General features: G+C 73.4%; 99 protein-coding genes and 6 pseudogenes (2 of these 105 cut by a window edge). 65 read left to right on the top strand and 40 right to left on the bottom strand.

Annotation, left to right across the window (positions count from 1 at the left end; all coding sequences use genetic code 11):
• Both IH80_RS0115505 and IH80_RS0115500 read left to right on the top strand, forming a co-directional pair.
• Position 1 carries a 1-nt sliver of a phytoene desaturase family protein gene (locus IH80_RS0115505; protein ID WP_030960943.1) on the top strand. The gene continues 1,586 nt to the left of window position 1, outside the view, so a 1-nt sliver of its 1,587-nt coding sequence is all that appears in the window; its start codon lies beyond the left edge, outside the window; its stop codon straddles the left edge of the window (only 1 of its three bases is visible, at position 1).
• Positions 2-79: 78 nt separating this feature from the next.
• The gene (locus IH80_RS0115500) at positions 80-1,093 is read left to right on the top strand and encodes an alpha/beta fold hydrolase (RefSeq protein ID WP_234432251.1); all 1,014 of its coding nucleotides are present in this window, start codon (positions 80-82) and stop codon (positions 1,091-1,093) included.
• A gap of 34 nt (positions 1,094-1,127) precedes the next feature.
• On the opposite strand, the gene IH80_RS0115495 is transcribed toward IH80_RS0115500, so the two are convergent.
• On the bottom strand, positions 1,128-1,577 hold the full coding sequence (locus tag IH80_RS0115495) for a nitroreductase family deazaflavin-dependent oxidoreductase (protein WP_051809350.1): 450 nt from the start codon (positions 1,575-1,577) through the stop codon (positions 1,128-1,130).
• Positions 1,578-1,616: 39 nt separating this feature from the next.
• Positions 1,617-2,828, bottom strand: a complete 1,212-nt coding sequence (locus tag IH80_RS0115490; protein WP_037880012.1) for an FAD-dependent monooxygenase — start codon at positions 2,826-2,828, stop codon at positions 1,617-1,619.
• A gap of 77 nt (positions 2,829-2,905) precedes the next feature.
• Here IH80_RS0115490 and IH80_RS0115485 point away from each other — a divergent pair, with 77 nt between their 5' ends.
• The gene (locus IH80_RS0115485) at positions 2,906-3,541 is read left to right on the top strand and encodes a TetR/AcrR family transcriptional regulator (protein WP_030960938.1); all 636 of its coding nucleotides are present in this window, start codon (positions 2,906-2,908) and stop codon (positions 3,539-3,541) included.
• Positions 3,542-3,756: 215 nt separating this feature from the next.
• Positions 3,757-4,131, top strand: a complete 375-nt coding sequence (locus tag IH80_RS0115480) for a VOC family protein (RefSeq protein ID WP_030960936.1) — start codon at positions 3,757-3,759, stop codon at positions 4,129-4,131.
• Between the two features lie 73 nt (positions 4,132-4,204).
• On the opposite strand, the gene IH80_RS0115475 is transcribed toward IH80_RS0115480, so the two are convergent.
• On the bottom strand, positions 4,205-5,953 hold the full coding sequence (locus tag IH80_RS0115475) for a serine hydrolase domain-containing protein (RefSeq protein ID WP_051809367.1): 1,749 nt from the start codon (positions 5,951-5,953) through the stop codon (positions 4,205-4,207).
• A 1,115-nt stretch (positions 5,954-7,068) separates the two neighbouring features.
• Here IH80_RS0115475 and IH80_RS0115470 point away from each other — a divergent pair.
• From IH80_RS0115470 to IH80_RS42350, 3 genes and pseudogenes are all read left to right on the top strand, one after another.
• Positions 7,069-8,184: an NAD(P)H-dependent flavin oxidoreductase gene (locus IH80_RS0115470; RefSeq protein WP_030960934.1), complete on the top strand. Its 1,116-nt coding sequence runs from the start codon at positions 7,069-7,071 to the stop codon at positions 8,182-8,184.
• Positions 8,185-8,189: 5 nt separating this feature from the next.
• On the top strand, positions 8,190-9,773 hold the full coding sequence (locus tag IH80_RS0115465) for an acyl-CoA synthetase (protein ID WP_030960933.1): 1,584 nt from the start codon (positions 8,190-8,192) through the stop codon (positions 9,771-9,773).
• A gap of 190 nt (positions 9,774-9,963) precedes the next feature.
• Positions 9,964-11,046, top strand: a pseudogene (locus IH80_RS42350) (calcium:proton antiporter); the annotation flags it as partial.
• Positions 11,047-11,186: 140 nt separating this feature from the next.
• Here the strand turns inward: IH80_RS42350 and IH80_RS0115450 are convergent.
• On the bottom strand, positions 11,187-13,679 hold the full coding sequence (locus IH80_RS0115450; RefSeq protein WP_030960930.1) for a penicillin acylase family protein: 2,493 nt from the start codon (positions 13,677-13,679) through the stop codon (positions 11,187-11,189).
• Positions 13,680-13,834: 155 nt separating this feature from the next.
• On the opposite strand from IH80_RS0115450, the gene IH80_RS0115445 reads away from it, so the two are divergent.
• Complete coding sequence (locus tag IH80_RS0115445; RefSeq protein WP_078906544.1) at positions 13,835-15,406, top strand: fatty acyl-CoA synthetase; 1,572 nt, start codon at positions 13,835-13,837, stop codon at positions 15,404-15,406.
• Between the two features lie 35 nt (positions 15,407-15,441).
• On the opposite strand, the gene IH80_RS0115440 is transcribed toward IH80_RS0115445, so the two are convergent.
• Positions 15,442-16,296, bottom strand: coding sequence for a YhjD/YihY/BrkB family envelope integrity protein (locus IH80_RS0115440; RefSeq protein ID WP_030960928.1), 855 nt, complete (start codon positions 16,294-16,296; stop codon positions 15,442-15,444).
• Between the two features lie 189 nt (positions 16,297-16,485).
• On the opposite strand from IH80_RS0115440, the gene IH80_RS0115435 reads away from it, so the two are divergent.
• Positions 16,486-17,043, top strand: coding sequence for a flavoprotein (locus IH80_RS0115435; protein ID WP_030960926.1), 558 nt, complete (start codon positions 16,486-16,488; stop codon positions 17,041-17,043).
• A 176-nt stretch (positions 17,044-17,219) separates the two neighbouring features.
• Here IH80_RS0115435 and IH80_RS0115425 read toward each other — a convergent pair whose 3' ends face one another.
• The 6 genes and pseudogenes from IH80_RS0115425 to IH80_RS0115405 form a co-directional block, all read right to left on the bottom strand.
• Positions 17,220-17,648, bottom strand: coding sequence for a hypothetical protein (locus IH80_RS0115425; RefSeq protein WP_030960924.1), 429 nt, complete (start codon positions 17,646-17,648; stop codon positions 17,220-17,222).
• Positions 17,649-17,766: 118 nt separating this feature from the next.
• Positions 17,767-18,117 carry a CPCC family cysteine-rich protein gene (locus IH80_RS42340; RefSeq protein WP_234432250.1) on the bottom strand — a complete coding sequence of 117 codons (351 nt, stop codon included), beginning with the start codon at positions 18,115-18,117 and terminating at the stop codon, positions 17,767-17,769.
• 122 nt (positions 18,118-18,239) lie between these two features.
• Positions 18,240-19,556: a phenylacetate--CoA ligase PaaK gene (gene paaK / locus IH80_RS0115420; RefSeq protein ID WP_030960923.1), complete on the bottom strand. Its 1,317-nt coding sequence runs from the start codon at positions 19,554-19,556 to the stop codon at positions 18,240-18,242.
• A 224-nt stretch (positions 19,557-19,780) separates the two neighbouring features.
• On the bottom strand, positions 19,781-20,425 hold the full coding sequence (locus IH80_RS0115415) for a fasciclin domain-containing protein (RefSeq protein ID WP_030960922.1): 645 nt from the start codon (positions 20,423-20,425) through the stop codon (positions 19,781-19,783).
• Between the two features lie 41 nt (positions 20,426-20,466).
• Positions 20,467-21,596 (bottom strand): annotated as a pseudogene (locus IH80_RS42335) (molybdopterin-dependent oxidoreductase).
• Between the two features lie 158 nt (positions 21,597-21,754).
• The gene (locus IH80_RS0115405) at positions 21,755-23,392 is read right to left on the bottom strand and encodes an acyl-CoA synthetase (protein ID WP_030960919.1); all 1,638 of its coding nucleotides are present in this window, start codon (positions 23,390-23,392) and stop codon (positions 21,755-21,757) included.
• Between the two features lie 187 nt (positions 23,393-23,579).
• On the opposite strand from IH80_RS0115405, the gene IH80_RS0115400 reads away from it, so the two are divergent.
• The 10 genes from IH80_RS0115400 (at position 23,580) to IH80_RS0115355 (ending at position 34,072) form a co-directional block, all read left to right on the top strand.
• Entirely contained in the window at positions 23,580-24,380 is an 801-nt protein-coding gene (locus tag IH80_RS0115400) for a crotonase/enoyl-CoA hydratase family protein (RefSeq protein ID WP_030960918.1), read from the top strand.
• Positions 24,381-24,714: 334 nt separating this feature from the next.
• Positions 24,715-25,683 (top strand): Zn-ribbon domain-containing OB-fold protein, encoded by a 969-nt coding sequence (locus IH80_RS0115395; RefSeq protein ID WP_030960917.1) that lies wholly within the window; start codon positions 24,715-24,717, stop codon positions 25,681-25,683.
• Positions 25,683-26,822, top strand: coding sequence for a thiolase domain-containing protein (locus tag IH80_RS0115390; RefSeq protein WP_030960915.1), 1,140 nt, complete (start codon positions 25,683-25,685; stop codon positions 26,820-26,822). The genes IH80_RS0115395 and IH80_RS0115390 overlap by 1 nt, the downstream gene beginning before the upstream one ends.
• The gene (locus IH80_RS0115385; protein WP_030960913.1) at positions 26,819-27,985 is read left to right on the top strand and encodes a thiolase domain-containing protein; all 1,167 of its coding nucleotides are present in this window, start codon (positions 26,819-26,821) and stop codon (positions 27,983-27,985) included. The genes IH80_RS0115390 and IH80_RS0115385 overlap by 4 nt, the downstream gene beginning before the upstream one ends.
• A 132-nt stretch (positions 27,986-28,117) precedes the next feature.
• Entirely contained in the window at positions 28,118-28,345 is a 228-nt protein-coding gene (locus IH80_RS0115380; protein ID WP_386391674.1) for a DUF397 domain-containing protein, read from the top strand.
• 271 nt (positions 28,346-28,616) lie between these two features.
• Positions 28,617-29,225, top strand: a complete 609-nt coding sequence (locus IH80_RS0115375; protein WP_030960909.1) for a hypothetical protein — start codon at positions 28,617-28,619, stop codon at positions 29,223-29,225.
• A gap of 25 nt (positions 29,226-29,250) precedes the next feature.
• A complete protein-coding gene (locus IH80_RS0115370) occupies positions 29,251-29,667 on the top strand; it encodes an ACT domain-containing protein (RefSeq protein WP_030960908.1) in 417 nt (138 codons plus the stop codon).
• A gap of 171 nt (positions 29,668-29,838) precedes the next feature.
• Entirely contained in the window at positions 29,839-32,694 is a 2,856-nt protein-coding gene (locus IH80_RS0115365) for an ATP-binding protein (RefSeq protein ID WP_030960906.1), read from the top strand.
• Positions 32,695-32,736: 42 nt separating this feature from the next.
• Entirely contained in the window at positions 32,737-33,495 is a 759-nt protein-coding gene (locus tag IH80_RS0115360) for a maleylpyruvate isomerase family mycothiol-dependent enzyme (RefSeq protein ID WP_030960904.1), read from the top strand.
• A 76-nt stretch (positions 33,496-33,571) separates the two neighbouring features.
• Complete coding sequence (locus tag IH80_RS0115355) at positions 33,572-34,072, top strand: hypothetical protein (protein WP_030960903.1); 501 nt, start codon at positions 33,572-33,574, stop codon at positions 34,070-34,072.
• A gap of 66 nt (positions 34,073-34,138) precedes the next feature.
• Here IH80_RS0115355 and kstD read toward each other — a convergent pair whose 3' ends face one another.
• The 3 genes from kstD to IH80_RS0115340 form a co-directional block, all read right to left on the bottom strand.
• The gene (gene kstD, locus IH80_RS0115350; RefSeq protein ID WP_030960902.1) at positions 34,139-35,932 is read right to left on the bottom strand and encodes a 3-oxosteroid 1-dehydrogenase; all 1,794 of its coding nucleotides are present in this window, start codon (positions 35,930-35,932) and stop codon (positions 34,139-34,141) included.
• Positions 35,933-36,079: 147 nt separating this feature from the next.
• The gene (locus IH80_RS0115345) at positions 36,080-36,472 is read right to left on the bottom strand and encodes an MmcQ/YjbR family DNA-binding protein (RefSeq protein WP_030960900.1); all 393 of its coding nucleotides are present in this window, start codon (positions 36,470-36,472) and stop codon (positions 36,080-36,082) included.
• A 151-nt stretch (positions 36,473-36,623) separates the two neighbouring features.
• Positions 36,624-37,748 carry an aminoglycoside phosphotransferase family protein gene (locus IH80_RS0115340; RefSeq protein ID WP_030960899.1) on the bottom strand — a complete coding sequence of 375 codons (1,125 nt, stop codon included), beginning with the start codon at positions 37,746-37,748 and terminating at the stop codon, positions 36,624-36,626.
• 229 nt (positions 37,749-37,977) lie between these two features.
• Here IH80_RS0115340 and IH80_RS0115335 point away from each other — a divergent pair, with 229 nt between their 5' ends.
• Positions 37,978-39,477: a hypothetical protein gene (locus IH80_RS0115335; protein ID WP_030960898.1), complete on the top strand. Its 1,500-nt coding sequence runs from the start codon at positions 37,978-37,980 to the stop codon at positions 39,475-39,477.
• A gap of 156 nt (positions 39,478-39,633) precedes the next feature.
• Here IH80_RS0115335 and IH80_RS0115330 read toward each other — a convergent pair whose 3' ends face one another.
• A complete protein-coding gene (locus IH80_RS0115330; protein WP_030960897.1) occupies positions 39,634-41,055 on the bottom strand; it encodes a PP2C family protein-serine/threonine phosphatase in 1,422 nt (473 codons plus the stop codon).
• Positions 41,056-41,541: 486 nt separating this feature from the next.
• On the opposite strand from IH80_RS0115330, the gene IH80_RS0115325 reads away from it, so the two are divergent.
• The 13 genes and pseudogenes from IH80_RS0115325 to IH80_RS0115265 all read left to right on the top strand — a co-directional run bounded on the left by IH80_RS0115325 (position 41,542) and on the right by IH80_RS0115265 (position 56,404).
• A complete protein-coding gene (locus IH80_RS0115325; RefSeq protein WP_030960895.1) occupies positions 41,542-43,770 on the top strand; it encodes a xanthine dehydrogenase family protein molybdopterin-binding subunit in 2,229 nt (742 codons plus the stop codon).
• 21 nt (positions 43,771-43,791) lie between these two features.
• Positions 43,792-44,247, top strand: a complete 456-nt coding sequence (locus IH80_RS0115320) for a (2Fe-2S)-binding protein (RefSeq protein WP_030960893.1) — start codon at positions 43,792-43,794, stop codon at positions 44,245-44,247.
• A gap of 169 nt (positions 44,248-44,416) precedes the next feature.
• Positions 44,417-45,880: a PucR family transcriptional regulator gene (locus tag IH80_RS0115315; RefSeq protein WP_030960892.1), complete on the top strand. Its 1,464-nt coding sequence runs from the start codon at positions 44,417-44,419 to the stop codon at positions 45,878-45,880.
• 51 nt (positions 45,881-45,931) lie between these two features.
• A complete protein-coding gene (locus tag IH80_RS0115310) occupies positions 45,932-47,893 on the top strand; it encodes an APC family permease (protein WP_051809348.1) in 1,962 nt (653 codons plus the stop codon).
• 190 nt (positions 47,894-48,083) lie between these two features.
• Positions 48,084-48,647 carry a TetR/AcrR family transcriptional regulator gene (locus IH80_RS0115305; protein ID WP_030960890.1) on the top strand — a complete coding sequence of 188 codons (564 nt, stop codon included), beginning with the start codon at positions 48,084-48,086 and terminating at the stop codon, positions 48,645-48,647.
• Between the two features lie 57 nt (positions 48,648-48,704).
• Entirely contained in the window at positions 48,705-49,325 is a 621-nt protein-coding gene (locus IH80_RS0115300) for a DUF6461 domain-containing protein (RefSeq protein WP_030960888.1), read from the top strand.
• 127 nt (positions 49,326-49,452) lie between these two features.
• Positions 49,453-49,674: pseudogene (locus tag IH80_RS0115295) on the top strand (helix-turn-helix domain-containing protein); the annotation flags it as partial.
• Between the two features lie 181 nt (positions 49,675-49,855).
• Entirely contained in the window at positions 49,856-50,269 is a 414-nt protein-coding gene (locus tag IH80_RS0115290) for a hypothetical protein (protein WP_030960885.1), read from the top strand.
• Positions 50,266-51,057, top strand: coding sequence for a hypothetical protein (locus tag IH80_RS0115285; RefSeq protein ID WP_030960884.1), 792 nt, complete (start codon positions 50,266-50,268; stop codon positions 51,055-51,057). Before IH80_RS0115290 ends, IH80_RS0115285 begins: the two co-directional genes overlap by 4 nt.
• Before the next feature lie 71 nt (positions 51,058-51,128).
• Positions 51,129-51,548 carry a roadblock/LC7 domain-containing protein gene (locus IH80_RS0115280; protein ID WP_030960883.1) on the top strand — a complete coding sequence of 140 codons (420 nt, stop codon included), beginning with the start codon at positions 51,129-51,131 and terminating at the stop codon, positions 51,546-51,548.
• Between the two features lie 106 nt (positions 51,549-51,654).
• A complete protein-coding gene (locus IH80_RS0115275; protein ID WP_030654066.1) occupies positions 51,655-52,029 on the top strand; it encodes a hypothetical protein in 375 nt (124 codons plus the stop codon).
• A 190-nt stretch (positions 52,030-52,219) separates the two neighbouring features.
• On the top strand, positions 52,220-55,795 hold the full coding sequence (locus IH80_RS0115270; RefSeq protein WP_030960880.1) for a bifunctional glycosyltransferase/CDP-glycerol:glycerophosphate glycerophosphotransferase: 3,576 nt from the start codon (positions 52,220-52,222) through the stop codon (positions 55,793-55,795).
• Between the two features lie 126 nt (positions 55,796-55,921).
• Positions 55,922-56,404 (top strand): VOC family protein, encoded by a 483-nt coding sequence (locus tag IH80_RS0115265; protein ID WP_030960879.1) that lies wholly within the window; start codon positions 55,922-55,924, stop codon positions 56,402-56,404.
• Here the strand turns inward: IH80_RS0115265 and IH80_RS0115260 are convergent.
• On the bottom strand, positions 56,401-57,153 hold the full coding sequence (locus tag IH80_RS0115260) for an SIR2 family NAD-dependent protein deacylase (RefSeq protein ID WP_030960878.1): 753 nt from the start codon (positions 57,151-57,153) through the stop codon (positions 56,401-56,403). The genes IH80_RS0115265 and IH80_RS0115260 overlap by 4 nt on opposite strands.
• Before the next feature lie 162 nt (positions 57,154-57,315).
• On the opposite strand from IH80_RS0115260, the gene IH80_RS0115255 reads away from it, so the two are divergent.
• Complete coding sequence (locus tag IH80_RS0115255) at positions 57,316-57,756, top strand: hypothetical protein (RefSeq protein ID WP_051809346.1); 441 nt, start codon at positions 57,316-57,318, stop codon at positions 57,754-57,756.
• A 108-nt stretch (positions 57,757-57,864) separates the two neighbouring features.
• Here the strand turns inward: IH80_RS0115255 and IH80_RS0115250 are convergent, their stop codons facing one another.
• A complete protein-coding gene (locus tag IH80_RS0115250) occupies positions 57,865-58,329 on the bottom strand; it encodes a DUF2199 domain-containing protein (protein WP_030960874.1) in 465 nt (154 codons plus the stop codon).
• 409 nt (positions 58,330-58,738) lie between these two features.
• On the opposite strand from IH80_RS0115250, the gene IH80_RS0115245 reads away from it, so the two are divergent.
• A complete protein-coding gene (locus IH80_RS0115245) occupies positions 58,739-59,593 on the top strand; it encodes a GNAT family N-acetyltransferase (protein WP_030960873.1) in 855 nt (284 codons plus the stop codon).
• 71 nt (positions 59,594-59,664) lie between these two features.
• On the opposite strand, the gene IH80_RS0115240 is transcribed toward IH80_RS0115245, so the two are convergent.
• Entirely contained in the window at positions 59,665-60,108 is a 444-nt protein-coding gene (locus tag IH80_RS0115240; RefSeq protein WP_030960872.1) for a subtilase-type protease inhibitor, read from the bottom strand.
• 337 nt (positions 60,109-60,445) lie between these two features.
• Here IH80_RS0115240 and IH80_RS0115235 point away from each other — a divergent pair, with 337 nt between their 5' ends.
• Entirely contained in the window at positions 60,446-61,183 is a 738-nt protein-coding gene (locus IH80_RS0115235; protein ID WP_030960871.1) for an ABC transporter ATP-binding protein, read from the top strand.
• A complete protein-coding gene (locus tag IH80_RS0115230) occupies positions 61,177-63,627 on the top strand; it encodes an FtsX-like permease family protein (RefSeq protein WP_030960869.1) in 2,451 nt (816 codons plus the stop codon). The genes IH80_RS0115235 and IH80_RS0115230 overlap by 7 nt, the downstream gene beginning before the upstream one ends.
• A 22-nt stretch (positions 63,628-63,649) precedes the next feature.
• Here IH80_RS0115230 and IH80_RS0115225 read toward each other — a convergent pair whose 3' ends face one another.
• Complete coding sequence (locus tag IH80_RS0115225) at positions 63,650-64,111, bottom strand: Crp/Fnr family transcriptional regulator (RefSeq protein ID WP_199819261.1); 462 nt, start codon at positions 64,109-64,111, stop codon at positions 63,650-63,652.
• 106 nt (positions 64,112-64,217) lie between these two features.
• The gene (locus IH80_RS0115220; protein ID WP_030960867.1) at positions 64,218-64,526 is read right to left on the bottom strand and encodes a hypothetical protein; all 309 of its coding nucleotides are present in this window, start codon (positions 64,524-64,526) and stop codon (positions 64,218-64,220) included.
• A 257-nt stretch (positions 64,527-64,783) separates the two neighbouring features.
• Here IH80_RS0115220 and IH80_RS0115215 point away from each other — a divergent pair, with 257 nt between their 5' ends.
• Entirely contained in the window at positions 64,784-66,715 is a 1,932-nt protein-coding gene (locus tag IH80_RS0115215) for a glycoside hydrolase family 5 protein (RefSeq protein WP_030960865.1), read from the top strand.
• Positions 66,716-66,987: 272 nt separating this feature from the next.
• Here IH80_RS0115215 and IH80_RS47360 read toward each other — a convergent pair.
• Positions 66,988-67,251: pseudogene (locus IH80_RS47360) on the bottom strand (hypothetical protein); the annotation flags it as partial.
• Between IH80_RS47360 and IH80_RS0115210 the strand changes: the two are divergent.
• Positions 67,250-67,837: a helix-turn-helix domain-containing protein gene (locus tag IH80_RS0115210; RefSeq protein ID WP_030960863.1), complete on the top strand. Its 588-nt coding sequence runs from the start codon at positions 67,250-67,252 to the stop codon at positions 67,835-67,837. The pseudogene IH80_RS47360 and the gene IH80_RS0115210 overlap by 2 nt on opposite strands.
• A 192-nt stretch (positions 67,838-68,029) precedes the next feature.
• Positions 68,030-70,762 carry a DNRLRE domain-containing protein gene (locus tag IH80_RS0115205; protein WP_030960862.1) on the top strand — a complete coding sequence of 911 codons (2,733 nt, stop codon included), beginning with the start codon at positions 68,030-68,032 and terminating at the stop codon, positions 70,760-70,762.
• Positions 70,763-70,914: 152 nt separating this feature from the next.
• Here IH80_RS0115205 and IH80_RS0115200 read toward each other — a convergent pair whose 3' ends face one another.
• Positions 70,915-71,325: a DUF3224 domain-containing protein gene (locus IH80_RS0115200; RefSeq protein ID WP_030960861.1), complete on the bottom strand. Its 411-nt coding sequence runs from the start codon at positions 71,323-71,325 to the stop codon at positions 70,915-70,917.
• 101 nt (positions 71,326-71,426) lie between these two features.
• On the opposite strand from IH80_RS0115200, the gene IH80_RS0115195 reads away from it, so the two are divergent.
• The 3 genes from IH80_RS0115195 to IH80_RS0115185 all read left to right on the top strand — a co-directional run bounded on the left by IH80_RS0115195 (position 71,427) and on the right by IH80_RS0115185 (position 74,020).
• Complete coding sequence (locus IH80_RS0115195) at positions 71,427-72,401, top strand: helix-turn-helix transcriptional regulator (protein ID WP_199819260.1); 975 nt, start codon at positions 71,427-71,429, stop codon at positions 72,399-72,401.
• Between the two features lie 180 nt (positions 72,402-72,581).
• Complete coding sequence (locus IH80_RS0115190; protein ID WP_030960858.1) at positions 72,582-73,175, top strand: TetR/AcrR family transcriptional regulator; 594 nt, start codon at positions 72,582-72,584, stop codon at positions 73,173-73,175.
• Complete coding sequence (locus IH80_RS0115185) at positions 73,172-74,020, top strand: alpha/beta fold hydrolase (protein WP_030960857.1); 849 nt, start codon at positions 73,172-73,174, stop codon at positions 74,018-74,020. Before IH80_RS0115190 ends, IH80_RS0115185 begins: the two co-directional genes overlap by 4 nt.
• A gap of 313 nt (positions 74,021-74,333) precedes the next feature.
• Here IH80_RS0115185 and IH80_RS0115175 read toward each other — a convergent pair whose 3' ends face one another.
• The gene (locus IH80_RS0115175; RefSeq protein WP_234432248.1) at positions 74,334-75,749 is read right to left on the bottom strand and encodes an MFS transporter; all 1,416 of its coding nucleotides are present in this window, start codon (positions 75,747-75,749) and stop codon (positions 74,334-74,336) included.
• A 147-nt stretch (positions 75,750-75,896) separates the two neighbouring features.
• On the opposite strand from IH80_RS0115175, the gene IH80_RS0115170 reads away from it, so the two are divergent.
• Positions 75,897-77,270 (top strand): hypothetical protein, encoded by a 1,374-nt coding sequence (locus IH80_RS0115170; protein ID WP_234432253.1) that lies wholly within the window; start codon positions 75,897-75,899, stop codon positions 77,268-77,270.
• 91 nt (positions 77,271-77,361) lie between these two features.
• Here IH80_RS0115170 and IH80_RS0115165 read toward each other — a convergent pair whose 3' ends face one another.
• Positions 77,362-77,733 (bottom strand): hypothetical protein, encoded by a 372-nt coding sequence (locus IH80_RS0115165; protein ID WP_158943478.1) that lies wholly within the window; start codon positions 77,731-77,733, stop codon positions 77,362-77,364.
• A 215-nt stretch (positions 77,734-77,948) separates the two neighbouring features.
• Positions 77,949-78,401, bottom strand: a complete 453-nt coding sequence (locus tag IH80_RS0115160; RefSeq protein WP_030960851.1) for a hypothetical protein — start codon at positions 78,399-78,401, stop codon at positions 77,949-77,951.
• A 93-nt stretch (positions 78,402-78,494) separates the two neighbouring features.
• On the opposite strand from IH80_RS0115160, the gene IH80_RS0115155 reads away from it, so the two are divergent.
• Positions 78,495-78,791 (top strand): hypothetical protein, encoded by a 297-nt coding sequence (locus tag IH80_RS0115155; RefSeq protein ID WP_030960850.1) that lies wholly within the window; start codon positions 78,495-78,497, stop codon positions 78,789-78,791.
• Between the two features lie 9 nt (positions 78,792-78,800).
• Here IH80_RS0115155 and IH80_RS0115150 read toward each other — a convergent pair whose 3' ends face one another.
• A complete protein-coding gene (locus IH80_RS0115150; RefSeq protein WP_030960849.1) occupies positions 78,801-79,244 on the bottom strand; it encodes a hypothetical protein in 444 nt (147 codons plus the stop codon).
• Between the two features lie 194 nt (positions 79,245-79,438).
• Between IH80_RS0115150 and IH80_RS0115145 the strand changes: the two genes are divergently transcribed.
• Together IH80_RS0115145 and IH80_RS40860 are read left to right on the top strand one after the other, a co-directional pair.
• Positions 79,439-80,764 carry an MFS transporter gene (locus IH80_RS0115145; RefSeq protein WP_078906538.1) on the top strand — a complete coding sequence of 442 codons (1,326 nt, stop codon included), beginning with the start codon at positions 79,439-79,441 and terminating at the stop codon, positions 80,762-80,764.
• Positions 80,765-81,130: 366 nt separating this feature from the next.
• On the top strand, positions 81,131-81,937 hold the full coding sequence (locus tag IH80_RS40860) for a peptidoglycan-binding domain-containing protein (RefSeq protein ID WP_030960845.1): 807 nt from the start codon (positions 81,131-81,133) through the stop codon (positions 81,935-81,937).
• Positions 81,938-81,973: 36 nt separating this feature from the next.
• Here the strand turns inward: IH80_RS40860 and IH80_RS0115135 are convergent, their stop codons facing one another.
• Entirely contained in the window at positions 81,974-82,717 is a 744-nt protein-coding gene (locus IH80_RS0115135; protein ID WP_030960843.1) for an SDR family NAD(P)-dependent oxidoreductase, read from the bottom strand.
• A 203-nt stretch (positions 82,718-82,920) separates the two neighbouring features.
• Between IH80_RS0115135 and IH80_RS0115130 the strand changes: the two genes are divergently transcribed.
• The 3 genes from IH80_RS0115130 (at position 82,921) to IH80_RS0115120 (ending at position 85,668) form a co-directional block, all read left to right on the top strand.
• The gene (locus IH80_RS0115130; protein WP_030960842.1) at positions 82,921-83,997 is read left to right on the top strand and encodes an RNA ligase (ATP); all 1,077 of its coding nucleotides are present in this window, start codon (positions 82,921-82,923) and stop codon (positions 83,995-83,997) included.
• A gap of 33 nt (positions 83,998-84,030) precedes the next feature.
• On the top strand, positions 84,031-84,627 hold the full coding sequence (locus tag IH80_RS0115125; RefSeq protein ID WP_030960839.1) for an HD domain-containing protein: 597 nt from the start codon (positions 84,031-84,033) through the stop codon (positions 84,625-84,627).
• A 123-nt stretch (positions 84,628-84,750) separates the two neighbouring features.
• Complete coding sequence (locus IH80_RS0115120) at positions 84,751-85,668, top strand: NADP-dependent oxidoreductase (RefSeq protein ID WP_078906537.1); 918 nt, start codon at positions 84,751-84,753, stop codon at positions 85,666-85,668.
• A 24-nt stretch (positions 85,669-85,692) separates the two neighbouring features.
• Here IH80_RS0115120 and IH80_RS0115115 read toward each other — a convergent pair whose 3' ends face one another.
• Complete coding sequence (locus IH80_RS0115115) at positions 85,693-88,554, bottom strand: poly(A) polymerase (protein WP_030960837.1); 2,862 nt, start codon at positions 88,552-88,554, stop codon at positions 85,693-85,695.
• Entirely contained in the window at positions 88,541-90,328 is a 1,788-nt protein-coding gene (locus IH80_RS0115110; protein ID WP_051809363.1) for an RNA ligase family protein, read from the bottom strand. The genes IH80_RS0115115 and IH80_RS0115110 overlap by 14 nt, the downstream gene beginning before the upstream one ends.
• An 800-nt stretch (positions 90,329-91,128) precedes the next feature.
• Between IH80_RS0115110 and IH80_RS0115100 the strand changes: the two genes are divergently transcribed.
• Genes IH80_RS0115100 through IH80_RS0115090 form a run of 3 tightly spaced genes read left to right on the top strand, consistent with a single transcriptional unit; the run spans position 91,129 to position 94,639 of the window.
• On the top strand, positions 91,129-92,805 hold the full coding sequence (locus IH80_RS0115100) for an FAD-dependent oxidoreductase (RefSeq protein ID WP_030960831.1): 1,677 nt from the start codon (positions 91,129-91,131) through the stop codon (positions 92,803-92,805).
• Positions 92,802-94,289, top strand: a complete 1,488-nt coding sequence (locus IH80_RS0115095) for an ATP-binding protein (RefSeq protein WP_030960830.1) — start codon at positions 92,802-92,804, stop codon at positions 94,287-94,289. The genes IH80_RS0115100 and IH80_RS0115095 overlap by 4 nt, the downstream gene beginning before the upstream one ends.
• Positions 94,286-94,639: a UBP-type zinc finger domain-containing protein gene (locus IH80_RS0115090; protein ID WP_030960829.1), complete on the top strand. Its 354-nt coding sequence runs from the start codon at positions 94,286-94,288 to the stop codon at positions 94,637-94,639. The genes IH80_RS0115095 and IH80_RS0115090 overlap by 4 nt, the downstream gene beginning before the upstream one ends.
• Positions 94,640-94,664: 25 nt before the next feature.
• Here the strand turns inward: IH80_RS0115090 and IH80_RS40855 are convergent, their stop codons facing one another.
• Together IH80_RS40855 and IH80_RS39365 are read right to left on the bottom strand one after the other, a co-directional pair.
• Positions 94,665-95,726, bottom strand: a complete 1,062-nt coding sequence (locus IH80_RS40855) for an AraC family transcriptional regulator (protein WP_051809340.1) — start codon at positions 95,724-95,726, stop codon at positions 94,665-94,667.
• Between the two features lie 323 nt (positions 95,727-96,049).
• Positions 96,050-97,297, bottom strand: coding sequence for a DUF418 domain-containing protein (locus tag IH80_RS39365; protein ID WP_078906535.1), 1,248 nt, complete (start codon positions 97,295-97,297; stop codon positions 96,050-96,052).
• Between the two features lie 248 nt (positions 97,298-97,545).
• On the opposite strand from IH80_RS39365, the gene IH80_RS0115075 reads away from it, so the two are divergent.
• From IH80_RS0115075 to IH80_RS0115060, 4 genes are all read left to right on the top strand, one after another.
• Positions 97,546-98,586 (top strand): NUDIX domain-containing protein, encoded by a 1,041-nt coding sequence (locus IH80_RS0115075; RefSeq protein WP_234432247.1) that lies wholly within the window; start codon positions 97,546-97,548, stop codon positions 98,584-98,586.
• A 78-nt stretch (positions 98,587-98,664) separates the two neighbouring features.
• A complete protein-coding gene (locus IH80_RS0115070) occupies positions 98,665-99,150 on the top strand; it encodes an SRPBCC domain-containing protein (protein WP_051809337.1) in 486 nt (161 codons plus the stop codon).
• A 608-nt stretch (positions 99,151-99,758) separates the two neighbouring features.
• The gene (locus tag IH80_RS0115065) at positions 99,759-100,256 is read left to right on the top strand and encodes a hypothetical protein (RefSeq protein ID WP_030960822.1); all 498 of its coding nucleotides are present in this window, start codon (positions 99,759-99,761) and stop codon (positions 100,254-100,256) included.
• 67 nt (positions 100,257-100,323) lie between these two features.
• Positions 100,324-101,049, top strand: a complete 726-nt coding sequence (locus IH80_RS0115060; RefSeq protein WP_051809362.1) for a GNAT family N-acetyltransferase — start codon at positions 100,324-100,326, stop codon at positions 101,047-101,049.
• A 51-nt stretch (positions 101,050-101,100) separates the two neighbouring features.
• Here the strand turns inward: IH80_RS0115060 and IH80_RS0115055 are convergent, their stop codons facing one another.
• The gene (locus IH80_RS0115055; RefSeq protein ID WP_030960819.1) at positions 101,101-102,588 is read right to left on the bottom strand and encodes a DEAD/DEAH box helicase; all 1,488 of its coding nucleotides are present in this window, start codon (positions 102,586-102,588) and stop codon (positions 101,101-101,103) included.
• 44 nt (positions 102,589-102,632) lie between these two features.
• Positions 102,633-103,154: a MarR family winged helix-turn-helix transcriptional regulator gene (locus tag IH80_RS0115050; protein ID WP_051809335.1), complete on the bottom strand. Its 522-nt coding sequence runs from the start codon at positions 103,152-103,154 to the stop codon at positions 102,633-102,635.
• 107 nt (positions 103,155-103,261) lie between these two features.
• On the opposite strand from IH80_RS0115050, the gene IH80_RS0115045 reads away from it, so the two are divergent.
• On the top strand, positions 103,262-103,630 hold the full coding sequence (locus tag IH80_RS0115045; RefSeq protein WP_030960817.1) for an HGxxPAAW family protein: 369 nt from the start codon (positions 103,262-103,264) through the stop codon (positions 103,628-103,630).
• A gap of 183 nt (positions 103,631-103,813) precedes the next feature.
• A complete protein-coding gene (locus tag IH80_RS0115040) occupies positions 103,814-104,020 on the top strand; it encodes a cold-shock protein (RefSeq protein WP_030960816.1) in 207 nt (68 codons plus the stop codon).
• A gap of 423 nt (positions 104,021-104,443) precedes the next feature.
• Here the strand turns inward: IH80_RS0115040 and IH80_RS46005 are convergent, their stop codons facing one another.
• Positions 104,444-104,656, bottom strand: a complete 213-nt coding sequence (locus tag IH80_RS46005) for a hypothetical protein (RefSeq protein WP_234432246.1) — start codon at positions 104,654-104,656, stop codon at positions 104,444-104,446.
• 75 nt (positions 104,657-104,731) lie between these two features.
• On the opposite strand from IH80_RS46005, the gene IH80_RS0115025 reads away from it, so the two are divergent.
• Positions 104,732-104,974, top strand: coding sequence for a hypothetical protein (locus IH80_RS0115025; protein ID WP_234432245.1), 243 nt, complete (start codon positions 104,732-104,734; stop codon positions 104,972-104,974).
• Between the two features lie 173 nt (positions 104,975-105,147).
• Here the strand turns inward: IH80_RS0115025 and IH80_RS39355 are convergent, their stop codons facing one another.
• From IH80_RS39355 to IH80_RS0115010, 3 genes are all read right to left on the bottom strand, one after another.
• Positions 105,148-106,392: an IS701 family transposase gene (locus tag IH80_RS39355; RefSeq protein ID WP_420708780.1), complete on the bottom strand. Its 1,245-nt coding sequence runs from the start codon at positions 106,390-106,392 to the stop codon at positions 105,148-105,150.
• A gap of 330 nt (positions 106,393-106,722) precedes the next feature.
• Positions 106,723-107,313, bottom strand: coding sequence for a TetR family transcriptional regulator (locus tag IH80_RS0115015; protein ID WP_030960813.1), 591 nt, complete (start codon positions 107,311-107,313; stop codon positions 106,723-106,725).
• A complete protein-coding gene (locus IH80_RS0115010) occupies positions 107,310-107,663 on the bottom strand; it encodes a DUF1304 domain-containing protein (RefSeq protein ID WP_030960811.1) in 354 nt (117 codons plus the stop codon). The genes IH80_RS0115015 and IH80_RS0115010 overlap by 4 nt, the downstream gene beginning before the upstream one ends.
• 107 nt (positions 107,664-107,770) lie before the next feature.
• Between IH80_RS0115010 and IH80_RS46000 the strand changes: the two are divergent.
• Positions 107,771-108,178, top strand: a pseudogene (locus tag IH80_RS46000) (BtrH N-terminal domain-containing protein); the annotation flags it as partial.
• A 629-nt stretch (positions 108,179-108,807) separates the two neighbouring features.
• Here IH80_RS46000 and IH80_RS44740 read toward each other — a convergent pair.
• Positions 108,808-109,089 (bottom strand): thioredoxin family protein, encoded by a 282-nt coding sequence (locus tag IH80_RS44740; RefSeq protein ID WP_420708783.1) that lies wholly within the window; start codon positions 109,087-109,089, stop codon positions 108,808-108,810.
• Between the two features lie 172 nt (positions 109,090-109,261).
• On the opposite strand from IH80_RS44740, the gene IH80_RS0115000 reads away from it, so the two are divergent.
• The 3 genes from IH80_RS0115000 to IH80_RS0114990 all read left to right on the top strand — a co-directional run bounded on the left by IH80_RS0115000 (position 109,262) and on the right by IH80_RS0114990 (position 111,347).
• The gene (locus IH80_RS0115000) at positions 109,262-109,531 is read left to right on the top strand and encodes a hypothetical protein (protein WP_030960809.1); all 270 of its coding nucleotides are present in this window, start codon (positions 109,262-109,264) and stop codon (positions 109,529-109,531) included.
• 140 nt (positions 109,532-109,671) lie between these two features.
• Positions 109,672-110,028: a YciI family protein gene (locus tag IH80_RS0114995; RefSeq protein ID WP_030960808.1), complete on the top strand. Its 357-nt coding sequence runs from the start codon at positions 109,672-109,674 to the stop codon at positions 110,026-110,028.
• 83 nt (positions 110,029-110,111) lie between these two features.
• Positions 110,112-111,347 carry an RNA polymerase sigma factor gene (locus tag IH80_RS0114990; protein WP_107056825.1) on the top strand — a complete coding sequence of 412 codons (1,236 nt, stop codon included), beginning with the start codon at positions 110,112-110,114 and terminating at the stop codon, positions 111,345-111,347.
• Between the two features lie 21 nt (positions 111,348-111,368).
• On the opposite strand, the gene IH80_RS0114985 is transcribed toward IH80_RS0114990, so the two are convergent.
• Positions 111,369-112,850: a condensation domain-containing protein gene (locus IH80_RS0114985; protein WP_051809332.1), complete on the bottom strand. Its 1,482-nt coding sequence runs from the start codon at positions 112,848-112,850 to the stop codon at positions 111,369-111,371.
• A 415-nt stretch (positions 112,851-113,265) separates the two neighbouring features.
• Here IH80_RS0114985 and IH80_RS43785 point away from each other — a divergent pair.
• A pseudogene (locus IH80_RS43785) lies at positions 113,266-113,376 on the top strand (DNA-binding response regulator); the annotation flags it as partial.
• Here IH80_RS43785 and IH80_RS0114975 read toward each other — a convergent pair.
• Positions 113,337-114,154 carry the 3' portion of a LysR family transcriptional regulator gene (locus tag IH80_RS0114975; RefSeq protein WP_051809330.1) on the bottom strand. 115 nt of this gene lie beyond the right edge of the window, so 818 of the gene's 933 nt are visible here — the last part of the coding sequence; its start codon lies beyond the right edge, outside the window; the stop codon is at positions 113,337-113,339. The pseudogene IH80_RS43785 and the gene IH80_RS0114975 overlap by 40 nt on opposite strands.

Below are 114,154 nucleotides of genomic sequence, written 5' to 3'. Positions count from 1 at the left end.
GGAGCCGCCGGGCGGCCCGGCCCGGGCGGCCCGGCCGAAATCCGCCGGTCAACTGAGGCCCTGCCCTAGGGTGTTACTCATGAGTAACGTAAAGGGTGTGAACGGTACGAGGGACATGGGCGGCGCGGGGCGCTCCGGCGGGTCGACCCGACGCGGGCTCCTGAGGGCGGCCGCCGCCGGGGCCGGGGCGGTCACGGCGGTGGGCGCGGGGGCCTCCGCCGCGCACGCCGACACCCGGGGGCGGGGCGCCCCCGTCTTCGTCCTCGTCCACGGCTCCGGAAGCAACTCCTACGGCTGGAGCCCGGTCCTGCGGGAACTGGGCCTGCGCGGCCACCGGGCGATCGCGGTGGACCTGCCCGGCCACGGGCCCGGCGCCTACTTCCCCGTCTCCTACCAGGCTCCGCAGGACCTGGAACGGCTGGCCACGGAACCGTCGCCGATCGCGGGGGTGACACTGGCGGACTTCACGGCCCACGTGGTGGAGACGGTGCGCACCGCGCACCGGTCCGGTCCGGTCGTCCTGGTCGGCCAGAGCCTGGGCGGGGTGACGCTGAACGCGGTCGCCAACCAAGTGCCCCAGCTGATCTCCCACTTGGTGTACGCCTCCGCCTTCTGCCCGACGCGGCACAGCTCGGTGATGGAGCTGATGACGACTCCGGAGGCCGCCTCCAGCGCCCTGTTCCGGATCCCCGCCTTCAAGACCCCGCTGGAGCTGGGCGTCAACCGGGTCAACTGGCGTTCCGGCGACCCCGCCTTCTTCGCGGCGGTGAAGGAGGCACTGGCGGCCGACTGGTCGGACGCGGAGGTGCGGGCGCTCCTGAACATCCTCGAACCGGACGAGTCGGCGGCGATCGGCGCCGCCGACGCCCGGGGACTGCCCGACCGGTGGGGGCGGGTGCCGCGCACGTTCCTGCGGTTCGACGCGGACCGGGCGATCCCGCCCGCCCTCCAGGACCTGATGATCCGCGAGGCGGACGGGACGACGCCGCGCAACCGATTCCGCGTACGGTCGCTGGCCGCGCCGCACGTCGGCCCGCGGGACGCGGCCGTATGGGCGGACGAGCTGGAGCGCGTGGCGCGCACCTGCCGCTGAGGCGTCCCCCGGGTGATCGAGCCCGCCGACGTGCCTACGCGGCGGGCTCGATCACCACGATCGGGATCTCCCGGTCCGTCTTGGCCTGGTACTCGTCGTAGGCGGGCCAGTGCTTCACCATCACCGGCCAGTACGCGGCGCGCTCCTCGGCGTTCGCGGTGCGCGCCGTGCCCTGGAGGATCCGGGTGCCGACCTGGATGCGGACCTCGGGGTGCGCGCTCAGGTTGCGGAACCACAGGGGGTGCTCGTCGGCGCCGCCCTTGGAGGCGACGAGCAGATAGCGGCCGTCGGCCTCACCGTAGATGAGGGGGGTGCGCACGGGGCGGCCGGAGACCCGGCCGACGGTGGTGAGCAGGAGGGTCTGGGTGCCGTTCCAGTACTGCCCCTCGGTGCCGCCGGAGCCCGCGTACTGCTTGACGTGCTCCAGCTGCCAGCTCCCTTCCCGCGGGTCGGTCGGGTGGTCCCAGTCGATTCCGGTCGTCATGCGGTGTCGCCTGCCTTCGTGTCGAACGGTCAACGAACCTCACCAACGAGTGCCAACGCCCCTGGGTGCGGTGGCCATTCCGGCCGGAAGGGTGAACCCGTCGAAAAGGTCGTCCATCGCCCGGTGCGCGGCCCGGTCGGGCGTGACGCGGACTGCGAGGTCGCGCAGGGCGACGGCGAGGGGGTGGGTGACCGCGGCGATCCGGCCCGCGCGGCGGGCCCGGACGCGGATGGCGTCGGTACGGGCGCAGCGGGCCGCGCTGTAGGCGGCGAGGGCCTGCGGGACACCTCCGGTCCCGGCCCCGTCCAGCAGGTGCGCGAGGATCGCGGCGTCCTCGACGGCCTGGCAGCCGCCCTGGCCCAGGTTGGGCGTCATGGCGTGGGCGGCGTCGCCGAGCCAGGCCAGACGCCCGTGGTGGAAGCGGGGGAGCGGGGCCGCCAGGTCGTACAGGTCGTGCTGGAGCACGGACGCCGGGTCGATCCGCTCCAGCAGGGCCGGGATCGGGTCGTGCCAGGTGCCGTAGCGGCGCAGGAGTTCGGCGCGGACATCGGCGGGCCGGTACCCCTCGGGGGCCACGGCGGTGGCGTAGAGGTAGGTCCTCCCGTCGGCGAGCGGCACCACGCCGAAGCGCTCGCCGCGGCCCCAGGTCTCCGCGGTCGCCGTCCCGGCCGGGCTCGCGGAGGCCGGCAGGACGGTGCGCCAGGCGGTCTCCCCGCTGTGGCGCAGGCCCGGGTGGTCCGGGAAGTACCGGCGGCGCAGCGGGCTGTGGATGCCGTCCGCGGCGACCACGAGATCGGCGGAGCCGTCGAGTTCGCCGGCCGAGGTGCGGACCACGGGGAAGCCGTCGGCGCCGTCCACGGAGGTGACCGCGACGCCGTAGCGGACAGTCCCCTCGGGGAGCTCGTCGGCCAGGGCGTCGGCGAGCGCCGAGCGGTGCAGGGCGAGCGGCGGCCCGCCGTAGCGGGCGGCCAGGGCCGCGGTGTCCGCGCGGCTCAGCCAGCGGCCGTCGGGGCGGCGCAGGCCCATCGCGGCCGGGAGGGTGCGGCCCGCCGTGCGGGAGATGTCGAAGCCGATGGCGTCGAGGGCGCGCAGGGCGTTGGGCGCGAGGACGATCCCGGCGCCGACGACGGCCGGGCCGGGGGCGCGCTCGCAGACGGTCACCCGCCAGCCCCTGCGGTGCAGGGCCAGGGCCGCGGTGAGCCCGCCGATCCCCGCGCCGGCGACGACCGCGTGACGCTGAACTGCAGACATGAGGGACCCCTGCCTTCTCCCGAGCCTCTACATCTGTAGAGGGCGACGGTGTCACTCTACAGCTGTAGAGTGACCTGATGTCCACCTCTCCCTCTGCTGATCGCAGAACGCTGATCGCCGACACCGCGATCGGCCTCGTGGCCGCCGCCGGGCTCCGGGGTCTGACCCACCGCGCGGTCGACGGAGCCGCGGGCCTGCCCGCGGGCAGCACGTCGTACTACTTCCGCACCCGGACGGCGCTGATCGGGGCCTGCTACCAGCGGCTGGCCGAACTGGACCTCGCGGACGTGGACGCAGGGACCTCCTCCGGGGCGGCCCCGCCGGCCCTCCCCGGGGCGCCCGGCCGGGACCCGGTCGACCGGGAGGCGGCCGCGGCGGCGCTGGCGGGGCTGCTGTACCGCTGGCTGACCGTGGGGCGCGAGCGCCAGCTGGCCCGCTTCGAGCTGAGCCTGGAGGCCGCGCGCAATCCTGAGCTGGAGGCGGACCTCCACAGGGCGGGGCGGGGGGCCCGGGTCCGCGCCGCGGGCATCGTGGCCGCCCTCGGGGCCGAACGGCCCCTAGAGGCCGCCGAACTGCTCGTCGCCTGGACCGAAGGGCTCCTCTACGACCGGCTCGCCGGTGCCCTGGCCCGCTCCCGTCCGGCCCCGGACCTCGCCGAACTGGCCGCGGTGGCCCGCCGTATGCTCGCCGCGGTCCTGGCGGACCCGGCCTGAACGCGGAAGAGCCCCGCCGCACCGGGGGATGTGGCGGCGGGGCTCTTCCATCGGTACGCGCCGGCGGGATCAAGGCGGGAGGGCCGGTGCGTTCCTCCTGGTGGAGTGCGCTTACGCTACGCCCGGCGTGGCTGAAAATACACCCCTTCGCATGGCTTGATTCATACGTCCGGGAGGGCCAGGATTTTCTGTTCGGGCACCTCTAGGATCCGGTCATGATCGCTGAACTGCAGTGCGTGGTCCTCGACTGTCCCGAGCCGCAGGCGCTCGCCGACTTCTACCGGTCGCTGCTGGGCGGCAACGTCAACCAGCAGGACCGGCGTTGGTCCCTCGACGACACCTGGGCGACGCTTCACACGCCGTCCGGTCTGGTGCTCGCCTTCCAGCGGGCGACGGACCATCAGCCGCCGCGCTGGCCCGACCCCAGCCGGCCGCAGCAGTTCCACCTGGACCTCGGCGTCGCGGACCTGGACCGGGCGCAGGAGGAGGTGCTCGCGGCCGGCGGGACCCTGCTCGACGGGGCGGACGGGCGCGGCTGGCGCGTGTACGCGGACCCGGCGGGACACCCCTTCTGCCTGGTCCGCGACTGACTCGCCCTTCCGAACGGTCCGCGGACCGGCCGCCCGGCAGGTCGGCCAGCAGGTCCGCCGGCCGGTCCGCCGGTCAGTCCGCGGACCGGCTCCAGCCGACGGCCTCGACGCGCGCCGCGTCGTCGGGCCGGTCCTCCGCGAACAGCAGCCGGGCCGGTTCCGCCACGCGGACGACGTCCACGTACACCCCGCGGCCGACGTAGCGGCCCGTGGCGGTGTGGCGGAACCGCAGCCGCACCTCACGGCCTTCCCAGGCGGCCGTGAGGGGGGCCTCCAGCCGGTGCCAGATGCGCCCGGACCAGCCGCCGACGGAGCCGTCGGGCCACTCCTCGGTGACACCGCCGGTGGACCGCAGCGTGGTGAACGGCAGCGGCGCCCAGTCCACGCCGTCCGGCGAGACCTCCAGGTGCAGGGCGCCCTCCCCGGGCACCGTGTCCCACCACACGGCGCAGCGCAGCCGGGCGGCGGCCGTGGCCGGGGTGAGCGGGGGCAGCGTGAGGGTGCCCGAGCCGCCGGGGACGTTCCCGGAGAACCAGGCGGCGCCGCCGTGCCGCGTACGGACCGGGACGGCGCGGGCGAAGCGGTTGCCGACGGCGACCCGCGGGGCGCTGCCGGCCCGCCAGGTGCGCACGGGGTGGACGGAGTTGCCCAGCAGGATCAGGAAGGAGTCGGTGGAGGGGTCGAGGACGAGGGAGGTGCCGGTGAACCCGGTGTGGCCGGCCGAGTGCGGGGTGGCCATGGCACCCATGTACCAGTGCTGGTAGAGCTCGAAGCCGAGGCCGTGGTCGTCGCCGGGGAAGGCCGTGTTGTAGTCGGTGAAGAGCAGCTCGACGGAGGCCGGGCGCAGGATCCGCCGACCCGCGTAGGCCCCGCCGTCGAGGAGGGTGCGGGCCAGGACCGCCAGGTCCCAGGCGGTGCCGAAGACCCCGGCGTGGCCCGCGACCCCGCCGAGGGCGTAGGCGTTTTCGTCGTGGACCTCGCCCCACACCAGGCCGCGGTCCAGCCCGGACCAGGGCGGCCGCTGCACCTCGGTCGCGGCGGTGATCCGGCGCCAGGAGAGCGGCGGGTTGTACCGCGTGCGGTGCATACCGAGCGGAGCGGTGATCTCGTCGTGGAGCAGGACGTCCAGAGTGCGACCGGTGATCCGTTCCAGGAGCAGTTGCAGCGCGATGAGGTTGAGGTCGGAGTAGCGGTAGACGCTTCCCGGGGTCTCCTGCGGCCTGACCGACCACAGCAGCCGCAGCCGCCCCTCGCGCGTCGGCTCCTGGTAGAAGGGCGCCCACGAGCGCAGTCCCGAGGTGTGCGTGAGCAGCTGACGGACCGTGATGACCTCCTTGCCGCCGCCGGTGAACTCCGGCAGGTAGCGGCGCACCGGGGCCTCCAGTTCCAGGCGTCCGCGCTCCATCTGCTGCACGGCCAGGATCGAGGTGAACAGCTTGGTCAGCGAGGCCAGGTCGAAGACGGTGTCCTCGGCCATCGCGATCCGCTCGGCCGCGGGGAACTCCCGTACCCGGTCGGTCCGTCCGTCGTAGTCCGCGTACCGCACGGCGTGGCCCATGGCCCGGTGCAGGGCGACGGTGCGGCCCCGCCCGGCCAGGACCACCGCCCCCGCGTAGTACGGGTGCTCGGGGGACGGGCCCAGGAACCGCCGGGCTTCGTCCGCCACCGCCTCGAGGTGCCTCTCCAGCAGTCCGGCCTGGCGCGCGGACCCGTACCGCAGGCGCAGCCCCTGGAGGGCCCGCCGCTCGGCCGGGTTGCCGGCCGCACCCGCCGCGCCCGGGAGCGCCGCGTGCAGCACGAGTACCCCGCCGAGCGCGAGCAGCCGCGCCCCGAGCCGCCGCCTGCTCGGCGCGCGCCGGGACCCGGACGCCGCGTCGCGCCCCTGCTCCGTGTCCGGTTCCTGCTCCGGCCACCCCCCATGGCCCCGCGCCCGCCCCTGCTTCCGCTCCTGCGCCCGGTCCGGGCCCTGCGTGTGCTCGGGCCTCTGCACCCGCTCGGGCCTCTGCTCCCGCTCCGGCCCTTGGGTGTGCTCGGGCCTCTGCTTCCGCTCCTGCGCCCGGTCCGGGCCCTGCGTGTGCTCGGGCCTCTGCGTCCGCCCCTGCACCCGCTCGGGCCTCTGCTCCCGCTCGGGCTTCTGCTCCCGCTCCGGCCCTTGCGTGTGCTCGGGCCTCTGCTCCCGCTCCTGCGCCCGGTCCGGGCCCTGCGTGTGCTTGGGCCTCTGCTCCCGTCCCGGCTCCCGCTCGGGCCCCTGCTCCCGCCCCGGCTTCCGCTCCTGCGCCCGGTCCGGGCCCTGCGTGTGCTCGGGCCTCTGCGTCCGCCCCTGCACCCGCTCGGGCCTCTGCGTCCGCTCCCGCCTTTGGTCCGGCCCCGGCTGCGGCTCCCGTCGTTGCGTCCGCTCCCGGTCCGGCTCCTGCTCTTGCGCCTGTTCGGGCCGCTGCTCCCGGTCCCGTTCCCGGTGTCGGTCCCGCCCGTGGGCCTGTTCGGGCCTCTGTTCCCGCCCCGGTTGGCGCCCGGGGTCCTGCCGGAGTGCGGCCTCCGGGGCGTTCCCGCGCTCGTGCGGTTGCTCACGGCCGGTGCCGCCCGTCCGTTCCGTACCGGCCGCCGCCACCGCCTCGGCCCCCGTGTCCACTGCCATGTCCGGCCCTCCTGTCCGCAACCCGCAACCCGCAACCCGCAACCCGCAACCCGCAAGCCGCCCTTCGTGCCCGCAGTCCCTTCCCGATGCCCGTCCCCCGGCCCGCACCGGCGGGGGCGGGCATGCGGCGCGCGAGCCGGGCCCCGGCCGCCCGGACCTCCCGGAACTGCCGAGCGTGCCGCAGGCTATTGGGTATCTGCCCGTCCCTCGGTCACCCTCCCCACCGACCGGGCCGTAAAGAATCTGACACTGCATCAGAAAATCTCTTCCCTCGGCCGCCGGGCTGCGGCATCCTGCCGCCCATGGAGACGGAGCTGAGCAGGAAACTGGGAGTCGAGCACGCCATCTTCGGCTTCACGCCCTTCCCCGCGGTCGCCGCCGCGATCACCCGGGCGGGTGGGTTCGGCGTACTCGGCGCGGTCCGCTACACCGCGCCCGACGACCTCAGGCGCGACCTCGACTGGATGCAGGCGCACACCGACGGCAAGCCCTACGGCCTGGACGTCGTCATGCCCGCCAAGAAGGCCGTCGACGGCATCGGCGAAGCCGACATCGAGGCGATGATCCCGGCCGCGCACCGCGCCTTCGTCCGCGACACGCTCGCCAAACACCACGTGCCCGAGCTCGCCGAGGGTGAGGCCTCCGGCTGGCGCATCACCGGCTGGATGGAGCAGGTCGCCCGCAACCAGCTCGACGTCGCCTTCGACTACCCCGTCAAACTCCTGGCGAACGCCCTCGGTTCCCCGCCCGCCGACGTCATCGCCCGCGCCCACGACCACGGCATCCTCGTCGCGGCCCTCGCCGGCAGCGCCAAGCACGCCCGCCGCCACGCCGAAGCCGGCATCGACGTCGTCGTCGCCCAGGGCTACGAGGCCGGCGGCCACACCGGCGACATAGCCACCATGGTCCTGGTCCCGGAGATCGTCGAGGCCGTCGCACCGCTCCCGGTCCTCGCCGCCGGCGGCATCGGCAGCGGTGAGCAGATCGCCGCCGGCCTCGCGCTCGGCGCGCAGGGCGCCTGGCTCGGATCCCTCTGGCTCACCACCACCGAGGCCGACCTCCACTCCCGCGCCCTCACCGAGAAGCTCCTCGCGGCCGGCTCCGGCGACACCGTCCGCTCCCGCGCCCTCACCGGCAAACCCGCCCGCCAGCTGCGCACCGAGTGGACCGACGCCTGGGACGACCCGGAGGGGCCGGGCGCGCTCCCCATGCCGCTCCAGGGCCTCCTCGTCGCCGAGGCCGTCTCCCGCATCCAGAAGTACGAGGTCCAGCCGCTGCTGGGCACACCCGTCGGCCAGATCGTCGGCCGGATGAACAGCGAACGCAGCGTCCAGGCCGTCTTCGACGAGCTCACCAGCGGCTTCGAGAAGGCGATCGACCGCATCAACCGCATCGCCGGCCGAGTCCGAGAGGCGTGACCGCCATGACCGCCACCACGTCCACCACCCCCGCCGCCGACCGGCAGCCGCCCAACGGCTTCTGGGCCCAGGCCGCCGCGGACCCCGGCCGCACCGTCCTGACCGCCCCCGGGGGCGAGGAGTGGAGCGCCGGCCGGCTGCACGCCGACGTCAACCGGCTCGTCCACGGGCTGCGCGCCGCCGGGCTGGAGAGGGGCGACGTCTTCGCCGTCGTCCTCCCCAACGGCGTCGAGTTCCTCACCGCCTACCTCGCCGCCTCCCAGGCCGGCTTCTACCTCGTGCCCGTCAACCACCACCTGGTGGGCCCCGAGATCGCCTGGATCGTCTCCGACTCCGGCGCCAAGGTCCTCATCGCCCACGAACGCTTCGCCGAGGCCGCCACCGCCGCGGCCGACGAGGCCGCCCTGCCCGGGAGCCACCGCTACGCCGTCGGACCGGTCCCGGGCTTCCGCCCGTACGGCGAACTCCTCGACGGACAGCCCGCCACACCCCCGGCGGACCGCACCCTCGGCTGGGTCATGAACTACACCTCCGGCACCACCGGCCGGCCACGCGGCATCCGCCGCCCCCTGCCCGGCAAACTCCCTGAGGAGACCTACCTCGGCGGCTTCCTCGGCATCTTCGGGATCCGGCCCTTCGACGGCAACGTCCACCTGGTCTGCTCGCCGCTCTACCACACGGCCGTCCTCCAGTTCGCGGGCGCCGCGCTGCACATCGGGCACCCGCTCGTCCTCATGGACAAGTGGACCCCGCAGGAGATGCTGCGCCTCATCGACGGCCACGCCTGCACCCACACCCACATGGTGCCGACCCAGTTCCACCGGCTCCTCGCCCTCCCGCAGGAGACGAAGGACGCCTACGACGTCTCCTCGATGCGGCACGCCATCCACGGCGCCGCGCCCTGCCCGGACCACGTCAAGCGGGCGATGATCGACTGGTGGGGCGGCTGCGTGGAGGAGTACTACGCGGCGAGCGAGGGCGGCGGCGCCTTCGCGACGGCCGAGGACTGGCTGAAGAAGCCGGGCACGGTGGGCAGGGCCTGGCCGATCAGCGAGCTGGCCGTCTTCGACGACGACGGCAACCGGCTGCCCCCGGGCGAACTGGGCACCGTCTACATGAAGATGAACACCGGCGGCTTCACCTACCACAAGGACGAGGGCAAGACGAGGAAGAACCGCATCGGAGACTTCTTCACCGTCGGCGACCTCGGGCTGATGGACGAGGACGGCTACCTCTTCCTCCGTGACCGCAAGATCGACATGATCATCTCCGGCGGGGTCAACATCTACCCGGCCGAGATCGAGTCCGCCCTGCTCACCCACCCGGCCGTCGCCGACGCCGCCGCCTTCGGCATTCCGCACGCCGACTGGGGCGAGGAGGTCAAGGCGGTCATCGAACCGGCCGAGGGCTTCGCGGCCGGCGACGCCCTGGCCGCCGAGATCCTGCACCACTGCGAGCGGCAGCTCGCCGGGTACAAGCGGCCCAAGACCGTCGACTTCATCGAGACGATGCCGCGCGACCCGAACGGCAAGCTCTACAAGCGGCGGCTGCGGGACCCGTACTGGGAGGGCCACGAGCGCGCCATGTGAGCGCGGGTTCCGTCCGCGGTCCCGCCCGGGCCGGGCGGCCGGACCGGATTCCGGCGGCCGGGCCGGGATCCGGCGGCCGGGCCGGGGACCGGGGTCCGCCACCCCGGTGGATCCGTGAGAAATGCCCGCCCCGGCCGGGGGAGCGTGCCGTGCGACGCACCGGAGGAACACTTCTGGCAAGTTGGCGGATATGGGTACGACGAAGCGCAGATCCCCCCTGACCGACTGGACCGTCCTGGTCCCCGTGGTGGCGCTGGTCGCGCTGGTGTTCAGCTGGGGGCGGGAGCTACCCGGCTTCGCCGTGGTGATCGTCGCCCTGTGCCTGGCCGGCGCGGTCCTGGCAGCCGTCCACCATGCCGAGGTCGTCGCCCACCGGGTCGGCGAACCCTTCGGATCCCTCATCCTCGCCGTCGCCGTCACGGTCATCGAAGTGGCGCTCATCGTCACCCTGATGGCTGACGGAGGGGACAAGTCCGCCTCGCTCGCCCGGGACACCGTCTTCGCCGCCGTCATGATCACCTGCAACGGGATCGTCGGCGTGTCCCTGCTCGTCGGCGCCCTGCGCAACCGGGTCGCCGTCTTCAACCCCGAGGGTTCGGGCGCCGCCCTGGCCACCGTCGCCACCCTGGCAACCCTCAGCCTGGTCCTGCCGACCTTCACCACGAGCAAGCCCGGCCCGGAGTTCTCCACGGGGCAGCTGACCTTCGCCGCGGTCGCCTCACTCGCCCTGTACGGGCTGTTCATCGCCGTCCAGACGGTCCGCCACCGCACCTACTTCCTGCCCGTGGACACCGGCCGGGACGCGGACACCGGCCGGGACGCCGACACGTACCAAGTGGACGACCACGCGGCGCCGCCCACCGACCGCGCCGCCCTGCTCAGCCTCGGCCTGCTGCTGGTCGCGCTCGTCGCGGTGGTCGGCGACGCCAAGGCCGTGTCCCCGACCATCGAGACGGCGGTGGCCAAGGCCGGCCTGCCCCAGGCCGTCGTCGGTGTGATCATCGCCCTGCTCGTCCTGCTGCCGGAGACCCTGGCCGCCGTCCGCGCCGCCCGTCGCGACCGCGTGCAGACCAGCCTCAACCTCGCCTACGGATCCGCCATCGCCAGCATCGGACTGACCATCCCGGCGATCGCGCTGGCCTCGGTCTGGCTGTCCGGGCCGCTCCTGCTCGGCCTCGGCCCGGTCCACATGGTGCTGCTCGCGCTGACCGTGGTGGTCAGCACGCTCACCCTCGCCCCCGGCCGCGCCACACTGCTGCAGGGCGGGGTGCACGCCCGAGCCCGAGCCCGAGCCCGAGCCCGAGCCCGAGCCCGAGCCCGAGCCCGAGCCCGAGCCCGAGCCCGAGCCCGAGCCCGAGCCCGAGCCCGAGCCGGGGGCCCGGGCCCGAGCGGGCCAGGGGCCGCGGGCCGCGGTCACCGCCGCTCGCGCACCAGCACCACCTTCAGCCGGGGCGAGGTGAGGATGTCCCGCTCGCAGAAACGCGCCCGGACCCAGCGCTCCTCGGAGAACAGCCGGGTCTGGTCCGCGTGGTACGGCGAGCCCGGGTCCGAGGACTGGCCGTACGTCAGCAGGGTGCGGGCCACCGGGCAGGAACTGCCGTCCCAGCCGACCGCCTGGATGTGGCTGGACCCGCTCGCGACGTCCGGGTAGCCGCCCGCCGCAGCGTTCCACCGCGCCTCGATCTTGTTCCAGACGCCGAGCGCCTCCGTACCGCCCCCGACCGGCAGCTTCCGGCCGTCCCGGACCACGAACTGGTGCTCGCCCAGCGGGGCGTCCAGCGCGACGCCGGCCGCCCGCAGCTCCGCCACGGTGTCCGCGAGCGCTCGCCCGATGCCGGGCGCCGCCCGGTTGAGCGTCCGCGGCGTATGCACCGGGTCGGTGGCCGAGAACGGCACCAGCCACAGGTCCGCGGCCGGGGTCGATGCCGTCAGCCTGCGCCAGAACCGGTCGAAGAGCAGCGCACCACGGCTGCCGACGTCGGTCGTACGGTCCCAGCGCGCCAGCACGGCGCACGCCGCGGAGACGTCCACCACCGTGTCGTCGCCCGCCGTGGCCGTGCCGCCGGGTAGGGCGGAGCAGGCCTTCGCCACGTCCGCCGCCGCCAGGTCACCGGCCGGCGCCCGGTTCGCGAACTGCAGCCGCTGCAGGTCGGCCACCGTCAGCCGGCCCTGCGCGGCCATCGCCGAGACATCCTGGACGGCCCCGCGCGTCCGCAGCGAGCGCGGAGTGGAGACACTGCCCCAGATCCGCTCGTACCCGGTCAGCGGCCGGTCGGCGTTGGCCAGCCACGCGCTGTCGTTGGAGTTCTCCGCGTACGGGGCGTCGCGCAGCGTCGGCGCCTTCCCCGGGCCGAACACGCCCGGCTGCACCGCGTCGGCGTCCGACCCGAGCGCACAGTCCCCGCGGGAACCGTCCAGCACGGCCAGCCCCGAGGCCGGGTACACGGCCCGGCCCAGCGGTGTGGAGCAGCGGGCGGCGAGCTCGTCGGTGATCCGGGGGAGCACCTGGGTCTGGGTGAAGAGCGTGCCGCCCGCCGAGTCGGCTGCGACCGTGTTCACCCACGGCAGTCCCTGGGTACGCGCCAGGGCGTCCTGGATCCCGGCTACCGAGCGGGCCTTCCCGAGGGCGAGGGCGGTGTCGGATCCGCGCAGGTTCGCCGCGTTGGGGTCGTTCAGCGCGTACGCCGACCGGGTGGTCCAGGGCAGCGGCAGGCCTGCGCCGAGGTTCGTGACGACCGGGCCGTAGCGGGTCCACCACTGGGTGCGGGTGACCGGATCACCGCCCGCCACGGGGACCGTGACCGTCCGCCGGGTCATCTTCTGCGGGACGCCGTCGACCAGATAGGCGGTCGGATCCGCCGGGTCGAGGGTGAGTTCGTGCAGGTTGACCGGGGTGCCGGTCGCCACCGTGTGGCTCCAGGCGACCTTCTCGTTGAAGCCGATGCTGACCGCCGGCATGCCGAGCAGCGAGCCGCCCGACACGTTCAGTTCGCCAGGGATGGTCTGCTGCGACTGCCAGAAGCGGCGCCCGCCCTGCCACGGATAGTGCGGGTTGCCGAGCAGCAGACCGCGTCCGCTCGCCGTCGTGGACCCGGAGAACGCCACGGCGTTGGAGCCCATGTCGTACCGGCCGGTCTCGAAGAAGTCCCGCGCCGCCTCCGCCGCGACGGCCGGATCGGCCTCCTGCGGGGCGGCCGCGCGGGCTCCGCCGTCCGGAGCCGTGGCCGTGGCCGTGGCCGTTGTCGTGTTCGTGGCCGTGGCCGCGGTGGGCGGCTGGGCGCCCGTGATGCCGTCGATGCCGCGCCCCTCGCCGCCGAGCACCGCGATCGCGAAGCCGCGGGCGGCCACGTCGGCCGTGGTGACCGGGCGGACCCAGCCCGCAGCCTTGCAGGCGGGGTCGGTGATCTTGTTCTGGGCGAGCCAGGCGTTGTAGCCGGCCGCCCAGCCGCGCATCAGCTCCTTGAGGTCCTTGCTGGGGCCGGCCGGTGCGGGCGCCGCCAGCAGCTTCTCCACCGTGCCCGACTCCCGGACGCCCTTGAAGTACAGGTCGCTGGAGAGGTTCCGGGTGACGGAGGAGAGCGATCCGTCGGTCGAGGCCTCCTGGCCGAACCAGCGCGAACGCTCGCCCGAGACCGTCACGAACCCGTCCGCGAGGACGCAGACCTGGTCCGCCGCCTGGGCCCAGCCGGTACCGAAGCCGACCTGTGCGTAGTCGCGGCCGAGTATGTGGGGTATGCCGTTCTCCGTGTAGCGGATGACGGCGGACAGGCCGCCGCCGGACGGTATCCGCTCGTCGGACGCCGGTGGGCCCTGGGCGTGGGCCGGCGGGACCACGGCGGTCGCGGCGAGCAGGGCCGCCCCGGCGAGGGCGACGCGACGGAGCGTCGAACGCGTACTGCGGTGCAACGTACCTCCCAAGTGGCCTGAGAACGGCCGTGGTTACCCGATGGACAGGCGGTGCCTCCGTGCCCCCACACTCATTCAGCCGCACCGACGGGTGTCAACATCCCGTCTGGTATCCGGTCGTTGACCTCGGCCTGCGGGACGACGAGGATCACGCCATGACGTCAGCGCGAGCGGGGCAGGCAGGGCCGGGGGAGCAGCCGCACCGGGCGGCAGGACCCGTGCGGGACAACACGGTCGACGGACTGGTGCGCGACAGCGCACGGCGGGTCCCCGACCGTCCCGCCGTCCGCTACGCCGGGCGGAGCTGGTCGTACGCGGAACTCGACGCGGCCGTCACCACCGGGGCCGCACTCCTGCGGGGCCGGTACGGGCTGGCCGCAGGCGACCGGGTCGCCACCTACGCCCACAACTCCGATGCGTACCTGCTGGCCTTCCTCGCCTGCGCCCGCGCCGGGCTCACCCATGTGCCGGTCAACCAGAACCTCACCGGCGAAGACCTCGCGTACGTCCTGGACGACTCCGGGAGCACCCTCGTCCTCGCCGATCCCGGTCTCGCCGGGCGGATCCCGGACCGGTATCCCGTACGGGCCCTGCGCGACACCCCCCACTCCTTCCTCGCCGGGCTCGCCGAGCCGCTCCCCTTCGAGCCCGGGCCCGAGGACGACCGCGACCCGGGCGGCCTGGCGCAGCTCCTCTACACCTCGGGCACCACGGCTCTGCCCAAGGGCGCGATGATGACCCACCGGGCCCTCGCCCACGAGTACGAGAGTGCGATCGAGGCGCTGGATCTGGCCGAGGAGGACCGGCCGGTCCACTCGCTGCCGCTGTACCACTCGGCGCAGATGCACGTCTTCCTGCTGCCCTACCTGGCGGTGGGCGCCCGCAACACGATCCTGGACGCGCCGGTCGCCGAGCAGGTCTTCGACCTCGTCGAGGCGGGCGAGGCGGACAGCCTCTTCGCCCCGCCGACCGTGTGGATCGGCCTGGCCGGTCACCCGCAGTTCGGCGAGCGCGAGCTGGGTGCGCTGCGCAAGGCGTACTACGGGGCCTCGATCATGCCGGTGCCGGTCCTGGAGCGGCTGCGCGAGCGGCTGCCGGGGCTCGCCTTCTACAACTGCTTCGGACAGAGCGAGATCGGCCCGCTGGCCACGGTGCTCGGCCCCCGGGAGCACGAGGGGCGGATGGAATCCTGCGGACGGCAGGTGCGCCACGTGGAGGCCAAGGTCGTCGACGAGCAGGGCAAGGACGTACCGGACGGCACCGCGGGCGAGGTGGTCTACCGTTCGCCGCAGCTCTGCCTGGGCTACTGGAACGACCCCGGGGCGACGGAGAAGGCCTTCCGGGACGGCTGGTTCCGCTCGGGCGACCTCGCGGTGCGGGACGCGGAGGGCTACTTCACGGTCGTGGACCGGGTGAAGGACGTCATCAATTCGGGCGGGGTCCTGGTCGCCTCACGGCAGGTGGAGGACGTCCTCTACACCCATCCGGACGTGGCCGAGGCGGCGGTGGTCGGACTGCCCGACGAGCGGTGGATCGAGGCCGTCACGGCGGTGGTGGTGCCGCGCGGCGCGGTGACGGAGGCGGAGCTGATGAAGTACGCCCGCGACAGGCTCGCCCACTTCAAGGCCCCCAAGCGGGTGCTGTTCGTGGACGCGCTCCCGCGCAACGCCAGCGGCAAGATCCTCAAGCGGGAGCTGCGGGACCGGTTCCGGGCACAGGGCGGCTGACACCCGTACGGGCTCGCGGGATCGGGCTCGCGGGATCACCCCGGTCCCAGGTGGTGGTGCCGGGCTCCGTCCCCGGGCAGGACGCCGCTGCGCCGCAGGCGCCGCAGGGTGAGGTGCTCGTGCACGAGGCGGCCGACGAGCGCGCCGCCGTAGACCACGAAACCGACTCCGACGAGCCAGGACTGGACGACCAGCAGCGTTCCGAAGGGGCCGTACGTCACGGCGTTGGAGGCGATGAGCGGGGAGAACACCAGCTGCGAGAAGATCCGCAGACCCAGCAGTCCGATGCTGGTCGCCACCGCTCCCGGGACCAGGGCCCGCCAGCGGACCCGTCCGCCGAGCAGCAGGCGCTGCGAGCCGATGAAGAACAGGCAGGTGCCGAACAGGTCGCCGAGCGTGCCGACGACCGTGCCGAAGTCGTCGTCCGACGGCGCGGGGATCACCACGAGCAGCCCGAGATAGCAGACCAGCAGGGCGAGCCAGACGACGTGCCGCCACATGGTGTGCCAGCGGGCGGTCGGCAGGTCCCACACCTTCTCGTAGCCGGTCTGCACGGCCGAGCCGAAGGTCAGGCCGAACACGGCGAGGGCGGCGAGCCCGAAGGCGGTGGTCCGCTCCAGCGCCAGGTCCGCCGTGCCGAAGACCATCTCGATCCTGGTGCGCGAGTACGCCGTCACCCCGAGGGCCTGGCCGAGCCACCGGCCGAACCCGGAGCCGCTCCCGGGCGCCGCGGCCGCCACGACCACCAGCAGCGGCACCAGGGTGAGGAATCCGAGGGCCGCGAAGCCCATCGCCCGGTGCATCAACTCCATTTCCCGGCCGCGGCTCCAGGCCAGCCCGACGTAGGAGCCCTGAAGCCGGTTGTGGAGCTGCCGGATGGTCGAGATCACGCCTCATGCACTACCCGGACGTGCCCGTCGGCTCCCGGGAGCCGGACCGAAATAGGCCCGAAGGGGTGGTTTCGGTCGCTTCGATCCCCTCGCGGGGCCGCGGACACCCCCCTGTGCGCGGGTGTCCGCGGCCCCGTGCCTGAGGGCCCCGCTGACGCGCCGCACCCGCCGTCTGGTCAACTGTGGCGCATGACGCGCACCCTGTACCTGCTCTGTTCGGCCGCCCAGCCGGTCTTCGACGTCGCCCGCGTGATCGAGGACGCCCAGGCACGCGGCTGGGACGTGTGCCTCGGTCTGACCCCGACGGCGGCCCACTGGCTGGCGGAGGGCACCGACGGCCTGGCCGCACTCACCGGGCACCCGGTCCGCAGCCGGTACAAGATGCCGGCGGATCCGGACGTGTGGCCGGAGGCGGACGCGATCCTCGTCGCCCCGGCGACGTTCAACACGGTCAACGGCTGGGCGCTCGGACTCACGGACCGGTTCGTCGTCGGCGTGGCCGCCGAGGCCATCGGCAAGGGCACGCCGCTGGCCGTCATGCCGTGCGTGAACACGGCCTACGTACGCCACCCGCAGTTCGAGCAGAGCATCGCCGTCCTCCGGGACGCGGGTGTCCGGGTGCTGTACGGCGAAGGCGGCTTCACCCCCCACCCGCCTGGCCTGGGCGGCACGGAACCGTACCCGTGGGAACCGGCCCTGGACGCCGTGGACGACCTCGTCCGGGAGGACTACCGGCCGGGCGGGTGAACCGCAGCAGAAACGGCCGGGCGGCGTGGTCACCGAGCCGGATGGTCACCGAGCCGGATGGTCACGGGCCGGGACGGCCGCGCGGCCGCCCCGGCCCCGGACGTACGTGCTCCTGAGCGCCTGCGGACGGTCACCGCCCCCGTGCGCGGCACGACGGCGAACCGCTTTCTCGCGTCCTAGGAGCAGGTCATGCGCGAGCCGTCCGGCGTCGCCTCGGTGGACCAGGAGAACCAGGTTCGGGCGTCCACGCCGAGCAGGGACGCCGGGTGCGGTTCCGTGCCGTAGAGCTCGCGGAGCTGCTCGGGGGAGGTGAAGGCGAGGGTGATGCTCGGCCGGTCGGCGGATTCGAAGCAGAAGACGGCGAAGCCGGCGCCGAACGCCGTGTCCAGGTCCTCCGCCGGGCGCCATCCCGCTGCGGCCGCCTCCCGTCCGTAGTACTCCAGGACGTCCTTCCTGGTCCCGCCGTACGCGTAGAACCGCGTCGCGGTGAGCCAGGCGCCCCCGGTGTCGTCCACGCAGTCGGCCCCGGCCCACGGGCCGCCGCCGACGGACACGGCGCCCTTCGGGCGCAGTTCCAGCGCGGGCAGCTGGTCGAGCTCGGCCACGGCCGCCTCCGTTCCCCCACAGTTTTCGAACGGGGGGAGGAGGGAACATCCGCTCAGGCCGGTTCCCACGAGCAGGGCCGCCAACAACGCCCGCACGGCAAGCATGTTCATGGCGAGATTATGACCCTGTCCGGGAGCCGTCCGGTCCACCGGCCTCGCGCAGAACCCGCCTGGCCGCACCCCACCACGCGCCATCGCCGCCGTGGGCCGTCGACTGCCGGTCCTCGGACCGCGCACCGGCCGCGTACTGCGCGTACTGGAGGCGGGCGTAGGTCAGACTCTCCGATCCGTTCGGCCCGCCCCAGACCTCATCGGCGTTCAGGTCGTCCTGCCCGTCGTCCTCCCAGCCGCATTCGGCGCAGATCTCCCACGCGCAGCGGGCATCGAGCGTCAGGAAGCTGCAGCACGGGCAGGCGTAGGGCCCACCGCCCGGTGGGCACGCTGCTCGTAGCTCGCGTGGTGTCATCATGCGAGGAGTGTGCCGGCCCGCCGCGTGACTGGGGCGCGGCCGGGCGGGCCCGGACGCCGTCGACGGGGCCTGTTCGGTGTCGAGTTGGTGGCCCGGGGAGCCGTGACCTGCGGAAGTCCGCGTCAGGAGGCCGGGGGCCGACCGGAGGTGCGCAGGTCGACCAGTCTTTTGATCTTGCCCACCGAGCGCTCCAGGGTCTCCGGGTCGACCACCTCGACCCGGACGGACACCCCGATCCCCGCCCTGACCGCCTGGACCACGGCGGCCGCCGCGGTCTCCCGCAGGGCGGCGTCCGACTCCCGGCGCGCCTCCACCCGGACCGTCAGGGTGTCCATCCGGCCCTCCCGGTCCAGTCTCAGCTGGAAGTGGGGCGCGAGCCCCGGCGTCCGCAGCAGGATCTCCTCGATCTGGGTCGGATACAGATTCACCCCGCGCAGGATGATCATGTCGTCGCTCCGGCCCGTGATCTTCTCCATCCGCCGGAAGGCCGGCCGGGCCGTACCGGGGAGCAGTCGCGTCAGGTCCCGGGTGCGGTAGCGGATGACCGGCATGGCCTCCTTGGTGAGGGAGGTGAACACCAGCTCCCCGGGCTCACCCTCCGGCAGCACCGCACCGGTCAGCGGATCCACCACCTCCGGATAGAAGTGGTCCTCCCAGATGTGCAGTCCGTCCTTCGTCTCGACGCACTCCTGCGCCACGCCCGGCCCGATGACCTCGGACAGGCCGTAGATGTCCACCGCGTCCATGTCGAGGCGCTCCTCGATCTCGCGGCGCATCTCCTCGGTCCACGGCTCCGCACCGAAGATCCCCGTCCGCAGCGAGGTGGTGCGCGGGTCGATGCCCTGGCGCTCCATCTCGTCCAGCAGGGTCAGCATGTAGGACGGGGTCACCATGATGACCTCCGGCCGGAAGTCCTCGATGAGCCGGACCTGGCGGTCCGTCATCCCGCCCGAGGCGGGCACGACCGTGCAGCCGAGGCGTTCGGCGCCGTAATGCGCGCCCAGCCCGCCCGTGAACAGCCCGTAGCCGTAGGCGATGTGGACGATCTGGCCCGCTCGGCCGCCCGCCGCCCGTATCGAACGGGCCACGACATCGGCCCAGGTGGAAAGGTCCCGCTCGGTGTAACCCACGACGGTCGGCCGCCCGGTGGTGCCACTGGAGGCGTGGATGCGGCGCACCTCGGAACGCGGCACCGCGAACATCCCGAAGGGGTACTGGTCGCGCAGATCGGCCTTGGTGGTCAGGGGGAACATGGCGAGATCGGCCAGGGAGCGGCAGTCGTCGGGATGCACCCCCGCCTTGTCGAACGCCTGCCGGTAGAACGGCACCCGCTCGTAGGCGCGGTGCAAGGTCTCCCGCAGTCGCCTGAGCTGGAGGGCGGCCAGCTCGTCGTGGTCCAGCCGCTCGCCCTCGTCGTGGAATCCCGCCTGCACCGCCATGTCGTCACCTCATCGTGAGTGGGTCCCCGAGAACCCGACCGATCATTCGGTAGATTGCCAGGACTCCGCAGGTTAAATCAATGACTCGAACGAGTGATCGTCTGATCTGATGGCCTCCGTGCCGTCCGCCCGCCGACGGCACCAGTCGTGGCGACGGCCTGGCAGGGCGGCAGCCCCGGGCGGCGGACAGGCGCCGAACGCCCGGGGCCGGCCGGGGCGGCGGACTACTGGGGCATCAGCACGGTGTCGACGACGTAGACGTTGGCGTTGGCCGTCCTGACGTTGCCGCAGACCACGTTCGAGGTGCCGTTGACCTTGTAGGCCTCGCCCGAGCCCTTCGTCGTGACCGTTCCCTTCTGCAGCGTCTCGAAGGTGCCGTTCTCCAACTGCTGTGGCGTGAGCTTCCGGCCGACGACGTGGTAGGTGAGGATCTTGGTGAGGGTGGCCTTGTCGGCGAGGACCTTGTCGAGGTCGGCCTTCGGGATCTTCGCGAAGGCGTCGTCGGTCGGGGCGAAGACCGTGATGTCCTCGGCGTTGTTCAGGGTGTCGACCAGACCGGCCTGCTTGACCGCGGCGACCAGGGTGGACAGGGCCGGGTTGTTGGACGCTGCGGTGGCGACCGGGTCCTTGGCCATGCCGTCGAACGAACCCGCGCCCTCCTTCGGCACGCCGGCGCAGGCCGCACCGAAGGGCTCGTCGCCGGTCATGGCCTCGCCCGTCGGGCTGCTCGCCCGGGTCTTGGCCTCGGTGCCCGCGGCGGGGGCGGCCTCGGTGCCGCTGCCGGTGTCGGAGCAGGCGGCGAGCGTGAAGGGCAGCAGGGCGGCTGCGGCGACGGCGAGCGCGGTACGGCGGATCTTCAGACTGTTCATGATCATTTGCTCCCCTTGAGCGTCTTTGGTGTTCCAGGTGTTCAGGGATGGTGCTGCCGGGCCGGCCCCGACACGGGCCGGCCCGGGGGTCCAGGAGACGGTGACGCAGACGCCGTGCGGCCGCTCGCTCCGTGGGGGGTCGTCCGGGCGCGCTGCTCGGTCTGGACCCGCCCGGTGCCGTCGGGGGCGCGGACGGTGATCGTGTGTCCACCGGGAGCGGCCTGCCGGGGGAAGGACCACTGGCACCAGGTGTCGACGGTGGCTTGCGGGGCGAGGTCGGCGTCCTGCCAAGGGCCGTCGTCCTGCCAGGGGCCGTCGTCGACGCGGACCTCGACGCGGGCGTTGCCGCGCCGCTGTGCCCGGGCGACACCCGCGACCGGGACGGGGCCTGCGGCGGGGCGGGCGCAGGCTTGGGGTGTCGATCCGCCCCTGGGTCTTGACCGGCGCCCTGCGGGCCCACTTCAGCCTCACCCAGTACGCGTCGTAGGCGCCGAAGGGGGTGAGCTCGATGTCGGTGATCCACGTGCAGGCCGATACGTACCCGTACAGGCCCGGGACGATCATCCGCACCGGAAAGCCGTGGTCGAAGGGCAGGGGTTCGCCGTTCATGCCGACGGCGAGCATCGCGTCCCGGCCGTCCATGACGTCCTCGACGGGGGAGCCGAGGGTCATGCCGTCCACGGACCGGGCCGCCAGCTGGTCGGCCCGCCCACCCCGGGACGGCGGCCGGACGCCCGCTCAGGGTGAGGGAGCCCGTGACCGCGCCGGCGATCGAGGGGAGCGCGTCCCCGATGCCGGTGGAGTCGGGACGGCTCCGGGCTGCTGCGGCGCCCACGATGCCGAAGGGCAGGACTCCCGCGGCGGCGGCCTTCCGGTGGTGCAGACCCAGGACGCCCAGGCCGGCGGAGATCACCGCGAGGACCGCGATCACGCCGAGTTGCAGGACCGCCTTGTCGTCCTCCCCGAAGGTCCGGATCGCGAAGTCCTTGACCGCAGCCGGGGTCCGGTCGATCACCGATCCGCCCACCACCGTCACCGGAGCGGCGGCCGGCCGCACCAGCCCCGCGACCAACCCGGCCACGGCCAGTGCCGTGAAGCCGGCCAGAAGGCCGGTGGGCGCGCCGAGTGCGAAGCGGGAGAGGATGCTGCGGAAGCTGTTCACACCCAGGATTCGGCAGCCGCCAACCGGCGGATTGCTCCGCCACCCCAACGAGTGATGCGTCGGCCGTCCGTGCCCGTGGGGTCGCTCCGGCCGGCGGGGCCCGACACGGGCGGCGGGTGCGGTCGGGCGTTACGGGGTGCGGCGCCCGACCGGACCCGCCGGCGCTCTCAGCCCGCGGTGCCGGTGTCCGCCTCGGTCGCGACCGCCTTCGCCCAGCGGTAGTCCGCCTTGCCGCTCGGGGAGCGCTGTATGGCCGGTGTGATGACCAGCTGCCGCGGAATCTTGTAGCCCGCGAGCCGGGTGCGGCAGTGGCTCTGGATCTCGTCCAGCGTCGGCGCCGCGGCTCCCGGCCGTACCTGGACCACCGCGGCCACATGGCTGCCCCAGGTCGCGTCGGAGACCCCCGCCACCAGGGCGTCGTACACGTCGGGGTGCGACTTCAGCGCCTGTTCGACCTCTTCCGGATAGACCTTCTCGCCACCCGTGTTGATGCACTGCGAGCCGCGACCGAGGACCGTCACGATGCCCTGCTCGTCGACGGTCGCCATGTCACCGAGCAGCACCCACCGCTCCCCGCCCTTCTGGAAGAAGGTGTCGGCGGTCTTCTCCGGGTCGTTGTAGTAGCCGAGCGGTACGTGGCCGCGCTGCGCGAGGCGCCCCGGCTCGCCGACCGCCACCGGCTCGTGCGTCACCGGATCCACGACCTGCGTACGGTCGTTGACCTCCAGGCGGAAGCCCTTTTCCGGGCCCGAGTCGTCCGTCGCCCGGCCGTTGGACCCGGACTCGGAGGAGCCGAAGTTGTTCAGGAGCAGGACGTTCGGCACCAGCCTCTGGAACTCGGCGCGCACCGTCTCGGACATGATCGCCCCGGACGAGGAGACGCTGAACAGTGAGGACAGGTCGGTGCCCCGCAGCGGACCGTTCAGGGCGTCGATGAGCGGCCTGAGCATCGCGTCGCCGACCAGCGACACGCTCGACACCTTCTCCTTCTCGATCGTGCGCAGCACCTCCTCGGGCGCGTACTTGCGGTGGATGACCACCCGCTGGCCGTAGTTGAAGGCGATGAACGAGGTCAGTGTCGACGTCCCGTGCATCAGCGGGGGAGCGGGGAAGAAGGTGAGCCCGGCGCCGCGCGCCGCCACCCGCTCGGCCAGCTCCTCCGGACGCTTCACCGGCTCGCCCGAGGGCTCGCCGCCGAAGAGCCCCGCGAAGAAGAGGTCCTCCCCCCGCCACATCACGCCCTTGGGCATGCCCGTGGTGCCGCCGGTGTAGATGATGAACAAGTCGTCGGCGCTGCGCGGCGGGAACCCGCGCGCGGGCGAGCCGGCCGCCTCCGCGTCCGGGTACGCGACCGGCGCGATCGACGGCTCCGGAGCCCCTTCGGGCGTCTCGCCGACCCGGATCAGGTGCCGCAGCCTCGGCGTCTTCGGCAGCGCGGCCGCCACCCGCCCGGTGAACTCGCCCTCGAAGACGAGCGCGGCGAGGTCGGCGTCGTTGTAGAGGTAGACCAGTTCCTCCTCCACGTAACGGTAGTTGACGTTCACCGGGACCAGTCGGGCCTTCAGGCAGGCCAGGACGGTCTGGAGGTACTCGATACCGTTGTAGAGGTGCAGCCCCAGGTGCTCGCCGGCCGTCAGGCCGCTGTCCAGCAGGTGGTGTGCGATCCGGTTCGCCGCCGCGTCCAGTTCCGCGTACGTGAGGCGGCGCTCGGCGCCGGTCCCGGGGTGGTCCACGTACACGAGGGCCTCACGGTCCGGGACCACGTCCACGACCGACTCGAACAGGTCGGCAAGGTTGTACTCCACCGTTCCTCCTGACCCCGTTGTTCCCGGTGACTGGCCCCGTGGCCGGCTGCTCAGGCGGTCATTAGAGCGCCGTGGCCGGCAACTGGGAAGGGAACCGCCCAAGAAATCTGACTGGGTGTCAGAAAACTATTGAACTGCACCCTCCCCTACTGCAACCTGTTCTAGGTCTTGAGACGGGAGGACGGCAATGGGTGGGACGGAACACCTGACCGTGGAACGCCGCGGCGCCACGCTGGTGCTCACCATGAACAGGCCCGAGGCGAAGAACGCGCTCTCGCTGCCGCTGCTGGTGGGGCTGTACGACGGCTGGCTGGAGGCGGACGCCGACCACGAGATCCGGTCCGTGGTCCTGACCGGTGCGGGGGGCGACTTCTGCGCCGGCATGGACCTCAAGGCGCTGGCCGGCAAGGGCATGGCCGGTGACCAGTACCGGGACCGCCTCAAGGCCGACCCCGACCTGCACTGGAAGGCGATGCTCCGTCACCATCGGCCGCGCAAACCGGTGATCGCGGCGGTGGAGGGCTACTGCGTGGCCGGCGGCACCGAGATCCTCCAGGGCACCGACATCCGGGTGGCGGCCGAAGGGGCCACCTTCGGCCTCTTCGAGGTCAGGCGGGGACTCTTCCCGATCGGCGGCTCCACGGTGCGGCTGCCCCGGCAGATCCCGCGCACGCACGCGCTGGAGATGCTGCTGACCGGACGCCCGTACTCGGCCGAGGAGGCCGCTCGGATCGGTCTCGTCGGGCGGGTCGTCCCGGACGGTACGGCGCTCGAGGCGGCCCTGGAGACAGCCGAGCAGATCAACGCGTGCGGGCCGCTGGCGGTCGAGGCGGTCAAGGCGTCGGTCTACGAGACCGCCGGGCTGACGGAGGCGGAGGGGCTGGCCTCCGAACTCCTGCGCGGCTGGCCGGTCTTCGACACGGCCGACGCCAAGGAGGGGGCGCGGGCCTTCGCCGAGAAACGGCCCCCGGTGTACCGGCGGGAGTAGCCCGGGCCTGGCCGGGCCCGAACCCGTGGCTGCCCGTGCCGGGTGCGGCGCCGCTGCCGGGGGCTCTGCCCCGGGCCCTGCGCACCCCAAGCGCCGGCGGGGCCTGAAGGCCGGGACTCCGCCCCGGACCCCGCGCTCAATCGCCGGCGGGGCTGGGTTTCGACGCCGGTCGGCGGAGGGCCGGGGTGCCCGCCCTGCCCCGCACCGGCCTCGGTCCTGAACGGCGGCGAAGCCGGAAGGGTTTCGTCCCTGGGCGGCAGCCGGTGGCCGGGAGCCATCGGCCGGAACGCCGGATCCCGCCCTTAACCGGAATCAATCGCATCGGAGAGCCACCATGACAGCAGCCTCCCCACCGGAGGTGCTCCGCGCGCCTCTCGTCGTCGAGTTCCCCTTCACCCGGTCCCTCGGACCGGTCCAGGGCGCGTTCCTCACCGGCCTGCGCGAGCGCGTCGTGCTCGGCGTGAAGACCTCCGACGGCAGGGTGGTGGTCCCGCCCGTCGAGTACGACCCCGTCACCTCCGAGGAGGTCCGCGAACTCTTCGAGGTCGCCGCCACCGGCACCGTCACCACCTGGGCCTGGAACGACCGGCCCCGCCCGAACCAGCCCCTCGGCACCCCCTTCGCCTGGGCCCTGGTCAAGCTCGACGGCGCCGACACCGCCCTCCTGCACGCCCTCGACGCCCCCGGCCCCGACGCCGTGCACACCGGCATGCGCGTCCGCGTCCGCTGGGCCGCCGAACGCACCGGCGCCATCACCGACATCGCCTGCTTCGAACCGTACGACGACGGCGCGCCCGCTCCAGGAACCCACCCCACCCCGCACGACGGCGTCTTCCAGGACGCCGTCACCGGCATCGTCGCCGAGGCCCGCCTCGACTACGTGTACAGCCCCGGCCGCGCCCAGACCGCCTACATCAACGCCCTCTCCGAGCGGCGGACCGTCGGCGAGCGCTGCCCCTCCTGCCACAAGGTGTACGTCCCGCCGCGCGGCGCCTGCCCCACCTGCGGTGTCGCCACGACCGACCGGGTCGAGGTCGGTCCGGCCGGCACGGTCACCACCTTCTGCATCGTCAACATAAAGGCCAAGAACCTCGACATCGACGTCCCCTACGTCTACGCGCACATCGCCCTCGACGGGGCCGGCCTCGCCCTCCACGGCCGGATCGGCGGCATCCCGTACGACCAGGTCCGCATGGGTCTGCGCGTCGAACCCGTCTGGACCGAGGGCGGCCGCTACCCCGACCACTACCGCCCCACCGGCGAGCCGGACGCGGACTACGAGGCGTACAAGGAGCTCATCTGATGACCGGGCCCAGGACGAGCAGGTACGCGCGCGACGTGGCCGTCGTCGCCTTCGCGCAGAGCGACCACCTGCGCCGCACCGACGAGCTCAGCGAAGTCGAGATGGTCATGCCGGTCCTCCACGAGGTGCTGGCCGCCACCGGACTGAAGGCCGGCGAGATCGGCTTCACCTGTTCCGGGTCCAGCGACTACCTGGCCGGCCGTGCCTTCTCCTTCACCATGACCCTCGACGGGGTAGGCGCCTGGCCGCCGATCTCCGAGTCCCACGTCGAGATGGACGGCGCCTGGGCACTCTACGAGGCCTGGGTCAAGATCCAGACCGGTGAGGCGGACACCGCGCTCGTCTACGCGTACGGGAAGTCCTCGCCCGGATCCCTGCGCGACGTGCTCACCCGCCAGCTCGACCCGTACTACCTCGCCCCGCTCTGGCCCGACGCGGTGGCCCTGGCCGCCCTGCAGGCCCAGGCCCTCATCGACGCGGGCGAGACCGACGAGTCCGCCCTGGCCGCCATCGCGGCGCGCAGCCGGGCCGACGCCGGAACGAACCCGCACGCCCAGCTGCGCGGCGCCGTCCCCCAGGGCGACTACCAGGTGCGGCCCCTGCGGACCGGGGACTGCCCGCCCGTCGGCGACGGTGCGGCCGCCGTGGTCCTCGCCGCCGGTGACCTCGCGCGGCAGCTGTGCGGACGCCCCGCCTGGATCACCGGCATCGACCACCGCATCGAGGCGCACGGCCCGGGCCTGCGCGACCTCACCGACTCGCCGTCCACGCGGATCGCCGCGCAGCACGCGGGCGTCTTCGACGCCCCGGTGGACACGGCGGAACTGCACGCGCCGTTCTCCTCCCAGGAGGTGGTGCTCCGCAAGGCCCTCGGGCTCGGCCCCACCGGCACCGGCACCGGCACCGGCACCGGCACCGGCACCGGCACCGGCACCGGCACCGGCACCGGCACCGTCGCCGTCAACCCGTCCGGCGGGGCGCTCGCCGCCAACCCGATGATGGCCGCCGGCCTGATCCGCATCGGCGAGGCGGCCGCACGCATCCACCGGGGCGCATCAGACCGGGCCGTCGCCCACGCCACCTCCGGCCCCTGCCTCCAGCAGAACCTGGTCGCCGTCCTGGAAGGGGACCCACGGTGAACAAAGAGCCCGTCGCCGTCGTCGGCATCGGCCAGACCAAGCACGTCGCCGCCCGTCACGACGTCTCCATCGCCGGACTGGTCCGCGAGGCCGCCGCGCGCGCCCTCGCCGACGCCGAACTGACCTGGGCCGACATCGACGCGGTCGTCATCGGCAAGGCCCCCGACTTCTTCGAGGGGGTGATGATGCCGGAGCTGTACCTGGCGGACGCGCTCGGCGCCGTGGGCAAGCCGATGCTGCGCGTGCACACGGCCGGTTCGGTCGGAGGGTCCACCGCGCTCGTCGCCGCCAACCTCGTCGCCGCCCGCGTCCACCGCACGGTCCTCACCCTCGCCTTCGAGAAGCAGTCCGAATCGAACGCCATGTGGGGGCTCTCGCTCCCCGTCCCCTTCCAGCAGCCCCTGCTCGCCGGCGCCGGAGGCTTCTTCGCCCCGCACGTGCGCGCGTACATGCGGCGCACCGGCGCGCCGGACGCGGTCGGCTCGCTCGTGGCGTACAAGGACCGGCGCAACGCGCTGAAGAATCCGTACGCGCACCTGCACGAGCACGACATCACCCTGGAGAAGGTCCAGGCGTCGCCGATGCTGTGGGACCCGATCCGGTACTCCGAGACCTGCCCGTCCTCCGACGGCGCGTGCGCCATGGTCCTCACCGACCGGGCGGGCGCGGCCCGTTCGCCGAAGCCACCCGCCTGGGTGCACGGCGGGGCGATGCGCAGCGAACCCACCCTCTTCGCCGGCAAGGACTTCGTCTCGCCCCAGGCCGGCAAGGACTGCGCGGCCGACGTCTACCGGCAGGCCGGGATCACCGACCCGCGCCGGGAGATCGACGCGGTCGAGATGTACGTGCCGTTCTCCTGGTACGAGCCGATGTGGCTGGAGAACCTGGGCTTCGCCGAGGAGGGCGAGGGCTGGAAGCTCACCGAGGCCGGCGTCACCGAGCTCGACGGCGACCTTCCGGTCAACCCGTCCGGCGGCGTGCTGTCCACCAACCCGATCGGCGCGTCCGGCATGATCCGGTTCGCCGAGGCCGCCCTGCAAGTACGCGGCCAGGCCGGGGAACACCAGGTCCCGGGCGCCCGCCGGGCCATGGGACACGCGTACGGCGGCGGTGCGCAGTTCTTCGCGATGTGGCTGGTCGGGGCGCAGGAACCGACCAGCTGAACGCAACCGTCCGTCCCGCCCGGGTGCCGGACCGGTCACGAGTGACTCACCGTGGCCTGTGCGGCACCCGCCGCGATGGCTAACCTGGCCCCCGGACGACGTACCGGGAGGAGCACGCACGTGGCCGAGAGCATGACTTCACAGCCCCTCGCTGGCTGGGGGAAGCCGGACCTCGATCTCACCGAGGCCGACTGGCAGTCGAGCAGCCGGGGAGCGGGTGACGTCCAGATCGCCTTCGTCGAGGGCTTCATCGCGATGCGCAACAGCGAGCGCCCCGAGAGCCCCTCCCTGATCTTCTCCCCGGACGAGTGGCACACGTTCGTACGGAACGCCCGCGGCGGGGAGTTCGACCTCACCTGACGGCACGCCACCGCCCCGCCCCCCGGGGCGGTGGCCCCGGCGGGGCCGACCCGGGGGAAGGCGGACTGCGCGGACTCCGCGGACTGCGCGGACTCCGCGGACTGCGCGGACTCCGCGGACTGCGCGGACTGCGCGGGATGGCGGACTGCGCGGACCCCGTGGAACGGCGGACCCCGTCGGGCGGCCCCGGCTACTCAGACGGTCCCTGAGTACCCCCGTTGAGTAATCCCGCTCATGATCCGCGGGAACGCCCCTGCCTAGAGTGACCCGCATGGACACGGACCGGACCCCCACCGACACGCCGACCACGGACACACCCCGGTGGTTGAAGGGCTGCACGGTCGCCGCCCTCTGCCTCCTCGGCCTGGCCGGCCTCGGCGCCTGGGCACTGGCCGAGTTCGAGAAGGGCCTCGACGGTTACGGCCAGCTGGAGCAGAGCGGCCCGTCCGGATACGTGGCGGACCCCCTCGGCCCCGGCGCGACCGCCCGGTACGAGGACGGGCTGAAGATCACCGTCAGCCGCCCGCGCGCGGAGCCCGACGGCACCTACAGCCTCACCGTGACCTACGACAACGACACCGACGAAGAGCTCCGCCCGGGCGGGGAGTCGGCCGCCTCCGCCGTCTCGGAGTACGGCCACGCGCCCCTGGCCGTGCGCGCCGGCCGGTCGCTCGACGACGGCGCTTCCGGGTACAGCCTGAACTGGCTGAACTCGCAGGAGTCCGCCGCCGCCCTCATGCCGCCCCTGGGCGCGGACCGGAAGCGCACCGTCCCGGTCCGCGTCAAGCCGAGCACGAAGGGCGTCCCGGTCACCGTGGAGGTGAAGCCGCCGGCCGCAGGCTTCCGCGAGACGGCGTACTTCCAGCTCCCCCTGGACTGACCCGGCCGGTCGGTAGGGTGGCGGCATGAGCGGAGAGAGCGACCTGCGGAAACTGCTGAGCGGCATGCGCCCCGAGCTGAACGAGGGCGTGTACGTCTTCTGCACCGTCCCCGGCACGGCCGTCCCCGCCGGAACCGCGCCCGTCGCCACCGTCCTGGAGCCCGAGGGCCTCACCCTCGTCCTGCGCCAGGAGGACGCCGACGCCGCCGGACTCGCCTACGACTACACCGCCGGCTGGATCACCCTGCGCGTCCATTCCGCCCTCGACGCCGTCGGCCTCACCGCCGCCTTCGCCACTGAGCTCGGCGCCCACGGCCTGAGCTGCAACGTCATCGCCGGACACCACCACGACCACCTCTTCGTGGCCGCGGACAGGGCTGCCGAGGCCGTGGCCCTCCTGGAAGACCTGGCGCTACGTTCCGGACAGGACCGATCGGCTTGAGGGCCCTCTCGAACACTCCTCGAAACCTGCTCGGACCCTTGTCGGAACCCCGCCGGATCCCCGCCGAAGCCCGGTCGGAAAAGAAGATCGGATTCTTTCCGACACTGGGAGCCCCCGCGATGTGCGCGGGCGTACGCTGATCTCCCAGAACAGGCCTGGGGGGTACCAGCCATGACGGACCACCGCACGCGCACACGGCGCACCATGGTCGAACGCGACGCCGAACTCGCCATCGTCGAAGAGGCCCTGGACCAGCTCACCGGTCCCGGGCCGGACGCCGGCGGCGCGTTGCTGGCCTTCTCCGGGCCCGCCGGACTCGGCAAGACCACGCTGCTCGCCGAGTTGCGCCGCCGCGCACACGCCCGCTCCTGCACCGTCCTCGCCGCCCGCGGCGGCGAACAGGAGCAGAGCCAGCCCTTCCACGTGGCCCGCCAGCTCATCCAGCCGCAACTGGCCGGCCACTCCGAACAGGAACTGCGCGCCGCCCTCGGGAGCTGGTACTCCATCGTCGGCCCCGCCCTCGGACTCTGCGCCCCCGAACAGGGCGCCCCGCCCGACCCGCAGGGCCTGCGCGACGGCCTCGACTGGGTCCTCACCCACCTCGTCGTCAAACGCGCCCCCGTCACCCTCGTCCTCGACGACGCCCACTGGGCCGACCCCGAGTCCCTGAGCTGGCTCGCCGCATTCGCCCCGCGCGCCGAACACCTCCCCCTGCTCCTCGTCGTCGCCTACCGCCCCGACGAACTGCCCGCGCACGCCGACGCCTTCCGTACGCTGCCGGGCCGGGCGGGACAGCGCCCGCTGCCCCTCGCCCCGCTCACTCCGGCCGCCGTGGCGGCCCTCGTCCGCGAGGCCCTCGGGGACCACGCCGACGACGCCTTCTGCCAGGAGGCCTGGGCCGTCACCACCGGCAACCCCTTCGAAGCGGTCGAACTCACCGCCAAGGTCCGGGGCAGGGGACTGCGGCCCGTCGAGGAGAACGCCGCCCAGCTGGCCGACCTCGCCGCCGCACAGCGCGGCAGCGGCCTCGTCGCCCGCCTCGAACGCCTCGGCCCCTCCACCGTCCGCTTCGCCTGGGCCTGCGCCGTCCTCGGCACCGCCATCCCGCAGGACATAGCCGCCCGGGTCGCCGCCCTCGGCAGCGAGGAGGCCGCCGGCGCCACCACGCGCCTGCGTGACGCCCGCATCCTGTCCGCCGCCGGATCCACGTCCGACCAGGAGGGCGAGACCGGGCTGGAGTTCGTCCACCCCCTCATCGCCACCGCCATCTACCGCGCCATCCCCGACGCACTGCGCGTCGCCCTGCACGGGAAGGCCGCGGCCGCCGTCGTCGACGCGGGCCTCGGCTCCTCCGCCGCAGCCCGCCACCTGCTGGAGACCCACCCCGAGAACGACCCCTGGGTGGTGCGCACGCTGCGCGAGGCCGCCGCGGAGAACCTCCGCGCCGGAGCCCCCGACGCCGCCCGCCGCCAGCTCGCCCGCGCCCTGCGCGAGCCACCGGACTTCGACGAACGCGCCGCCGTACTGTACGAACTGGGCTGCGCCTCCCTGCTGACCGAGCCCGCCAACACCGTCAACCACCTGCGGGCGGCCCTCGCCGAGCCCTTCGACGACCCGGCCCTGCGCCAGGGCATCGTCATCCGGCTCGCCCAGGTCCTCGCGCACAGCGACCGCCTCGCCGAGGCCTCGGAATCACTCGCCCGCGAGATCGCCCAGACCCCGGACGTACGGGCCCGGCTGCGCCTGCAGTCCGAGCAGTTCATGTGGGACGCCTTCAACGCCGCCGAGACCGACTCACCGGCCCGTTCCCGGCGCCTCACCCGGCTCGCCGACCGCCTCGCGGGCCGCGACCTCACCGAGCGGTACGTCATCGCCCTGCGCGCCTGGGACGCCTGCCTGCGGGGTGAACCGGTGGACGTGGTGCTGCACCACGCCGCCCGGGTCCTGGAACGGCCCTTCAGCTGGGCCCACGAGGACCGCGGCTTCGAGGTCCCGGTGCTGGCCGCCATGGTCCACATGTACGCCGACCGGCCCGGCCGGGCGGAGGAACTGTTCGAGGAGGGTACCGCCGAGTTCGAGCGCCAGGGCTGGCGCGGCGCCCACCTGTCCTTCGCCTACAGCCTGCGCGCCTACATCCGCTACCGGCGTGGACGGCTCGTGGAGGCCGAGGAACTGGCCCGGTCCGGACTGCGGCTCGCCGAACGCGTCGGCCGGCGCACCCCCGTGCACTGGTACGCCATCGCGATCCTCCTCACGACACTGCTCGCCCGGGGCCGGGTCGACGAGGCCTGGGAGCTGGCGCAGGAGCACGAGTTCGGCGCACCCTTCCCGGCCGCCGTGGTCTTCCCCGACTCGCAGACCGTCTACGCCGAACTGCTGCTCGCCCGGGGCGAGGTGCAGGCGGCCGTCGCCGAACTGGAGGCCGTGGACCGGCGGCTGACCCCGCGCGGCATCCAGAACCCGGCCTGGTGCCCGTGGCAGCTGCACCTCGCGCGGGCCGTCGCCTTGGACGATCCGCAGCGGGCCCGCGCCCTCGCCGCCGACGCCGTCCGGCGGGCCAGGGCCTTCGGCGCCCCCTCCGCCATCGGCCAGGCCCTGCGGGTGGCGGCGGAGGTCGCCGCCCCACAGGACCGGACCGAGCTGCTCCGGGAGGCGGTCACCCTGCTCTCGGCGTCACCGGCCGGCTACGAACTGGCCCGCGCCCTGGCCGCGCTCGGCTACGGGCTGCGCGACGCGGACCTGCTCACTGCAGCAGTGGTCACGGCCCGGGAGTGCGGCGCCGACTGGCTGGTGGAGGCGGCGACCGAAACCCTGACGGGCCTGGGCGGCGCCCTGCCGCCCGCGCCGCCCCGGGCGGACTGGGTCACCGAGGAGGAGATCCGGGCCGCGGACCTCGCCGTACGCACCGAGAAGGAGCCCGAGCCGGCGTCCCCGGACTGGGTGCTGTCCGCCGCCTGCCGCAAACTCGGCACCGACAGGTCCGGGCTGCGCGCCGCCCTGGAAGCGTTCGCCCGTAGCTCAACGTGATCGGGGCCGCCGCCGGGCGGGCAGGGTCGACCCACGGGCCACATCGACAGGATCCCCCTGTTCCGGACCGAGGCGGGGACCTTCGAGAAGGCGGTCCGCCACGCGTACGACCGGGGTGATCCGGTACCGCAGGTGCCCTCCTGCCCCGGCTGGACGGTCACCGACCTGGTCGGGCACCTGGGCGGAGTGCACCGCCTCCTCGCGCACGTGCTGCGCGAACGGCTCACGGCCCCGCCGGCCCGGCCGGATCCCCACCCGAGGTTCCCGGTGCCGCGGACGGGCCCGGACGCTGTGACCGACTGGTTCGCCCGGGGCGCGCGGGAGCTCCCGGAGCTCTTTCGCCAGCTGGGGCCCGACACCCCCGTGTGGACCTGGTCGCAGGAACAGACCTCCGGCTTCTGGCTGCGGATGCAGCTGATCGAGCCGGCCGTCCACCGGTGGGACGCCCAATCCGCCACCGGGACCCCCGGCCCCCTCGACCCGGCCGTCGCCGTCGACGCCGTCACCCGGAGCGTCGAGGTCATGGCACCGGCCCGCCGCACCTGGAAGCACGCACCGCCGGGTACGGGGGAGAGGTACCGCTTCCGGCGTACCGACGGACCGGAATCCTGGACCGTCCTCTTCTCGGGTGACCAGGTGCTGCTGGAGCCGGGCTCCCCCGGGCCGGTGACCGTCGAGGCCGCCGGCTCCGCCTCGGACCTGGCCCTCTTCCTCCGGCGCCGCGTCCCGCCCACGGCCCTGCACGTCACGGGCGACACAGACCTGCTGGCGCACTGGTTCACCCTGGTCCCACCCGTCTGACGGGCCCGGTCGCGGGCGGGGGTGGGATGAGGGGCCCCCGGGCCGTAAAACTCCTGCGGCCACGTACCATGGCGGCATGTCCTTCCTCCGCCGCCACCGCGCCGCCACACCCGCCGGCCCGGACTTCGATGTCCTGGCCATGGACCCGGGGGACTGGCCGGGCAATCTCGGGGCCGGGCTGTTGCCCGCGCCCGACGGCAGCTGCCAGGGCGTCTTCCTCCGCTACGACCTGTTCGGCGGACGCGGCCCCGCGATGATCATCGGAAACCTCCCCGAGGGCTCCCCGGCCCGGGACCTCGCCGACGGCCAGGTCCCCTTCGAGGTGGCCCAGCTCCTCGACGCGCTGGAGAACGACGAGGACGTCGAGGTCACGGGCGTCGAGGACTGCCCCGTCATGCAGGGCGACAACCTCCTCATCGTCAGGAAGATCAAGCTCTCGGAGTCCCGCATCTCCTGCGTCCAGTTCGACCGCAGCGACAACGTGCTGGTCACCATCGCCAGCTGGGACCGCCCGATCACCGACGACCTCTACGCCCTCCTGAAGCCGCTCCCCGCCGAGCTCTTCCAGCAGGGCTGACCCCGCCGGGTCACCGGGACCGACCCGCGGGGCCCGGGACCGCCCCGCACGGCCGGTCCCGCCCGATCACGCCTCCGCGATGTCGTTCGCCGCCACGTAGCCGAACGTCATCGCGGGACCGATCGTCGACCCGGCCCCCGCGTAGCTGTGGCCCATCACCGCGGCACTGGCGTTGCCCGCCGCGTACAGGCCGCGGATCACCGAGCCGTCCGCCCGCAGCGCCCGGGCCCGCGCGTCGGTGACGATGCCGCCCTTCGTCCCGAGGTCCCCCGGCACGATCTTGAACGCGTAGAACGGCGGCACCCAGATCGGCGCCAGGCACGAGTTCGGCAGCACGTTCGGGTCCGTGTAGTAGTGGTCGTAGGCGGTGTCGCCCCGGTGGAAGTCGGAGTCGGTACCGCTCCAGGCCTGCGCGTTGAACCGGCCCAGCGTCGACCGCAGCGCGCCCGCCGGTACGCCGATCTGGCCCGCCAGCGCGTCCCACGTCCACGCCTTCTTCGCCGCGCCCGCCTCGTACCACGCGTCAGGGAAGGGCAGCGTCGGCAGGATGTCCTTGAACAGGTACTTGTTGCGGTAGTTCTGATCCACGATCAGCCACGCCGGAATGTGCGAACCGGCCGCGCCCCGGTCCTTCTCGTACATCACGTGCACCACATCGCTGTACGGGGCCGCCTCGTTGACGAACCGGGTGCCGTTCGCGTTCACGATCAGCCCGCCCGGCAGGGTGCGTTCGGCCAGGCAGAAGTACGGTTCCCCGGGCAGCGGGATCGACGGTCCCCACCACGCGTCGTCCATCAACGCCAGTGCGGCCCCGGCCCGCTGACCGGCCAGGATGCCGTCGCCGGTGTTCTCCTTCGCGCCCACCGACCACTGGGTGCCGATCGGCTGCTGCTGGTACTGCACCCGCATCGCCGCATTGTGCTCGAAGCCGCCCGAGCCGACGATCACCCCCTTGCGGGCCCGTACGACTCCCCGCACACCTTCCTTGTCCACCACCACGCCGGTGACGGCGCCGCCCTCCTGGACCAGGTCCACCAGCGGACTGTTCAGCCACAACGGCACCCCGGCCCGCTGGAGTCCCGCCCGCAGTCCGGCCGCCAGCGCCTGACCCATCGTCAGGGGCTTTTCGCCGCGCAGGGCCGCCTTGGTGCCGCGCGCCAGGCATTCGGTGGACACGGCCAGCCCCCTGGCGCTCACCGCCGCGAGGTTCAGCCACTTGTAGTCCTGGCTGAAGACCACCATCCCGGCCGGCACCGGCATGTACGCCGGGTTCAGGCGGGCCAGTTCACCACCCAGGATGTTCCCGTCGATCTGGTCCGGCTCGATGGACCGGCCGTTCGGCAGACCGCCGGGAAGGTTGGGGTAGTAGTCGCTGTACCCCTCCATGAAACGGAACCGCAGCGGGCTGTTGGCCATCACGAAGTCCAGCATGCGGGGGCCATGGGCGAGGAACGCGGCCTGGCGGTCGGCCGGAACCCCGGGCCCGACGACGGCGGACAGGTACGCCGCCGCCTTCTGCGGGGTGTCGGGCACCCCGGCGGCCAGGATCACCGCATTGTTGGGCAGCCAGATGCCGGCCCCGGAACGTGCGGCCGACCCGCCGAAGGTGGGGGCCTTCTCGATCACCAGAACGCTCAGCCCGCGCTTCGCGGCGGTGAGCGCGGCCGTCATCCCGGCGGCCCCCGAACCGACCACGACCACGTCGTACTCACCGAGCGGCGGCCCCGCCCGCATGCCGTCGGCCCGTGCGGCGCCGGACGGCAGCACGGCGGCGGCGATCACCCCGGCCCCCGTACCGGCGAGGACGGCGCGTCTGGACGGGAGGGGGGCGGGGGGCGTGCGTGAAGCGCTTGCGGACATGGGCGGGCTCCAGCGGAGTGGGGAGGAGAGGGTGGCTCCAGCATGTCTGATGCTGAGTCAGAAAAGGTGTTCGGGGGATCATGTGATGTCAAGCCATCCGGCGCCGGCGACACGGCTCTCCACTCGGTCCTCCGCCCCGTCCTCCGCTCAGTCCTCCGCCCGGCTCCGGGCGTCCAGCTCCTTCACGTGACGCTTGAGGGCCACGGTGCGGTAGCTCTCCTCCACCCACTCGCACAGCACCTGCACGGACGGCGCCCCCTTGTCCGCCAGCGGGATGGACACCCAGCCGGACCGGCCCAGGCCGTACCCGGTGGGTTCCGCACCCGGCGCGGACATCGCGTGCCCGTGCAGCGCCTCGTCCTTGAGCTTGACCGACAGCCCGGGCTGTCCCGGTCCGTCGGTGTTGCCCAGGAAGACGAAGATCTTCTTGTTCACCTTCACCACGCAGTCCTCCGGACCCCAGGGGTGGTCCTCCAAAGCCTCCGGGAGGCCGAGGGCGAACTCCCGCACCGCCTCCCACTTGCGCACTCCGGACGTCATCAGCGCCTCCCGTCGATCGTCTGTTCCCCCAGGGCTTCCACGCTAGCGGAGCCCTGTGCGCCGGGCTTCCGCACCGCGCTTGCGGAGCGCGAACGAGCGAAGTCCCGTGGCGGTGGGAGCCACGGGACTTCGCGTCAAAGGGGCGGGAGGTTCAGCGGGTGCCCACCGCCGCGCGGACCGCCCTGCGGGCCATCCCCGCGTCGTCGTGCAGGCGGCGGAGCAGCAGCCGCTGCTCCTCCCCGGAGGACAGGACGCCCGCCGGCAGCTGCTGCGTCGGTGCGGTCGCCAGCATCGAGCGCTGCACCGCCGTCTCGGACATCCGGATCTCCCGGGTCAGGACCAGCATCAGGTTGATCAGGAAGGCGTCCCGGGCTGCCGGACCGGCCGACTGGGCGAGCCGGCTGATCTGGGCACGGGCGGCGGGGGCGTCGCCGAGCACCGTCCACAGGGTGGCGAGGTCGTAACCCGGCAGGTACCAGCCCGCGTGCTCCCAGTCGAGCAGCACCGGACCGGCGGGGGACAGCAACAGGTTCGACAGCAGCGCGTCGCCGTGGTTGAACTGCAGGGCCGTCCCCGACATCTTCACCCCGTGCAGCAGCTTCTGCAGGTCCCCGAGGTCCCGGTCGGTGAGCAGCCCCAACTCGTAGTCGCGGCCGATCCGCCGCGCGTAGTTCATCGGGGTCCCGAACAGCTCGGCCGGCGGCTGCCACTGGTTGACCCGGCAGACCGCGCCCAGTGCCGCCCGGAGGTCCACCCGCGGCGGCGGCTCCACCGGGTGCCGTTGGAGCGCCGCGACCCGGCCCGCCATCCGTTCCACCACCAGCGTGCAGTTCTCCGGATCGGCGGCGATCAGCCGCGGTACCCGGACCGGCGGGCGGTGCCGGACGAACGCCCGGTACGCCGCTATTTCGTGGCGGTAGCGCTCACGCCATTCCGGCGAGTGGTCCAGTAAAACCTTCGCCACGGCGGTCATGCGTCCGGTGGTGCCCACCAGCAGGACCGAGCGCCCGCTGCGCCGCAGCACCTGCACCGGCGCGAACTCCGGACAGATCCGCTGCACCGAGGCGAGCGCGGTGCGCAGTTGAGCCCCCTGCGGCCCCGAGAGGTCGATTCTTCCGCTGACGGGCTGCGATCCCGTACCCGGCATGCGCCGCGCGCGGACGCTGCCCTGCACCGGTGCCGACGGGCGGCCGGGTTCGAGGTAGGGGCCGCCGCCCGCCGGGAGCGTGCGGTGCGACCGGACCGGTGCGGACACGGAGGACGTTGCTGCGTACATGGTGATACGGATCCCTTCGTGCGCCGACGAGTTGCGTACGCCACCCCGCCGATCCCGTGCTTCACCCTGGGGAGTTCCGCCGGTGACCGGGGCGGGGAGGCGCATTCCTACCTGACACCCGGCGCAAGGTGGCGAACCATCGGGCGTGCCCTGGCGAAGCCTGGCGAATAGTCGCTGGGCATCTGACGGCGGGCTACTGTCAACTCAGCCGAGAACCTGGGGGCTTGACGTGAGCAAAGGTCCGAACACCCGCTTGAACGACCTGTTCGGCCTGGCCGGCTGGTCGAAGGGCGAACTGGCGAGGATGGTGAACCGGCAGGCGGCGGCCATGGGCCACCCGCAGCTGGCCACCGACACCTCGCGGGTGCGGCGCTGGATCGACATGGGGGAGAGCCCCCGCGAACCAGTGCCCACGGTACTGGCAGCACTGTTCACCGAGCGGCTCGGTCGTGTCGTGACCATCGAGGACCTCGGGTTCGTACGGCAGCGGCGCACTTCCAGACGGCAGCCGGACGGGGTTCGCGAGAACCCGGACGGTATGCCCTGGGCGCCCGAACGCACAGCCGCGGTCCTCACCGAATTCACGGGAATGGACCTCATGCTCAACCGACGCGGTCTGATGGGCGCGGGCGCCGTGCTCACCGCCGGCTCCGCCCTCACCAACGCCATGTACGACTGGCTGCACACCGACCCCGCCCGGGCGAAGCAGGCCCCCGGGCGATTCGGTGACTCCTTCCAGGCCGACCCAGCGGGATACGACCGCTACGAGGCCGCCCCGATCGGCTCCCAGGAGATCGAGGCGCTGGAGCGCTCCGTCGAGGTGTTCCGCGCCTGGGACGCGTCCAGAGGCGGCGGGCTGCAGCGCAAGGCCGTCGTCGGCCAGCTCAACGAGGTGGGCGGGATGCTCGCCTACCACCACCCCGACCACCTCCAGCGGCGGCTCTGGGGGGTGGCGGCCAACCTGGCGGTCCTTGCGGGCTGGATGTCGCACGACGTGGGCCTCGAACCCACCGCGCAGAAGTACTTCGTCATCGCCGCGCATGCGGCCCGCGAGGGCGGCGACCGCCCCCGCGCGGGTGAAGCGCTGTCCCGCGCCGCCCGCCAGATGGTCCACCTGGGCAAGCCGAACGAGGCCCTGGACCTGATGAAGCTCGCCCAGTCCGGTTCCGGCGAGCAGACCCTCCCGCGCACCCGCGCCATGCTGCACACCATCGAGGCCTGGGCGCAGGCCGCCATGGGCAAGGGCCAGGCCATGCGCCGCACCCTGGGCGAGGCCGAGGAGCTCTTCGTCTCCGACAAGGGCGACGTACCGCCACCGAGTTGGATGCAGCACTTCGACGAGGCGGACCTGCACGGCATGCAGGCCCTCGCCTACCGGACCCTCGCCGACCACGATGCCACGGCGGCGCCGATCGCCGCGCGCCACGCCAGGGAAGCCCTTCGGCTGCGCGGCGAGGGCTACCAGCGCTCGCAGATCTTCGACTACATCTCCATGGCGTCCGCCTGCTTCATCGCCGACGAGCCGGAACAGGCCGACCGCTACGCCCGCCTGGCGCTCGTCTCGATGAACGAGACCTCCTCGCACCGGACATGGGACCGGCTGCGCGAGATGTACCGGCTCACCGCGCAGTACGCCGGGTTCGCGCGCATCGAGGACCTGCGCCAGGAGATCGAGCTGGCCCTCCCCGACTCCCCGGCGCCGAGCGGCCGGTCGGCCACCGGGGTGTAGGCCGCCGGCCGCCTCCGCGTGCCACGGTTCCGCGTGCCTTCCGGTCTCCCCACGGCCGGTACGTCGACGACGGGTTCGCAGACGAGAAAGGCCGCGCCCTCCGGCGCGGCCCTGAAGTCCGTACGGCCGATCCCGCGGCCGGCCGTGACCGTGCGACTAGCCGCCGACGCGGGCGACCAGCACGCAGGCGTCGTCCTCCCGCTCGCTCTCCCCGAACTCCTCGATCACGAGCCGCACGCAGTCCTGGGCGGACCGGGCCGCCGAGAGCCGCGGGGCGAGTGCCAGCAGCCGCTCGGTCCCGTCCGCCCGGCTGAACTCGATGCTGCGCGGCGTCAGACCGTCCGTGTGCAGGACGAGCACGTCGCCCGCCTCGAGGCGCTCCTCGGCCTGCCCGTACGTGGCTCCGGAGGTCGCGCCCAGCAGGACGCCCTCCGGCGGTGTCAGGGCACGTCCCGACCCGCGGCGGAACAGCAGGGGGGCGGGGTGGCCCGCCTGGGCCCAGGACAGTACCCGGCGTGCGGGGTCGTAGCGGCAGCACACGGCCGAACCGAGGGCCGGCTGGACGGAGTTCTCGAGGAGCTGGTTGAGCCAGCCCATCAGCGGGCCCGGCGCGATCCCGGCCATGGCCATGCCGCGCAGGGCGCCCAGCATCATCGCCATGCCGGAGGTGGCGGTCACCCCGTGCCCGGTCAGGTCTCCGACCGTCAGCATCGAGCATCCGTCGGGGAGTTTGAGGGCGTCGTACCAGTCCCCGCCGATCAGCGCGCTGCTCGCGGACGGCAGGTAGTGCGCGGCCACGTCCAGCGTGCCGGTACCGCTGTGCGGGAACCGCAGGGAGCCGCGCCACGGGGGGAGCACGGCTTCCTGCAGCTCGACCGCCAGCCGGCGCTCGGTCTGCGCGATCTCCCGCTGGCGCTGCAGCGAGTCACGGGACTCGCGCACGGCCCGCTGGCTCCGGCGCAGTTCACTCACGTCCCGCAGCACGGCCCACATGGACGCCGTGCAGCCGTCGGAGTCGAGTACCGGCTCGCCCCTCATGTGCAGTGTCCGGACCCTGCCGTCGGCCCGGACGATGCGGAACTCGCCGTCGATCGGCCTGCCGTCCACCAGGCAGGCGGTGACCCACGCGGTGAGCAGCGGCTGGTCCTCGGAGAACAGGGTGGAGCCCAGCTCGTCGAGGGGGAGCGCGCCCGACTCGGGGGACCGGCCGAAGATCTGGAACAGTTCGTCGGACCAGCTGACCTCGTCGGTGAGCAGGTTCCACTCGGCGCTGCCCACGCGCGTCTGGGCCTCGGGCGCCGTCTCGGGGGCCGCCTGCGGGAACGCGGTGGTCTCGGGAACCGGCGGCAGGCCTTCCTTGAGCTGGCCGAGGTGCTCGCGGAGGTCGTCGAGGTGGTGCACGGCGAGGTCGCACAGCGCGCGCTGCCAGCGGCCCTGGGCGTCGTCGTCGTCCACGACCGTGTCGCGGCGGACCGCGTCCACGTCTCCCCGCAGGCGCCGGGTCTGCGAGATCAGCGCGTCCACCGACCCCGGCTCGGGCGGCTGCGCGGGACGGTCCGCGAACAGGTGGGACGGCATGAGAACTCCGATACAGGCGCGGCACGGCCAAGTCTGAAGGAAGGACCGGTAACGACTGTTGCACAGGCGGCGACGCTGTGTAAGGCGTTTGGCAACATCCGCTACGTTCTTGCTTCTGGTATATGCCGCAGGCCTGCGGGGCCTCGTGTCGCGTGCGAACGAATCCGGTCAGCGGCGGTTCGGGGGCGGGAAACGCGTGCCCACTGGTGGGGCACGGGGCGTGGTGGGGACCGACGGCCGGAATCCGGCCATCCACCCCCTGCGACTCGATCAAACGCCCGATGTGTGCGAGGCGTTGCGGCGGACGGACGCACGCGGTTCCCGGTTCACTGCGCGCGCCCCGATACCCCCGAACGGATGACACCCGTGCCGGAACGTGGGTGGAATCGAGGCTTCCCACCCCAGCCCCGGGTCGCTACCCTACGTGCCGGTAATAAACCGGGGGAGGTCCGCACGGGCGGGCCCGCGCAGCGCTGGGACACGACATTGAGCGGGCAGCACCATGCCACCGGCGGCAGCCGGCGTTCCTTCCTCACCTACCTCGTGGCGGCGCCCACCCTCGCCCTGGTCACCCGGACCGGCGCCGACGCGCTGGCCCCGCAGACCGCCCGCGCCGTGGTGCCGTCCCTGCCGGCCATCGCCGACGTGATCGACCTCGGCGACCTGTTCATCCTGGCCGGAGCGCCCACCTCCGCCCTGCTCGCCCTCGCGGTGGAGCCGGACGGGACCGTCCGCTTCCGGCTGCCGCGCGAGGAGGTCGGCCAGGGACTCACCACCGCGGTGGCCATGCTGGTCGCCGAGGAACTCGACGCACCCCTGGCCGACGTGCGCGTGGAACTGGACGACGCCCGGCCCGAGCTGCTGTTCAACCAGCTCACCGGCTCCTCCAACTCCATCCGTTCCCTCTACGGGCCGGTCCGCCAGTGCGCGGCGACCGCGCGGGCCCGCCTCGTCGCGGCCGCCGCCCACCGCTGGAGCCTCTCCCCGGGGTCGCTGACCACCGCGGACGGGACCGTCCGCGCCCCTGACGGACGCACCGCCCGCTACGGCGAACTCGCCGCGGCTGCCGCCGACCCGGGCCTCGTCGTCCTCGGCGCCACCCCCAAGAAGACCGCGCAGCACACCCTCGTCGGCCGGCCGACGAGCCGGGTCGACGCGCGCGCCATGGTCACCGGCGCCCAGCGGTACACCCTCGACCTCGACGTCCCCGGCGCCAAGCCCTGCGTGGTGCGCCGTCCGCCCACCGTCGGCGGCACCGTCCGCACGGTCGCCAACCTCGCCGAGGTCCGGGCCATGCCCGGGGTGCTGCACGTGGTCACCGTCCCCACCGGGGTCGCCGTCGTCGCCGAGACCTTCGGGCAGGCCATCACCGCCACGTCGGCCCTCCGGGTCACCTGGGGCCCCGGCCCCGCCGACCGGCTCTCCGACGCGGAGATCCGCACCAGGCTGCGCGCCGCCACCCCGCCGCTGCTGGTGCCGCCGCTGCTCACCCCGTACGTGGACGCCGAGTTCGACTTCGCCTTCGTCAGCCACGCCCCGATGGAGACCAACTGCGCCGTCGCCGACGTACGGGACGACCGGGCCGAGATCTGGTCCGGCCTCAAGTCCCCCGTCGTGGCCCGCCAGACCATCGCCGCCGAACTCGGCCTGCCGCTGGACAAGGTGACGGTGCACGTCGTCCAGGCCGGTGGCTCCTTCGGCCGGCGGCTCTTCTTCGACGCCGCGCTGGAGGCCGCCCGGATCTCCCGGGCCTGCCGCCGCCCGGTCAAGCTCATGTGGACCCGCGTCGACGACACCCGACACGGCCGGATGCGCCCCGCCACCCACCACAGGATCCGCGCCACGCACCTGCTGGGCGAGGTCCTCAGCTTCGAGCACCGCGTCGCCGCCGCCGAGACCGACTTCCGCCACGGACTCGGCGAGATCATCACCGCGACCGCGGCGCACCTGCCGCTCGGCATCGGCAACGCCACCCTCGCCCAGACCCTGTTCCACACCACCGTGAAGTCCCCGTACCACTTCGGCCTCACCACCCAGGCCCTCACCGAGGTGCCCACCGGGATGCCCACCGCCTCGTGGCGCTCCGTGTACTCCGCCAACACGCGCGGAGCCGAGGAGATCGTGGTGGACGAACTGGCCGCTGCCACCGGCAAGGACCCGTACCGCTTCCGGCGCACCTTCCTGAAGACCGACGCCCAGCGCGCCGTCCTGGACAAGGCCGCCACGGAGGGCGACTGGGGGCGGACGATGGAACCCGGCTGTGCACAGGGCATCGCCTTCCACGAGGAGTACAAGTCCCGTGCCGCGTGCCTGGTCGAGATCGACACCCGCGATCCGCAGCGCGTCCGTGTCACCAAGGCGGTGATCGCCGTGGACGTGGGCCTGCCGGTCAACCCGCGCGGGCTGGAGGCCCAGATGATCGGCGGTCTGACCGACGCGATCTCCACCACCCTGCGGGCCGGGCTGCACATCGACAAGGGCCTGCCATTGGAAGGCAGTTACAGCCAGTTCCACTGGGCGCAGCAGCGCGACACCCCGCGCGACGTACGGGTCTTCGTGCTGCCGGCCACCGGTACGGAGCCCGGCGGCGCGGGCGAGCTCGGCGTGCCCGCCGCGGTCGGCGCCGTCGCCAACGCCTGGGCCCGGGCCACCGGTTCGAAGCCGCGCAGCTTCCCGCTCGATTTCGACGTCGACTTCACCCCCTACCCCCGCTAGCCGCCGAGCCAGGAGTACGCCGTGCCCTCGCACACCTTCACCGTCAACGGGCGGAGCGTCACCGTGGACGCGCCCGACGACCTGCCCCTGCTGTGGGTGCTCCGCGACATGCTGGGCGTCCACGGCCCCAAGTACGGCTGCGGGGTGGACGTCTGCAAGGCCTGCACCAGCCACCTCGACGGGGTGGACGTCCGTCCGTGCGTGGTGCCCGTGTCGGCGTGCGCGGGACGGGCGGTGACCACCATCGAGGGGCTCGCGGACGGTGACGACCTGCACCCCGTGCAGGAGGCCTGGCTCGAACAGGACGTCGCCCAGTGCGGTTTCTGCCAGCCCGGTCAGATCATGGCGGCCGTCGCGCTGCTGCAGCGCACCAACGAGCCCACGGACGAGGACATCGACGCCATCGCCAACATCTGCCGGTGCGGCACCTACTTCCGCATCCGGGAGGCCATCCGCAGCGCGGCCGCCAGGATGTGAGCGGCGGATCCCGGCGCCTCCCCCGTGTCCGTGACCATGGCCCCGGGATCCGGCCGCTCGTGGACCAACCTATGCGGGCGGGTGGCTGTGCGCAGGGTTCGTCCTGCCCAGTGACCGGGCGAGACCGGTATCACAGCGCACAGCGTGCGGCGGGTGGTTGAATGCGCCGGTGTCACGGTCCGACGACGTACTGAAGCTCCACCGGCTCGCCCACGGCGGGGGGTCGGCCGCGCTGCTGGAATGGCTCGCCACCCGCCTCGGCGGATGGACCGGTGTGGTCCAGCACGCCGCCGGTGGCGGCGACCCGGTCGACCCGGGCGGCCCGGAGCAGGGGCAACAGCGGCCCGCGGCCGCCGTCCGCGGCGCCGCCGAGATGAGCGCCCGGGGCGTGCGGTCGGCCGTGCTGCACGACGCCGGATCCGCCACCCTGCTGTTCGCGCTGGACGACCGGCGTGCGCTGGCCGCCGTCCTCCCGCTGCCCCACCCTGCCGAGGCGCCCGCGCTGCTGGCGGACGCCGTCGTGCCGCTGGCCCTCGTACTGCGCGCCGAGGAGGCCGAGCGGCGGGAGGCGCGGGCCGCGGTCGCCGAGGCGCGGTCCCGTGAGGCCGTGCTCCGCCTGCTGATGAGCGGCCAGCTCTCCACCGCCCACCAGATCGCCGAGGCGTTGCGGCCCTCGCTGCCCGACCCGATGCGAATCTACGTCGCCGAGTGCCGCACCGGGCGTCTCGCCGAAGTGGCCCGAGTGTGCCAGGAGCTGACCGGCGGCCGGGCCTGGGTCGTGCGCTGCCCGGTCTACGTGCGCCACCTCATCATGCTGGTCCCGGCCGACGCGCCGGCGGTGTCCGCGGGCCACGACACCCTGGCCGGAGCACTGTCGGCGGTGGCCCCCGACGGGGCGGTCGGGGTCAGTGGAGAGCTGGCCCTCAGCCAGGCCCCGACCGCCTACACCCAGGCCTTCCACGCCCTGGCCGTCGCCCGCGGCCGAGGTGAACGGCACGCCCGGTTCGGCCCCGGCCCGGAACTGGCGCTGGCCGCCCACGAGGCCGGGGCGGACTGGGCGGGAACCCTGCTCGAGCCCCTGGACGCCTACGAACCCCGGCGCCCCCAGGACCCCGACGGGCAGGAACTGCGCGCCACCGCCAACGCCTGGCTGAACTTCGGCTCGCACGCCACCCGGCTGCTGAAGGTCCACCGCAACACCCTGGCCGCCAGGCTCCGGTTGATCGAGACGCTGCTCGGACTGGACCTCACCCGCCTCGGTGACCAGGCGGCGCTCTCGCTGGCGCTGCGGCTGACCCCGGGCGCGGGGCGGGGGAGCGGCTCCACGGCCCCGGCGGACGCCCCCGGCCTCGACGCGGTCCTGCGCGATCCACGGCTGACCGAGTGGGCCAGGGCCCACCTGAGCCGGCTGACGGGCCCGGACGCCCCGGCCGGCGCGCGGGACACCGTCCGCACCTGGCTGGCCCATGACGCGCGACTCGTCCCGGCCGCCGCCGCGCTCGGAGTGTCCGTCCCCGGGGCCCGCAAGCGGCTGGCCCGGATCGAGACCCTGCTGGAGCGCTCGCTGCTGCAGTCCCCGAGCGTGCGGTACGACCTGTGGCTGGCCCACCGGGCCGAAGAGCTCGTCGAGTGACACAAGCTCCACAAGGGATGATCGTTCAGAAAAATGCACGATCATGCCCGAATGAGGCGTATCCATGCGAAGCGCGTGCTGGTCGGTGAACCCCTCGACAGCGCGCGGCTCGGCGAGACCCTGCTCCCCAAACGGCTCGCCCTGCCGATCTTCTGCAGCGACCCTCTCTCCTCCGTGGCCTACGCCACCGAGGAGATCCTGCTGATCCTGGCCCTCGGCGGCGTCGCCCTGCTCCACCTCACCTGGTACGCCGCCGCCGCCATCGTCTTCCTGCTCGTCGTCGTCATCGCCTCCTACCGCCAGACCTGCCACGCCTACCCCGGCGGGGGCGGCGCGTACGTCGTCAGCGCCGAGAACCTCGGACAGACCGCCGCCCTCACCGCGGCCAGCGCCCTCCTCGTCGACTACGTGATGACCGTCGCGGTCTCCGTCGTCTCCGGGGTCTCCGCCATCACCTCGGCCGTCCCCGCGCTCAGCGACCACGAAGTGGTCATGTCGGTCGCCTTCGTGGCACTGCTGACCCTGATGAACCTGCGCGGCGTCAGGGAGTCGGGCCGCGTCTTCGCCATCCCCACCTACGGTTTCGTCCTCGTCATCTACCTGATGTTCGCCGTCGCCGCCGTACGCCTGGGCACCGGCCAGACCATCCGCGCGGAATCCGCCGACCTGCCGATCATCGCCACCGGCACCTACACCGGACTCGCGCTGGTGTTCCTCGCGATGCGCGCCTTCGCCTCGGGCTGCACCGCGCTGACCGGCGTCGAGGCGATCAGCAACGGAGTCCCGGCCTTCCGCAAACCGAAGGCCAGGAACGCCGCGACCACGCTCGCCGCGATGGGGTTCCTCTCGGTGACGATGTTCGCCGGCATCACCGCCCTCGCCATGACCTACGAGGTGCACGTCGCGGCCGACCCCACCGAACTGGGCCTGCCCCCGGGAACCCCGACCTCCACCGCCCTCGCCCAGATCGGACGGGCCACCTTCGGCAGCTGGCACTTCCTCTTCTACCTGCTGCAGGCCGTCACCGCCGGGGTGCTGATCCTCGCCGCGAACACCGCCTTCAACGGCTTCCCGATGCTCGCCTCGATCCTGGCCAGGGACCGGTACGCGCCCCGCCAGCTGTACAACCGCGGCGACCGGCTCGTCTACTCCAACGGCGTCGTGCTCCTCGCGCTCGCCGCCGTCGCCCTCATCGTGGCCTTCGACGCGGAGCTGACCCGCCTCATCCAGCTCTACATCATCGGTGTGTTCGTCTCCTTCACCCTCTCCCAGTCGGGCATGGTCCGGCACTGGCGGAAGGCGCTCGCCTCGCCCGCCACCCCGCGCGAGGAGCGGGTCCACATCCACCGCAGGCTCACCATCAACGCCGTCGGCGCCGCCCTGACCGCCCTGGTCCTCGTCATCGTCCTCGTCACCAAGTTCACCCACGGGGCCTGGCTGGTCGTCATCGCCATGCCCCTGCTGTTCGCCGGCATGAAGGGCGTGCGCCGCCACTACGACCAGGTCGCCCGGCAGGTCGACGTCGCCCCCGACGCCAAGCCGCGCCGGCCCGCCCGACACCACGTGCTCGTCCTGGTCGCCGCCGTGCACGCCCCGACCCTCAAGGCCATCGGCTACGCGCAGGGGCTGCGCCCGGACACGCTGACGGCGGTGACCGTCGCCGCCGACGAGACGGAGGCTGCCCGGCTGCGCGCGGCGTGGGAGGAGCACGATCCCGGCCTGTCGCTGAAGATCCTCCACTCGCCCTACCGCGAGGTGGTGGCCCCGGTCCTGGCGCACATCGAGGAACTGGCTGCCGAACCGGCGACGGACATGCTGTCCGTGGTGATCCCCGAGTACGTCGTCGGCCACTGGTGGGAACAGCCCCTGCACAACCAGAACGCCCTGCGGCTCAAGGCGCGCCTGCTGTTCACGCCGGGCGTCGCGGTGATCGACGTGCCGTACCTGCTGGACTCGGCGAAGGCCGCGAAGGCGGTCGAGGCCGCGCGGCGGGACGACCAGCGGGACGACTAGCGGGACGGCTGGAGGGGCGCGGGAGGCGGGCGAGGCGGGGAGGCGGGCGGGGAGGCGGCCGAGGCCGGACCGCAGGCGTCCGCTACCGTGGGCAAAGCACTGCGCCTGCAGTGCTCCGGCGGGCCGGAAGTCCGCCGGGAAGTCGGCCCCCCACCCGGCCCACCGACCTACCGACCCAGGGACCCGCTCCATGCGCCAGAACCCGCAGCGCCGCGCCGCGCTGCTCGACGCCGCCATCGAAGTCCTGGCGCGCGAGGGCTCGCGCGGCCTCACGCTGCGCGCGGTGGACGCGGAGGCGGCGGTGCCCACCGGCACCGCCTCCAACTACTTCGCCAACCGGGCCCAGCTGCTCGTGCAGATCCTCCACCGCACCAGGGAGCGGCTGGTCCCGGACCCGGCCGACCTGATGGGACCGCTCGACACCGAAGTGCTGCTCGGCGGGCTCCTGCAAAGGATGCGGCGCGAGCGCAGCGTCCACATCGCGATGCTGGAGCTGCGTCTGGAGGGCCTGCGGCGGCCGGAGCTCCAGGCCGAGCTGGCCGCCTTCCAGGGCGCCGAGCTGGAGGCGAACATCGACTGGCACCTTCAGGCCGGCCTGCCCGGCGACCGGCAGGGCGTGGTCCTGCTCTACCTGGCGATGCTCGGGCTGATCGTGGACGACCTGACCGTGCCGGGGCTGCTGGAGGCCCACCCGGCGGAGGGGCTCATCCAGACGATGGTCGAGCGACTCCTCCCCCGGACGTCCGCGGACTGACTATCGTGCCGGTGGGGGAAGCACCGGCATCGCGGGACGGACCGTGGGGAGTGCAGGATGGCGGACATCACCGAGGGCAGGACCTGCGGGATCCAGTGGCTGGCGGACTGGGGCGAATGGTTCGCCGGCCTCACCTTCGCCCGGGGCATAGGTCCCGAAGAGCTCGCCGCACGGCTCGGCGCGGTCCCGGGCGTCCGTCCCGGACCCCTCTGCGCCCCGGCCGCCTGGAGCATGGTCAGCGAGACCGCGGACGGCGACGGTGTGGCCCGGGTCGGCAGCTGGGGCGGCTGGTCCTTCGCCGTCGAGCACGGCCTGCCGGCCGGAGCGGAACGCCTCGCCGAGGTCTCCCGGGCCGGGGTCGAGGCCGTCCACCTCGACCCGCAGCCCGACCACCCGCCCAAGCAGTTCGCGTACGCCCGCGACGGCGAGCTGGTGTGCTGCTTCGGGCTCGGCGAGGAATGCTGGCGCGGCGGCCACCGGCCGGACTTCCTGCTCCCCGAGCTGGTCGCGGCGGGCCTCCTCGGCCCGGACGGCTCCAGCGCGGGCCCGGACGACGAGCCGGACGAGACCCGCGAGCGCCGCACCCTCGCCGTCCTGGAGCACCGCTTCGGACTGGCCCTGCCGCGCCGCCTGATCGCGGACACCCCGCTCCCGGCGTACGTCACGTGCACCCGTTAGGCGGTCCGGCCCGTGACCCCGGGTCCGGTGATCTTATGCTCGGGTTTACGCGAGTCCGCTGGTTTTGGAGCCGACGAGCGACTTTGATGGGTCTGCCAGGCCTCGTACCGGAGCAGGGGGACCATTCATGGGAACCGACCGCATCCAGAAGGACAGCACACCCACCCTGATCGGTTCCGTGCAGCGGGCCCTGCGGCTCCTGGAAGCGATGTCCGCGGAAGGCGGCGTGACCGCCAAACGGCTCGCACGGGTCACCGGGATCCCCCTGCCGACCGTTTACCACCTGCTCCGCACCCTCACCCACGAGGGCTACGTGGAGCGGGAGGGCGGCTCGTTCCGTCTCGCGGACGATCTTCCGCTGGCTTCGTGATCAAATTCCGACGCGTTCCGGCCAAGCTCATACACGCTGAATGGCATGTTCCAGCGGAAAATGCCAGAACGCCCTTTCGCCCCGCGGAACTTGAGTAAGTTCCCTCCTGTCGCGCCGCACAACCGTGCACACCGCACGTCCGGCCGGGAGGGGAGCCCGCGTGCCCGGGATCGACGAATGCCTGCTCGAGGCCATGGCCCTGCCTGGTGCGCGCGGGGCCGCGCTGGTCGACTGGAGCAGCGGACTGGCTCTCGGCACCATCGGGGAATCACCGGTCGGGGACCATGAGACCACCGCCGCCGAGACCGCCGAGCTGGCCCGCGCGGCCGCGGAGTACGAATCCTTCGCCCGTGCGGAGCCGGGCCCGGCCCACGGCGGGGGGACGGCTCCCGTCGACCCGGCGGTCGAGGACCTGATCGTCACGACGCGCAGCGGCTTCCACGTCCTGCGTTTCGTCGAGACGAGTTTCGACAGCAGCGTCTTCCTGCACGTCTGGCTCGACCGGGCCGACGGCAACCTCGCCCTCGCACGACTCAAACTGAGGTCCCTGGCCGAGGGGCTGGTGCTCAGATGACCAGCCCGGCAACGGCCCCGACCGCCTTCGCGGCCGTCTCCCCCCTCCTCACCCGGCTCGCCGCGGAGCGGGCCACCGGAGCCCTGCTCCGCGACCGCGGCACCCTCTTCCTGGAGGACGGCCGAATAGTCCACGCGGAGAGCCCCGCCACTCCCGGCCTCGACGTCCTCCTCACCACCGGTGGCGGCCTCGCCCCCGAACGCTGGCGCGAGGCGGTGGACCGGGCCGGCGCCCGGCGCCAGGTCGCCCGCTTCCTCGTGGACAGCGGCGGGCTCGCCGGCGGAGAGCTCGAGATATGCCATCTCGCCGCCATCTTCGACGCCGCCTTCTTCGCACTGTCCCCGGGCAGCGGACCCTCCCGGTTCCGCCGCGGGGCCACCCACTGGATCGGCTCCGTCCGCTCCGTCCCGGCGGCCGCCGTCGAACGGGAGACCCGGCGCCGCCGGGAACTGCTCGACGCGGTCTGGCCGTACCCGTTGCTGGACACCGCCCCGGTGGTGCCCCGGGCGGCCGCGCCGGGCCAGACCGTCACCGCCCGGCAGCGGATCCTGCTGGACCGGGCCGACGGTTTACGCACCCCCGCGGACCTGGCCTGGCTCCTGGGCCGGCCCGCCTTCCACACCCTGCTCGACGTACGCCGCCTCGCGGCCGCCGGACTGGTCGAGACGCCGCACAGCCCGGCCCCCCCGCCGGTCGAGGTACCCCTGCCCGACTGGATGACCCAGGCCCAATCCCCGGACGTGGCGCTGCTCCGCCGGTTACGCGACGCACTGGAGGCAAGCCTGTGAGGCTCCCGCTGCGACCGGCCCTACGTGCCGACCGCTCCGAGCGTAGGCAGCCCGAAAGGAGAAAGGCCGACATGAGTACGGTGCCCCCCGAGGCGGAGGCCGAGATACTCGCCGAGCTCCGCAGGCTGCGCGCCCGCGTACCCCAGCTCACCGGAGCCCTGGCCGCGAGTGCCGACGGCTTCGTCCTGGCCCAGGACAGCGCCGCCGCCGAGGCCGAGGCCGTCGCGGCACTGACCGCGGCCGCCCTCGGCGTGGCCCAGCGGCTCAGTGACAGCACCGGCCAGGGAGCGTTCCGCGAACTGCTCGTGCGCGGGGCCGACGGGTACGTGGCCACGTACGCGGCGGGCGTGGCGGCCGTCCTCACCCTGACCGCCGAGCCGCGCGTCAACGTCGGGCGCCTCCATCTGGAGGCCCGGCGTTCCAGCCTGCGGATCGCCGAACTGATCGAGCACACGCTCGCGCGCCGGGTCTCCGGCGGCGGGACCGCCTGACGCGACGGGGCCGGCCCCCAGGGAGGACCCGTCACGTTCAGGACAACTACAGCCAGTCACATCGGTTCACAACCAGCTACGACACAACGAGAAAGAGGTACCTCCCATGGTCAACGTGGAGACCGCGCTCAAGGAAGCCACCACTCTCATCGAGGGCGCGATCGGCGCGGCCCTGGTGGACTACGGCAGCGGCATGGCCCTCGGCACCATCGGCGGCGGCAAGGACCTGGACCTGGCGGTCGCCGCGGCGGGCAACACGGACGTGGTGCGCGCCAAGGTCCGCACCATGGAACTGCTCGGCCTCAAGGACGAGATCGAGGACATCCTGATCACCCTCGGTAGCCAGTACCACCTGATCCGGCTGATGAAGGGGAGGGGCTCCGTGGGCTTCTTCCTCTATCTGGCCCTCGACAAGAAGCGGGCCAACCTCGCCATGGCACGCCATCAGCTGAAGAAGATCGAAGCAGAACTGGAGATCTGAACGGGCCGTCGTCCGCGACGGACCGCGTCCCGCCACGGCGTCGAAGTGGCGGACGGCTGAATTCTTTGCCGTCCGCCCCGGCGATCAGTTCCCAATGCCCCATTTGGGTGGAGTTTATAACTCTGTTACAGAGTAAGATGCTGTGAGCTGATCATCGAAAAAGCAAAAAACGCTGGAGAAACCGCCACCCATGCCCCCGCGCCTGAGCATCGTCGTCCCCGTCTACAACGTCGAGCTCTACCTCGACGAGTGCCTGGAATCCATCGCCGCTCAGACCTTCGGCGACTTCGAGGCCATCCTCGTGGACGACGGCTCCACGGACAGCAGCGCCGTCATAGCCAAGGCCTTCGCAGCGCGTGACAAGCGCTTCCGGGTCGTCATGCAGGAGAACGCCGGCCTCGGCGCTGCCCGCAACGCCGGCGCCCGCCACATCCACCCGGACAGCGAGTACCTGGCCTTCGTCGACAGTGACGACACGATGCCGGACTACGCCTACCAGCGGCTGATCGAAGCCCTCGACCAGACGGGCTCGGACTTCGCCGGCGGCAACGTCAAGCGCTTCCGCTCGGTCGGCATGAACCAGTCGTGGGGCCACCGGGCCGCCTTCGCGAAGACGCAGCTGGGGACCCACATCTCCAAGTTCCCGGCGCTGGTCACCGACCGTACCGCCTGGAACAAGGTCTACCGGCGCACCTTCTGGGACGAGCACGGCTTCCAGTACCCGGAGGGCATCCTCTACGAGGACGCCCCGGTCAGCATCCCCGCGCACTACTTCGCCTCCAGCGTCGACATCCTCAGCGACTGCGTGTACCACTGGCGCGTGCGCGAGACCGGCGAGCGCTCCATCACCCAGCGCTCCACCGACCCGATCTCCCTCATCGACCGCGTGAAGTCCGTCCGCCTGGTCCGTGAGTCCCTCAAGGCCAAGCAGGGCGCCAAGTACGTCCGCTACCTGCGCGACTACGACTACAACGTGCTGAGCGAGGAACTCCCGCTCATCTACAAGTACGTCGCCGAGGGCGGCCCCGACTTCCGCGCCGCGTTCGTCAAGGAGGTCGGCGGCCTCGTCCGCGAGATCGGCACCGGCCCGTGGCCCGACCTGACCGTCGCGGACCGCCTCAAGGCCTACCTCGCGGGCGAAGGCCGCGTCGAGGACTTCATCGCGCTCCTGAACCACCAGCGCGACTACCACTACAGCGTCCCGGTCAAGGGCCTCGCCCGCCCGCAGGCCGACTACCCCTTCCTGCAGGGCCGCCCCCCGGTCCCCGCCAAGATCCTCACCCTCGGAACGCGCGAGCGCCGCGTCGTCAGCCGTCTGGAGCAGGCGGCCTGGTCCGACGGCAAGCTGCTGCTGCGCGGCTACGCCCTGCCCGGCCACCTCGGTGCGGAGAGCCGCCTCGGCTCCCGCAAGATGCTGATCTTCCGCGAGGGTGGCAAGCGCCGCCGCTCCGTCGTCAGCACCCGTACGGTCGCCTCCCCGATGGCCACCGTGAAGTCGCCGCACCTCGCGCTGCGGCATGCCGACTGGGCCGGCTTCACCGCCGTGGTCGACCCCTCGATCTTCCAGTCGGGCGGCAAGTGGAACGACGGCATATGGACCACGTCCATCGCCGTCACCGGCGCCGGCGGCCTGCACCGTGCCCGCCTCCGCGGCGGTGAGCACGACACCGGCCAGAACCCGCCCCCGTTCTGGGTCGCCCCCGACGTCCGGATCGTCCCGGCCGTCTCCGGCGCCCTCACCATCCAGGTCGAGGTCACCCGTGCCCGCGGCCTGGACGCCCGGCCCGCCGGCGACGGCGCCGTCGAGATCATCGGCGAGCTCTCCGCCGGGGTCGACGCCACCGCCCTGAAGGCCGTCCACGTCACCACCGGCACCACCCTGGAATTTCCGCTGGAGACGGGCGCCGCCACCGCCGGCCGCACCCCCTTCACCGCCCGGGTCGACCTGGCCGACCTGGCCGCCGTACCGGACGCCGAGTGCGAGCCCGGCGAGTGGACCCCCGAACCGTGGAGCCTCTCCGTGGTCGGCGCCGACGGCACCGAGCACCGCCTGGCCCACGACGAGCGCGGCGGCTTCAACGGCCTGGTCCTGCCGCTTCCCGGCGGGACCGCGGGCCGCGCCCTGTTCGTCAAGCGCGGCAACACCGGCCACCTCACGCTCTCCGCGCAGCCCTCGCCGCCGCTCGTCGACGCGGTCGAGACCGCGGACGGCACCGTGACCCTGCGGGGCCGGTTCGTGGCGCCCACCGACGAGCCCTACGAGCTCGTCCTGCACAACGCGCACGGCATGGAGTTCAGCTACCCCGTCACCCGAGACGGCGACGGCTTCGAGACCACCTTCCAGCCGGTGCTCCCCGAGCAGTTCGCGGGCCGCACCACACTCCCCGAGGGCCGCTGGTGGCCCACGCTGCGCCCGGCCGCCCAGGGCGGGACCACCGCCGGCCTGCTCGGCGTGGACCGCGGCGCCCCCGTGCAGATGTCCCCGGGACTCCTCTTCAGCGGCCCGCACCCCCTCACCGTGCAGGGCCGCCGGATGCGGATCGAGACCCGCTTCCACGACCGCATGGCGCTCGTCGCCGACCCGCTGCTGAGTCCGCACGACCGCTCCCGCTACGCCCAGCGCGTCGCCCGCTTCGAGACCTACCCGGCGCAGCGCGCCCTGCCGGTCAAGGACATCGTCGTCTACGACACCTTCCAGGGGCAGGGCGCCGGTGACGCGCCCCGCGCCATCCACGAGGAGCTGCTGCGCCGCGGCGAGAAGCTGGAGCACATCTGGCTCGTCCGGGACGGCCGCGCCGAGGTCCCCGCGACCGCCCGCGCCGTGCAGTACGGCAGCGTGGAGTCCTGGGAGGTCATGGCCCGCGCCCGCTACTTCGTGACCAACGACAGCGTGCCGGCCCTGTTCCAGCGCCGCGCCGGCCAGGTCGTCGTCCAGACCTGGCACGGTACGCCGATCAAGCAGATCGGCCACGACTTCGTGCACGACTACTACACGAGCCCGGAGATCCTGGAGGGCCTCGCGCACGACAGCGCGCAGTGGACCCTGCTCGCCTCCCCGAGCTCCTACGCGACGCCGCTGCTCAAGCGCGCCCTCGGATACGACGGCGAGGTCATCGAGGCCGGCAGCCCGCGCACCGATGCGCTGGTGAAGCCCGATGCGGAGCGGATCGCCGAGGTCCGGCGCCGGCTCGGTCTGCCCGAGGGCAAGAAGGTCGTCCTCTACATGCCCACCTGGCGCGAGAACTGCGAGGGCTGGTCGGGTGGTTACAAGCTCGACCTGCGGATCGACCTGGAGCAGGCCCGCCGCGAGCTGGGCGAGGACCACGTCCTGCTGATCCGTGGCCACCACCACGTCACCGAGCAGGTCCGCGAGGGCGTCCGCGACGGTTTCGTCGTCGACGTGTCCCGCTGGCCCGACGCCGCCGACCTGCTGCTGGTCGCCGACGTGCTGATCTCGGACTACTCCTCCGCGATCTTCGACTTCGCGCTCACCGACCGGCCGATCCTGCTCTTCACGTACGACCTGGAGCACTACCGCGACACGCTGCGCGGCTTCAACTTCGACCTGGAGGAGAAGGCGCCCGGACCGCTGCTGTCCGACTCGGCGAGCCTGATCGAGGCCGTGCGCAACGCGGACGCGGTCGGAGCCGAGTACGCCGGGGCACGTGCGGCGTTCCGTGAGGAGTTCTGCGACCTGGACAACGGTGACGCCGCCGAGCGCGTCGTCGACCGGATGCTCGCCATGGGCGCCGAGCCCGCGAAGTAGGCCGTACGGTCGAATTCCCGGCCACATGCAGACCGGCCCCGGGCCCACCGATGAATTTCGGGCCCGGGGCCGGTCTGTATGTGCGGAGGCGGTATCCACCGTCCACGCACCGGCCCGGAGGCAGAGATGAGCGGCAACGGATTCACCACGTGCCTGTGGTTCGACGGCGACGCGGAAGCGGCGGCCGACTACTACCTGTCCGTCTTCAAGGACGGCAGGCTCGGCCGGATCGGCCGCTACACGGACGCGGGCCCCGGCGAGGCGGGCTCGGTGATGGTCGTCGAGTTCGAGATCAACGGGCAGAGGTTCGTCGGGCTCAACGGCGGACCGCAGTTCCCCTTCACCGAGGCGATCTCCTTCCAGATCCACTGCGCCGACGAGGCCGAGGCGGACTACTACTACGACGCGCTGACCCGCGACGGCGGCCAGGAGTCGGCCTGCGGCTGGGTCAAGGACAGGTTCGGAGTGTCCTGGCAGGTCACCCCGCCCGGTGCCATCGAACTGATCAGCGACCCGGACCCGGGCCGCGCCTCCCGGGCCACCGCGGCGATGATGAAGATGAAGAAGCTGGACGTGGCGGAAATGCGCCGGGCAGCCGACGCGGGCTAGACCGGCCTACGGGGTAGGGTGCGGCCTTCGGCGATCCGGGTGAGCAGGGCCGGGAGGGCGGTTCCGATCGGTTCGCGGACGACCTCGTCGGCGAGGGCGTCGTACGGGGTCGCCTCCGCGTTCACGATGATCAGGCGGGCGCCCGCCTCCGCGGCCATCCCGGCCAGCGAGGCGGCCGGCTGCACCTGCAGCGTCGAGCCGACGGCGACGAACACCTGGCACCCCTTGGCCACGGCCATCGCCTGCCCCAGCACCACGGGGTCGAGCCGCTCGCCGAACATCACGGTGGCCGCCTTGAGGATCCCGCCGCACGCCAGGCAGGAGGGATCCGGTTCCCCGGCGGCCACCCGGGCCAGCGCCTCGTCCATCCCCGACCGCGCGTGACACGCCGTGCACACCACCGCCCGGGCGGTGCCGTGCAGCTCGAACACCTTCCGCTCGGGCATCCCGGCGAGCTGGTGCAGCCCGTCGACGTTCTGGGTGACCACCCGGACCGGGGTACCGCCTCGCTCCAGTTCCGCGACGGCCAGGTGCGCGGAGTTGGGCCGCGCACCGAGCGCGCCGATCTCGGCCCGCATCAGCCAGGACCGCCGCCGGATCTCCGGATCGGCCATGTAGTACTCGTAGGTCACGAGCTTCTCGGCGTCAGGTTCCCTGCGCCACAGGCCCTGCGGCCCCCGATAGTCCGGAATCCCGGAGTCGGTGGACATCCCGGCCCCACTGAACACGACGACGAGCGGCTTTCCCATGCGCCCGACCTTACGTACGACCGCCACCCGCCCGCGACCCATTACCGCGCGGCGACCGCACGGGGGAGGCAGGGGCATTTCTGCGGTGAATCCCGACGCCCACAGGAGTGAGATCCGAGCGGGGCACTCCCGGTACTCCGGCCAGGCGGGTACAAACCGGACATGATGCTGAAGTCCTACGGCCTTGGTGCCCTGCTGCTGGCCCTGCCGACGCTGCCGGTCTTGCCGCCCGCCTCCACCCCTGCCCCCGCCGTCGCCGTGCCCGCGGCGGCCGCCCCGGAGGGGCACACCGCCGATCAGATCGGCCGCTTCCTCGTCCGCTTCTACGGCAAGCACGGCCCGTCCGACCACGACCGGCGGCACCACATCTCACAGGTGCTCCAGGACAGGCAGCTGACGAACACGGAATCGGACGTCCTGCTCTGCGCCCAGAACGAGCCGCTGGACATCGGCGTCGGCCCGGTCACCGTCGCCCAGGCGGCCGGGGTCGGCTGGGCCACCGTCACCACCCACTGGGGTGCGGACAGGACCGACACCTTCACCGCGTACGTGCGCCTCGACTCCAAGCCGATCCGGGTCGACGACGTGATCTGCGCGGGCTGAGCCGGCTTCCGTCTTCGTGCGGTACGTCGGACTGTCGGGTGACACGAGAACGGTCGTGTTCCTGGCAATGGTTCATGTGTCTGAGGGGCGACATGGCTTCGTCAGCCGTCAACGCTGCTCGCCGTCACCGGAGTGGAGCACCGCCGCCGCGATCTCCCGCACGCGGTCCAGGGTGATTCCCGTGCGCTGTTCGACGGCGAGGGGATGGTCGGTGGGCTCGAGCTCGACGAGGGGGCGCTCACCGACCGGGCGGGTGTGCACGTGCGTCTTCAGGTTGAGGGTCGTGGTCGGGTAGACCGGCAGGTCGGTGGTGAGCCAGCCGAAGTACGGCTTCTCAGCCTCGCGGCCGGAGGTGTCCCACAGATCCGCAGCCCGGGAGAAGCTCTCGCGGCTGAGCGAGACCCAAACGCCCCAGGAGAACACCTCGCCGCTGCCGATGACCGGTATCTCGATCATGCCTTTGACGAAGTAGAGCTGCCCGCTGACCACACACTGGTCCGAGGAGAGCAGGCAGTCCTCGGCGTCGGTGAAGGCCGGATCCCACACGGCCGGCGCCTGGGCTGTGTAGTTCATCGGAAGCTCAGTGTGGCGGGCCCCGCAGCACGTACAGGTGAAACCGATATCGCTGGTCATGGAGCCGAAGCCTAGTGACGGGCTGCCGGACCGTCGCGGGTGGTTCCCCTTCGATGCCTGCCTGCGGGCCGGCTCTCACGCTCGGGGTCCGACCAGGGCGCTCCAGATTCCCAATGGAGAAGTCGAGCCCCGCATCCTGAGGTGGCCTCGGCGGACCGCGGCCCGGCGGGACCCCCCCCGGGCAGTTGGAGGGCAAGGCGCGTTCACCAACGAGGTGGACCCGGCGATCCTTGCGGGTGAGGCCGACCTCGCCCGCTTCGCCGCGGGGTCTTCTCGATGTCTCCGTCCGGATTCCGGCGGCCGGTCGGGCACCCCTGTGCCCACCGCCCGTATCTGGTACAACACCGCTATGACGGGATTCGAGATCACCGGGGCGAGTGCCGCCGACATGGAGATGATCCGGGGCTGGGCCGATGAGGAGGGCTGGAACCCGGGGGACTCGGACCGTTTCGCCTTCGCCGTGGCCGATCCCGAGGGGTTCCTCGTCGGCCGGCTCGACGGGGAGCCGGTGGCCTGCATCTCCGCCGTCCGTTACGGAGCCGGTTTCGGCTTCATCGGCTTCTACATCGCCCGCCCCGCCCACCGGGGCCGCGGCTACGGCATCCGGCTCTGGCGCGCAGGGATGGAACGGCTCGACGGCCGGCTCGTCGGACTGGACGGCGTGGTCGACCAGCAGGACAACTACCGTAAGTCCGGCTTCCGTTCGGCCTGGAACAACGTCCGCCTCGAAGGCGTGCCCCAGGGCGGCGGAGCGGACGGTGACGAGGCCGGCGTCGAGATCGTGGACGCCGCCACGCTGCCCTTCGGCCGGCTCGCCGCCTACGACCGGCGGTTCTTCCCCGCGCCGCGGGCCTCCTTCCTGTCCGCCTGGACCGCACTGCCCGGACGGACCGCCCTGGCCGCCGTCCGCGACGGCCGGATCGAGGGCCTGGGCGTGATCCGCCCGTGCAGCGCCGCCCACCGGATCGGACCCCTGTACGCGGCGACTCCCGCGGTGGCGGAGGTCCTGCTGCGGCGGCTGGCGCGGCACGCGTCCGGCGGACCGGTGGCCGTGGACGTTCCCGACGTGAACCCCGAGGCGACCGCCCTCTTCAAGGGCCTCGGTCTGGTCCCGACCTTCGAGGCGGCCCGGATGTACACCGGGCCGGCCCCGGACCTTCCCATGGCCGAGCTGTTCGGCGTGACCAGCCTCGAACTGGGCTGACCGGCCGCGTACTTGCGCGGTGGCCGGGCGGCGGTCGCACGGCGCCGCCCGGCCGGTTCCGTGACGCGGGATCAGAAGCCGAAGAGGGCACCCGTGGTGTTCCGCAGACCGCACGGATTGGCGAAGGTGTACGTGTAGTTGAGTCGACGGCCCTGCCAGACCCCGTCGGCCGTCACCGTCATCGGGTCCCACTCCCGGGTACAGACGGCGTCGGCGGCCGGTGCCGCGAGCGGGTCGAGCTGAGCGCCGGCCGCACGTAACTCACGGCACGCGGCGACCGGGTTCGGGTGGGTCCCGCCGGGCCCGGGCGCGCAGACGAGCGTCACCGCCCGCAGCACCGTGCCGGTGTCGGCGTCCGGGCCGGCCGTCACGCTGAGCACCAGCGCGGACGGCGCGTACAGACTCTGAGCACCGGCCGGCGCCGCGCCGGCCGTGCCGGGCCAGGCCAGCGCGGTGAGCGCGGTGAGCGCCACGGCGGCGGAACCGAGTCCGAGACCCCTTGCGATGGACCGCATTTCGAACACTCCCTTGGGTTGGTGTTGCGGACAGCGGACGCAGTCTTGCCGACGCGAGCCGCGAACGCCCGTTCGCACCCTCATTTTTCGTCACCGATCGTGTACGAATGACTGCAGACAGCAGCCGTGGCGAGGGGTTGACCTGTGGAGGAGCGGGTCCCCGAATCGGCCGAACAGCGACCGGGAGACCTCCCCGAAACACCCGCGAGTGCGCCGTCATCCGACCGAAACAGGGCCTGGTGGGTCCGGCGGGCCTCCTGGGGTAGGCCCTGCTCCACCTCGACAACACCCTCCAGGCCCGCTGTGCCGGGCCGCCCCGCCCGGTTGGCTCGAGGGCATGGAAAACGACGCGATCAGACTCCGGGACGTCAGCAGGGTCCACACGGCCGGCGGCCACCCGGTCACCGCCCTCGACCAGGTGTCCCTCCGCTTCCCCCGCGGCACCTTCACCGCCGTCATGGGCCCCTCCGGCTCCGGCAAGTCCACCCTCCTCCACTGCGCGGCCGGACTCGACCGGCCCACCTCCGGCACCGTGACCCTGGGCGGCACCGACCTCGGCGGGCTCGACGAGACCCGCCTGACCCTGCTGCGCCGCGACCGGATCGGTTTCGTCTTCCAGGCCTTCAACCTGCTGCCCGCCCTGACCGCCGAGCAGAACGTGGCCCTGCCGCTGCGCCTGGCCGGCCGCCGGCCCGCCGGGGCCGAGGTGCGCGGGGCACTGGCCCGCGTGGGACTCGCCGACCGGGCCCGCCACCGCCCCTCCCGGATGTCCGGCGGCCAGCAGCAGCGCGTCGCCCTGGCCCGTGCCCTGATCACCCGGCCCGAGGTGCTCTTCGCAGACGAACCCACCGGCGCCCTGGACTCGCGGACCGGCCGTGACGTGCTCACCCTGCTCAGGGCCATGGTCGACACCGACCGTCAGACGGTCGTCATGGTCACCCACGACCCCGTGGCCGCCGCCTACGCGGACCGGGTCGTCTTCCTCGCCGACGGCCGCCTCAGCGGCGAACTCGCCGGCGCGAACGCCCAGGACATCGCCGCCCGCATGACGACGCTGGAGGCCGCACCGTGCTGACCACCGCGCTCCGCACCGCACGCACCCGCTGGATCACCTTCGTCGGCAGCTTCGTCGCGGTGGCCCTCGGCGTCGGCCTGATCACCACCATGGGCCTCGCACTGGCCGCCACCCTGGACGCCCCCGACGCCGGGCCGGAACGCTTCGCCCGGGCCCCCGTCGTCGTCCAGGGCAACGACCTCCTGCGCGTCCCGACACCCGCCGGGGACCGCACCCGCACCCTGGCCCACCCCAAGCCGCTCACTCCCGAACTCGTACGGCGGCTCGCGGACCTCGGCCCGGTCACCGAGGACCGCTCCTTCCCCGTCCGAGCCGACGGCGGGCCGCAGCGGCTGGTCGGCCACCCCTGGCCGGTCGCCGCCTTCGCCCCGTACGCCCTCGACGCCGGCCGCGCCCCGTGCGCCGACGACGAGGTGGTCACCACCGGCTGGGCCCGCCCCGGCACCCGGCTGACCACCGACCGCGGCGCCGTCACCGTGGTCGGCACCGTCGCCGACCGGGGCTTCGAGGCGGCCCTGTTCTGGACCGACACCCGAGCCGCCGCGCTCTCACCCGCCGTCCACCGGATCGTCGTCGCCGCGGACCCCGCCGCCGTACGGGCCGCCGTGGGCCAGGACCCCGACGTACGGGTCCTGACCGGCCGCGACCGCCGGTACGCCGATCCCGACCCGGACCGCGACGCCGAGGCGCTCCTCGCCGTCAACGCCCTCCTCGGCACCGCCGGCGGGGTCACCGGCTTCGTCTCGGTCTTCGTCGTCGCCTCCACCTTCGCCTTCGCGGTCGCCCAGCGCCGCAAGGAGTTCGCCCTGCTGCGCACCGCCGGAGCCACCCCCGGTCAGGTACGGCGCATGGTGTACGCCGAGGCGCTGGTCCTCGGAACGGCGGCGTCCGCCGCGGGCTGCCTGCTCGGCGGGTACGGTGCACCCCCGCTCGCCCGGTGGCTGGCCGGAAACGGCACCGCGCCGCCCCGATTCGCCGTCGGCGACGCCGTCTGGCCCTACTACCTGGCCTTCTGGACCGGCCTGTTCGTCGCCCTCGCCGGAGCCGTCGCCGCGTCATGGCGGGCGGGACGCGTCGGCCCCGGTGAGGCGCTGCGCGAGGCCGCCGTCGAGACGAAGGTCATGACCCCGGGCCGCTGGGTCCTCGGCGCCGGACTGCTCCTGGCCGGGCTCGGCACCCTCGCCCACGCCCTGCTCACCGACCCGTCGGACCTGCTCCACCGCAAGACGTACACCAGCCGTCCGATGCTGCTCATCGTCGCCTTCGCACTCCTGGCCCCGGTACTGGTCCGGCCGTTGGTCCGGCTCGTCGCCTGGCTCCCGGCCCGGCTGCCGGGCGCCGGCGGGATGCTGGTCCGGGAGAACGCCACCGCGGGAGTCCGCCGCACGGCCGCCGTCGCCGCGCCCGTGCTCGTCACCGTTGCCCTCGCCGGCTCCCTGCTCGGCACCACCGCGACCCTGAACGAGGCCAGGACCTCGGAGATCCGGCAACGGACCACCGCCGACTTCGTGATCACGGGCGGGCCCGGCGGGTTCGCTCCGGCCGCCGTGGAACGGGTGCGGGCGGTGCCCGGTACGGAGGTGTCCGCCAGCGCCACGACCGAGGTCCACGTGCTGGAGGAGGGCGTCGCACTGATCCGGTCCGAAGCCCGCGCCGCCGACCCGCGAGCTCTTGCCCGGACCGCCGACCTGCCCCTCGTCGCGGGCCGCGTCACCGACCTCGACGACGGGTCCGTCATCGTCACCGAGGAGTGGGAGCGCCGCACCGTCGGCTCGACGGTCGACGTCCGGCTCGGCGACGGCACGCCCAGGACCCTGCGGATCGCCGCCGTGATGAGCATCGGAACCGGAAACAACGGCGCCTACCTGACTCCGGCCAACGCCCCCGGTGCTCCGGTGGACCGGATCGACGTACGCCTCGCACCGGGCGCGGACGCCGCCGCGGCCGAGGAAGGGCTGGCCGAGGCGGCCCGGGAGGCCGGGGGCCGGCTCCTCACCAGGGAGCAGTGGGCGGCGGACGGCCACCCGGGAACCAAACCCGTCACACGGACGGGTTTCCTGCTGGTCCTCGGCATCGCCCTGCTCTACACCGGCATCGCGCTCGCCGGGACCCTCGTGATGGCCACCGCGGACCGGGCCCGCGACCTCGCGGCCCTGCGGCTGGCGGGTGCCACCCGGTGGCAGGTCCTCCGAATGGTGGCGGGGGAGTCCCTGACGGCCGTCCTCGTCGGCGCCGCCACGGGCACCCTCGTCGCCGCGCTGAACCTGGCCGGGATCCAGGGGGCCCTGCGGCTCCTGCACGTCACGGGCGGGATCGTGATCCCGTGGGAGGCCGTCGGCGCGACGACGGCCGCCTGCGCGGCCGTGGCCGTGGTCAGCGCCCTCGTCCCGGCCGCGCTGTGCCTGCGCCGCAGGGGGGTCGACCCGGCCGGCGTACGGGACTGATCCGCGGGCAGGGCCGGTCGTGCTAGCCGGTCGCGCCCAGGCGCGGGGCGTACAGGTCCAGCAGGCGGATGCGCGTCTGCTGGAGCCGCATCGCGAGCACGCGGCCGACCCAGTGCCCGACCGCGGACCCGAAGGCGGGATCGGCGTCCATCAGCATCCGCACGGCCGCCGCGTCGAACTCGTACGCCCGCACCGGAGTCATCGCCTCCGCACCCAGCTGCCACACGTACGGAGGGAACAGCCAGGACCAGCCGACCAGCTCGCCGGGGCCGAGGTTCTCCACCTGCGCGGGCCGGCGGCCGGCCACCGGAACCTCCAGGGTCACGGTGCCGGAGCGCACGATCCAGAAGGAGTCCGCCCGGTGGCCTTCGTCGAAGATCCGCGCGTTCTCCGGGAAATTGACCTCACGGGCCTGCGCCATCAGCCGTCCACGGTGCTCCGTGGACAGCACGGCGGCGATTCGGATGGGGGAAGGTGTGCTCACGACGGCCTCCGATCGGACCCCCCGCGACGCTCCTGCTGCTCCCAGTGTCGCCGACACGGCCCGAACGGGACCGGGCCGTGCCGCGCCTTTCTCCCGCCGCGATCTCCTAGGGCGTGTCGTCCGCGTTCGCCTCCATGCACGCCAGTTCCATCGCGTCCAGCACCGCCTCGTGACTGCGCCCGCTCAGCTCGGCCACGTTCTCGATCTGGGCCGTGGCCCAGGCCGCCAGTGTCATCACCAGGACCCGGAGCCCGTCGGTGCCGAACTCGGCCAGGACCGCGTCCGCCACGACCATGGCTTCCTCGGGCACCTGCTCGGGCGGCTCCAGGCCGGCGAGGTCGCGCAGCATGACGAGGGTGCGGCGGGATATCTCCGGCGTCATCCCCGCCAGCCGCATGTCCTCTTCCTCGTTCATCCGCCCCGCCCTCCGCTGCCGAGCCCCGTCCCTCAGGGCACCGTAGAGGGGCGCGGCCGCACGCGGGGCGGTTTCCGCAGGGTGACCCTGCGTGAGCGCCCACGGGAGGCCGGAACCGGAGGGAACCGGCCGGTTCACGACGACGGCGAGCGCCGCGGAAGGCGTGCGGGCGTTCGACTTCCCCCGGCGGCGACCCGCCGGTAACTTGACCCGCGGCAACCGCCCGACCGGGCGGCCGAACCCCCGGCAGGAGCACGATGAAGAGCCTGTTACGCGCCGTCCTGTGCGCCCTCCTGCTGACGGCCGTTGCCGTCCCCGCACAGGCCGCGCAAGCCTCCCGGACCCCTGTGGCCGCCCCGGCTCCCGTCGCGAACTCCGCCGGGGCCTGGATCCCGCCCCTCTCCACGCGCGGCCGGTACATCGTCGACGCGCAGGGCAACCGGTTCCGCCTGCGCTCCGGCAACTGGGACGGGGCCCAGGGCTCCTGGAACGGCTCGGGCGACCGCAACGACCCCGCCACGCACCACAGCGGCCAGAACGCCAACGGCATCCCGCTCGGCCTGGACCGGGTCCCGCTGCCCGCCCTCCTCGCCGACTTCCGCGCGCTCGGCCTCAACAGCATCCGGCTGCCCTTCTCCAACGAGATGCTGCGCACCACCACCCCGGTCCCGGACGCGGCCGTCGCCGCCAACCCGGCCCTGCGCGGGCGCACTCCGCTGCAGGTCTTCGACGCCGTGGTCGCCGCCCTCACCGACGGCGGCTTCGCCGTCATCCTCAACAACCACACCGTCACCACCCGCTGGTGCTGCGGTCTCGACGGCAACGAACGCTGGAACAGCGGGCGTTCCACGGCCCAGTGGGCCGACGACTGGGTCTTCCTCGCCCGCCGCTACCGGGACAACCCGCGCGTGGTCGGCGCCGACCTCTACAACGAGGTCCGCCGCGACGTCCTCCACGACCCCAACTGGGGACTCGGTGACGACCGCGACTGGCACGCCGCCGCCCAGGAGGCCGCCGACCGCATCCTCACCGAGGCCAATCCGGACCTGCTGATCGTGGTCGAGGGCATCAACTGGTTCGGCCTGCCGGTGGACGGCTTCCCGCACGGCCGCCCCACCCTCACCCCCGTACGGACCCTCTCGCACACCCTGGCCGTCTCGAACAAGCTCGTCTACTCCGCCCACTTCTACGGGTACACCGGCCCCCACCACAGCGGAGCCACCGGTATCGGCGAGACCAGCGACCTGCGCTACCAGGACATGAGCGCCGCGCAGCTCGAACAGACCCTCTACGACCAGGCCTTCTTCGTCTCCGCGGAGACCGGCGCGCACTTCACCGCCCCCGTCTGGATCAGCGAGTTCGGCATCGGGGCCGACGAGGCCGGCGCCGCCCCGCGCACCTGGTTCGACCGTCTCACCGGACAACTGGCCGCCAAGGAAGCCGACTTCGCGTACTGGCCGCTCGTCGGCTGGAGCACCGACACCCAAGGAGCCCCCGGCGGCGACACCTGGGCGATGCTCCGCTACGACGCGGCCGGCCGTCGCACCGGCGTCCTGGACGCGGGGGACTGGCGCACCGCGCGCTGGTCCGGGCTCCTCGCGGCACCCGCCCGTACCGGGCCCGTCCCCGCCGCCACCGCCTGGTACCAGCTGACCACCGACCACCGCGACCACAACGCCTCGCTGCTCACCCGGGCCGGCGGGGACTGGGACAGCGGGGCCCGCAAGGCGGTCTGCCCGGACGGCTCCCGCCTCGGCGGCCTCTCCCACACCGGCGGCCGCGCCCTGTGCACCGGCTCCGGCCTGCGGGCCCCGGAGGGCGGACACACCGTGGTCCGCGACGAGAGGTACGTGCCGGCCGGCGGTGACTGGGCCACCGGGTACACGAAGTTGCAGTGCCCGGCCGGCCAGTTCCTGATCGGCCACAGCCTGCGCGGCGAGCGGGTCTCGGCCGCGCTGTGCGCCCCGGCCCGCACCTCCCTGCCGGCGGGCGGCCGGACGCTCTGGTTCGACCGCGGGGACAACCGGCCGCCCGGCGGCCCCGGCGGCGAGTTCGCCCTCGGGCACTACAAGGGCCAGTGCCTGACCACGGAGTACGCGGCGGGCATCGCCTTCACGACCCGGTTCGCCTCGCGTCCGTCCCCGGCGGCGCTGCTGTGCCGTCCCCTGCCGGGTCCCGAGGGGAGCTGAGCCCCGCCCCGCCGGCCGCGGCTGACCGGGTTCGGCCGGCCGCCGCGACCGCGAGTGCGAGTGCGAGGAGGACCAGGGCCGCCGCGACCGCGAGGGTGATCCGGGTGCCGGCGGCCACCGCTCCCGGGGACGCCGTCGCGACGTCGCCGGTGGCCGCCGCGAGCGCGAACACCGCGCCCCTGACGGAGGCGCCGGTGACGAGCCCGGGGTTGCCGCGCGAGGCCCAGCGTGCCGGAGACGACTCCCCGCCGGTCCGGGGGAACGTCGGCCATGACGGCCGTGTTGTTCGCCGTCTGGAACACCGCGTAGCCGGCGGTCAGTACGGCGAGCGGGGCGACGTAGCCGACGGCGCCGAGCCCCGTCGGCACCCCCGACAGCGCGAGCGCACCGGCCGCCATGGCCGCGAGGCCGAGGACGGTCGTCGTGCGGTGTCCGCCGAAGCGGTCGGCGAGCTGCCCGGCGGGCACCCGGGCCGGACCGGCTCGAACGGCAAACGTCGTTGCCGATTGCGGGACGGCGGGATGGAATGGCCGCATGGACACACCGCCGAACCACCAAGCGGTCCTCGACCAGGTAGCCCCCCGCCTGCGGCGGCTGCGCGCCAAGAGCGGTCTCACCCTCGCCGCGCTCTCGGAGGAGACCGGCATCTCGAAGAGCACCCTGTCCCGGCTGGAGTCCGGCGGGCGCCGGCCCAGCCTGGAACTGCTGCTCCCGCTCGCCGCCGCCTACCGCGTCCCCCTCGACGAACTGGTCGGCGCCCCCGAGGTGGGGGACCCCAGGGTGCGGCTGACCCCCCGCACCCTGCCGGGCGGCGGCACCGTCGTCCCCCTCACCCGGGGCCCGGGGCCGCTCCAGGCGTTCAAGATGCTGATCCCCTACCGCGGCGCCGAGCCGGATCCGCGGACGCACGAGGGCTACGAGTGGCTGTACGTGCTGGACGGGCGGCTGCGCCTCGTCCTCGCGGAGCACGACCTGGTCCTCGGGCCCGGCGAGGCGGCCGAGTTCGACACCCGGCTGCCCCACTGGTTCACCAGCGCGGACGCGGAGCGGCCCGTGGAGATCCTCAGCCTGTTCGGTCGCCAGGGGGAGCGCATGCACGTCCGTGCCAAGCCCCGGGGCTGAGACCTGCGGTGCGCAGACCGGCCAGGCCCTGGCGCGATTTCGTCGTCGAAATGCGCCAAGTGGGGTGAGTCGAGCCCCGAACCGATCTAAGGTGCGCCCGTAAGCACCGTCGCGGACACCTGTTCGGCGGTTTCCGGCCATGCCTCGCCAGTGGCGCCTTCCGGCCGCACCGCACACTCAACTGGGGGGTTCATGCGCAGATCCCGAGGGGCGGCGGCCCTGCTCGCCCTGTCCCTGACCGCAACCGGAGCAGGGCTGGGTCTCGCCCTCGCCCCGCAGGCGGCGGCCGTCACCCCGCCCGTCGCGTTCACCGCCGACGCGCTGTCCACGTGGCAGCCCAACGGCGTCGTATGGGCCCTCGCCGAGGCCGGCGGGCAGGTCTTCGCCGGCGGCACCTTCTCCACGGTGCGCCCGCCCGCGGGAGGCGCCGGCGGCGAGCAGCAGGCCGTGAACTTCGTGGCCCTGGACGCCGCGACGGGTGTGCCCACCTCCTGCAAACTGTCCTTCACCGTGGCCTCCGGCACCGCGACGGTCCGGGCGCTCGCCCTGTCACCGGACAAGTCGACCCTCTACGCCGGCGGGTACTTCGGCGCGGTGAACGGCACGGCCGTCTCCAGCCTCGCCGCCGTCGACGTGGCGAGCTGCACGGTGAAGACCGCCTTCCGTCCTGCCTTCGCGGCCACCGTCCGCGCCCTCGCCGTCACCGGCGACACGGTCTACGCGGGCGGCGACTTCCTCACCGTCGCCGGCCAGCCGCGTCAGCGCTTCGCCGCCGTCGGTGCGGCCGACGGGGCGCTCAAGCCCTTCACCGCCGACGCCGACGAGCCCGGACGCGCCGTCGAGGTCACCCCCGACGGGCAGAACGTGGTCCTCGGCGGGGACTTCTTCACCGTCAACGGTACGAACACCCACGCGCTGGCCGTCGTCGACGCGGCGAGCGGCGCACTCACCCGGTCCTACCCCGGCTTCATCGAGACCAACTCCGTCGTCAAGGACATCGCGACCGACGACACCGGCTTCTACACCGCCAACGAGGGCACCGGCGGCGGCGTCTTCGACGGCCGGATCGCGCTCGACCTCCCCGGCTTCGGCCAGCGCTGGCGCGACACCTGCCTCGGCGCCACCCAGGCCGTGCTGCCGTACCAGAACGTCCTCTACAGCGCCTCGCACGCCCACGACTGCTCCAGCGTGGGGGAGTTCCCCGACGGCCAGCGCCACCACCTGCTCGCCCAGCCCACCACGGGCACCGGCAAGCTCGGCTGGGCCCCCGACACCAACGACGGCATCGGCGAGGGCATCGGCCCGCGCGTGATGACGGTCGGGTCGAAGAACGGGGTGGAGTACCTGTGGGTCGGCGGTGAGTTCACCACCGTCAACGGCGCCGCTCAGCAGGGCCTCACACGGTTCGCCTCCACCGGTGACACCGGCGCGCCCACCGTGCCCGTGGCGAGCGCGGTCAGCTTCAAGCCGGGTGAGGTCCAGGTGCGCTGGCGCACCAGCCTCGACCTCGACGACAGCGCGCTGACCTACAAGGTCTACCGCAACGGCGCGGCCACGCCGGTCGCCACGGTCACGGCCGACTCGCTCTTCTTCAAGCGCCCGCAGGCCTCCTGGACCGACACCACCGTCGCGGCGGGCCAGTCGTACACCTACCGGGTCACGGCCACCGACGCGGCCGGCAACACCAGCGCCCTGTCCGCCACGGCGAGCGTGACCGTCCCGACCACCGTGGACGGATACCCGAACCAGGTCCGTGCCGACGGAGCCACGCAGTACTGGCGCTACGACGAGTCGGCCCTGCCCTTCGTCGCGGACTCCTCCCTGGGCGGCAACCGGGCCGGTGTGCACCTGAACGCCCCCGCCCTGCGGCAGACTCCCGGCGCGGTCTCCGGCGCGAGCACGGCCATCGGCTTCAACGGCACGGACACCCAGGTGTACGGGGACCACCGGCAGAGCGTGGGCAGCACCTACAGCATCGAGACCTGGTTCAGGACGAACACCACCCGTGGCGGCAAGCTCTTCGGCTTCGGGAACAACCAGACCCGCGGCAGCAATCAGTACGACAAGCACATCTACATGACCAATGACGGGCGGCTGGTCTACGGCGTCTACACCGGAGCCACCCGCACCGTCACCACCGCCACCGCGTACAACGACAACCTGTGGCACCACGTCGTGGCGACCCAGGGCCCCGGCGGCATGACCCTCTACGTGGACGGTGTCCAGAAGGGCACCCTGGCCGTCACCACGCACGAGAACTTCTCCGGCTACTGGCACGCCGGCGGCGACAGCCTCGGCGGCTGGCCCGACCGCCCGACGAGCGAGTACTGGGCGGGGCAGCTCGACGACAGCGCCGTCTACCCGACCGTACTGAGCGCCGCGCAGGTGCAGAACCACTACGCCCTCGCCACCGCCCCGGCCGACTCGGTGGTCCAGGTCCCGGCCGCGGAGGACACCTACGCCAACGCCGGAGCCCCCGGGACCAACTACGGCACCTCGTCCTCGCTCGCCGTCCGCGGCACCTCGTTCTACGCGAGCTACCTGCGCTTCGACCTGCCGGCGGCGCCCGCGGGGACGGTGCTGAAGTCGGCGACGCTCGGCGTGAGGACGAGCACGATGAGCGGCGCCGGCACGACGGACACCGTCTCGGTCCTCCCGGTCACCGGAGCGTGGAGCGAGGGCGGGACGACGTACAACAACCGCCCCTCCCTGGGCGCTCCGGCCCTCGGCGGCTACCCGGGGATCCCCGACGGCTCGGCGGTGCACACCGCCACGCTGACCACGGGAACCGTCGCGGCGGCGCTCGGCGGCAGCCTCGGCCTGGCGCTGACCAGCCCGGGCACGGACGCCCTGTGGCTGTGGTCCTCCGAGGCGCAGGCCAACGAGGGCACTCCGCAGCTGACGCTCACCTTCGGCGCGCCGTGACCTGACGGCCGGCCGGCCGGACAGGAGGGGCGCGGACCACACCGGTCCGCGCCCCTTGGCGTGTCCCGGCCCCTCTGGCGCGTCCCGGTCCCTTTCGCACGTCCCGGTCCCTCTGGCACGTCCGCGCCCCTCTGGCGCGTCCGACCTCGGGGTCAGGCCAGGGCGTAGGTGAAGACGTACGCGACCGAGGTGTCGCCGTGGCGGCACGTGAAGCCGCCGGAGCCCGTCAGGCCCACGAGGTCCCCGGTGCCGGAGCCGGGGACCACCTCGAAGCGGCAGACGGTGCCACCCGCGTCGAAGGTGCCCCGCTCCTCCAGCACGAAACTGCCCTTGCGGCCGTCGACACTGCCCGCCAGCAGCTCCATCCCGCTGTAACTCCCGGTGTTCTCACCGTTGTAGGCGATCGTGTACACACAGCTGGTGCCGGCCGCCTCGACGCCGCCGGTGAAGGCGTTGGTGACACGGGCGTGGGCGAGCCGAGGGGTGGCCCCCTGCGGTCCGACCGGAGTCTCCTTCCAGTCGGCGAAGGTGAAGTGGCCACTGGTTTCTACGGGCGTGGGCATGACGGTCCTCTCGGCCGGCCGGACGGTCCCTCCGCCCGGCGTGCCCCCAGGCTGGCAGCCGTACCTGACACCTCCTGTCAGGTACGGCGAGAATGGGTGCCATGCGCGCCGACCGCCTCCTCTCCCTGCTCCTGCTGCTCCAGAACCGCGGCCGGATGACCGCACCCGAACTCGCGGCCGAGCTGGAGGTGTCCGTGCGCACCGTCTACCGCGACATCGACGCGCTCGGCGCCTCGGGCGTCCCCGTCCTCGCCGACCGGGGTCCGGCCGGGGGCTACCGACTGGCCGACGGCTACCGGACCCGCCTCACCGGCCTCACCGACACCCAGGCCGGGTCGCTCTTCCTGGCCGGCGTCCCCGGACCGGCACAGGACCTGGGACTCGGCGCCGACCTGGCCGCCGCCCAGCTGAAGCTCCAGGCCGCGCTCCCCGCCCCGCTCGCCGGACGGGCCCGGCAGATCCAGGACCGCTTCCACCTCGACGCGACCGCCTGGTTCCGGGACGCCGACCCCGTTCCGCACCTCGCCCGGATCGCCCAGGCCGTCTGGGACCAGCGGGTCCTGCACGCCCATTACCGCCGCTGGCGCGGCGAGGTGCGGCGTGAGCTCCACCCGCTGGGCCTCGTCCTCAAGAGCGGCATCTGGTACCTGGTCGCCGGGGTCGACGACGGCGCCGTACGGACCTACCGCGTCGCCCGGTTCCTCGCGGTGGACACCGCCGAGGAGGGCTTCGAACGGCCCGCCGGATTCGAACTCGCCACGTACTGGCAGGAGTCCACCAGCAGGCTGGACGCCGCCCTCCACCGGCAGACCGCGCAGCTGCGCCTCTCCCCGCGCGGCCGGCAGCTGCTGCCCATTCAGTTCGGGGCGGCGGGCACCCGGGCCCTGGCCGACGCCGGCCCGCCCGACGCGGACGGCTGGGTCCGGCTCACCCTCGCCGTCGAGTCCGAGGCCGTCGCCGTCGGCGACCTCCTGCGCCTCGGCACGGAGGCCGAGGTGCTCGGACCGCCCGAACTGCGCCGAGCCCTGGCCGAGACGGTGACCGCCCTCGCCGGCCGCTACGCCCGACCGAGGTGAACGGGCGGACATCCCCCCCGGAATGCCTGGCACCGGACTTCGGGCGGAGCGTGGCTCCCAGCCCACTTGGCGCGGCGGCGGTGGAGCGGCACGCCTCGTCGGGTCAGGCCGCTGCCCGGAGTTGCTGTTCCTAGGGGCTCTAGTTTTAAACTAGAGTCACTAGGAGCAGTGGGAGGGTGCATGGCACGGGCAGGGCTGACGGCGGAGCGGGTGACGATCGCGGGCGCCGAGTTGGCGGACGAGGTCGGGCTGGACAAGGTGACCATGTCGCAGGTGGCGCGGCGGCTGGGCGTGAAAGACGCCAGCCTCTACGCGCACGTCCGCAATCTGGAGGACCTGCGCGGCCGGATCGCGCTGCTGGCGGCGGACGAGAAGACCATCCGCATCGCGGAGGCGATCGCCGGCCGGTCCGGCAGAGAGGCCCTGGTCGCTTTCGCCGACGCCTGGCGGGAGTACGCCCACGCACACCCGGGGCGCTACACGGCGACGCAGACCCCGATCCGGATCGACCCCGAACTCGCCGCGAACGCGGCCGGGCCACGGCGCGCGGTCGAGCTGACCTACGGCATGCTGCGCGGCTACGGACTGGCCGAGCCCGACGTGACCGACGCGGTCCGGTTGCTGCGCAGCACGTTCCACGGCTTCGTCGCCCTGGAAGCCGCGGGCGGTTTCGCACACGAGCGTTCGCCGCAGCAGTCATGGGTCCGCGCCCTCGACGCCCTCCATACCCTCCTGGAGCACTGGCCTCCGTCCCGAGAAGGAGACTCCGCATGACCGCCCCCACCCTCGGCAGCCTGCGCGTGAACGGCGCGACCCTGCATTACGAAGTGCGCGGCCGGGGCCCGCTCCTGTTGCTGATTCCCGGAGGGTCGGGAGGCGCTGCCTCCTTCGACGGCATTGCGGACGACCTGGCTGCTGCACACACCGTCGCGACCTACGACCCGCGCGGCATGTCCCAGAGCACGCTGGACGACCCCGAGGCCGAGCAGCGGGTGACCGAGCACGCCGACGACGCGTTCCGGATGCTGGAACTGCTGTCGCCCGGTGAGCCCGCCCGGGTGTTCGGTACCAGCTCGGGTGCGATCGTCGCCCTGCACGTGCTGGCCGCGCACCCGGAACGTGTCGAACGGCTCGTGGCGCACGAGCCACCGGTGGTGGAGGTACTGCCCGATGCCTGCGACCATCGCGCACTGATCGCGCGCGTGCAGGAGACCTTCCGCGCGCGGGGGCTCATGCCGGCCATGGCCGTGTTCGCTGCGGGTCTGACGAAGGACGGCACCCCGACCGAGCCGATGGCCGACACCGAGCTTCCACCACAGGCAGCGGCACGGGCCGAGCAGACGATGGCCAACCTGCCGTACTTCGTCGGCCGCATCGTGCCGAGCTTCATGTCCTACACCCCGGACGTCAACCGGCTGGAGGCTCTGTCCGACCGGCTCGTGCTCGCGTGCGGGAAGGACTCGCGCGGCGAGCTGCCCTATCGCGCGGCCGCCTTTCTGGCCGAGCGGCTCGGCACGGAACTCCTGCACTTCCCCGGGGGGCACACCGGCCTGACCACGCACCCCACCGAGTTCGGAGAACTCCTCCGAGAAGCATGTGGTCACGACCGCCGGTCGTAGCCGGCCGGCGGCGGCAGATCGTGCATCGGGTACGTCGCCGGTGAAGTGCGTGCCCCGCATCCCTCTCCATGGAGTTCCGCCGGCCGCTATGCCCACGCGATGGCCTCGCCCGTGCCGGAGTACGAGGGGTCGAAGGGGAAGGTGGTCCTGGTGCCGTCCGGCCTGCGCGCAGTCGTGAACGTCGGATCCGTCTGCCGTTCGTCCACGTCGCCCCCTGCATCACCGCGTCCGAGCGGAGCCGGTCACGCCATGGCGGACCGGCAACGGCGCGTCGTGGCCTCGTGGAGCCGGCCGAGGACGCCGGTGTCCTGCCTCACGGCAGGCCGGCTTCCGGGGCGGCGTGGACGCTGCCGCTGCCCGCAGTGCCCGCCGCATGCGCCGGGAGGCGTCGTACGGCCGGGACACAGAGGAGCGCGAGAGCGGCCGGGACCGCGATGACCGTCATCGCGTACAGAGTGGGCCGCACGCCGAGGGACTCGGACACCGGGCCGGCGAGCGCCAGGCCCACCGGCATGAGTCCTCCCGACAACAAATGGTCGTACGAGCTCACGCGAGAGAGGGCCTGCTCGGGCACATGCGTCTGCAGCGCCGTCTCCCACAGGACGAAGAAGAGAGAAACTGCCACGCCCGTGACCGCTTCGAGGACCGCGATCAAGGCGAGCGATGCGCCGGATCCGATGATGACCGCCTGACAGGAGGCTACGGCCAGCGCCGCAGCGGCCAGTGCCATAGGCCGCGCGATCTTGAGCCGGTAGGCGCACACATCACCGGCGATCGCCCCGATCCCGAAGGCCGCGACCACCACTGACCAGCTTGCCGCCCCACCCCACTCGTGCTCGGCGAGCACGGGCCCCAGCACATAGACCGACGGCAGCACGACAACGTGGTAGACCGCCATGGCGGCCAGGCCGGACAACACCCACGGCCGGCTGCGTACTTGGACCCAGCCGACGCGCAGTTCCGCGAGGAAGGACCCCTCAGCAGCGCCCTCCCCTGGCCCGGATGCCGTTTCGCGGGGCCTCAGCCGGGCCAGGACCGCGGCACTGACGGCGAAGGTCAGGGCGTCCAGGGCCAGGGCGCCGCCGGGGCCGGCCAGTGCGACCAGCCCACCGGCCAGGGCCGGACCGAGCACCAGCCCGGACGACTGGACGAACCCGCGCAGGGCGTTGGCCTCCCGCAGCCGGTCCGGCCCGACCACCAGCGGCATCAGTCCTGTGGCAGCGGGCATGAAGAACGCATCCGCCGTGCCGAATACGAGCATCAGCAGGGCCAGATGCGGAACCTCGGCGACACCGGTCAGCAGCAGTACGGCAATGAGCCCCTGCACGGCGAACCGCACCATGTCGGAGACCAACATGATGCGGTGCCGCCGGAAGCGGTCCGCCCACACCCCGCCCACCAGGGTGAACAGCAGCATGGGCACCAGCCCTGCGGCCGCCACCAAGCCGACGTCAGAGGCGGACCCGCCCACCGAGAGCACGGCAAAGGGCACGGCGACGAGCGACACGCGGTCGCCCAGCACCGACAGGGACTGCCCTATGAACAGGCGGGCGAACTGCGGTTCATCACGCAGCACGCCAGGGATCAAGGATTTCATGCAGTGGCCGTTCCGAGGCAGGCGGGCGGATTGCTCGGCGCCCGATCGTAAGGAGGACTGTCGCTGCCGGGCACGTGATTTCCCCAGCGACGTGCCCCTGCGTGCCGATGCCATCGTGGTCGACGACGCCACGATCTCCGACGGCCTGCGGCGCGACGCCCGGGCGAGCGCCCTCGGGCATTGCGGTCACCGGCCGTACTCCGCCCTGTCCTACGGCAGGGAGAAGCCGTGCTCGCGGGCAGGGTGTCAGGGGGTGCCCTTACGCTCGCCTCCGTGAACATGGATGATCTTGAGTGGCAGGTGAGCCACCTCGGCGGTCTTCGGCCGAGCAGGGTGGACCTTCTGCTGGAGCGCGGCGAGCTGGAACGGGTGATCCGGGCTGCCGCTGACCGCGGCGACTGGTTCTGCGCGCAGGGCGCGACGCAGGCCCTGTGCCGGGTGGGGGAGTGCGGCCGGGCCCTGCGGGTGATGGAGCCCTTCGTCGCGACCGGGTGGCGCGACGCCCTGCGGGCGCGGGCCGACATCCTGCTTCGGGCGGGCCGGACGCAGGAGGCCCTGGATCTGACCCGTCCGGACGAGGCGGGCCGTGCGTCGGCGACCGAGTGCCGCGTCTACGCCGAGCTGCTCGCCAGAGCGGGACGTATCGACGACGCCGTCGACCTGCTCGTCCCGCACATGGACGAGTCGTGGATCCTGTCGGTCCTGGTGGAGATCACCGAGGGCCGGGACCGCGACGAGCGGATGCTGGAACTGATCGCCCCGCACGCGCAAAGCGCGCGGGAGGCCCGCAGCCAGGGCCGGTGGGACCACCCGTTCTGGGAAGCGCAGGAGCTGCAGGCCCGGGTACTGGAGCGCGCAGGCCGGGCAGACGAGGCGATCCGGATCCTAGGCCGCGACATGGCTGGGCGTCGCTTCCTCGCCCAGAACACCCTCACCGCCTACGCCGAACTACTGGCACGCCACGGCCGGCTCGACGCGCTGCGCGAGCTGGCCGCCGGAGGGGACGCCCGCGTCGTCCTGGGCACCTACGCTCGAGCCCTGCGCGACCACGGCCGCGCCGGTGAGGCCGAGGCTGTGATGCGTGAGGCCATCACGGCCGACGACTGGGTGGGCCACCGCGCCTGGCTCTCCGCCACCCTGCTGCGCGACGGTCGGCTGGACGATGCGATCGCCGTGGCCGAACCCGGCTTCGGCCGGTACGACTGCTCCAACCTCCTGGCACCACTCGTCATGCTCCTCGACCGTCCCGAGGACGTGCTCCACCTGGTGGAGCACCCCAGCGTCGTGCCCCACCACGGTCACGAGGAGTTCCAGCACCAGTGGTGGGCCCGGGCCCTCGCCGGCCTCGGCCGCGTCGACGAGGCGATCGCACTGGCCGAAGCCCACCCGGACCCGTGGACCGACCCCCGCATCGTCAAGGCCGGACTCCTCGACACCGCCGGACGCCCGGACGACGCCGCCGCCGAACTGCGGGCCCTCGGCACGGTCGAGGCACGCGAGGAACTGTGCGACGTGCTGATCCGGCAGGGCCGGCCGGCCGAGGCGCTCGCCGTCCACCCCACGGTGGCCGAGCAGCGGGCTGCCCGGTCGCGGCCCGCCCCCGTCCCCGTTCCCCGGGACGAGAACGGGTACTCCCTGGAGCCCCCGTTCTGAAGCAGCCGGGTATCGGCCACCAGCGAGTTACGAACCCTCCCCGACCCGGGCGGGGACCCCTCCGCCGCCGAACCGCCCGGCCGGCACGAGGTCAGAAGACGGTGACCGTGAAGGGGTTGTCCACGTAGTTGCCCCTGAGGTCGTACGTGTAGACGGTGACCGAGTCCGCCCCGCAGACGGCGTTGGGCGTGGTACTGAAGCTGCGACGGTTGGAATTGGGCAGCTCCACGTGGACCACGCTGAACGCGAGATTCACCTGCTCGCTGACGTTCACGCAGTACCGGCCGGTGTTGACGTGTCGTACCCAGTCGACGTTCTTCGCCCGCAGCAACGCCCCGGAGCCGGAGACGTCCGCCGCGGCCTGGACGTAGGGGGAGGTGATCGGCCTCGGGTCGGCCGCCGTGGCGTTCGCGGGGGCGGCGAGGGCCCCTGTCATGACCAAGGCGGCCGGCAGCGTGAGCAAGAATCGGATCATAGGACTGCACTCCGGACTGTGGCGTACTGCAGCGAGGATGGGGTGATCGCCTCATACTCGGCCGGTACGCACGGCGATGTGTTCGCCGCGCCGAGCCGCAGGCCCAACGGGGCCGAAACCTACCCGTGCGGCCCACGCGTGAGCGGCGTCTCGGTGATCAGCGCACGTCGTTGAGCCACCGGATCACGCCCCGGCCGGCACGGTCAGCGCGGGGGTTCCACCTCCAGGAAGCGGCGCCCGCGGGGCCCCCGGTACAGCAGGCACACCCAGCCCAGTTCCCCCAGCGCGGCCGCGCAGGCCGTCAGGCGCTCCTGCTCCTCCGCGGCCGCGCCGGCGCCCGGCGGGCCGACCCAGGTCACCTCCACCCGTCCCGCCCCGGAGGCGGCGGCCACCCGGTAGCCCGTCCGCGTACGGCGCCCCTCCCTGTCCACCGCCGACGGCGTCATCCCCGACGCCTCCAGTGCGAGGGCCACCGCGCGCGCCGGCCGTGCCACCTCCCAGGGCGCGGGAACCCCCGTGCCCGCCGGGCCGTTGACCAGGCGCCGGATCTGCAGCAGCCCCTCGTACGCCGTGCGCAGCTCGGCCTCCCGCCGCCCGGCCGGCACGTCCGCACCGTCGCCGGTCGCCGGTTCGAAGCCCCGCCCCGGATCCGTCACCCTCCACCACCCCGCCCGTCTGAGTACCTCATGCCCGACGGCCTGAGTATCCGCCCCGATTCCCCGGAGGGCCGCCGCTGGTCGAATGGGGCCATGACCTACGACGCCCCGCGCAGCGCGACCGCCCGCCCGCGCATGCAGCACGTGACCACCGCCGGCTCGGCCCTCGCCGTGGCCCTGGTCCCGCTCGTGGTCGGCGTCCTGTTCGCCAAGGCCATGGCAGCCGACCCGATGACCCCGGTCAACGCCCTCATCGCGGGCGGCGGCCAGCGGGCCGCCCTGCCGCGGGGCGAGTGGAAGCGCCGCGGCCACACCACCCTGCACCGGCTGCGCACCGCCCGTCGCGACACGGCCCGGCGCTGCGCCCGCGCCTGCGGCCGCCGTCCCTAGAGGGCTCCTTCAGCGGCCGTACTGGCGCAGGCACAGGTCGACGATGGACGGCGGAACGACGCCGTCGGCGGCCGCGCACAGCTCGTCCATGCGGGGCGGCGGCGCCGGCCGGCGGTGCGGGTGTGCGGTCGCGGACCCGGGGAGCCGGGTCCGCCGGGGCGGGGCCGCCTGCTTCGCGCCCGGCCGCTCGCGGGGTGCGGCCGCGGCGGGCGCCCGGTCCGGGCCCGCGACCGGCCCCCGGGCGGCGTCCGGGGCCGGCTCGGGCGGGCCGGCCGGGGGCAGTTCTCCCAGGGGCAGGGCCGGCGGCGCGGACCGCTCGGGGGAGTCGGCGGACGGCACGGACCCGCGTACGGGAGCCGGGTCCGGAGCCGGGTCGTGCGGGCCGACGGAGACACAGCCGGCGCTCGCCAGGAGCGCGACGAGGGAGAGGGGCAGGGCCCGGCGTAACTGCATCCGACCACCTTGCCGCACGGCCCGTCGCTCCCCGCTCCCCGCCTCACGCGTCCGGGTGACACCGGGCGGCGACGGCAGCGGTTCCGGCGTGTGCGAGATTGGCACGGACGTACGGGCGGCGGGGGAGGCGCGACCTCCGACGCCCCGTGCGGCCGAATCATGCCCGCAGATCGACCCGTACGGAGCACCGGTCCATGACAGCAGCCGCCGCGCCCGGCAGTCCCGCGCCGTCCCCCGAGCCCGGGGGGTCCGCCGCATCCACACCGCACCCCGCCCCCGGGTCCGTAACCGGGTCGCCGGGGTCCGCGCCCGCCGCCCCCGGGTCCGCAACCGGCTCGCCGGGGTCCGCGCCCACCGCCGCCCCCGCCCCCTGGAAGGGCTGGGCGGCCGTGTGCGCGGTCGCCCTCGGCATCTTCTGCCTGATCACCTCCGAGCTGCTGCCCGTCGGGCTGCTCACTCCCGTGGGGGCCGACCTCGGGGTGTCCGACGGGACCGCAGGGCTGATGGTCACCGTCCCCGGGCTGGTCGCGGGGTTCTGCGCGCCGCTGGTCACCGTCGGAGCCGGCCGCCTCGACCGGCGGCTCGTCCTGTGCGTGCTCATCGCGCTGACGGCGGCCGCCAACCTCGCCGCCGCCGTCGCCCCGGGCTTCGCGGTCGTACTGGCGGCGCGCCTGCTCGTCGGTGTCAGCGTCGGCGGGTTCTGGGCCATCGCCGGCGGACTCGCGGTCCGGCTCGTTCCCGAGCGCCACGTCGGCCGGGCCACCGCCCTCGTCTTCGGGGGCGTGCCCACCGCCTCCGTGCTCGGCGTCCCCGCCGGAACCCTGCTCGGCGAACTCGGAGGCTGGCGCACCGCGTTCGCCGCGGTCGGCGCCCTCGGCCTCGTCACGCTGACCGCCCTGGTCGTCCTGCTGCCCCCGCTCCCGCCGACCCGGCGCATCACCTTCCCCGAACTCCCCGCCCTGTTCCGCGAGAACCGCGCAGTCCGCGCCGGAGTGGCCGTCACCTTCCTCGTGGTGACAGGGCAGTTCGCCGCCTACACCTTCGTCCGGCCGATCCTCCAGGACGTCTCCGGCATCGACGCCGGGTTCGTCAGCACCCTGCTGCTCGGCTACGGCGTCGCCGGCGTCGCGGGCAACTTCCTGGCCGGGGCGCGCGACGCCTACCGGAGCCTGCTCGTGATCAGCGGCGCCCTCGCCGTGATCCTCGCGCTCATCGCGGTCCTGCCGGGAGCGGTCGCCGGAACCGCGCTGCTGCTCGCCTGGGGACTGGCCTACGGAGGGGTCTCGGTGAGCGTGCAGGGCTGGATGACCAAGGCCGTGCCGGCCGCCGCGGAAGCGGCCTCCTCGCTGATGGTGGCCATGTTCAACCTCGCCATAGCGGCGGGAGCACTGCTCGGCGGCCTCGCGGTCGACGGGATCTCCGCCCCCGCCGCTCCGCTCGGCGGGGCCGCCCTCATGCTCATGGCCGCCGTCACCGTCCGGGCCACGGCGCTCCGCCGCCGCCCCGAGCACGTCGACTGACGGATCTCGCCCGACAGAACGGGCGGACCCTCCGCCGCCCCGAGCACGTCGACTGACGGATCTCGCCCGACAGAACGGGCGGACCTGGGCGGATCGGACACGGGGCTTGACCCGGCCGGTGCCGGAGGGCAAGAGTGCGCCCGATCAAGACCCACAGTTCTGGCCGCACCCCGGAGATACCTCAGATGCCCATACCGGTTCGCCCGCCGCTCGCCCCGCCCGCGATCGGCGGTTCTCCGGCACTCGGCACGCCCGGCGCCCACGGCGGCGGCGCGGTCCAGGCTCCCGCCGCCCGGCGGCGCAGAGCCTGACCGGCCGGACGGGGGCCGGCACCGCGCCGGCCCCCGCCCCTGCCGGGAGACAGCCATGTCCCAGGACCCTGATGAGAACGGGCTCGCCCCCGACGACGCCCTGTTCGTACGCCCGTACGTCGCCCCCTCCGGCCCGCCGGCCCGAGTGGACGCTCCCGCCTGGCCGCAGACCGGCCCGTTCGCCTTCCCCGACCCCGCCCACGACCCCGCGGACGACCCCGCCCACGACCCCGCGGACGGCTCCGCAGGCGGCCGGGGACACCGCCCGGACGCCGGAGTTCCGGCACCGGTGACCGCGCCCCCCGGGCCTTCCGTGGCCGCCGCCCGCCATTCCCGGCATTCCAGGGGAGCAGGCCGCCGGAGCCGCCTCCCGCTAGCCGTGGGCACCGTGCTCGGCCTCGCGGCCGTCGGCGGCCTCGTGCTCCTGCTGACCGGCCCCGACGCGCAGCCGCCCCGGGCCCAGGCGCCGGCCGACCTGACCGTGCCCGCGCTTCCGGGCGGCCCGGCCGGCGGCAGTGAATCCCCCGGCCCCACGGCGTCCGCCCGGTCCGCGGCACCGTCGGCCTCGGCCACCGAGGCGTCGGCCCGGACGACGGGCCCGGCGGCGAAGCCGTCCACCGCGCCCAGCGCGTCGGCCGCACGGCCGTCGGGCGCGTACGTGACCCTGCGCATGGGCGACAGCGGGCCCGAGGTACGGGCCCTGCAGGAGTTGCTCCAAGGACAGGGCTTCACCTACGTGTCCGTCACCGGCGTCTACGACGGCCAGACCAAACGCGGCGTCGGCCAGCTCCAGCGCGACCGGTCCATCAAGGGCGACCCCCAGGGCGTCTACGGGCCGAACACGCAGGCGGCCATGGGATAAGGGGGCGGGCCGGGCCGGCGCCGGGCGCCCGCGCGTTCAGCGACCGCCCGCGACCCGCAGCACCGTCCCCGTCGTGTACGAGGCGTCCGGGGACAGCAGCCAGGAGATCGCCCCGGCGATGTCCTCGGGCCGTCCGGGGCGCCCGAGCGGGGTCGCGGCCCCGATGCGGGCCGCGCGGTCGGGGTCGCCCATCGCGGCGTGCATACCGGTCTCGATGGTGCCGGGCGCGACGGCGTTGACCCGGATCCCGTCCGGGCCCAGTTCCTTGGCGAGCCCCACCGTCAGCGCGTCGGTCGCCGCCTTGGTCGCCGCGTAGTGCACGTACTCCCCGGGGCTGCCCAGGGTGGCCGCCGCCGAGGAGACGTTCACGATCGCCCCGCCCCCGGACTCCGCCATGTCACGGGCGGCCCGGCGGCAGCACAGCAGGTACCCGAGGAGGTTGACCTCGACCACCCGGCGCAGGTCCTCGGTGCGGGCGTCGGCGAGCCGGCCCAGCGGCCCCGTCACCCCGGCGTTGTTGACCAGGCCCGTCACCGTGCCCAGTTCGGCGCCGGCGATGTCGAAGAGCCGTTCGACCGCGCATTCCTCGGAGGTGTCGACCTGTACGGTCACGCAGCGGACCCCGGCGGCCCGTACGCGCGCGGCGACGGCCTCGGCCGCCGCCTCGTCGCGGACGTAACCCAGCACCAGGTCGTGCCCGTCCGCGGCCAGCCGCAGACAGGTCGCCGCGCCGATGCCCCTGCTGCCGCCGGTGACGACGGTGACCGGACGAGGTGACATGGGGGCCTCCACCGGGACGCGGATCGTGGAGCGGGCGCGTGCGGGCGCCCGTCGCGTCGCACGGTGCGGCAGGCTAACACCCTGATAATCGCTGGACCAGCGAAAATGCCGGGACGGAGAGTGGCGTCACCGATGTGCCGCACCCTGTGCCGATCACAAGTGCGCTTGTCGGTGCCGTCCATGACGACCCGTTGGAGCCACCCATGTCGACCTTGCGCGTCACAGCCGAAGAGCTGACCGTCCACGACCACCCGAACGCCGACGCGTTGGAGCTGGCCCAGGTGGGCCTCTACCGGGCGGTGATCGCCAAGGGCGCCTACCGCACCGGTGACTTCGCGCTCTACATACCCGAACAGGCCGTACTGCCCGCCGGGCTGATCGAGGAGCTGGGACTCACCGGGCGGCTCGCCGGCGGCAACGCCGACCGGGTCAAGGCCGTCCGGCTGCGCGGCGAACTCTCCCAGGGCCTGGTGTGCCGGCCCCGCGCCCTCGCCGGCGTCGACCTGGCGCAGGCGGCCGAGGAGGGCACCGACTTCGCGGAGCTGCTCGGCATCACCAAATGGGCCCCCCCGATCCCCACCACCATGAGCGGTGACGTCGAGGCCGCCGCCGACCTGATGCCGTGGGTGGACATCGAGAACCTCCAGCGCTATCCGCACATCTTCGAGCCCGGCGAGAGCGTCGTCCTCACCGAGAAGCTGCACGGAACGGCCAGCCTGTTCACGTACGTCGTCGAGGGCGGACGCTCGATCGTCTCCTCCAAGGGCTTCGGCGCCAAGGGGCTCGCCCTCAAGGAGGACGACCGCAACCTCTACTGGCGCGCCGTACGCGGCCACGGGGTGCCCGCCGTCGCCGGAGCGCTGGCCGAACGCCTCGGCGCGACCCGCATCGGGATCTTCGGCGAGGTGTACGGCGCGGGCGTCCAGGACCTGGCGTACGGCACCGACGTGCGCACCGCCGACACGCCGCCCGGATACGCCGTCTTCGACGTGTCCGCCGAGATCGACGGGCAGGTCCGCTGGCTGGATCCGGCCGCCGTCCTCGTCGACGGCGAACTTCCGCTGGTACCACGGCTGTACGAGGGCCCGTACGACCTGGACACGGTGCTGGAGCACGCCAGCGGCCGCGAGACGGTTTCCGGGCGGGCCGTGCACCTGCGGGAGGGCGTGGTCATCCGCCCTGCGGCCGAGCGGTACAGCCCGGTCGTGGGCGGCCGCGCCATCGCCAAGGCGGTCAGCCCGGCCTACCTGACCCGCAAGGGCGGCACGGAATACGAGTGATCACCGCTCGGGCACGCCCCCTAAGGTGATCGGATGCCTGCTACCGACGCACTGAGCCGGGCCCTCGACGCCCCGGGGGACCCGTCCGTGCGGTTCCTGCCGCCCACCGTGTCCGAACTGCTGCGCACGCTCGCCGCCCCGCCCCGGCTGGCCGCGCACCTGCGGCTCGTGCACGACGTCGCGCACGACCTGGCCGACTGGCTGGCCGGGTACTGCCCGGCCCTGGAGTTCGACCGGGAGGCCGCGCTGTTCGGAGCGGCCACGCACGACATCGGCAAGGCGGTGCACACCGCGGAGCTGAGCGGCCCCGGCTCCGCGCACGAGCCGGCGGGCCGGGAACTCCTGCTCGCGCACGGGTTCCCCGCACACCTGGCCCGCTTCGCCGCGACCCACGCGACCTGGCACGGGGGCTCCGTGAGCATCGAGGAGCTGCTGGTCAGCACCGCCGACAAGGTGTGGAAGGGCAAGCGGGTCCAGGACCTGGAGGACCTCCTGGTGGGCCGTCTCGCCGAGGCCACGGGCACCGAGCGCTGGGCCGCGTACCTGGACCTGGACGGGGTGCTCGGGCGGATCGCCGAGGGGGCGGACGGGCGGCTCGCCTTCCAGGCCGCCTTCCCGGTGTACGCCTGACCGGTCGGTCGTGTCCGACCGGCCGGGCCGGGGCGTGCGTGGTGGGATGGGCCGGGGCGGGGTCCACCAGCACACGGAGAGGTCGGGTACATGTCCCAGTCGGGCCGGAGCGGTCAGGAAACCATGCGGGCGATGGCGTACGAGACGTACGGCGGGACGGAGGTGCTCTCCGAGACCCGGCTGCCGCTGCCCAAGTTCGGCCCCGGCGAGGTCCTCGTCCGGGTCAAGTGCGCCGCCGTCAACCCCGTCGACTGGAAGATCATGGCGGGCGGGCTGGATCCCCTCATGGACGTCGTCTACCCGGTGGTCCCCGGCTGGGACGTCGCCGGCACGGTCGAGAAGGTCGGCATCGACGTCCCCGAGTACGCCGAGGGCGACGAGGTCATGGCCTACGCCCGCAAGGACTACGTGCACGGTGGGACCTTCGCCGAGTTCGTCACCGTTCCCGTACGCGCCCTCGCGCACAAGCCCGCCTCGCTGAGCTGGGCCGAGGCCGCCGGGCTCCCGCTGGCCGGGCTCACCGCCTACCAGCTGCTCACCCGCCTCGGCACTGGCGGGGACGACACCGTCCTCATCCACGGAGCCGCGGGCGGCGTCGGCTCGTTCGGCGTGCAGATCGCCCGATCGCTGGGCGCACGCGTCATCGGCACCGCGTCCCCCCGCAATCACGACCGGGTGCGCGAACTCGGCGCCGAGCCCGTCGCATACGGCGACGGGCTCGCCGAACGCGTCCGTGCCCTCGTGCCCGACGGGCCCACCGTCGTCGCGGACTTCGTCGGCGGGGTCGGTGGCGTCACCCGCGAGGTGCTCCACGACGACGGCCGGCACGCCTCCATCGCCGACCCCAGCGTGCTCGGCTCCGGCGGCGAATGGATCTGGGTCCGCCCCGTCGGCAGCGATCTGGCCGAACTGGGCCGGCTCGCCGACAGCGGACAGCTGAAGGTGCCGGTCGCCAAGACCTTCCCCCTGGCCGAGCTGGCGGCGGCCTTCGAGCTCAGCCAGGGCGGCCACACACCGGGAAAGATCATCATCGAGGTCTGATCCCGTCCGCCGTCGGCCCGCGTTTCAGGTACCCAGATCCGGCACCTCACCGCCCGCCGCCCAGGACACCTCGACCCCTCGCAGGCCGGCTCGCCACCGGTCGGCCGGCCCGGCCAGGTGCGCCGCGTCCGGCGGCGCGGCGCCCAGGCCGATCGCGTACCGGGCGAGGCCCGGCCCGGACTCGAAGGGATGGGGCCAGGCGTGCGCACCGGCGGCGCCGGCCTCCTCGAGGGCGCCGAGGAGCGCCCGCAACCGCCCGCGCACCCGGCCCCGTACCTCCTCGAACTCCGCCTCGGCCGCCCGTACGGTCACCACCGCCCAGGCGGCGTGCCGGCGGTGCGGCGGCGGCGCGGTCGCGGCCAGGGCGTCCGCCCCGACCCCCGACTCCAGCAGCTCCCACGCCCCGTACAGCTCCTGCACCAGGAGGTCCCGCAGGCCCGGCGTCACCTGGGCGGTGCAACCGCGCACCGGCGCCGACGGGGTGAGCACCGTGACCGGATCCGGCTCCGGGCCCGGCGCAGCCGCGGCCACCGGATCCGGACCCGCCAACGCGACCGGCTCACGCCAGTCCCAGGCGGCCCACCGCCCGAAGAACTCCCGCAGCAGGGCGTCCGGCGGCAGGGCCCCCGCCTCCCGGACGGTGTGCGCCGCGAGGACCGACCAGGCCAGTCCCGGCAGCCCCCCGAACGGCGCCGAGTCCAGCCCCCTGGCCCGCGCCCACGCCTTCACCCGCCGCGCGAGCACGGCGAACGCGGCATGCTCCGCCCCCACCGCCTCCCGTACGGCGTCGGCGTCGCTCACCGCGCTCAGCGCGACGGCGGCGGCCTCGCCCAGTTCCGCCCGCCGCTCCACCGCACGCGCCGGGTCCAGGTCACCGGTGGAGACCACCACCAGGTCCACGGACAGCGACCCGACGTGGAAGCGCAGGCCCGGCACCCGGGCACCCGTCACCTCGCGCAGCCCCCCGGCCAGCGGCAGTGCGGCCGTCACCTGCTCGCGCACCCGGGCGACGTCGGCCGTTCCCGGCAGCGCCGCCACCAGGTCCAGGTCGGCGCCCGGCAGGGCGCAGCCCATCCGGCGGGAGCCGGCCACGTGCACCCGCGCACCGGGCAGCGCGGCCCCGATGCGCGCGGCGACCGCCTCGGCCCGATCGTTCCCGGGCTCCGGCCGGGCCTCCGGAAGGGGCTCCGGAGCCCAGCGCACCTCGCCCGTGCCCAGCGCCACCGTCGCCCGGACCCGCATCGGTCCGTCCCCGCGCCGCGAGAGCACGGCCAGTTCCCCGACCCGCGCGGACACGCCTCCACCGAGGCGCGCCGCGAACTCCGCGACGGCCCGCTGCGGGTCGCGGCTGCGCCCGAGCGTCAGATGCGGGGTGTAGCCCCCGTGCCCGCCGGAACGAACCCGGCAGCCGGGGAACCGGTCCGTCAGCGCCCGACGGAGCTCCTGCCACGGCGCCTCGCCGCCGGCCGCCGGATCCATCCAGACGGTGGCCTCCTCACGGTGCCCGAAACTGTGCACCCCTTCCAGCCGGGCCTCGAACGCAGCGGTTGCCGCGGCCACTTCGGCCAGCAGCGGGACGGCCTCGGCGAAGCAGGACTCCGGTACGAAACCGAAGAGGAGGTTCACGTGCGCGGGCCAGCGGCCGGCCGCCGGGTCGTGCTCCCGGCGCACCTCACCCACCGCGTCCGGCAGGCCCGGCGGCAGCCACGCCACCGCCGTCCGCGCAGTCGCGGGCACGTCGAGCCGCACCGGGGCCCCGCCGGGCGCCCCGAACTCCACCGTCGCCTCCACCCCGAAGTGGTCGGAGACGAACAGTCCGTCGGGGCCCGGGGAGTCGCCGCGCAACGCCGCCCGGGTCACCCTGGCCGGGGAGGGGCCCAGCAGGATCCGGTCCAGCCGGGCGGCGCGGCCCGTCAGTGAACCGACCGCGGCCAGTGGATTGGCCGCCGGGTCGAAGGTCGGTGTGGCGTCGGCCGTCCCGTGCACCTCGCTCCAGGCATCGCGCATGCCGAGCGCGGGCGCCGGCCCCTCGGCCCCGTGGCGGCCGTCGTTGAAGTCGCCCAGGAGGACCACGCCGGCCTCGACGCCGCCCAGGCCCTCCGCGAGGCGGGCCAGTTCGGCCTCCCGCCGCTCGTGCCCGTTCTCGGTGTGGTCGCTGGTCAGGTGGGTGCCGGCGACGACCAGCGGCCCGGCCGCGGTGTCCACCGTCACGGCGGTCACCGCCTTGTGCGGGCGGAACATGTGCAGGCCCGCCTCCCGCACCGGCAGCCGGCTCAGGACCAGCAGCCCGCACGCGGAGACGTCCCGGCCGCCGGGATCCGTGCCGAGGGTGTACTGCGCCCGCACCCACGGCGCCGCCAGCAGCATGCCGAGCAGTTCCGGCTCCACCTCCTGGAGCGCGATGACGTCGGCGTCCGCGACGGCCAGGTCGTCCAGCAGGAGCGGTCTGCGCCGCGCGGTGGCGATCCGTGGGGCGTCGTAGCGGTCCCAGAGCGTGTTCCAGGTCAGCAGCCGCACCGAGGACGGTGCCGCCGCGGCGTCCGCGGGAGCCGCCTGCGCGGGACGCCACGCGCCGCCGCCCGAGGGATCCCATGCGTGCGGGGTGCGGGCGGTGAAGAAGGGAGCCCGCAGCAGACGTGGATCGCGGACGCGGCCCGCCGCGGTCACGTCGATCAGGTCCACGCCGGTCGCCCGGTCCCACACCAGCTCGCCGTCGGCCTCGACGAACAGCACCCGGTGCCAGGGGATGTCCCCGCCGGGCACGAAGGAGGGCAGCGGGACCCGTTTGGGAGCCGCCCCGCGCTGGAGCAGGCCGAGCACGAACCGCGCCGGATCGAACCGGGGGTCCCAGCGGACCTGGTGGTAGAGCTGCTCACTGGTGCGCATCGGTGCCTCCGCCCGCCGTGACCGTCAACGGGCCGGGCGCGAGCGTGCCCGCCGTGTCCTCCACCCGCCCGCCGGCGCCGACGTACCACGTACGGTGCGCCCGGCCCGCGTACGGCGGGCTGAACCGGCGCAGCTGCGAGGTCAGCACCTGCGGCGGCACCGGATGCGGGCGCACCCCGTTGCGGCGCACCAGCTCCGCCTCCTCGACCAGCACCACGACATGGGTGACCAGCGCGTCGCGCCGGCGCGCGACCGAACCGGCCGGCCCGCGCTGCTGGTCGGTGAGGGACGTGGCGTCCCACACCACGGTCCCGCCGCGCGCCAGGGCGGCGTCGAGCCTGTCCAGGCCCGCGCTCAGCACCTCGGCGTTGGCCCGCTGGTCCGTGCGCGACCCCCGGGCGCTGCGCAGGTCGTCGAGCGAGACGTACGCGTCCACGCCGGGCAGGGAGCGGCCGAAGGTGCTCTTCCCGCTGCCCGAGGGGCCGCACAGGTGCACCAGCCGGGGAAACGAACCGTCACGCCACTGCCACGTCGCCGCCACCGCCTCCTCCACCGAGGAACCGGAGATCCTGCCGTCCGCGAACGCCCGCCGGGCCTCCGCCCAGCAGCGGTCTGCCGCGGCAGCGCCCAGCCCGGCGAGGGGCTCCCGCAGCGCGGTCCGCAGGGCCTCCAGCGGATCCGGGCCGCCCAGCAGCCCGGCCTCCTCGGCCCACAGCGCGGACCACTCCACGCACTCCCGCGCCTGCGGCCCGTCGGCCAGCGCCCCGGCGAGCGCGTGCAGCACCCCGAGATCGGCCGCCGTGGCCATCCGTACCAGTCCGGCCCGCCGGTCGGCGTCGGAGAACGGCCGCTGGAGGTACGGGTACAGCCCCAGCAGGTCGCCCACCCGCCGCGCGAGCGGCATCCCGGCCGGACCGGCCGCGAGCCGCGCGGCCGTCCCGGCACGCGGCTGGCGGCGCAGCACGGCGGCGAGCACTCCGGCCAGCCGGTCGTCGCCGGTCCGCCCCGAGGCGTCGATCCGGGCGGTGACCTCGGCGACCACGTCGGCGCCGGCGCCAGCGCCGGTGTCCGTGGCGGTGGATCCGTCCGTGCCGACTGCGGCGGCCAGGGCCGGGGCATCGGGCTCGGCGCCCGAGCGCACCGCCCACAACGGGGCCGCCGGGCCGAGCCCGTTGGGCACGACCTCCGCGTACATCCAGTGCGTGTCGGTCTGCACGTGCCCGACCCGCACCCACTTGGCCACGCACCGGCCGAAGTCCGCCCGGGAGAAACCGGCGGCGGTACGCACGACGTAACCCTCCTGCCGGGCGGTGTCGAGCTTGAGCCTGCGCAGCGCCCGCTCGTCGAAGGTGCCGCGCCACAGCACCCGCGGAACGGGCACCCCGAGACCCCGCAGGAACCGTACGGTCCGGTCCCAGTCCAGGCACTGCTCGCCGTCCCACACCGAGAAGCCGTAGAACCAGCTGTCCAGGTCCTCGTACCGGATCGAGTGCCGGGCGTAGAGGTTCTCCCCGCACACCCGCCACCCGGCGGGAATGCCGGGGCCGATCCGCCCCTGGAGGCCCTTGACCCAGGCCCGCGAGGGGTGGTGTCCGGAGTCGAGCGAGCGGGCGTGCAGCCCGTCCGCGTACAGGGTGGTGTTCTCCCCGTCGAGCTTCTCGGTGACCACGACCTCGCGTCCGCTCAGCCCCGCCAGTCCGAGCGACCGGACGTCGTCCGCCGACGCCCCGGGTGACCAGGGCAGATGAGGCGTACGGGGATAGTGGGTGCGCATGATCCGCTCCGGCTCGACGACAGGGTCCGCCGTCACTGTAGGTATCCGGTGGCGGGCGGATCCACCCAATTCAGCGACAGAGGGCCACGATGGCCGGTGACACCGTGCCCTCCGCCGCCCTGCACAGGGGAGCCATGTCGTACGAACGTCCGGGAGCCGGGCGGGACTTCACCGGGGCCACCGGCTGCCGACGGGCCTTCTTCCGGGGCGCGGGCCTCGCCGGTTCCACCGGTTTCCGGGCCCTGGGAGGGCCCGCCCTGCGGGGCGGGCGCTGCGGCTCCCGGGCGGCGGCGGCCCGGGGCCGGTACGGCGCCGACGCCGGTCCGGACGCCGGTACGGGCGCCCGTGCGTCCGGCACGGCGGCGGGCTCCGCGGCCCCTGACGGAGGCAACCGGACCAACGGCCGGGCGGCGGCCGTGGGTTCCGGCGGCAGGCCGGGGTTCCCGGCCGGAGCCGGAGCCGCACGCGGTGCGTCCGGTGCGGGGGAGGGGTGCACCGTCACGCATCCGGAGGCCATGACGAGCGCGACGAGTGTCAGGGGCAGAGCCCGGCGCAGCTGCATCCGACCACCCTGCCGCACCGGCGCGGCCCGGACCGGCGCCCGTCACACGGTCGGGTGACTGCGGCCCTCCGACCCGAAACCATCCGGCGGCCGCACCGGCGGGCGGGCGCTCGCCGTGCACCGGCGACGCACGCTCCGTGGCCGACCGGAGCGGATCCGCCCGATCGAACATACGATGGGCGGGAACCGGCGCGGGCGGCTCGCCGCGCCGCCGGACCGGGCCGCTCGTGGGAGACCTATGACGCAGGCTGCCGAACCAGCGCGGACCGTCATCCTGACCGTGGACGACGATCCCGGGGTCTCCCGTGCCGTCGCCCGCGACCTGCGGCGCCACTACGGGGCGGGCTACCGGATCGTGCGCGCCGAGTCCGGTGAGTCCGCGCTGGAGGCACTGCGCGAGCTGAAACTGCGCGGCGACCTGGTGGCCGTCATCCTCGCCGACTACCGCATGCCGCAGATGAACGGCATCGAGTTCCTCGAACAGGCCCTGAACGTGTACCCGGGCGCCCGGCGCGTCCTGCTGACCGCCTACGCCGACACCAACGCGGCGATCGACGCGATCAACGTCGTCGACCTCGACCACTACCTCCTCAAGCCCTGGGACCCGCCGGAGGAGAAGCTCTACCCGGTCGTCGACGACCTGCTCACCGCCTGGCGCTCCAGCGACTACCGCCCCGTCCCCGCCACCAAGGTCGTCGGACACCGCTGGTCGGCGCGCTCCTCACAGGTGCGGGAGTTCCTGGCCCGCAACCAGGTGCCGTACCGCTGGTACTCCTCCGACGAGCCCGAGGGCCGCCGGCTGCTGGAGGCGGCGGGCGCCGACGGACAGCGGCTGCCCCTGGTCGTCACCCCCGAGTGCACCGTGCTGATCGAGCCCGAGGCGGCCGACCTCGCCGCCCACGTGGGCCTCGCGACCACACCGGCCGCCGACTTCTACGACCTCGTCGTCATCGGCGGCGGCCCGGCCGGACTCGGCGCGGCCGTGTACGGGGCCTCCGAGGGCCTGCGGACCGTACTGGTCGAGCGGTCGGCGACCGGCGGGCAGGCCGGGCAGAGCTCCCGCATCGAGAACTACCTCGGCTTCCCCGACGGCGTGTCGGGCGCCCAGCTCACCGAACGCGCCCGCCGGCAGGCCGGGCGGTTCGGCGCCGAGATCCTCACGGCGCGGGAGGTCATCGGCCTGGAGGTCAACGGCTCCGCGCGCGTCGTCCGCTTCTCCGACGGCTCGTCCGTCGCCGCGCACAGCGTCATCCTGGCGACCGGTGTCTCCTACCGGCAGCTCATGGCGCCGGGCTGCGACGACCTGACCGGCCGTGGCGTCTACTACGGCTCCTCGCTCACCGAGGCCGCTTCCTGCCAGGGACACGACGTGTACATCGTGGGCGGCGCCAACTCCGCCGGGCAGGCGGCGATGTACCTGTCGCGGGGCGCGAAGTCGGTGACGCTGCTGGTGCGCGGCGCGTCCCTGAGGGCGTCGATGTCGTACTACCTGGTCCAGCAGATCGAGGAGGCGCCGAACGTCTCCGTGCGGACCCGCACCGTCGTCGAGTCGGCCCACGGAGAGGAGCACCTGGAGCGGCTGGCCCTGCGGGACGTCGACACCGGCGCGACGGAACTCGTCGACGCGCAATGGATGTTCGTCTTCATCGGCGCGGCCCCGCTGACCGACTGGCTGGACGGCACGGTGCTGCGCGACGACCGCGGCTTCATCCTGGCCGGCCCCGACCTCACGCCGGACGGGCGACCGCCCGCCGAGTGGCCGCTGGACCGGCCGCCCTACCACCTGGAGACCAACATCCCCGGCGTGTTCGTCGCGGGCGACGCGCGGGCCCAGTCCGCCAAGCGCGTCGCGTCCGCGGTCGGAGAGGGAGCCATGGCCGTGATGCTCGTCCACCGCTACCTGGAGCAGTCATGAGCGGGAAGTACGTGCACTGCGACCCGCAGGAGATCGCTTCGCTGTTCCTGTTCGAGAAGCTCACCCCCCAGCAACTCGGCCGGCTGTGCGCCGAGGGACGGGTGGAACGGTTCGACCCGGGGCCCGTGTACACCGAGGGCGACCCGGCGTCCTGCTTCTACGTGATGATCGAGGGCACCGTCGTACTGTCCCGCCGGGTCGGCGGCGACGACATCGAGGTCAGCCGCACCTCACAGCGCGGCGTGTACGCGGGGGCCATGCAGGCCTACCTGGGCGACCGGGTGCCCCAGACGTACACCAACTCGATGCGGGTGACCGAGCCGACCCGGTTCTTCGTGCTCCCGGCCCTGGCGTTCTCCGATTTCATGCAGGAGTGGTTCCCGATGGCCGCACACCTGCTGGAGGGGCTGTTCTTCGGCGCGAAGAACACCCAGCGGGCCATCGGCCAGCGGGAGCGGCTGCTCGCCCTCGGGTCGCTGTCGGCCGGTCTCACCCACGAGCTCAACAACCCGGCCGCGGCCGCCGTCCGGGCCACCGCCACCTTGCGCGAACGCGTCGGCAAGATGCGGCACAAGCTGGCCGTCATCGCCCAGGGCCACTACTCGCGCGAGGCGATCGCAGACCTCATCGAGGTCCAGGAACGCACGGTGGAACGCGTCGCGAAGGCGACGACGCTCAGCCCGCTGGAGGCCTCCGACCGGGAGGACGAACTCGCCGACTGGCTCGACGACCACGGCATCACGGAGGGCTGGCGGATCGCGCCGACGTTCGTGCAGGCCGGACTGGACGTGGACTGGCTGGAGCAGGTCGCGGCGGCCGTGGACGCCGACATCCTCCCCGGGGCCATCGGCTGGCTCAACTACTCGGTCGAGACCGAGCTGCTGATGGACGAGATCGACGACTCCACCACCCGCATCTCCCACCTCGTCGACGCCGCGAAGCAGTACGCGCAGCTCGACCGGGCCCCGACCCGGGTCGTCGACGTCCACGAACTCCTCGACAGCACCCTGCTGATGCTGTCCGGCAAGATCGGCCCCCGGGTGCGGGTGGTCAAGGACTACGACCGCTCCCTGCCGGAGGTGCCCGCCTACCCGGCGGAGCTCAACCAGGTGTGGACCAACCTCGTCGACAACGCCGTCTTCGCCATCGGCAGCACCGGCGGCGACGGCACCCTGACGGTCCGCACGGCACGGGAGGGCGACCAGCTGCTGGTGGAGTTCCGCGACACCGGGCCCGGCATCCCGGCCGACATCCGCAGCCGCATCTTCGATCCCTTCTTCACCACCAAGCCGGTCGGCGAGGGCACCGGCCTCGGCCTGGACATCTCCTGGCGGATCGTGGTCAACAAGCACCACGGAAGCCTCCAGGTCGAGTCCGTCCCCGGCGACACCCGCTTCCAGGTGCTGCTGCCCCTGACCGCGCCGGAACCCGAGACCGGAGCCGGGAACGCGCCCGGAACCGAGACAGCCGAGGAGCCCGCATGAGCGACATCAAGGGGATCGACCCGAGCGTCCCGCCGACCGGCAACGGCTGCGCCGACTGCGATGCGGTGGGCGGCTGGTGGTTCCACCTGCGCCGCTGCGCCCAGTGCGGCCACGTCGGCTGCTGCGACTCGTCACCCGCCCGGCACGCCACCGCCCACTGGAAGTCCACCGGTCACCCGCTGGTGCAGAGCTTCGAACCGGGCGAGGAGTGGTTCTGGGACTACGACGGCAACGAGATGTACGAGTCCGGGCCGCCACTGGCCCCGCCGGGCGGCCACCCCGCGGACCAGCCGGCCCCCGGACCCGCCGGCCGGGTGCCGGAGGACTGGACCCGCCGGCTCCACCGCTGACCCCGCGGTCCTGCGCGGCCACGCGCTACCGGCCGGGCTCCGGCGCGTCTGCGTGCGGGTGGCCGGCGCGGCGGAGGGCGGCGGGTGTGGTCCCGTACCAGCGCTGGACGGCCCGGCGCAGGGCTCGGGCGTCGGCGTAGCCGCTGCGGGCGGCGATCGCGTCGATGCTCAGACCGGTGGTGTGGAGCAGCCGCGAGACTCGGTCCCGGCGTACGGCCTCGACCTCGCCGCTCCACGTGGTGCCGTGCTCGTCGAGGCGGCGCTGCAGGGTCCGCGGGCTGACGGCCATGCGGTGCGCGACGGTGGCCAGGGCGGGCACGCCCTCGTCGTGGACGGAGGACAGGGCGCTGCGGAAGAGGTCGAGCCAGTCGCGCAGCGGGACCGCGGCGGCCAGGGTCTGGTCGGCGTGTCTTCGGAGCACGGCCGACAGGCCGGGCTGGGCGTGCGGTGCCGGGGCCGTCAGGTCGGCGGTACGCAGGGTGATCGAGCTGACCGGGGCCCCGAACGTGATGTCGCGGGTGCCGTAGAGCTCGGTCAGCGCGTCGTACCGGCGGGGGGCCCCGGCGGCCAGGGCCACACGGAGCGGGACGAGGGGCCGCCGGGCGGCCTCGCCCAGGCGGCGCAGGTACAGCCCGAGCGCGCAGGCGCGGACGGCGCAGGCCGCCTCGTGGTCCAGATCGCCCCGGTTGAAGTGGCTGAGGGTGACGCGGTCCCCGTCCTCGGTGATCCGGAGCTGGTCGGTGCCGCTGTCGGCGACGGTGCCGAGGTAGGCCGCGGCGTCCCGGATCCCTTCGAGGGGAGTGGGGGCGGAGGTGATCAGGTAGTCCCAGACCCCGAGGCTTCCGATGCCGGACCGCTGCGTCAGCAGCAGGGCCACCTCGGCCCAGGGAGCGTGGACGGTGGCCAGCTCCGCGATGCGGATGCTCGTGATGGCGGGGGGCCGGCACAGGTCGTCGTTGAGGTGTTCAGGAGCCATGCCCAGCAGGTGCGCGTAGCCGGTCGGGGGTATCCCCAGCAGACGTGCGGCATCGACGTTCAGGCGGGTGAGGGCGGAGGACGTTGTCCCCTGGTGCGCATGCGAGACCACAGGGGGTGAGCATAGACCAGCCTGAAATGCCAGCTCAGTGCCGCAGTTTGGGACCTGATGTCCCCAATACGGCGTGCCGGGTCCCCTCATGGCGCGTTCGGTCCCCTTGCTGACGCCTGCTGCCATGGGGCAAGTCGGCTGCCCGGCCCTAGCGTTGTGATCGTTCTCGCGGGGCGCTCCGGCACCCGGCGACGTACGGGAGGTTCCTTCCGGATCGGAGTCCCCCCACGGGGGTGGGGGGCTCGGAACCCGGAGGCGCGGTGCCGCCTCACACTCGCCGCGTCCTGCCCGCCCGGCGGACCGGCGCGGGCGGACGGCGGGGGCTACGCCCGGGCGCCCATGCGGGTGGCCAGTCGCAGGGCGTGCTCCACCGGGCCCCGGCGCAGCGGGCTGCCGGCCCAGATCCGCTGCCAGGCCCAGGTGAGCGCCAGCGCCGCGCCGCTGAAGGCGATCCACGCGGACCAGGACGCCGCGCCGTGGGCCGGGCCGGCCAGGACCAGCGCGTGGACGACGTACGCGCTCAGCGCCATCGCCCCCAGTACCGTGAGCGGCCGCAGCAGGCGGGCGCCGACCCCGTGCCGCGCGGCCAGCGCGCACAGGCCGATGAGCGCACAGCCGACGCCCGCGTTGCCCAGCGTCTCCAGCGGGGTCTGGCTGTACGGGTCGGCCAGCAGCAGCCAGTCCCAGGAGGTGCTCGGCACGGCGCCGAACTGGCCGCTCAGCACCTCGCGCACGGGGTCGGCGGCGGCCATGGCCTCCGGGTGGTGGACCGCTATCGCCTCCAGCAACCGCTGCCGGGTGCCGAACGCATGGGTGGCCAGCCAGGCGGAGCCGTACCCGGCGACCGCGGCCGCCGTGCCCCACACCGCCATCCGCCGGGCCATCGCCCGCTCCCGCACGTCGCACAGCCGGGCCAGGGCCATTCCGGCCAGGACGTACGGGAAGTACGTGGCCAGCGGATACGCCCCGGTCAGCAGCAGCTCGCACACCGCCGCACCCAGCCCCGGCCAGCTGGTCAGGTCCGCGGCCTCGGGGACCAGGCCGCGCCCGGAGGACCCGTACCCGAACAGCGGGCCCAGCAGGAACGACAGCAGCGGCCCCACCACGACCGACGCGCCCGCCACGGCGGTGAGCACGGGGGTGGAGAGCCGGGTGAACGGTTCGGCCGCCAGGAAGTACACGGCGAAGAAGGCGAGGATGACCAGGATCCCGGGCCACAGCGAGGCCAGGTACAGGCCGAGTACGGCCAGGACCGCGCAGCGGATCAGCAGCGGCCGCCACCGTGCCGCCCAGCCCTCGGGACGCCGTGCCGGATCCGTGCCGCGCTGGGCGAGGACCAGGGAGAAGCCCGCGAGGAGCGTGAAGAGGGCGGGGGCGCGCCCGTCGGCCGCGACGAGCAGGTAGCCGGCGCCCTCGGGCTGCGGGCTGGGCCCCACGTGCACGGCGAACATGCCGAGGACGGCTATGCCGCGCACGGCGTCGACCCCGGCCAGCCGGCCGGCTCCGCCGCCCCGCCCGCCCGCCGCTCCCGCTCCGGCCCCGGTCCCCGTTCCCACCGCTGTCCCCGCCACTGCCGTTCCTGCTCCCGCCCCGGCCGGCCCCGGCCGGGCCCGTCCCGTCCTCTGAAGTTGGTCGGACCGGCGGTGTTCATGCCGCCAGTCCGCCCCCGCACGGTACCAACGGCGGCATAACCCGGTAATAAGGAGGTATAGGAGCGGCAAAGTGAATCGCCGGGTTCCGCCTCCACGGCCCGCCGTAACCCGCGGGCCGTGCCCGCTGTTGCACAGGCGGCGGGTCCACCCAGGTGAACGGAGTCCCGATGCCGCAGCTGACCGACCACAGCGCGACCGACCACAGCGCGAGCGACGATCGTGAACGCGACGCGGGGACCTGGATGACCCCGGAGGAGTACGGTGCCTCGCGCGCCGTGGTCTGGACCGCGGCCGTGGTCCTCGTCACCGACACCGACGGCCGGATCCTCGTCCAGAGCGTCGACTACCGCGCCGACCGGATGCTCCCCGGCGGGGCGATCGACGCCGGGGAGGCGCCATCCGCGGCGGCCGCCCGGGAGCTGCGCGAGGAGCTCGGCGTGGACGGCCGCTACCCGCGCGGCCTGGCCGTGGACTGGATCCCCGCCGACACCCCGGGCTTCCCGCCCGAGATGCGTTTCCCCGGGGAGATCCTGCACGTCTACGACGGCGGGACCTGGACGCCGGACCGGATCGACACCGTCCGGCTTCCGGCACAGGAGATCACCGGCATCCACTTCGCCGAGCCGGCCGACCTGCCGGCCCTGATGGACCCCGGCGACGCCCGCCGGGCCCTGTCCGCCCTGCGCGCCCGCATCAACGGCTCCGGCGCCGCCCTGCTGGAGGACGGCCGCCCCACCGCCCCGACCGCCCTCGACCGGCTCGGTGTGCTCCGCGCCCGCCGGGTCCCGCAGCGCGGCGCCTGGCACTGCGGCCCGGTCCCCGCGCAGCTGCCCGTACGCGACCGTTCCGCCTGGCTGTTCGCCCCCGACGGCCGGGTCCTGCTCCGGATCGCCCGGGCCACCGGCGCCGCCCAGCTCCCGCCCCCGACCGCCGCGCCCGCCACAGGGGCCGCCCCGCTGGGCTACCGGTACGGGGAGGAGGGCGTCCACGCCCGCGTCGCCGCCCGTCTCGCCGGCCTCCCGCCGGCGGTGGACCCGGCCTACGCGCGGCTGCTGGCCACCCCCGAACAGGTCCGGGAACTGAGCGACTGGGGCCCCGCCGGCGAGGACGAGCTCGCCGCGGTCGACGCGGCCCGCGTCCGCCTGGGCCTTCCCGCCCCCGTCCGGACGCCGCTCACGGAGATCCCCGAGGAGGGCGCCCGCTGGTGACCCGCGGCCGGGGGCTCCCGCCACCGCCGGGACCGTGAAATCCGCCGTCCGCGGTCCGCGGTCCCGCAGCATGGGGCCATGAGCGACAGCACGATCACCTACACCCTCTACATCCAGGCCGATCCGTCGCGGGTCTGGCAGGCCCTCACCGACCCCGCCCTCACCCGCCGGTACTGGGGGCTGAGCTTCGAGACCGACTGGGCGGTGGGTTCGGCGATGGACTGGGTCGAACGGGGGAGCCGCACCAGCGACCCCGCCCAGCTGGTCCTCGGCTGCGTCCCGGACCGCCTGCTGTCCTACACCTGGCACACCTTCAGCCCGCAGTGGGCGGCAGCGGTCGGGATCGACGAGGAGCTGCGGGCCGAGCTGGCCGAGGCGCCCCGCACGAAGGTGACGTACGAGATCGAGCCGGTCGGCGACACCCTCGCCCGGCTGACGATCCGCCACGAGGGGTTCGAGCCGGGCGGCCGCCTGATCGGCATGTGCGGGCAGGCCTGGCCGATGCTCGCATCGAGCCTCAAGACCCTGCTGGAGACCGGGGCGCCGCTGCCCGACCGGATCTGACCCGCTTCCGAACCGGCCGGCCCCGCACCTGAGTTCGCCGCCGCGGTGACTGCCCGAACAGACCCCATGGACGTACTGGTCGACAACGGCTCCCGCTCCAGCACGGCACCGACCCGCTGCACCCCTCCGACGAGGACGCCGTCGACGCCCTCGCCTCCGGAACCACCGGCACCCTACCGGCCACCAAGGCGTTCTTCCCGCCGCAGTCGGCCAAGGCCGGACATCGTCACGACGACCACCACCCGCTCTCGGAGCCCGGGAGGGGGACCCGCGCACGGCGAAGGACCTCTCACCGCCCGGTCCCCGGTCGACTGCGTCTCCTTCGCGATCGGCCGGCCCCGCGACTGCTCCGTCACGTCGTTCCACTTCGAGCAGGTCTGACGGCCCTGGCCGCGTGGACGAGCGCCCCGCCACCGCCCGGACGGCACCCTGGCCGCCGCTCGTTCGCGCCGGTCGTGTGGAATGGGTGCCATGCGGACAGGCAAGAAGCAGCGGGAACCGGCCATAGCCATACCGACGGCGGCGCCCGTGACACCGGTGGCCGGCGTCCGGGCGATGCCGGCCGGCGGCGTCGCCCGGGCCGGACACGCCCGCGGGGGTGCCGCCCGATGAGCCTCCCCGACGCCGACATGCCACCCGAGCACTGGCGCTACTTCCGCCACCTGGACTCCCTGGCCGCGGTACAGGGCGAGGACACCGAGGCCGAGGCCGAGGCGGTGACCGCCGTACTGCGCGATCCCGACCGGGTGATGGCCGAGAGCGCGGTGGTCACACATCTCGACCGCCGGGCGGCGGGCCTGCTCGCCGACGACGCGTTCACCGCCTGGGCGCGGGCCATGTCCGGCGTGCTCGCCGGCCGGGCTTTCCCCGAGCGCCGCCTGCGGGAGTGGAGCCTGCTCACGGCCGTCACCCGCGGCGAGCCGTGGTCCCCGGCCGAGCTGACCGGTTCCTCCGACTGGTGCCAGCGCACCGCGGTCCGGCTGGTCACCTCCCACGACGCCCTGGAACTCCTCGCCGCCGACGCCCGCACCCGCCGCGTCCGCAACGCCGCCGCCGAGCGCCTGCGCAGGCGCCCCGTCGCGTCGGACACCCCGCAATCCGAGTGACCGCCCGCCGCCCTCCGCCTAGGCTGCCCGGGTGACCAGCACGCACCTCTCCAGGATCAACGGCTTCATGGCGGACTTCGCCCGCCGCCAGGCCGCCCGTACCGTCGGGCTGCCCGGCGGGTTCGCCGCCTACGACGACGGCCTCGCCCACTCCCGCGCGAACAACCAGGTCGTCATTGACGCGGCCGTCGACCCCGAGGCACTGCCCGCCATCGCGGAGGAGGCCCTCGGCCACCTGCCGCACCGCCTGGTCTCCGTCCTCGACGAGGAGACCGCGCGGGCCTGCGCCGGACCCCTGACCCGCGCCGGCTACACGCATTCCGCCTATCTGGTGATGCTGCACACCGGACCGGTGCCGGACCGCACGGCGGCGGAGGAGGTAGGTCTGGACGCCCTGCGCGGCCCGCTCACCGCCCGCTGGCGCGGCATCCTCCCCGACGTCGAGGACGAGGTCGTGCGCCATCTCGTCGACCGGCGCGAGGCACGCCTGCGCGGGGCCGACGACGTCCGCTTCCTAGGCTCCCGCACGGCCGGAGGGGAGGTCGCCTCCTGGGCCGACCTGTATCTCGACCCCGAGGCCGGTCTGGCCCAGATCGAGGACCTGATGACGGCGGAGGCCCACTTCCGGCGCGGCCACGCCGATGCCGTCGTGGCCACCGCCCTGCGCCTGGCCGCCGACGCGGGCTGCGACACCCGCTTCCTGACCGCCGACGCCACGGACTGGCCGCGCCACTGGTACGAGCGACGCGGCTTCCGCGTCATCGGACATTCGCACGTCTTCGAACGGGCCTGACCGGGACTGTCCAGGCCGGCCGCGGTCCGGCGCGGAAGGGTCCGCGGGCGGTCAGATGCCCCGGCGGACCCTGGCGGCGCGGCGCGCCTCGGCCTGCTGGCGGGCCTCCAGCGTCCTGCGGGACTCCTTGCCCTTGCCGGGCCGGCCCGGGCGCGTACCGATGCCGCGGAAGCCGAGCTCCGTCCCCGACGGCCTGCCCTGGGCGTCCGTCGGCGCGGCGCCGGACAGCGGCACGCCGGACGGGGCCTTCGCGCCGGTGATCCGGCTGAGCGCCGCCTCACCGGACCGCACCTGCGTGATCGTCGGCCGGATCCGGGCGTCGGACAGCAGCCGGACCATGTCCCGGCGCTGGTTCGGGGTGACGAGGGTGACGACCCGGCCGGACTCGCCGGCCCGGGCGGTGCGGCCGCCGCGGTGCAGGTAGTCCTTGTGGTCGGCCGGCGGGTCGACGTTGACGACGAGGTCGAGGTCGTCGATGTGGATGCCGCGCGCGGCGACGTTCGTCGCGACCAGCACGGTGACGGCCCCCGACTTGAACTGGGCCAGGGTGCGGGTCCGCTGCGGCTGCGACTTGCCGCTGTGCAGCCCCTCGGCCCGTACGCCCATCGCGCGCAGGTGCTTCACGAACTGGTCGACGCCGTGCTTGGTGTCGAGGAACATCAGCACGCGGTTGTCACGGGCCGCGATCTCGGTCGCCGCCGAGATCTTGTCCGCCGCGTGGATGTGCAGGACGTGGTGGTCCATCGTCGTCACGGCGCCCGCCTGCGGGTCGACGGAGGACGAGACCGGGTCCTTGAGGTACCGGCGCACCAGCTGGTCGACATTGCGGTCCAGGGTCGCCGAGAACAGCATCCGCTGACCCGCGTGGTGCACCTGGTCCAGGATCTCCGTGACCTGCGGCATGAACCCCATGTCGCACATCTGGTCGGCCTCGTCGAGCACCGTGATCCGCACCCGCTCCAGGTGCACGTCACGCCGCCCGACCAGGTCGCTGAGCCGCCCCGGGGTGGCCACGACGACCTCCGCGCCGGTCCGCAGGGCGCTCACCTGACGGCCGATGGACAGCCCTCCGACCACCGTGGCCATCCGCAGCCGCAGGGCCGTCGCGTACGGCTCCAGCGCCTCGGTCACCTGCTGGGCGAGCTCCCGCGTCGGTACGAGAACCAGCGCCAGCGGGCGCTTCGGATCGGCCTGCCGTCCCGCTGTGCGCGCCAGGAGGGCGAGACCGAAGGCCAGGGTCTTGCCCGACCCGGTCCGGCCGCGCCCGAGGACGTCACGCCCGGCGAGGGCGTTCGGGAGGGTGGCCGCCTGGATCGGGAACGGCTGCGTCACCGACAGGGAGGCCATGGTCTCCACCAGCTCAGCGGGCAGGTCGAGCTCGGAGAACGACTCCACCGGCGCCAGCGCCGGCGACTTCGGCTCGGGCATCGCGAACTCACCCTGCGGCCCGATGCTGCGGGGGGCCTTGGCGGCGGACTTGGCGCCGCCCTTCGCACCGCCCTTCACACCGAAGCGGCCATGAGCTGACGGGTTCCTCATGCAGGACCTTTCGAAGCGGGGGAGAGAAGAAGGAAAGAAGATGGTCAACCGCCCATGGTACCAGCGGGGGGCAGGCCCGCCGGGGCGTCGAGTTCGCCCGCGCGGACCTGGGCGCAGTGGGCGCGGACCTCCGCCGCGGCGCGCTCGAAGAAGTCGGCGATCACGGCGGTCTCGTCGGGGGTGTAGTCGGCGAACAGCGCGCCCAGCCGGTCGTAGAACGGCTGGTAGACGGCGAAGACCCGGGCCGCTGCGGCCGGCTCCGCCACGACCCGGACGCGGCGCCGGTCGGCGGGGTCGGGACGGCGCCGGGCGTAGCCGGCCTTCTCCAGGCGGTTGAGCACGCCGGTGACGGCGCCGGTGGTGAGGTCCACCAGCTCGGCCAGGTCGCCGGCGGCGAGGGGGTTCTCGCCGGCGCCCAGGATGTGCCCGAGGCAGGTCAGGTCGGTGACGTTGAGTCCGAGCCGTTGCGCCACTTCCTGCTGGCCGACGATGCCCAGGGCGACGAACTGGTCCATGCGCGAAAGCGCCTCCGCGGCCGTGGCCGCCGGGCGGGGCTTGCCCTGCACGCACATTCTCCTTAGTATCTAAGCTACTTAGTTAGTGAGATACTTACCTTGCGAAATAAGCATCTCCTTGTCCGAGCCTACTGCCGCCCCTTCGACCAGGGAGAACCATGAGCGCGCACGGTCACGTCGATCTCGGCCACACGGTGGCCGGCTGGACCGGAACCACGTTGGCCCTGCTGGGCTTCGCCGGAGCGGGGGTCGCCGTGTGCGCGGCCTGGCCGCCCGGGATCGTCATCGGCCTCGGAGCCGTCGTCCTGGCCGGGGCCGTCACCTGGTTGCTGCACCTCGCGGGCTGGGGCAAGCCGAGCGGCCCCCGCCCGGAGGTGGAATGGGACTGGCGCACCCGGGACACCACCGCCCTCGCCGGGCATGCCGACTGCCTCGGCTGCCGGGTGGCCGGCCCGCGCCGGGCGGCCGGGGCGGCCACCCGGCCCCGGCCCGCGGTGCGGCTGCAGAGCAGTGACGCGGGCGCGTGACCTGTGCGGGCCGGCCGTGCGGGCCGGCCTGGTTCCCTCGAATCGCGGACAGGTCGTCTGCAAGTTCGAATGTGCGACGCGCCCCGGTTGGCCGCGTTCAGCGTGTGCTGTGGTGGACCGTTGGGCAGGATCGAGACGGCCGCGTGTGCGGCCCGCAGTGGACCGTTGTGAAGGATCAGCAAGATGGCAACAGGTGTCGTGAAGTGGTTCAACTCGGAGAAGGGGTTCGGCTTCATCCAGCAGGACGACGGCGGTCCTGATGTGTTCGTGCACTTCTCCGCGATCCAGGCCCAGGGGTTCAAGTCGCTGGAGGAGAACGCGCGGGTCGACTACACCGTCACGCAGGGACCCAAGGGCCCCCAGGCCGAGAACGTGGTCCCCATCGGGTAGCCACCGCACGAGCCGTGCCGCGAACGGAACCCCGCCGGTCCTCCGGCGGGGTTTTTCTGCGGCCTGGCCGCGGTGCGGGCCCCCCAGGGCGTCTCGCCGCCGGGCAGGCCGGTGACGCACCCGCTTTCGCGGACGTGAGGGGCCGCCTGCGTGTCCCGCGCCGACGTGGCGACCTCGCACCGGGCTGACCGTGGTGCTTGCCGATAGGGCGTACTCCTCACGCGTCATTCGTCAGCGCGGCCATCAGGGAAGGCCGCACGGTCTGCCCCGTCGGCCTCCTCATCGCGGGCCCCTTCCGCTGGTCCGCCCCCTGAACGCACGAGAAGATCACGGTCGGAGGCATTCTCCCTGCGGATCGAAGCAGACGAGTCCGTGTTCGCGAGCGAGCGTAGCGGCGTACTCGGACACGTCTTCCGCCTTGCCTCAGGACATGAGCAAGTACACGATCGGGCCCGATGCCTCCTCGACGACCGGCGGGGACGCCCGTACGACACTGCGATCGACGTCGTCCGGATACCGCCCGACGAGCGCTTCCACATACGCCACGATGCGTGGCGCCGGAGGGACGACGACGTCCTCCGGCTCCAGGCAGCGCTCGTAGAGCTCGGCGTAGGTCAAGCCCGCTCGGAGGCGCAAGGGACGCGATCGGAGAGGTGGAGCTGCGACCACCCCGCCGATCTGCGTCCTGCAGAGCTCATTTCGACGCCCCTGATGACCTGGGGGAACTCGACGGAGGGTGACCAGTTCTTGTGGAGCGTGCTCGGGGACGATCCGGAGCACTGGCCGATCACCATCTGCTCCCGCAACGGCGCCTGGTGGCACTACGAGGGCGGCATGGTCCAGTTCCTGGCGGAGCTCTGCGACGGAGCCCTGGAACCGTGGGCGCTCCCTCCGGTCAAGCCCGAGATCACAGGCTGGGCCGTGGAGGGCGGCGGCTGGCAACAGAGGGCCTAGTACTCCAGCAGCGTTTTGCTATCTGGCCTGTTCAGGGGCGTCGTGGGGAGTGTAGTGGGAGGGTGGGGTGCCGGTGGTGGTCTTGGCTGGGTGCCCCACCAACGAGTGGATGCGCCGCTGGTAGTGGCGGTGGCGGGCTGTCGCCTGGCGTCTGCGACGCCAGAGTGACCAGCTCAGGACGTGGCGGCGAAGCGCCCGGCCGGGGCGGCCGCCCGGGACGAGGCGAAGCGCCAGGAGCCGGCGGACTTCTGCCACGGTGAGGGGAACCACGGCGCCGGAACCGTTTCTGCACCCCCCTTTGCGGCTTCGTGGGCCATGACTGCGAGGTAGGCGTGGGCCAGCATCGCCAGCGTGATGTGGCGATACCAGCCCACGTATCGGCGGACTTCGTACTGGTCCAGGCCGCACTCGTTCTTCGCGGCCTGGAAGCACTCTTCGATCTGCCAGCGCATCCCGGCGACCCGCACCGTCTCCTGAATGGTCGTGTCGAGGGGTGTGTAGGCGAGGTAGTAGGCGATCTCCTCAGGCTTGCTGAGACTGCGGCGGGCCAGTGCCCACCGGCGGCGCACGGGGGCCTGACCCTGGTAGTCGAACTCGGCCACCGTGGGCAACTCCAGGACCGCCCAGTGGTAGAGCCGTGGCCCCTTGGCGCCTTCGCCGCAGGAGATCGCCTCCCATGCCTCGTCGGGGGCCTGGGCGAAGAGGTGGTCGATGCGCGGGCCGAAAACCTGCTGGGACTTGGGCACTGCGAGCACGTAGCCAAGCCCGGACTGCTCCAGCAGCCGGCGGAAGCGTCCCTCTTGCCCGTATGCGGCGTCCGCGGTCACCCAGGCGATGGGAAGTTCGGAGGCCAGAGCACGCAGGACCAGGCGCTTGGCCAGCTCTCCTTTGGTGGCGAAGCCCCGTTCGTCGGGGACCTTTGCCGCCTGGCAGCGGTCGCGGTCGTCCGTCCAGGACTTGGGCAAATAGAGCTCCCGGTCGACCAGTGCACGGCCGCGGGTGGGGGCGTATGCGGCGAAGACGCCGACCTGGCAGTTTTCGGTGCGGCCGGCGGTGCCGGAGTACTGGCGCTGGACCCCGGCGGAGGTGATGCGCTTCTTGATGAAGCCGGTGTCGTCGACGACGAGTACCCCTGCTTCCTCGCCGAGATGCTCAGCGACGTAGGACTGGAGGTCGTCACGGACGTCGTCAGCGTCCCAGTTCGCCCTGTTCAGGAGCCGTTGCAGGCGGTCGGGCGTGCGATGGCCGGCGAATTCGGCCAGTTGCCAGCCGTTCTTACGGCCGACGGGGGCGAGCAGCCCTCGTATGTAGTCCCGTCCCCTGCGCCGCAGGTCGGCTCGGCCGAAACGGTGGCCGATCCGAAGGAACAGGTCCTCGAGTTGTCGTTCCCAGGCCGCGTCCGCGTGGTCGTCGATCACGAAGAGAAGCTGTCCACGACTCAGCCCGGCCCATACCTCGCATCCACTCGTTGGTGGGGCACCCGGCCAAGACCACCACCGGCACCCCACCCTCCCACTACACTCCCCACGACGCCCCTGAACAGGCCAGATAGCAAAACGCTGCTGGAGTACTAGTACTGCAACGGTGTTTGCCGTGATGGTTGGTTGGCCCCTGGTGGTGTGTGACCGCGTTGTTTGTCATGACTGACACGTGCGTGGAACTGTCGTCGCCGCCAGTGTGACCAGTGCAGAACGTGGTCGATGCTCCGGCGGCGCCGGGCGAGGTTCACGGCAAACACCGTTGCAGTACTAACGGGTGGCGCGGTGCAGGGCCAGGAGCAGGGACCACAGGTGATCCGCCAGGTCGCCCGGATCCGCCGGGATCTCCCCGTGCAGCCAGTCCGCGAGGATCCCGGTGAAGGCCGCGGCGACCGCCGAGGCGACGAGCTCGGGCCGGGGTGCGCCCACCGCCGCGCGTTCGGCACGGGCACGGGCGCGCAGCTCGCGGTGCAGCCGGTCGCCGAGGGGGCCGCCGCCGCCCGGCAGGAGCAGGGTGCGGTAGAGCGCTCCCCGTCCGGCCGCCCCCGCCAGGAACTCGGCGAGCGCGGCCGGGGGGCGTACCGGAGGGAGCGGCGAGGGACCGGCCTGCCAGGCGTGCAGGGCGTCGACCGCCGCGTGCACGACGTCCGCGCACGCGGCGACGGCGAGCGCGGCGAGGTCCTCGTAGTGCAGGTAGAAGGTGGCCCGCCCGACGCCGGCCCGGCGGACCACCGCCGAGACGCTGACCTCCGCGAGCGGCCGTCCGGCGCACTCGGCCAGCAGGCCCTCGCGCAGCCGTGCCCTCGTGCGGGCCGTGCGGGGGTCCTCCGCACGGCCCTGTGCACGGTCCTGCGGGCTCATGCGGCCAGCAGCGCGGCGCCGAGCGCGAGGGCGCCCGGTACGGCCTGGACGAAGAGGATCCGGCGGTTGGCGGTGGCCGCCCCGAACACGCCGGCCACGATCACGCAGACGAGGAAGAAGACCTGCGTGGGGAGAGAGCCGATGACCAGCCCCCAGACCAGGCCGACGGCGAGGAAGCCGTTGTACAGCCCCTGGTTGGCGGCGAGCGGCGCGGTCAGGCGGGCGGTGTCCGCGTCGAAGCCGTGCAGCGCCCGGCCCGGCGGCCGCTGCCACAGGAACATCTCCAGGACCAGGAAGTACGCGTGCAGCGCGGCCACGAGGCCGATCAGGATCTGAGCGACCGTATGCATGGCCGCCTCCTCTTCTCGCCGGAATCAGGGATGGGAACGGGGGAGGGTGAGTTCCTGGACAACTGTACAGGAACTCGGGTGTCCGACCCCGCGGCTACCCTGAGCGCATGCTGCTGTACGACGACTTCGGCACCGGACGCCACCGTGAGAGTTCCCTCGTCCGGCACGCCCTCGGCAGCACGCACGACGAGGCACTCGTCGCCGGCCTGGCGGGCGGCATCGGCTTCATGTACTTCGTCTTCGAGTACGGCGGCCGGCCACCCCTGCTCACGATCGTCGCCCAGGCCCACCCCGACCCCTGGGTCCGTTCCGCCCTCGACCGGCTCCGCGTCCCCCACGAGGTGTTCCACAGCGCCGGGCCGCGCTGGGACCGCGTCCATGCCGCCCTCGACGCCGGCCGTCCGGTGTTCTGCACCGTCGACCGGTCCGGGCTCCCGTGGCACGGCCCGCAGGACGAGACGGCCGGAGCCGATTCGTACACCGTGGTCATCGCCGGCCACGAGGGCGGCACCCTCTACGTCGAGGACGGGGCCCCGACGCCGTACCGGATCCCCGCCGAGGTGTTCGGCGCCGCCTGGTCCGGGCACCGCAGGGGCCGCCACGAGATGATCGTGCCCACCGGCCCCGCCGCCGGGCCCCCCGACGTCGAGGGAGCCCTCGCCGCCACGGCCGCACGCCTCACCGGGCCGGTGCTCGGCAACAGGTTCGACGTCAACTTCGGTTTCTCCGGAATGGAGAAGCTCGCCGCGCAGCTGCGTGACACACGTACCAAAGCCGGCTGGGAGCGCCGCTTCTCCGCCCCGGAGGCCTTCCTCGCGGGGCCCGCCGGCTGTACGCCTGCCTGCAGGAGGAGTGGACCGCCCCCGGCGCCACCCGGCCGCTCTACGCGGACTTCCTCGACCTCGTCGCACGGCCCGAGGCGGCCGCCCTGTTCCGCGAGTCGGCCGGGCACTGGTCCCGGCTCGCGGAACTGGCCCGCGCCGCCGGCCGGGACGCAGGCCCCGGCGGGGACACGGAGGCCAGGGCGCGGCGCGCGCTCTTCGACGAGTTCGCCACCCTGGTGGAGCACGCGCTGGCCCTGGAACGCCGCGCCGTCACCCTCCTCCGAGCAGGCCGTACCCCCTGAACCGGGTGGGCGTGAGCGTCAGAGGTGGGCGTCCAGGAACGCCCGGAACTCCTCGTGGTTCATCGGGCCCGCCTGGCTCGCGACCGCCTCGCCCTGCTCGATGAGCACCACGGTCGGCGCCCCGGCCACGCCGTACCGCTTCGTCGGCCCGGGGCAGCGGGTCATGTCGGTGCGGACGGCGGTGAACCGCGTCCCGTACTCGCGCACCAGCTCACCGACGACCGCGTCCATCGCGCGGCAGGCCTCCGCCGCCTTGGGCCAGGTGCCGCAGAAATAGGCGAGGACGGGACCCGTCGTCATCGACAGGACGAAGTCGAACTCCGCGTCCTCCTGTGGCCGGTGCACGCCCTGTGCCATGCTTCTCGCTCCTCGCTCGTGCGCCCCTCCGCCGGGTGCGCGGCACCCATCATCGCCGCCGCCCGGACCGGCGGTCGCCGGGCCGTTGTCAGTGGCGCCTGTGAAGCTGATCAGCATGGACGACAGGATGCTCCGGCGCCGGGTCTACGGCGCCGACCACGAGGACCCCGACCCCGGCCCGCGCCCCGGCCGCGACTACGGCGAACTGGTCGGCGGCCCGCTCGACGGGCTCCTCCTGGACATCACGGGCTGGAGCACGCCCCAGCTCGACGAGGAGGCCCGCCTGCCCACCGAGATAGGGCGCTACGGGGCGGGCGGCCGCGCCCACTACCGCCGCCGTGCGGGCGACCCGGGCCACTGGGACTGGACGGGCGACAGCCGCTGACCGCCCGCGGTTCCGGTCGCGTCCGGCCCCGCGGAAATTCCCCGAAGAACTTTCCGTAGGGCTGTCGATCCGGGCGCCGCCCGTTCGACGCAAGGGTGAGAGGCGGGGAACGCCCCCGCCCGCACGACCGAGGAGCCACCATGCCGCGCTTCCTGACGATGATCCGCATCAACGAGCAGGACCTGCCCCCCAACGAGTTCCCGCCCGAGTTCGAACAGCGCATGGGCGCCCTGCTGGAGGAGATCACCAAGGCCGGCGTCATGCTCGACACCGCCGGGCTGCTCCCCTCCTCCGAGGGGACCCGCCTCAACTGGTCCGGCGGGAAGATCAGCTGCACGGACGGACCCTTCACCGAGACCAAGGAGGTCGTCGGCGGCTACTCCCTCAGCCAGTGCAAGGACAAGGCCGAGGCGATCGAGTGGACGCGGCGGTTCCTGGAGATCCACCCGCCGGAATGGAACGTCAGCGCCGAGATCCGGGAGATCCAGGAGATGTAGCTCCGGGCCGAGGAGGACCACCCGGAGGTGATCCCGCCCGCTCGTGCCGCGTTTGCCCTGCCGCGTCACGGCTGCTCTGATGGGTGGCCGTGACGGCAGGGGATGCGGCCCGGGCGGTCGAAGCGGTGTTCAGGATCGAGTCGGCGCGGATCATCGCCGGCGTCACCCGCATCGTGCGGGACGTCGGCATCGCCGAGGAGATCGCCCAGGACGCCCTCGTCACCGCCCTGGAGCAGTGGCCCGAGTCGGGTGTCCCGGACCGTCCGGGCGCCTGGCTCATGGCGACCGCCAAGCACCGCGCGATCGACCTGGTCCGCCGCAAGGAGACGTACGCGCGCAAGCTCGCCGAGGTCGGCCGGACCCTCGAGGACGAGCCGCCGCCCGCCGAACCGGCCGAACCCGACGACATCGACGACGACCTGCTGCGCCTGATCTTCACCGCCTGCCACCCCGTCCTCCCCACCGAGGCCCGCATCGCCCTCACCCTGCGCCTCGTCGGCGGACTGACGACCCAGGAGATCGCCCGCGCCTTCCTCACCTCCGAAAGCACCGTCGCCCAGCGGATCGTGCGCGCGAAGCGGACCCTGGCCAAGGCCGGGGTGCCCTTCGAGGTCCCGTACGGGGCCGACCGCGACGCACGGCTCTCCTCGGTCCTGGAGGTCATCTACCTGGTCTTCAACGAGGGCTACTCGGCCACCTCCGGCGACGACCTCGTCCGGCCCGCCCTCTGCGAGGACGCCCTGCGGCTGGCCCGTGTCCTGGAGGCCCTCATGCCCGAAGAGGGCGAGGTGCACGGACTTGCCGCCCTGCTGGAGTTCCAGGCGTCCCGGACGGCCGCCCGCACCGGACCCGACGGCGAGCCGGTGCTGCTCGCCGACCAGAACCGGGCCAGATGGAACCGCCTGCTCATCGCCAGGGGCGTCCGGGCGATGAACCGCGCCGGCAGCGGCCCGTACTCCCTCCAGGCCGCGATCGCCGGCTGCCACGCGGCGGCCGTCCGCTACGAGGACACCGACTGGGCCAGGATCGCCATCCTGTACGGCCGGCTGGCCCAGCTGGCCCCCTCACCGGTCGTGGAACTCAACCGCGCGGTGGCGGTCTCGATGGCCGACGGGCCGGCGGCCGCCCTGCCGCTCGTCGACGCCCTGGCGGAGGAACCGGCCCTGAGCGCCTACCACTTGCTGCCGAGCGTACGGGGCGACCTGCTGGAGCGCCTCGGCCGGCCGCGCGAGGCCCGCGCCGAGTTCGAACGCGCGGCCGCACTCACCCGCAACGAGCAGGAACGCACCCTGCTCCTGCGGCGCGCAGCCCGCCTCTGATCCGCGCTCCCGGGGCCCGGCTCAGCCGCGGCGCGCGAACGCGGCCACGTCCAGCGGGGTCATCCGTACCGGCCGGCGCTGCGGGGTCAGGGCGACGGGCCGGCGGAAACCCCCGGAACGGGCGATGTCCTGGACCGTGCGGCGCAGCGCCTCCTGGAAGTCGCCCATGGTCCGGCGGGCCGCCGGGGTGTCGACGTAGATGGAGTTCATGTGCAGGCCGTCGGTGTCGCGCTGGAACCACGAGCAGGCCCCGTTGGCCCGCGCCGACCACACGTGGGTGGTGGGCCGCCAGTCGTCGTGGCGCTCGGCACCCGGGCACTTGCGCATGTCGATGTAGGAGAAGAAGTTCACCGGGTACGGCCAGGAGCGGGCGGCGAACTCCTCGGGCGCCAGCAGCTCCCACGCCCGTACGAACGGAACGTCGAGATGGGTCATCATCTCGCCGAACCCGGCCCGGACGGAGGCCATCACCTGCGTGAAGTCCCGCCCGGGCGAGGCGTCGAACTCGATCGGCAGGGTGTTGACGAACCAGCCCACCGAGTTCGTCCAGGTGCTCCGGCCGCGCTCGCTGACCGGCATGAACCCCCGGTAGACACCCGGCCCGCCGGCCTCCCGCAGACACACGGCCACCGAGCCGAGCACCCCCATGAACGGCTTCCCGCCGACCGCCAGGCAGGTCTTCTCGAAGACCTCCGCCTCACCGGCGTCCAGCAGCATCGACGCCTCGTTGACGATGGGGTACATCCGCCCCGGCTCCACGCCGAGGTCGAGGGGGAAACGCGGGAAGAACTCGCCGGACGGCCCCATGAAGTCCTTCCAGTAGTCGAGCCGTCCGTCGCGGGCGTCGATGGACAGGTAGCGGCGGCGCTGCTCCTCGGCGAAGTCGAGATAGCTGGGTGCGGGCGGCAGTTCGACCTCCTCGCCGCGACACAGGCCTTCGTAGGCGGTCAGCACCTCGCGGGCGACGATGGGCATCGACATGCCGTCGCAGACGATGTGGTCGAAGGCGAGGTAGACGGTCGCCGAATCCCCGCGGACCACGGCACCCATGATGAACAGGGGCCAGGACAGCGTGTCGATGCTCCGCTTGAAGCGTTCGACGAGGAAGTCACTCAGCACTCCGGCGTCCTCGAACGTGCCCACGTGCTCGGGGTCGAGGGCGAGCGAGGCCGGGGCGAAGGGCTCGCAGGCCACCTCCCCGGCCAGCCGCCGGAACGCGCAGCGCAGGACCTCGTGCCGCTGGACGAAGGACAGCAGCGACTGGGCCAGGGCCCGTTCGTCCAGCGGGCCGGTCACCTCGAAGGTGACCGCGACCCAGGACGCGACGGGGTCGTCGGCGGCCCGGCTCTCCTCGGCGACGGTGAAGTGCTTGTCCTGGTTGAAGGACGCTTTCCGGCTCGCCGGGTCGTCCGGCCCGTGGGCCTCCGCCGTGGTGGACCTGAGCCGCCACTCGACCACCCTGCCGGGTGCCACGTGGTGCATCTCCAGAGGAAACTGCCGCATACCGCCATCCCTTCGCCCCCGAGTCAACCCCCACGCCCTAACGACCCCCGGCCCGGGGAGGTGACGGAATCACTCCTGCGGGGCGGGCGGCGCGCAGGCGGAGGCAGTCAGCCTGCGCAGGGCGGCCTCGAGGAGCGTCCAGCCGTGGACGCCATGCCCGACGGGCCGTCGGGACGCCGCCCGGTGGGCCCTGGCTTCCTCCCTCAGCACCCGGCCTGCCGGTGGAGGTCCGCGTGTCGGGCGAGCCGCAGGCCTTCCCGGCCGGGATCGACGTCACCGCGTACCGGATGCATCCAGGAGGCGCTCACCAACGCGCTCAGACACGGAGAGGGAGGCCGGACCCAGGTGACGGTCCGGTACGCCGAACCCGCGCTGCGCGTAGAGGTGCTGAGCAGCGGGACGAGCGTGCTCTCGGGTGAAGACGCATGTGGCCCGCATCTTCGCGAAGCTGTCGCTGCGCGACCGGGCGCAGGCCGTGGTCCTCGCCTACGAGACCGGCCTGGCGACACCCGGTTCGGGGGGCTGAGCGGTGGCAATGGCCGCGAGGGCCTCGGCCAGGACCTCGACGGAGGGGTCGGTACGGCGCCCGCACGGCAGGACCAGGCCGATGTGCCGGACGGGACGCGGGGGTTCGACACGCACCACGACCGTCCCGGGGGCCCCGGCCAGGGCGACCTGCGGGACGAGGGAGACGCCGACGCCCGCCGCGACCAGTGTCTGCGCGAAGAAGTAGTCGGTGGTGGAGGCGGCCACCCGCAGGTCGAAGCCGGCGAGCCCCGCGTACCGGCGCAGGAAGGCCTCCGTCTTGAGGCAGCCCAGGACCCACCGGTCGCCGGACAGCTCACCGAGGTCCACCGAGGTCCGGCCGGCCAGGCGGTGCCCGCCCGGCAGCACCAGCCGCAGCGGATCCTCCAGCAGCGGCCGCCAGGCCAGGCCCGGGCGCCCGCCCGGACGCACCGGCGGGGGCCCGTCGAAGTGGTAGGCGAGTGCGAGGTCCGCCGCGCCGCCGCGCACCATCGGCACGGCGTCCTCCGGTTCGCTCTCCAGCACCGTCAGCTCCACCTCCGGGTGCGTCTCCACGAACCGGGCGAGGGCCGCGGGCAGCAGGTGCCGGCCCCCGCTGGTGAAGGTGGCCACGGTCAGCCGCGGCCGTTCCTGCGTCAGCCGGTCGATCGCGCGGCGCACCTGGTCCAGTTCGGCGGAGATCGTCTCCGCCGCCTCCACCAGCAGCCGTCCCGGCTCCGTGAGCGTGACACCGCGTGTGCTGCGCAGCGCCACGGGGTGGCCGAGCGTGCGCTCCAGCG

It is taken from the genome of Streptomyces sp. NRRL S-378 (genome assembly GCF_000720645.1).
Classification (GTDB): domain Bacteria; phylum Actinomycetota; class Actinomycetes; order Streptomycetales; family Streptomycetaceae; genus Streptomyces.
This window is presented reverse-complemented; position numbering and strand designations above follow the sequence as displayed.

Coding starts and splice junctions, on each gene's coding strand:
- IH80_RS0115500 (WP_234432251.1), top strand. CDS start 80: ATGAGTAACGTAAAGGGTGTGAACGGTACGAGGGACATGGGCGGCGCG.
- IH80_RS0115495 (WP_051809350.1), bottom strand. CDS start 1,577: ATGACGACCGGAATCGACTGGGACCACCCGACCGACCCGCGGGAAGGG.
- IH80_RS0115490 (WP_037880012.1), bottom strand. CDS start 2,828: ATGTCTGCAGTTCAGCGTCACGCGGTCGTCGCCGGCGCGGGGATCGGC.
- IH80_RS0115485 (WP_030960938.1), top strand. CDS start 2,906: ATGTCCACCTCTCCCTCTGCTGATCGCAGAACGCTGATCGCCGACACC.
- IH80_RS0115480 (WP_030960936.1), top strand. CDS start 3,757: ATGATCGCTGAACTGCAGTGCGTGGTCCTCGACTGTCCCGAGCCGCAG.
- IH80_RS0115470 (WP_030960934.1), top strand. CDS start 7,069: ATGGAGACGGAGCTGAGCAGGAAACTGGGAGTCGAGCACGCCATCTTC.
- IH80_RS0115465 (WP_030960933.1), top strand. CDS start 8,190: ATGACCGCCACCACGTCCACCACCCCCGCCGCCGACCGGCAGCCGCCC.
- IH80_RS0115445 (WP_078906544.1), top strand. CDS start 13,835: ATGACGTCAGCGCGAGCGGGGCAGGCAGGGCCGGGGGAGCAGCCGCAC.
- IH80_RS0115435 (WP_030960926.1), top strand. CDS start 16,486: ATGACGCGCACCCTGTACCTGCTCTGTTCGGCCGCCCAGCCGGTCTTC.
- IH80_RS42340 (WP_234432250.1), bottom strand. CDS start 18,117: ATGATGACACCACGCGAGCTACGAGCAGCGTGCCCACCGGGCGGTGGG.
- paaK (WP_030960923.1), bottom strand. CDS start 19,556: ATGGCGGTGCAGGCGGGATTCCACGACGAGGGCGAGCGGCTGGACCAC.
- IH80_RS0115415 (WP_030960922.1), bottom strand. CDS start 20,425: ATGAACAGTCTGAAGATCCGCCGTACCGCGCTCGCCGTCGCCGCAGCC.
- IH80_RS0115400 (WP_030960918.1), top strand. CDS start 23,580: ATGGGTGGGACGGAACACCTGACCGTGGAACGCCGCGGCGCCACGCTG.
- IH80_RS0115395 (WP_030960917.1), top strand. CDS start 24,715: ATGACAGCAGCCTCCCCACCGGAGGTGCTCCGCGCGCCTCTCGTCGTC.
- IH80_RS0115390 (WP_030960915.1), top strand. CDS start 25,683: ATGACCGGGCCCAGGACGAGCAGGTACGCGCGCGACGTGGCCGTCGTC.
- IH80_RS0115380 (WP_386391674.1), top strand. CDS start 28,118: ATGACTTCACAGCCCCTCGCTGGCTGGGGGAAGCCGGACCTCGATCTC.
- IH80_RS0115375 (WP_030960909.1), top strand. CDS start 28,617: ATGGACACGGACCGGACCCCCACCGACACGCCGACCACGGACACACCC.
- IH80_RS0115370 (WP_030960908.1), top strand. CDS start 29,251: ATGAGCGGAGAGAGCGACCTGCGGAAACTGCTGAGCGGCATGCGCCCC.
- IH80_RS0115365 (WP_030960906.1), top strand. CDS start 29,839: ATGACGGACCACCGCACGCGCACACGGCGCACCATGGTCGAACGCGAC.
- IH80_RS0115355 (WP_030960903.1), top strand. CDS start 33,572: ATGTCCTTCCTCCGCCGCCACCGCGCCGCCACACCCGCCGGCCCGGAC.
- kstD (WP_030960902.1), bottom strand. CDS start 35,932: ATGTCCGCAAGCGCTTCACGCACGCCCCCCGCCCCCCTCCCGTCCAGA.
- IH80_RS0115345 (WP_030960900.1), bottom strand. CDS start 36,472: ATGACGTCCGGAGTGCGCAAGTGGGAGGCGGTGCGGGAGTTCGCCCTC.
- IH80_RS0115340 (WP_030960899.1), bottom strand. CDS start 37,748: ATGTACGCAGCAACGTCCTCCGTGTCCGCACCGGTCCGGTCGCACCGC.
- IH80_RS0115330 (WP_030960897.1), bottom strand. CDS start 41,055: ATGCCGTCCCACCTGTTCGCGGACCGTCCCGCGCAGCCGCCCGAGCCG.
- IH80_RS0115310 (WP_051809348.1), top strand. CDS start 45,932: ATGAGGCGTATCCATGCGAAGCGCGTGCTGGTCGGTGAACCCCTCGAC.
- IH80_RS0115305 (WP_030960890.1), top strand. CDS start 48,084: ATGCGCCAGAACCCGCAGCGCCGCGCCGCGCTGCTCGACGCCGCCATC.
- IH80_RS0115300 (WP_030960888.1), top strand. CDS start 48,705: ATGGCGGACATCACCGAGGGCAGGACCTGCGGGATCCAGTGGCTGGCG.
- IH80_RS0115285 (WP_030960884.1), top strand. CDS start 50,266: ATGACCAGCCCGGCAACGGCCCCGACCGCCTTCGCGGCCGTCTCCCCC.
- IH80_RS0115280 (WP_030960883.1), top strand. CDS start 51,129: ATGAGTACGGTGCCCCCCGAGGCGGAGGCCGAGATACTCGCCGAGCTC.
- IH80_RS0115275 (WP_030654066.1), top strand. CDS start 51,655: ATGGTCAACGTGGAGACCGCGCTCAAGGAAGCCACCACTCTCATCGAG.
- IH80_RS0115270 (WP_030960880.1), top strand. CDS start 52,220: ATGCCCCCGCGCCTGAGCATCGTCGTCCCCGTCTACAACGTCGAGCTC.
- IH80_RS0115265 (WP_030960879.1), top strand. CDS start 55,922: ATGAGCGGCAACGGATTCACCACGTGCCTGTGGTTCGACGGCGACGCG.
- IH80_RS0115260 (WP_030960878.1), bottom strand. CDS start 57,153: ATGGGAAAGCCGCTCGTCGTCGTGTTCAGTGGGGCCGGGATGTCCACC.
- IH80_RS0115255 (WP_051809346.1), top strand. CDS start 57,316: ATGATGCTGAAGTCCTACGGCCTTGGTGCCCTGCTGCTGGCCCTGCCG.
- IH80_RS0115250 (WP_030960874.1), bottom strand. CDS start 58,329: ATGAACTACACAGCCCAGGCGCCGGCCGTGTGGGATCCGGCCTTCACC.
- IH80_RS0115245 (WP_030960873.1), top strand. CDS start 58,739: ATGACGGGATTCGAGATCACCGGGGCGAGTGCCGCCGACATGGAGATG.
- IH80_RS0115240 (WP_030960872.1), bottom strand. CDS start 60,108: ATGCGGTCCATCGCAAGGGGTCTCGGACTCGGTTCCGCCGCCGTGGCG.
- IH80_RS0115235 (WP_030960871.1), top strand. CDS start 60,446: ATGGAAAACGACGCGATCAGACTCCGGGACGTCAGCAGGGTCCACACG.
- IH80_RS0115220 (WP_030960867.1), bottom strand. CDS start 64,526: ATGAACGAGGAAGAGGACATGCGGCTGGCGGGGATGACGCCGGAGATA.
- IH80_RS0115215 (WP_030960865.1), top strand. CDS start 64,784: ATGAAGAGCCTGTTACGCGCCGTCCTGTGCGCCCTCCTGCTGACGGCC.
- IH80_RS0115210 (WP_030960863.1), top strand. CDS start 67,250: ATGGACACACCGCCGAACCACCAAGCGGTCCTCGACCAGGTAGCCCCC.
- IH80_RS0115205 (WP_030960862.1), top strand. CDS start 68,030: ATGCGCAGATCCCGAGGGGCGGCGGCCCTGCTCGCCCTGTCCCTGACC.
- IH80_RS0115200 (WP_030960861.1), bottom strand. CDS start 71,325: ATGCCCACGCCCGTAGAAACCAGTGGCCACTTCACCTTCGCCGACTGG.
- IH80_RS0115195 (WP_199819260.1), top strand. CDS start 71,427: ATGCGCGCCGACCGCCTCCTCTCCCTGCTCCTGCTGCTCCAGAACCGC.
- IH80_RS0115190 (WP_030960858.1), top strand. CDS start 72,582: ATGGCACGGGCAGGGCTGACGGCGGAGCGGGTGACGATCGCGGGCGCC.
- IH80_RS0115185 (WP_030960857.1), top strand. CDS start 73,172: ATGACCGCCCCCACCCTCGGCAGCCTGCGCGTGAACGGCGCGACCCTG.
- IH80_RS0115170 (WP_234432253.1), top strand. CDS start 75,897: ATGGATGATCTTGAGTGGCAGGTGAGCCACCTCGGCGGTCTTCGGCCG.
- IH80_RS0115155 (WP_030960850.1), top strand. CDS start 78,495: ATGACCTACGACGCCCCGCGCAGCGCGACCGCCCGCCCGCGCATGCAG.
- IH80_RS0115150 (WP_030960849.1), bottom strand. CDS start 79,244: ATGCAGTTACGCCGGGCCCTGCCCCTCTCCCTCGTCGCGCTCCTGGCG.
- IH80_RS0115145 (WP_078906538.1), top strand. CDS start 79,439: ATGACAGCAGCCGCCGCGCCCGGCAGTCCCGCGCCGTCCCCCGAGCCC.
- IH80_RS40860 (WP_030960845.1), top strand. CDS start 81,131: ATGTCCCAGGACCCTGATGAGAACGGGCTCGCCCCCGACGACGCCCTG.
- IH80_RS0115135 (WP_030960843.1), bottom strand. CDS start 82,717: ATGTCACCTCGTCCGGTCACCGTCGTCACCGGCGGCAGCAGGGGCATC.
- IH80_RS0115130 (WP_030960842.1), top strand. CDS start 82,921: ATGTCGACCTTGCGCGTCACAGCCGAAGAGCTGACCGTCCACGACCAC.
- IH80_RS0115125 (WP_030960839.1), top strand. CDS start 84,031: ATGCCTGCTACCGACGCACTGAGCCGGGCCCTCGACGCCCCGGGGGAC.
- IH80_RS0115120 (WP_078906537.1), top strand. CDS start 84,751: ATGCGGGCGATGGCGTACGAGACGTACGGCGGGACGGAGGTGCTCTCC.
- IH80_RS0115115 (WP_030960837.1), bottom strand. CDS start 88,554: ATGCGCACCAGTGAGCAGCTCTACCACCAGGTCCGCTGGGACCCCCGG.
- IH80_RS0115110 (WP_051809363.1), bottom strand. CDS start 90,328: ATGCGCACCCACTATCCCCGTACGCCTCATCTGCCCTGGTCACCCGGG.
- IH80_RS0115100 (WP_030960831.1), top strand. CDS start 91,129: ATGACGCAGGCTGCCGAACCAGCGCGGACCGTCATCCTGACCGTGGAC.
- IH80_RS0115095 (WP_030960830.1), top strand. CDS start 92,802: ATGAGCGGGAAGTACGTGCACTGCGACCCGCAGGAGATCGCTTCGCTG.
- IH80_RS0115090 (WP_030960829.1), top strand. CDS start 94,286: ATGAGCGACATCAAGGGGATCGACCCGAGCGTCCCGCCGACCGGCAAC.
- IH80_RS0115075 (WP_234432247.1), top strand. CDS start 97,546: ATGCCGCAGCTGACCGACCACAGCGCGACCGACCACAGCGCGAGCGAC.
- IH80_RS0115070 (WP_051809337.1), top strand. CDS start 98,665: ATGAGCGACAGCACGATCACCTACACCCTCTACATCCAGGCCGATCCG.
- IH80_RS0115065 (WP_030960822.1), top strand. CDS start 99,759: ATGAGCCTCCCCGACGCCGACATGCCACCCGAGCACTGGCGCTACTTC.
- IH80_RS0115060 (WP_051809362.1), top strand. CDS start 100,324: ATGGCGGACTTCGCCCGCCGCCAGGCCGCCCGTACCGTCGGGCTGCCC.
- IH80_RS0115055 (WP_030960819.1), bottom strand. CDS start 102,588: ATGAGGAACCCGTCAGCTCATGGCCGCTTCGGTGTGAAGGGCGGTGCG.
- IH80_RS0115045 (WP_030960817.1), top strand. CDS start 103,262: ATGAGCGCGCACGGTCACGTCGATCTCGGCCACACGGTGGCCGGCTGG.
- IH80_RS0115040 (WP_030960816.1), top strand. CDS start 103,814: ATGGCAACAGGTGTCGTGAAGTGGTTCAACTCGGAGAAGGGGTTCGGC.
- IH80_RS0115025 (WP_234432245.1), top strand. CDS start 104,732: ATGACCTGGGGGAACTCGACGGAGGGTGACCAGTTCTTGTGGAGCGTG.
- IH80_RS0115015 (WP_030960813.1), bottom strand. CDS start 107,313: ATGAGCCCGCAGGACCGTGCACAGGGCCGTGCGGAGGACCCCCGCACG.
- IH80_RS0115010 (WP_030960811.1), bottom strand. CDS start 107,663: ATGCATACGGTCGCTCAGATCCTGATCGGCCTCGTGGCCGCGCTGCAC.
- IH80_RS44740 (WP_420708783.1), bottom strand. CDS start 109,089: ATGACGACGGGTCCCGTCCTCGCCTATTTCTGCGGCACCTGGCCCAAG.
- IH80_RS0115000 (WP_030960809.1), top strand. CDS start 109,262: ATGGACGACAGGATGCTCCGGCGCCGGGTCTACGGCGCCGACCACGAG.
- IH80_RS0114995 (WP_030960808.1), top strand. CDS start 109,672: ATGCCGCGCTTCCTGACGATGATCCGCATCAACGAGCAGGACCTGCCC.
- IH80_RS0114985 (WP_051809332.1), bottom strand. CDS start 112,850: ATGCGGCAGTTTCCTCTGGAGATGCACCACGTGGCACCCGGCAGGGTG.